Source organism: Pseudoalteromonas sp. DL-6, from assembly GCF_004328665.1.
Classification (GTDB): Bacteria; Pseudomonadota; Gammaproteobacteria; order Enterobacterales; family Alteromonadaceae; genus Pseudoalteromonas.
Window position 1 is genome coordinate 2,191,517 of sequence record NZ_CP019770.1, and the last position, 115,343, is coordinate 2,306,859.

General features: G+C 40.3%; 106 protein-coding genes, 6 tRNA genes and 1 other RNA gene (2 of these 113 running past the window's edge). 39 read left to right on the forward strand and 74 right to left on the reverse strand.

Features of this window, described 5'->3' with window-relative positions; translation table 11 throughout:
- Together B1F84_RS10200 and B1F84_RS10205 are read left to right on the forward strand one after the other, a co-directional pair.
- On the forward strand, positions 1-689 hold the 3' portion of the coding sequence (locus B1F84_RS10200; RefSeq protein WP_131691355.1) for an oligopeptide/dipeptide ABC transporter ATP-binding protein. 304 nt of this gene lie to the left of the window's left edge; the window shows 689 of its 993 coding nt (coding positions 305-993); its start codon lies beyond the left edge, outside the window; the stop codon is at positions 687-689.
- Complete coding sequence (locus tag B1F84_RS10205) at positions 689-1,450, forward strand: ATP-binding cassette domain-containing protein (RefSeq protein ID WP_131691356.1); 762 nt, start codon at positions 689-691, stop codon at positions 1,448-1,450. Before B1F84_RS10200 ends, B1F84_RS10205 begins: the two co-directional genes overlap by 1 nt.
- A gap of 55 nt (positions 1,451-1,505) precedes the next feature.
- Here B1F84_RS10205 and B1F84_RS10210 read toward each other — a convergent pair whose 3' ends face one another.
- The 11 genes from B1F84_RS10210 to B1F84_RS10260 all read right to left on the reverse strand — a co-directional run bounded on the left by B1F84_RS10210 (position 1,506) and on the right by B1F84_RS10260 (position 10,963).
- Positions 1,506-3,407 carry a SurA N-terminal domain-containing protein gene (locus B1F84_RS10210; RefSeq protein ID WP_131691357.1) on the reverse strand — a complete coding sequence of 634 codons (1,902 nt, stop codon included), beginning with the start codon at positions 3,405-3,407 and terminating at the stop codon, positions 1,506-1,508.
- A gap of 173 nt (positions 3,408-3,580) precedes the next feature.
- A complete protein-coding gene (locus B1F84_RS10215; protein WP_256872136.1) occupies positions 3,581-3,880 on the reverse strand; it encodes an HU family DNA-binding protein in 300 nt (99 codons plus the stop codon).
- 183 nt (positions 3,881-4,063) lie between these two features.
- Positions 4,064-6,424, reverse strand: coding sequence for an endopeptidase La (lon, locus tag B1F84_RS10220; protein WP_054202401.1), 2,361 nt, complete (start codon positions 6,422-6,424; stop codon positions 4,064-4,066).
- 149 nt (positions 6,425-6,573) lie between these two features.
- Positions 6,574-7,857 (reverse strand): ATP-dependent protease ATP-binding subunit ClpX, encoded by a 1,284-nt coding sequence (gene clpX / locus B1F84_RS10225; protein ID WP_008111039.1) that lies wholly within the window; start codon positions 7,855-7,857, stop codon positions 6,574-6,576.
- Positions 7,858-7,992: 135 nt separating this feature from the next.
- Positions 7,993-8,610 (reverse strand): ATP-dependent Clp endopeptidase proteolytic subunit ClpP, encoded by a 618-nt coding sequence (gene clpP, locus B1F84_RS10230; RefSeq protein ID WP_008111041.1) that lies wholly within the window; start codon positions 8,608-8,610, stop codon positions 7,993-7,995.
- Positions 8,611-8,769: 159 nt separating this feature from the next.
- Positions 8,770-10,074 carry a trigger factor gene (tig, locus tag B1F84_RS10235; protein ID WP_131691358.1) on the reverse strand — a complete coding sequence of 435 codons (1,305 nt, stop codon included), beginning with the start codon at positions 10,072-10,074 and terminating at the stop codon, positions 8,770-8,772.
- 352 nt (positions 10,075-10,426) lie between these two features.
- Positions 10,427-10,503: transfer RNA gene (locus B1F84_RS10240), tRNA-Pro, on the reverse strand.
- A gap of 56 nt (positions 10,504-10,559) precedes the next feature.
- A tRNA-Pro gene (locus tag B1F84_RS10245) sits at positions 10,560-10,636 on the reverse strand.
- Positions 10,637-10,654: 18 nt separating this feature from the next.
- Positions 10,655-10,730, reverse strand: a tRNA-His gene (locus B1F84_RS10250).
- Positions 10,731-10,754: 24 nt separating this feature from the next.
- Positions 10,755-10,831, reverse strand: a tRNA-Arg gene (locus B1F84_RS10255).
- Between the two features lie 55 nt (positions 10,832-10,886).
- Positions 10,887-10,963, reverse strand: a tRNA-Pro gene (locus B1F84_RS10260).
- Between the two features lie 348 nt (positions 10,964-11,311).
- Between B1F84_RS10260 and folD the strand changes: the two genes are divergently transcribed.
- Positions 11,312-12,166, forward strand: coding sequence for a bifunctional methylenetetrahydrofolate dehydrogenase/methenyltetrahydrofolate cyclohydrolase FolD (gene folD, locus B1F84_RS10265; protein WP_008111045.1), 855 nt, complete (start codon positions 11,312-11,314; stop codon positions 12,164-12,166).
- Positions 12,167-12,196: 30 nt separating this feature from the next.
- On the opposite strand, the gene B1F84_RS10270 is transcribed toward folD, so the two are convergent.
- On the reverse strand, positions 12,197-13,093 hold the full coding sequence (locus tag B1F84_RS10270) for an EamA family transporter (RefSeq protein ID WP_131691359.1): 897 nt from the start codon (positions 13,091-13,093) through the stop codon (positions 12,197-12,199).
- Positions 13,094-13,281: 188 nt separating this feature from the next.
- Positions 13,282-14,661, reverse strand: a complete 1,380-nt coding sequence (gene cysS, locus B1F84_RS10275; RefSeq protein ID WP_008111049.1) for a cysteine--tRNA ligase — start codon at positions 14,659-14,661, stop codon at positions 13,282-13,284.
- Positions 14,662-14,815: 154 nt separating this feature from the next.
- Here cysS and B1F84_RS10280 point away from each other — a divergent pair, with 154 nt between their 5' ends.
- Both B1F84_RS10280 and B1F84_RS10285 read left to right on the forward strand, forming a co-directional pair.
- Entirely contained in the window at positions 14,816-15,307 is a 492-nt protein-coding gene (locus tag B1F84_RS10280; protein WP_008111051.1) for a peptidylprolyl isomerase, read from the forward strand.
- Between the two features lie 67 nt (positions 15,308-15,374).
- A complete protein-coding gene (locus B1F84_RS10285; protein WP_008467551.1) occupies positions 15,375-16,109 on the forward strand; it encodes a UDP-2,3-diacylglucosamine diphosphatase in 735 nt (244 codons plus the stop codon).
- A gap of 12 nt (positions 16,110-16,121) precedes the next feature.
- Here B1F84_RS10285 and B1F84_RS10290 read toward each other — a convergent pair whose 3' ends face one another.
- The 3 genes from B1F84_RS10290 to miaE all read right to left on the reverse strand — a co-directional run bounded on the left by B1F84_RS10290 (position 16,122) and on the right by miaE (position 21,254).
- Positions 16,122-18,059, reverse strand: a complete 1,938-nt coding sequence (locus tag B1F84_RS10290) for a HAMP domain-containing sensor histidine kinase (protein ID WP_131691360.1) — start codon at positions 18,057-18,059, stop codon at positions 16,122-16,124.
- Complete coding sequence (locus tag B1F84_RS10295; protein WP_008111056.1) at positions 18,052-20,280, reverse strand: EAL domain-containing protein; 2,229 nt, start codon at positions 20,278-20,280, stop codon at positions 18,052-18,054. The genes B1F84_RS10290 and B1F84_RS10295 overlap by 8 nt, the downstream gene beginning before the upstream one ends.
- Before the next feature lie 203 nt (positions 20,281-20,483).
- Positions 20,484-21,254 (reverse strand): tRNA isopentenyl-2-thiomethyl-A-37 hydroxylase MiaE, encoded by a 771-nt coding sequence (gene miaE / locus B1F84_RS10300; RefSeq protein WP_131691361.1) that lies wholly within the window; start codon positions 21,252-21,254, stop codon positions 20,484-20,486.
- Positions 21,255-21,452: 198 nt separating this feature from the next.
- On the opposite strand from miaE, the gene B1F84_RS10305 reads away from it, so the two are divergent.
- Positions 21,453-22,052 carry a Yip1 family protein gene (locus B1F84_RS10305; RefSeq protein ID WP_008468350.1) on the forward strand — a complete coding sequence of 200 codons (600 nt, stop codon included), beginning with the start codon at positions 21,453-21,455 and terminating at the stop codon, positions 22,050-22,052.
- 78 nt (positions 22,053-22,130) lie between these two features.
- On the opposite strand, the gene purF is transcribed toward B1F84_RS10305, so the two are convergent.
- The 10 genes from purF to fabB form a co-directional block, all read right to left on the reverse strand.
- The gene (gene purF, locus B1F84_RS10310) at positions 22,131-23,657 is read right to left on the reverse strand and encodes an amidophosphoribosyltransferase (protein ID WP_008468349.1); all 1,527 of its coding nucleotides are present in this window, start codon (positions 23,655-23,657) and stop codon (positions 22,131-22,133) included.
- Positions 23,658-23,675: 18 nt separating this feature from the next.
- Positions 23,676-24,170: a CvpA family protein gene (locus tag B1F84_RS10315; RefSeq protein ID WP_076919200.1), complete on the reverse strand. Its 495-nt coding sequence runs from the start codon at positions 24,168-24,170 to the stop codon at positions 23,676-23,678.
- 221 nt (positions 24,171-24,391) lie between these two features.
- Entirely contained in the window at positions 24,392-25,018 is a 627-nt protein-coding gene (locus B1F84_RS10320; RefSeq protein WP_076919199.1) for an SPOR domain-containing protein, read from the reverse strand.
- Positions 25,019-25,029: 11 nt separating this feature from the next.
- Positions 25,030-26,295 (reverse strand): bifunctional tetrahydrofolate synthase/dihydrofolate synthase, encoded by a 1,266-nt coding sequence (gene folC / locus B1F84_RS10325; RefSeq protein WP_131691362.1) that lies wholly within the window; start codon positions 26,293-26,295, stop codon positions 25,030-25,032.
- A 25-nt stretch (positions 26,296-26,320) separates the two neighbouring features.
- Positions 26,321-27,196: an acetyl-CoA carboxylase, carboxyltransferase subunit beta gene (gene accD / locus B1F84_RS10330; protein WP_008468345.1), complete on the reverse strand. Its 876-nt coding sequence runs from the start codon at positions 27,194-27,196 to the stop codon at positions 26,321-26,323.
- Between the two features lie 163 nt (positions 27,197-27,359).
- Positions 27,360-28,154 carry a tRNA pseudouridine(38-40) synthase TruA gene (truA, locus tag B1F84_RS10335; protein ID WP_131691363.1) on the reverse strand — a complete coding sequence of 265 codons (795 nt, stop codon included), beginning with the start codon at positions 28,152-28,154 and terminating at the stop codon, positions 27,360-27,362.
- A 170-nt stretch (positions 28,155-28,324) separates the two neighbouring features.
- The gene (locus tag B1F84_RS10340) at positions 28,325-32,932 is read right to left on the reverse strand and encodes a FimV/HubP family polar landmark protein (RefSeq protein ID WP_131691364.1); all 4,608 of its coding nucleotides are present in this window, start codon (positions 32,930-32,932) and stop codon (positions 28,325-28,327) included.
- A 349-nt stretch (positions 32,933-33,281) separates the two neighbouring features.
- Positions 33,282-34,298: an aspartate-semialdehyde dehydrogenase gene (locus B1F84_RS10345; RefSeq protein ID WP_076919196.1), complete on the reverse strand. Its 1,017-nt coding sequence runs from the start codon at positions 34,296-34,298 to the stop codon at positions 33,282-33,284.
- Positions 34,299-34,343: 45 nt separating this feature from the next.
- Entirely contained in the window at positions 34,344-35,465 is a 1,122-nt protein-coding gene (locus tag B1F84_RS10350; RefSeq protein WP_131691365.1) for a 4-phosphoerythronate dehydrogenase, read from the reverse strand.
- A 108-nt stretch (positions 35,466-35,573) separates the two neighbouring features.
- On the reverse strand, positions 35,574-36,785 hold the full coding sequence (gene fabB, locus B1F84_RS10355; protein WP_131691366.1) for a beta-ketoacyl-ACP synthase I: 1,212 nt from the start codon (positions 36,783-36,785) through the stop codon (positions 35,574-35,576).
- 178 nt (positions 36,786-36,963) lie between these two features.
- On the opposite strand from fabB, the gene mnmC reads away from it, so the two are divergent.
- Both mnmC and B1F84_RS10365 read left to right on the forward strand, forming a co-directional pair.
- Complete coding sequence (gene mnmC / locus B1F84_RS10360) at positions 36,964-38,973, forward strand: bifunctional tRNA (5-methylaminomethyl-2-thiouridine)(34)-methyltransferase MnmD/FAD-dependent 5-carboxymethylaminomethyl-2-thiouridine(34) oxidoreductase MnmC (protein WP_131691367.1); 2,010 nt, start codon at positions 36,964-36,966, stop codon at positions 38,971-38,973.
- Positions 38,974-39,102: 129 nt separating this feature from the next.
- Entirely contained in the window at positions 39,103-39,738 is a 636-nt protein-coding gene (locus B1F84_RS10365) for an SDR family oxidoreductase (RefSeq protein WP_131691368.1), read from the forward strand.
- Here B1F84_RS10365 and B1F84_RS10370 read toward each other — a convergent pair.
- Both B1F84_RS10370 and ssrA read right to left on the reverse strand, forming a co-directional pair.
- A complete protein-coding gene (locus B1F84_RS10370) occupies positions 39,731-40,489 on the reverse strand; it encodes a sulfite exporter TauE/SafE family protein (protein WP_076919191.1) in 759 nt (252 codons plus the stop codon). The genes B1F84_RS10365 and B1F84_RS10370 overlap by 8 nt on opposite strands.
- Before the next feature lie 284 nt (positions 40,490-40,773).
- Positions 40,774-41,130: a transfer-messenger RNA gene (ssrA, locus tag B1F84_RS10375) on the reverse strand.
- Between the two features lie 251 nt (positions 41,131-41,381).
- Here ssrA and B1F84_RS10380 point away from each other — a divergent pair.
- The gene (locus B1F84_RS10380; RefSeq protein ID WP_131691369.1) at positions 41,382-43,007 is read left to right on the forward strand and encodes a FapA family protein; all 1,626 of its coding nucleotides are present in this window, start codon (positions 41,382-41,384) and stop codon (positions 43,005-43,007) included.
- 60 nt (positions 43,008-43,067) lie between these two features.
- Here the strand turns inward: B1F84_RS10380 and rnt are convergent, their stop codons facing one another.
- Positions 43,068-43,742 (reverse strand): ribonuclease T, encoded by a 675-nt coding sequence (gene rnt / locus B1F84_RS10385; RefSeq protein WP_010388028.1) that lies wholly within the window; start codon positions 43,740-43,742, stop codon positions 43,068-43,070.
- Between the two features lie 205 nt (positions 43,743-43,947).
- On the opposite strand from rnt, the gene B1F84_RS10390 reads away from it, so the two are divergent.
- A complete protein-coding gene (locus B1F84_RS10390; protein ID WP_131691370.1) occupies positions 43,948-44,826 on the forward strand; it encodes an OmpA family protein in 879 nt (292 codons plus the stop codon).
- Between the two features lie 302 nt (positions 44,827-45,128).
- Positions 45,129-46,331, forward strand: a complete 1,203-nt coding sequence (locus B1F84_RS10395) for an aromatic amino acid transport family protein (RefSeq protein WP_131691371.1) — start codon at positions 45,129-45,131, stop codon at positions 46,329-46,331.
- A gap of 77 nt (positions 46,332-46,408) precedes the next feature.
- Here B1F84_RS10395 and ggt read toward each other — a convergent pair whose 3' ends face one another.
- Both ggt and B1F84_RS10405 read right to left on the reverse strand, forming a co-directional pair.
- Positions 46,409-48,073, reverse strand: coding sequence for a gamma-glutamyltransferase (ggt, locus tag B1F84_RS10400; RefSeq protein ID WP_131691372.1), 1,665 nt, complete (start codon positions 48,071-48,073; stop codon positions 46,409-46,411).
- A 111-nt stretch (positions 48,074-48,184) separates the two neighbouring features.
- Entirely contained in the window at positions 48,185-48,730 is a 546-nt protein-coding gene (locus tag B1F84_RS10405) for a GNAT family N-acetyltransferase (RefSeq protein WP_131691373.1), read from the reverse strand.
- 49 nt (positions 48,731-48,779) lie between these two features.
- On the opposite strand from B1F84_RS10405, the gene B1F84_RS10410 reads away from it, so the two are divergent.
- Entirely contained in the window at positions 48,780-49,145 is a 366-nt protein-coding gene (locus B1F84_RS10410) for a hypothetical protein (protein ID WP_131691374.1), read from the forward strand.
- Between the two features lie 71 nt (positions 49,146-49,216).
- Here the strand turns inward: B1F84_RS10410 and B1F84_RS10415 are convergent, their stop codons facing one another.
- Positions 49,217-51,439: a TonB-dependent receptor gene (locus tag B1F84_RS10415; RefSeq protein ID WP_131691375.1), complete on the reverse strand. Its 2,223-nt coding sequence runs from the start codon at positions 51,437-51,439 to the stop codon at positions 49,217-49,219.
- 374 nt (positions 51,440-51,813) lie between these two features.
- Between B1F84_RS10415 and B1F84_RS10420 the strand changes: the two genes are divergently transcribed.
- The 3 genes from B1F84_RS10420 to B1F84_RS10430 all read left to right on the forward strand — a co-directional run bounded on the left by B1F84_RS10420 (position 51,814) and on the right by B1F84_RS10430 (position 54,213).
- On the forward strand, positions 51,814-52,410 hold the full coding sequence (locus B1F84_RS10420) for a LuxR C-terminal-related transcriptional regulator (RefSeq protein ID WP_008465814.1): 597 nt from the start codon (positions 51,814-51,816) through the stop codon (positions 52,408-52,410).
- A 237-nt stretch (positions 52,411-52,647) separates the two neighbouring features.
- A complete protein-coding gene (locus B1F84_RS10425) occupies positions 52,648-53,793 on the forward strand; it encodes a porin (RefSeq protein WP_076920413.1) in 1,146 nt (381 codons plus the stop codon).
- Positions 53,794-53,805: 12 nt separating this feature from the next.
- The gene (locus B1F84_RS10430; protein ID WP_008112703.1) at positions 53,806-54,213 is read left to right on the forward strand and encodes a hypothetical protein; all 408 of its coding nucleotides are present in this window, start codon (positions 53,806-53,808) and stop codon (positions 54,211-54,213) included.
- Positions 54,214-54,319: 106 nt separating this feature from the next.
- On the opposite strand, the gene B1F84_RS10435 is transcribed toward B1F84_RS10430, so the two are convergent.
- The 8 genes from B1F84_RS10435 to rlmE all read right to left on the reverse strand — a co-directional run bounded on the left by B1F84_RS10435 (position 54,320) and on the right by rlmE (position 62,551).
- Positions 54,320-55,945 (reverse strand): methyl-accepting chemotaxis protein, encoded by a 1,626-nt coding sequence (locus B1F84_RS10435; RefSeq protein WP_008112700.1) that lies wholly within the window; start codon positions 55,943-55,945, stop codon positions 54,320-54,322.
- Between the two features lie 250 nt (positions 55,946-56,195).
- Positions 56,196-56,280: transfer RNA gene (locus B1F84_RS10440), tRNA-Leu, on the reverse strand.
- Positions 56,281-56,358: 78 nt separating this feature from the next.
- Positions 56,359-56,712, reverse strand: a complete 354-nt coding sequence (gene secG, locus B1F84_RS10445; RefSeq protein ID WP_008464781.1) for a preprotein translocase subunit SecG — start codon at positions 56,710-56,712, stop codon at positions 56,359-56,361.
- A gap of 1 nt (position 56,713) precedes the next feature.
- Positions 56,714-57,463, reverse strand: a complete 750-nt coding sequence (gene tpiA, locus B1F84_RS10450; protein WP_131691376.1) for a triose-phosphate isomerase — start codon at positions 57,461-57,463, stop codon at positions 56,714-56,716.
- Between the two features lie 72 nt (positions 57,464-57,535).
- Positions 57,536-58,885: a phosphoglucosamine mutase gene (glmM, locus tag B1F84_RS10455; RefSeq protein WP_008112693.1), complete on the reverse strand. Its 1,350-nt coding sequence runs from the start codon at positions 58,883-58,885 to the stop codon at positions 57,536-57,538.
- Positions 58,886-59,731: a dihydropteroate synthase gene (folP, locus tag B1F84_RS10460; protein WP_008464778.1), complete on the reverse strand. Its 846-nt coding sequence runs from the start codon at positions 59,729-59,731 to the stop codon at positions 58,886-58,888.
- A gap of 105 nt (positions 59,732-59,836) precedes the next feature.
- Positions 59,837-61,855 carry an ATP-dependent zinc metalloprotease FtsH gene (ftsH, locus tag B1F84_RS10465; RefSeq protein WP_131691377.1) on the reverse strand — a complete coding sequence of 673 codons (2,019 nt, stop codon included), beginning with the start codon at positions 61,853-61,855 and terminating at the stop codon, positions 59,837-59,839.
- A gap of 66 nt (positions 61,856-61,921) precedes the next feature.
- Complete coding sequence (rlmE, locus tag B1F84_RS10470; protein WP_008112689.1) at positions 61,922-62,551, reverse strand: 23S rRNA (uridine(2552)-2'-O)-methyltransferase RlmE; 630 nt, start codon at positions 62,549-62,551, stop codon at positions 61,922-61,924.
- A gap of 88 nt (positions 62,552-62,639) precedes the next feature.
- Here rlmE and yhbY point away from each other — a divergent pair, with 88 nt between their 5' ends.
- Complete coding sequence (yhbY, locus tag B1F84_RS10475) at positions 62,640-62,936, forward strand: ribosome assembly RNA-binding protein YhbY (protein WP_008112687.1); 297 nt, start codon at positions 62,640-62,642, stop codon at positions 62,934-62,936.
- Positions 62,937-62,953: 17 nt separating this feature from the next.
- Here the strand turns inward: yhbY and B1F84_RS10480 are convergent, their stop codons facing one another.
- Complete coding sequence (locus tag B1F84_RS10480; protein WP_131691378.1) at positions 62,954-63,481, reverse strand: histidine phosphatase family protein; 528 nt, start codon at positions 63,479-63,481, stop codon at positions 62,954-62,956.
- The gene (locus B1F84_RS10485; protein ID WP_131691379.1) at positions 63,481-64,632 is read right to left on the reverse strand and encodes a serine hydrolase domain-containing protein; all 1,152 of its coding nucleotides are present in this window, start codon (positions 64,630-64,632) and stop codon (positions 63,481-63,483) included. Before B1F84_RS10485 ends, B1F84_RS10480 begins: the two co-directional genes overlap by 1 nt.
- A 115-nt stretch (positions 64,633-64,747) precedes the next feature.
- Here B1F84_RS10485 and B1F84_RS10490 point away from each other — a divergent pair, with 115 nt between their 5' ends.
- The 7 genes from B1F84_RS10490 to B1F84_RS10520 all read left to right on the forward strand — a co-directional run bounded on the left by B1F84_RS10490 (position 64,748) and on the right by B1F84_RS10520 (position 71,609).
- The gene (locus B1F84_RS10490; protein ID WP_131691380.1) at positions 64,748-65,557 is read left to right on the forward strand and encodes a hypothetical protein; all 810 of its coding nucleotides are present in this window, start codon (positions 64,748-64,750) and stop codon (positions 65,555-65,557) included.
- A 93-nt stretch (positions 65,558-65,650) separates the two neighbouring features.
- Entirely contained in the window at positions 65,651-66,508 is an 858-nt protein-coding gene (locus B1F84_RS10495) for a MipA/OmpV family protein (RefSeq protein ID WP_008464770.1), read from the forward strand.
- Positions 66,498-66,884, forward strand: coding sequence for a DUF3019 domain-containing protein (locus tag B1F84_RS10500; RefSeq protein ID WP_008112677.1), 387 nt, complete (start codon positions 66,498-66,500; stop codon positions 66,882-66,884). The genes B1F84_RS10495 and B1F84_RS10500 overlap by 11 nt, the downstream gene beginning before the upstream one ends.
- A gap of 63 nt (positions 66,885-66,947) precedes the next feature.
- Complete coding sequence (locus B1F84_RS10505; RefSeq protein WP_076920426.1) at positions 66,948-67,652, forward strand: response regulator transcription factor; 705 nt, start codon at positions 66,948-66,950, stop codon at positions 67,650-67,652.
- 77 nt (positions 67,653-67,729) lie between these two features.
- Positions 67,730-69,019 carry an ATP-binding protein gene (locus tag B1F84_RS10510; protein ID WP_131691381.1) on the forward strand — a complete coding sequence of 430 codons (1,290 nt, stop codon included), beginning with the start codon at positions 67,730-67,732 and terminating at the stop codon, positions 69,017-69,019.
- A 197-nt stretch (positions 69,020-69,216) separates the two neighbouring features.
- Positions 69,217-70,572: a sodium-dependent transporter gene (locus B1F84_RS10515; protein ID WP_131691382.1), complete on the forward strand. Its 1,356-nt coding sequence runs from the start codon at positions 69,217-69,219 to the stop codon at positions 70,570-70,572.
- A gap of 125 nt (positions 70,573-70,697) precedes the next feature.
- Positions 70,698-71,609 carry an IS4 family transposase gene (locus B1F84_RS10520; protein ID WP_240701996.1) on the forward strand — a complete coding sequence of 304 codons (912 nt, stop codon included), beginning with the start codon at positions 70,698-70,700 and terminating at the stop codon, positions 71,607-71,609.
- Between the two features lie 182 nt (positions 71,610-71,791).
- On the opposite strand, the gene B1F84_RS10525 is transcribed toward B1F84_RS10520, so the two are convergent.
- Together B1F84_RS10525 and B1F84_RS10530 are read right to left on the reverse strand one after the other, a co-directional pair.
- Positions 71,792-72,235, reverse strand: a complete 444-nt coding sequence (locus B1F84_RS10525) for a GNAT family N-acetyltransferase (RefSeq protein ID WP_008109137.1) — start codon at positions 72,233-72,235, stop codon at positions 71,792-71,794.
- Positions 72,236-72,282: 47 nt separating this feature from the next.
- Positions 72,283-73,026 (reverse strand): sporulation protein, encoded by a 744-nt coding sequence (locus tag B1F84_RS10530; protein ID WP_008109135.1) that lies wholly within the window; start codon positions 73,024-73,026, stop codon positions 72,283-72,285.
- A 309-nt stretch (positions 73,027-73,335) separates the two neighbouring features.
- Here B1F84_RS10530 and B1F84_RS10535 point away from each other — a divergent pair, with 309 nt between their 5' ends.
- Together B1F84_RS10535 and B1F84_RS10540 are read left to right on the forward strand one after the other, a co-directional pair.
- Complete coding sequence (locus tag B1F84_RS10535) at positions 73,336-74,907, forward strand: cation:proton antiporter family protein (RefSeq protein ID WP_076920345.1); 1,572 nt, start codon at positions 73,336-73,338, stop codon at positions 74,905-74,907.
- Positions 74,908-75,193: 286 nt separating this feature from the next.
- On the forward strand, positions 75,194-75,415 hold the full coding sequence (locus tag B1F84_RS10540; protein ID WP_008109131.1) for a DUF3820 family protein: 222 nt from the start codon (positions 75,194-75,196) through the stop codon (positions 75,413-75,415).
- A gap of 107 nt (positions 75,416-75,522) precedes the next feature.
- On the opposite strand, the gene B1F84_RS10545 is transcribed toward B1F84_RS10540, so the two are convergent.
- From B1F84_RS10545 to ilvY, 6 genes are all read right to left on the reverse strand, one after another.
- Positions 75,523-76,758 (reverse strand): ATP-binding protein, encoded by a 1,236-nt coding sequence (locus tag B1F84_RS10545; protein WP_131691383.1) that lies wholly within the window; start codon positions 76,756-76,758, stop codon positions 75,523-75,525.
- A gap of 26 nt (positions 76,759-76,784) precedes the next feature.
- Positions 76,785-77,477 (reverse strand): response regulator, encoded by a 693-nt coding sequence (locus tag B1F84_RS10550; RefSeq protein WP_008109125.1) that lies wholly within the window; start codon positions 77,475-77,477, stop codon positions 76,785-76,787.
- Between the two features lie 14 nt (positions 77,478-77,491).
- Positions 77,492-77,857 carry a DUF3019 domain-containing protein gene (locus B1F84_RS10555; RefSeq protein WP_008109122.1) on the reverse strand — a complete coding sequence of 122 codons (366 nt, stop codon included), beginning with the start codon at positions 77,855-77,857 and terminating at the stop codon, positions 77,492-77,494.
- A 13-nt stretch (positions 77,858-77,870) separates the two neighbouring features.
- Positions 77,871-78,710 carry a MipA/OmpV family protein gene (locus B1F84_RS10560; protein WP_050947010.1) on the reverse strand — a complete coding sequence of 280 codons (840 nt, stop codon included), beginning with the start codon at positions 78,708-78,710 and terminating at the stop codon, positions 77,871-77,873.
- 111 nt (positions 78,711-78,821) lie between these two features.
- Positions 78,822-79,868, reverse strand: a complete 1,047-nt coding sequence (locus B1F84_RS10565) for a GGDEF domain-containing protein (RefSeq protein WP_083708682.1) — start codon at positions 79,866-79,868, stop codon at positions 78,822-78,824.
- A gap of 90 nt (positions 79,869-79,958) precedes the next feature.
- Positions 79,959-80,864: an HTH-type transcriptional activator IlvY gene (gene ilvY / locus B1F84_RS10570; protein WP_131691384.1), complete on the reverse strand. Its 906-nt coding sequence runs from the start codon at positions 80,862-80,864 to the stop codon at positions 79,959-79,961.
- 138 nt (positions 80,865-81,002) lie between these two features.
- Here ilvY and ilvC point away from each other — a divergent pair, with 138 nt between their 5' ends.
- The 4 genes from ilvC (at position 81,003) to B1F84_RS10590 (ending at position 86,733) form a co-directional block, all read left to right on the forward strand.
- Entirely contained in the window at positions 81,003-82,475 is a 1,473-nt protein-coding gene (gene ilvC / locus B1F84_RS10575; protein WP_008109116.1) for a ketol-acid reductoisomerase, read from the forward strand.
- Between the two features lie 155 nt (positions 82,476-82,630).
- Positions 82,631-84,550 (forward strand): methyl-accepting chemotaxis protein, encoded by a 1,920-nt coding sequence (locus B1F84_RS10580; protein ID WP_008109113.1) that lies wholly within the window; start codon positions 82,631-82,633, stop codon positions 84,548-84,550.
- Between the two features lie 79 nt (positions 84,551-84,629).
- Positions 84,630-85,820 carry a tetratricopeptide repeat protein gene (locus B1F84_RS10585; RefSeq protein WP_076920339.1) on the forward strand — a complete coding sequence of 397 codons (1,191 nt, stop codon included), beginning with the start codon at positions 84,630-84,632 and terminating at the stop codon, positions 85,818-85,820.
- Between the two features lie 88 nt (positions 85,821-85,908).
- Entirely contained in the window at positions 85,909-86,733 is an 825-nt protein-coding gene (locus tag B1F84_RS10590) for a M28 family peptidase (RefSeq protein ID WP_131691385.1), read from the forward strand.
- On the opposite strand, the gene B1F84_RS10595 is transcribed toward B1F84_RS10590, so the two are convergent.
- On the reverse strand, positions 86,679-87,020 hold the full coding sequence (locus B1F84_RS10595; protein ID WP_131691386.1) for a GIY-YIG nuclease family protein: 342 nt from the start codon (positions 87,018-87,020) through the stop codon (positions 86,679-86,681). The two genes, B1F84_RS10590 and B1F84_RS10595, sit on opposite strands and share 55 nt — an antisense overlap.
- 106 nt (positions 87,021-87,126) lie before the next feature.
- Here B1F84_RS10595 and bamE point away from each other — a divergent pair, with 106 nt between their 5' ends.
- Positions 87,127-87,486, forward strand: coding sequence for an outer membrane protein assembly factor BamE (gene bamE / locus B1F84_RS10600; RefSeq protein ID WP_010387969.1), 360 nt, complete (start codon positions 87,127-87,129; stop codon positions 87,484-87,486).
- A 54-nt stretch (positions 87,487-87,540) separates the two neighbouring features.
- Here the strand turns inward: bamE and B1F84_RS10605 are convergent, their stop codons facing one another.
- Together B1F84_RS10605 and B1F84_RS10610 are read right to left on the reverse strand one after the other, a co-directional pair.
- On the reverse strand, positions 87,541-87,864 hold the full coding sequence (locus tag B1F84_RS10605; RefSeq protein WP_010387968.1) for an RnfH family protein: 324 nt from the start codon (positions 87,862-87,864) through the stop codon (positions 87,541-87,543).
- Positions 87,861-88,301, reverse strand: coding sequence for a type II toxin-antitoxin system RatA family toxin (locus B1F84_RS10610; protein ID WP_054201695.1), 441 nt, complete (start codon positions 88,299-88,301; stop codon positions 87,861-87,863). Before B1F84_RS10610 ends, B1F84_RS10605 begins: the two co-directional genes overlap by 4 nt.
- A 148-nt stretch (positions 88,302-88,449) precedes the next feature.
- Between B1F84_RS10610 and smpB the strand changes: the two genes are divergently transcribed.
- Together smpB and B1F84_RS10620 are read left to right on the forward strand one after the other, a co-directional pair.
- Positions 88,450-88,929: an SsrA-binding protein SmpB gene (gene smpB / locus B1F84_RS10615; RefSeq protein WP_008109102.1), complete on the forward strand. Its 480-nt coding sequence runs from the start codon at positions 88,450-88,452 to the stop codon at positions 88,927-88,929.
- A gap of 291 nt (positions 88,930-89,220) precedes the next feature.
- Positions 89,221-91,815, forward strand: coding sequence for a TonB-dependent receptor (locus B1F84_RS10620; RefSeq protein ID WP_131691387.1), 2,595 nt, complete (start codon positions 89,221-89,223; stop codon positions 91,813-91,815).
- A 60-nt stretch (positions 91,816-91,875) separates the two neighbouring features.
- Here B1F84_RS10620 and B1F84_RS10625 read toward each other — a convergent pair whose 3' ends face one another.
- Positions 91,876-92,481: a peroxiredoxin C gene (locus tag B1F84_RS10625; RefSeq protein WP_008109095.1), complete on the reverse strand. Its 606-nt coding sequence runs from the start codon at positions 92,479-92,481 to the stop codon at positions 91,876-91,878.
- Between the two features lie 234 nt (positions 92,482-92,715).
- A complete protein-coding gene (gene fadR / locus B1F84_RS10630; RefSeq protein WP_008109093.1) occupies positions 92,716-93,429 on the reverse strand; it encodes a fatty acid metabolism transcriptional regulator FadR in 714 nt (237 codons plus the stop codon).
- A 301-nt stretch (positions 93,430-93,730) separates the two neighbouring features.
- On the opposite strand from fadR, the gene nhaB reads away from it, so the two are divergent.
- From nhaB to B1F84_RS10645, 3 genes are all read left to right on the forward strand, one after another.
- Complete coding sequence (gene nhaB / locus B1F84_RS10635; protein ID WP_131691388.1) at positions 93,731-95,302, forward strand: sodium/proton antiporter NhaB; 1,572 nt, start codon at positions 93,731-93,733, stop codon at positions 95,300-95,302.
- Positions 95,303-95,417: 115 nt separating this feature from the next.
- The gene (gene dsbB / locus B1F84_RS10640; RefSeq protein ID WP_131691389.1) at positions 95,418-95,936 is read left to right on the forward strand and encodes a disulfide bond formation protein DsbB; all 519 of its coding nucleotides are present in this window, start codon (positions 95,418-95,420) and stop codon (positions 95,934-95,936) included.
- A 1-nt stretch (position 95,937) separates the two neighbouring features.
- The gene (locus B1F84_RS10645) at positions 95,938-96,240 is read left to right on the forward strand and encodes a hypothetical protein (protein ID WP_131691390.1); all 303 of its coding nucleotides are present in this window, start codon (positions 95,938-95,940) and stop codon (positions 96,238-96,240) included.
- Positions 96,241-96,252: 12 nt separating this feature from the next.
- Here B1F84_RS10645 and B1F84_RS10650 read toward each other — a convergent pair whose 3' ends face one another.
- Positions 96,253-96,546 (reverse strand): ComEA family DNA-binding protein, encoded by a 294-nt coding sequence (locus B1F84_RS10650; RefSeq protein WP_008467316.1) that lies wholly within the window; start codon positions 96,544-96,546, stop codon positions 96,253-96,255.
- 297 nt (positions 96,547-96,843) lie between these two features.
- Between B1F84_RS10650 and B1F84_RS10655 the strand changes: the two genes are divergently transcribed.
- Positions 96,844-97,143 (forward strand): YebG family protein, encoded by a 300-nt coding sequence (locus B1F84_RS10655; RefSeq protein WP_008467318.1) that lies wholly within the window; start codon positions 96,844-96,846, stop codon positions 97,141-97,143.
- Between the two features lie 226 nt (positions 97,144-97,369).
- Here the strand turns inward: B1F84_RS10655 and putP are convergent, their stop codons facing one another.
- Positions 97,370-98,881: a sodium/proline symporter PutP gene (putP, locus tag B1F84_RS10660; RefSeq protein WP_008465433.1), complete on the reverse strand. Its 1,512-nt coding sequence runs from the start codon at positions 98,879-98,881 to the stop codon at positions 97,370-97,372.
- A gap of 344 nt (positions 98,882-99,225) precedes the next feature.
- Between putP and B1F84_RS10665 the strand changes: the two genes are divergently transcribed.
- The gene (locus tag B1F84_RS10665; RefSeq protein ID WP_131691391.1) at positions 99,226-100,449 is read left to right on the forward strand and encodes an HDOD domain-containing protein; all 1,224 of its coding nucleotides are present in this window, start codon (positions 99,226-99,228) and stop codon (positions 100,447-100,449) included.
- 58 nt (positions 100,450-100,507) lie between these two features.
- On the opposite strand, the gene B1F84_RS10670 is transcribed toward B1F84_RS10665, so the two are convergent.
- The 10 genes from B1F84_RS10670 to ccmA are packed head-to-tail and all read right to left on the reverse strand — an operon-like array spanning position 100,508 to position 108,223.
- On the reverse strand, positions 100,508-101,239 hold the full coding sequence (locus tag B1F84_RS10670) for a VacJ family lipoprotein (RefSeq protein ID WP_054201699.1): 732 nt from the start codon (positions 101,237-101,239) through the stop codon (positions 100,508-100,510).
- A gap of 9 nt (positions 101,240-101,248) precedes the next feature.
- Entirely contained in the window at positions 101,249-102,505 is a 1,257-nt protein-coding gene (ccmI, locus tag B1F84_RS10675) for a c-type cytochrome biogenesis protein CcmI (protein ID WP_076918254.1), read from the reverse strand.
- Entirely contained in the window at positions 102,506-102,967 is a 462-nt protein-coding gene (locus B1F84_RS10680) for a cytochrome c-type biogenesis protein (protein ID WP_131691392.1), read from the reverse strand.
- Positions 102,964-103,536, reverse strand: coding sequence for a DsbE family thiol:disulfide interchange protein (locus B1F84_RS10685; RefSeq protein WP_131691393.1), 573 nt, complete (start codon positions 103,534-103,536; stop codon positions 102,964-102,966). The genes B1F84_RS10680 and B1F84_RS10685 overlap by 4 nt, the downstream gene beginning before the upstream one ends.
- Positions 103,533-105,494, reverse strand: coding sequence for a heme lyase CcmF/NrfE family subunit (locus B1F84_RS10690; RefSeq protein ID WP_131691394.1), 1,962 nt, complete (start codon positions 105,492-105,494; stop codon positions 103,533-103,535). The genes B1F84_RS10685 and B1F84_RS10690 overlap by 4 nt, the downstream gene beginning before the upstream one ends.
- Position 105,495: 1 nt before the next feature.
- On the reverse strand, positions 105,496-105,975 hold the full coding sequence (gene ccmE / locus B1F84_RS10695) for a cytochrome c maturation protein CcmE (protein ID WP_008112242.1): 480 nt from the start codon (positions 105,973-105,975) through the stop codon (positions 105,496-105,498).
- Positions 105,972-106,175: a heme exporter protein CcmD gene (ccmD, locus tag B1F84_RS10700; RefSeq protein WP_008112240.1), complete on the reverse strand. Its 204-nt coding sequence runs from the start codon at positions 106,173-106,175 to the stop codon at positions 105,972-105,974. The genes ccmE and ccmD overlap by 4 nt, the downstream gene beginning before the upstream one ends.
- A gap of 2 nt (positions 106,176-106,177) precedes the next feature.
- Positions 106,178-106,915: a heme ABC transporter permease gene (locus B1F84_RS10705; protein WP_036985043.1), complete on the reverse strand. Its 738-nt coding sequence runs from the start codon at positions 106,913-106,915 to the stop codon at positions 106,178-106,180.
- 1 nt (position 106,916) lies between these two features.
- A complete protein-coding gene (gene ccmB, locus B1F84_RS10710) occupies positions 106,917-107,603 on the reverse strand; it encodes a heme exporter protein CcmB (RefSeq protein ID WP_024602037.1) in 687 nt (228 codons plus the stop codon).
- Positions 107,603-108,223: a cytochrome c biogenesis heme-transporting ATPase CcmA gene (gene ccmA / locus B1F84_RS10715; protein ID WP_076916065.1), complete on the reverse strand. Its 621-nt coding sequence runs from the start codon at positions 108,221-108,223 to the stop codon at positions 107,603-107,605. Before ccmA ends, ccmB begins: the two co-directional genes overlap by 1 nt.
- 113 nt (positions 108,224-108,336) lie before the next feature.
- Between ccmA and B1F84_RS10720 the strand changes: the two genes are divergently transcribed.
- Positions 108,337-110,502 carry a flagellar hook-length control protein FliK gene (locus B1F84_RS10720; RefSeq protein WP_131691395.1) on the forward strand — a complete coding sequence of 722 codons (2,166 nt, stop codon included), beginning with the start codon at positions 108,337-108,339 and terminating at the stop codon, positions 110,500-110,502.
- 2 nt (positions 110,503-110,504) lie between these two features.
- Entirely contained in the window at positions 110,505-110,813 is a 309-nt protein-coding gene (locus B1F84_RS10725) for an EscU/YscU/HrcU family type III secretion system export apparatus switch protein (RefSeq protein WP_008465407.1), read from the forward strand.
- A gap of 27 nt (positions 110,814-110,840) precedes the next feature.
- Here the strand turns inward: B1F84_RS10725 and B1F84_RS10730 are convergent, their stop codons facing one another.
- The 7 genes in view from B1F84_RS10730 to B1F84_RS10760 are tightly spaced (at most 21 nt apart) and all read right to left on the reverse strand, a layout consistent with a single transcriptional unit that may run on beyond the window.
- Positions 110,841-111,242: a DUF2802 domain-containing protein gene (locus tag B1F84_RS10730; protein WP_076918260.1), complete on the reverse strand. Its 402-nt coding sequence runs from the start codon at positions 111,240-111,242 to the stop codon at positions 110,841-110,843.
- 18 nt (positions 111,243-111,260) lie between these two features.
- Positions 111,261-111,758: a chemotaxis protein CheW gene (locus tag B1F84_RS10735; RefSeq protein ID WP_008112225.1), complete on the reverse strand. Its 498-nt coding sequence runs from the start codon at positions 111,756-111,758 to the stop codon at positions 111,261-111,263.
- 21 nt (positions 111,759-111,779) lie between these two features.
- Complete coding sequence (locus tag B1F84_RS10740; protein WP_131691396.1) at positions 111,780-112,517, reverse strand: chemotaxis protein CheW; 738 nt, start codon at positions 112,515-112,517, stop codon at positions 111,780-111,782.
- A gap of 3 nt (positions 112,518-112,520) precedes the next feature.
- A complete protein-coding gene (locus B1F84_RS10745) occupies positions 112,521-113,291 on the reverse strand; it encodes a ParA family protein (RefSeq protein WP_055013038.1) in 771 nt (256 codons plus the stop codon).
- A 12-nt stretch (positions 113,292-113,303) separates the two neighbouring features.
- Complete coding sequence (locus tag B1F84_RS10750; RefSeq protein WP_131691397.1) at positions 113,304-114,263, reverse strand: flagellar motor protein MotB; 960 nt, start codon at positions 114,261-114,263, stop codon at positions 113,304-113,306.
- 5 nt (positions 114,264-114,268) lie between these two features.
- On the reverse strand, positions 114,269-115,033 hold the full coding sequence (locus B1F84_RS10755) for a flagellar motor protein (protein WP_008465400.1): 765 nt from the start codon (positions 115,031-115,033) through the stop codon (positions 114,269-114,271).
- Positions 115,026-115,343, reverse strand: the end of a protein-coding gene (locus tag B1F84_RS10760; protein ID WP_131691398.1) for a chemotaxis response regulator protein-glutamate methylesterase. The gene runs 834 nt beyond the window's last position; 318 of the gene's 1,152 nt are visible here — the last part of the coding sequence; its start codon lies beyond the right edge, outside the window; it ends in the stop codon at positions 115,026-115,028. The genes B1F84_RS10755 and B1F84_RS10760 overlap by 8 nt, the downstream gene beginning before the upstream one ends.

Consider the following 115,343-nt stretch of genomic DNA (forward strand, 5'->3'; position numbering starts at 1 on the left):
TAGACCCGACTGCAAAAATATTCAATCAAATCGCTGAAACCCTGCCTGAGGTAGCCGCCAAAGGGTTTTTCTTAAAACGCAACCGAGAGCGTAAAGATCGTGTTAAAGCCTTAATACACAAAGTAGGTATTAAAAATCATGAAGCGGTGCTTGATAGCTACCCGCATGAGCTCTCTGAGGGCGTATGCCAAAAAGTCATGATAGCCATGGCGATTGCCCGTACACCTAAGTTGCTCATTGCTGATGAGCCTACAACCGCACTAGAAAGCACCACCCGTGCACAGGTGTTTAGGTTATTAAAAAGTTTAAATCAGCTAAAGAACATGTCTATTTTGATGATTTCTCATGAACTAGAAGAAATTGTTAATTGGTCACATGGTATCCATGTACTGTACTGCGGGCAAATGGTTGAAGCGGGTCCAACACACCGTATTTTTAGCCAACCCCGTCATCCGTATACGCAAGCTTTATTGAAAAGCTTGCCTGATTATGAGCATGGTTTAGCGCATAAAGAGCCCTTTTATGCGCTAAAAGGCACCATTCCAACATTGCAACATTTACCAATTGGTTGCCGACTCGGTCCACGTTGCCCACAAGCACAAAAAGAATGTGTGGTTGCGCCTAAACTTTCAAAGCATCATGGTCATAGCTACGCCTGTCACTTTCCGCTGATTAAGGACATTAAATAATGCAACCTCTGTTGAAAGTTCAAGCCTTATCAAAAACCTTTAATATGCGAGCAGGTATATTTAGCCGTAAAAAGTTTGATGTTTTAAAAAATATCTCATTTAGTATTGGCAAAGGTGAAACGATTGCCATTATTGGTGAGACAGGCTCAGGAAAAAGTACCCTGGCTAAATTATTAGTGGGTGCATACAGTGCCGATAGCGGGCAAATATTATTAGAAAATAACACCATAGAAAACAATGGTAATCGTGATGCGCAATGTCGTTATATCCGAATGATTTTTCAAGACTCCGCTACCTCATTAAACCCAGCAGTGACCATTGCTGAAATGCTCGATGATTGCCTAAAGTTCAATACTGATTTTGATAAAGATCAGCGCAGTGAAAAAATAGGCAGTACCTTGCTTAAAGTGGGTTTACTGGTTGATCACCAGCAATACTACCCGCATATGTTTAGTGTAGGGCAATTGCAACGTGTAGCGCTCGCTCGCGCGCTTATATTAGATCCTAAGGTTGTGGTGCTCGATGAGGCACTTTCATCGCTTGACCCTTCTGTAAGAGCGCAAATAGTAAACCTATTACTTAAACTACAGCTTGAAACTGGCTTAACCTATATTTTGATCACCCATCATTTAAGTTTAGTGCGCCATATTAGCGACCAGTTAGTGGTACTCAATAAAGGTGAGATTGTTGAATACGGCGCCACAGAAACTATTTTTCAAAACCCGCAGTCAAAGGTTACTCAGCGCTTATTGAGTTGTTAATGTCTAAACAAACAAAAAAGGCGCCAATTGGCGCCTTTTTTATTTTAGCTATTACTTATTCAGCCGGTTGGGCTGCTTTTGGTACATTAAGCTCTGCTTGTTGCTTAAGCGATTCAATGAATACCGTATAGTTTTTCTGCGCTTGCGCCATAGTAATGTTTTGCTTCATTTGTGGCTCAATGTTGTCACTCACTGGTGCATCATTTACCGCTTTAAGCGCAACAATTGCTGCATCACCATTATTTAAGTTAACCACATCGTACACAGCCACATCACTAGGATGTGCCATTTTGAATACTTGGGTAACAATAGCAGGCGAAACTGCAAAGCTTTCACGAGTTAGTTGCGACTCTTGACGAACATTTAGTGATTGCTCAGCAGCCACCTCGTTTAAGCTCTTGCCCTCTTTTACTTGTGCAAATAAGGTGCGTGCTTTTTCTTTTGCAAGGTCTGACGCTTTTTCATTTACTAAGCGTGTTTTAATTTGCTCACTTACTTCGCTTAATGCTTTAGTTGCAGCAGGTTGGTGCTCATTTACACGCACCACAATCACGTGCTCATTACCAAGCTCAATCACTTCTGAATTTACTTTATCTTCAAGTAATTCAATTGATGATAACGCAGTCACAACCGCTGGATTAGTCAGTGGTTCAGGAAGTGCGCTAAGTGCTAATAAAGGAGTAGACTGTACTTCAACACCCGCTACTTCAGCAGCGTCGTCTAAGCGATCAGAAATTTCAAAGGCTAATGCCCCCATTTCTGTTTGCTTCTCGTAGAATGCATCTACTTTTTCAGCTTGCTCAAGTTCAGCACGTAAGTCAGCTTTAACCTCATCGAACGGTTTAACTTGTTGAGTTTGCAGATCGGTCAGCTTGATAATGTGATAACCAAACTCAGAGGCAACAACGTCAGAGTAATCACCTTTGTTTTGCAATGCGAACGCTGCATCTTCAAATGCTGGCTCCATAACATCACGTTCAATCCACTCTAAATCGCCACCCATTTCGGCACTAACAATATCATCTGACGATGTCTCTGCTAGCTCAGCAAAATCAGCACCAGCGTTAAGCTGGGCAAGTAACGACTCCGCTTTCGCTTTAGCCGCATCATCATCTTCACTGTTATCGATTAGAATATGCGACACACGACGTTTTTCTGGTTCAACATATTGCGCTTTACTCTGCTCGTAATACGCTTTTACATCGTCTTCACTTACCGATGCAACATCAATATCATCTGCATTTAGTTCGATGTAATTAACTGAAATTAACTCTGGTGATAAAAACTGACCAGCATTTAATTCATAGTAATCTGCAACTTCTTGCTCTGTAACTTCAACGTCAGCCTGCATTGCTTGTTTATCAATGACTAAGTAATCAATGCTACGGGTTTGTTGTTGCAACGCAATGGCTGATTTAAGCTCATTTTGCAGCGCAAAGTCAGTACCCGCAACGGCAGATACCAACTGGCTACGTGTCATATCATCACGCAAATATTCACGAAATGCGTCAGGTTGAAAGTTCATTTGACGAATAACTTGTAAATAACGGTCGTTATTAAACTTGTCGCCAATTTTAAAATAAGGTAGCTCTAAAATTGTTTTGCGAACGCTTTCATCACTTACGCGAAGACCAAGTTCGGCAGCTAACTGGCTTTGTAATTCTTGTTGTACTAAACGGTCAATCACACCTTGACGGATTTGAGCCATGTAAGTTGGATCAGCTGCTATTTGGGTAAAGTACTCACCAAATTGTTGTTCTAAGCGGCTGCGTTCATTTTGAAACGCACGGCTAAATTCTGTTTGGCTAATTTTAATTCCATTTACTTCAGCAACGGGTTGTTCTGTGGTTTGACCTAAGTAACTACCGATCCCAGCTAAGGCAAAAGATAAAATCACCGCGCCTAAAATGACTTTGGCTACCGGCCCTTGCGAACCTTCTCTGATTTTCTCAAGCATTTGTTTATCTCTTTTCTGAGCAAGGTATTTTCTACCTTGTCATATGTAAAAAAAGCGTATCTTACCAGATACGCTTTTTCACTTGAAGTAACTGGCGGTGAAGTAACTTAATTTATCGATTGCAATAATTAAGCGTATCTTTACTCGCCATAACTAAATTGTTTACACAATGATTAGTTTACTGCGTCTTTAAGCGCTTTACCGGCTTTGAAAGCTGGGATGTTAGCTGCAGCAATTTGAATCGTTTCACCAGTTTGTGGGTTACGACCTGCACGAGCAGCACGCTCACGTACAGAGAAAGTACCAAAACCAACAAGTGCAACTGAGTCGCCATCTTTTAGCGCGCCAGATACAGATTCGATGAATGAATCTAGTGCACGACCTGCAGCCGCTTTAGAAATGTCAGCATCAGCTGCGATTTGATCGATTAATTGAGATTTATTCACAATATCATCCTCTTTCATTGTTGTTATCAAGAGCGATTGTTTTTTAAACTAACATCACTGTTTTGAAATTTTTGAGCAATTTTTTTAAAGCTCATATGATTATATTTTTCTTAAGCCTAGGCCCGGCAAGGGCTAGGCTTGAAAACCAGTGCTTAACTTATCATACCGTTTAGATTTGAAAAGCCCCTAAAAGCACTTTTTTTGGCTTTTTTACTGCTTTTTCGGTGTTTCGACTGAAAAACTATCAACTGGATGCACTAAAGCAAGCTTCAATACTTCGTCAATCCACGTAACTGGGTGAATCTCAAGACCCGCCAATACGTTGTCAGGTATCTCTTTTAAGTCACGTTCGTTGATTTTAGGGATCACCACCGTTTTAATACCACCACGATGAGCCGCTAATAATTTCTCTTTTAAGCCACCAATAGGCAGTACTTCACCACGTAAGGTTATCTCACCTGTCATGGCCACATCAGAGCGCACAGGATTACCCGTTAAACTTGAAACCAAACACGTAACCATTGCAATACCCGCACTTGGACCATCTTTAGGGGTTGCGCCCTCCGGTACATGCACGTGAATGTCACGTTTTTCATAAAAGTCGCTATTAATGCGTAGCTCATCAGCACGATTGCGTACGACAGTCATTGCCGCTTGAATCGACTCTTGCATTACATCGCCTAACGAGCCGGTGTAAGTCAGTTTGCCTTTACCCGGTACCGCAGCACATTCAATAGTCAGTAAGTCACCGCCTACTTCTGTCCATGCTAGACCAGTTACTTGGCCAATACGGTCGCCATCTTCTGCTTTACCGTAATCAAAACGCTGCACACCTAAGTACTCTTCAAGATTATCTGCATCGATAGTGACCGTTTTGGTGTCTTTTTCCATTAAGATATTTTTAACCGCTTTACGGCATAATTTAGACACTTCACGCTCTAAGTTACGAACGCCCGCTTCACGCGTGTAATATCGAATAATACCGATAATGGCACTGTCAGCAATTTCAACTTCTTTCTCTTTCAAGCCATTACGCTTAACTTGCTTTGGAATTAAATGTTCTTTAGCTATATTTAATTTTTCGTCTTCGGTATAACCGGCTAAACGAATAACTTCCATACGGTCTAATAATGGCCCAGGAATATTAAAGCTATTAGAGGTGGCAACAAACATTACATCAGATAAGTCGTAATCGACTTCTAAGTAATGATCAGCAAAATGGCTGTTTTGCTCAGGATCGAGTACTTCTAATAATGCTGATGCAGGGTCGCCACGCATATCCGCTGACATTTTATCAATTTCATCTAACAAGAATAACGGGTTTTTAACGCCCACTTTAGTCATGTTTTGAATCAACTTACCAGGCATAGAGCCAATATAAGTACGACGGTGACCACGTATTTCGGCTTCATCACGCACGCCACCCAGTGCCATACGAATGTACTTACGACCAGTTGAACGCGCAATAGATTGCCCAAGTGAGGTTTTACCCACCCCTGGTGGCCCAACTAAACACAAAATTGGCCCTTTAAGTTTATTGGTACGCTGCTGTACCGCGAGGTATTCAATAATACGCTCTTTAACTTTATCAAGTCCGTAGTGATCGCTATCTAGTATTTTTTGCGCGCCTGCTAAATCTTTTTTCACTTTAGAGCGTTTTTTCCACGGTACGTTGATTAACGTATCTATGTATGAGCGAACAACACTAGCTTCTGCCGACATCGGCGACATCATTTTAAGTTTGTTAAACTCTGCCGTGGCTTTTTCTTTCGCTTCGTTAGGCATACCTGACTCTTCGATGCGTTTTTTTAGCGCTTCGAATTCATCTGGTACATCGTCAATTTCGCCAAGCTCTTTTTGAATCGCTTTCATTTGCTCATTGAGGTAATACTCACGCTGCGATTTTTCCATCTGCTTTTTAACGCGGGTACGAATTTTTTTCTCAACTTGCAATAGGTCTATTTCACCTTCCATCAACGCCATTAAGTACTCTAAGCGCTCCGTAACACTTGATATTTCAAGTACTTTTTGCTTTTCAGGCACTTTTAATGGCATATGTGCAGCCATGGTATCAGCAAGACGCGCTGGCTCATCAATACCAGAGACCGAAGTCATCACTTCAGGTGGGATTTTTTTATTTAATTTTACGTAGCCTTCAAACTGGCTTAATGCACTGCGAATAAAAATATCTTGTTCTTGCTCGTTTACTGAATCAGATTCAATAAACTGAGCATTGGCAACAAAGAAATCTTCGTTATCAATAAACTCTTCGATATTTGCACGCTGTGTGCCTTCAACTAATACTTTTACTGTACCATCGGGTAGCTTTAATAATTGAAGTACAGTCGCAATTGTCCCAACACGATAAATATCGTCTTTCTCAGGCTCGTCTACAGTTGCATCTTTTTGTGCAACTAAGAAAATTTGTTTGTCTTTATCCATTGCCGCTTCAAGGCATTTTATTGATTTTTCACGGCCTACAAAAAGCGGGATCACCATGTGTGGATACACCACTACATCGCGCAGTGCTAGCACAGGGATTTCGACTCGATCGTTTCTCTCAAGCGTCATTGTATTTTCTCTTTGCACTTCATTTATTTAAAGATTACTCAAGTATATGGGGATAACCTAATTAAAGTTCAACAATTTTTACCAACTCGATTAAATTAATTATAAAAAAAGGAGCCATTGGCTCCTTTTTTTTACAACTTGCTCAGAATTTAATCTGCTGCGGCTTGTTCTTGATTGCTGCTGTCATAAATCAAGATTGGGTCAGACTCACCTTTAATAACGGTTTCATCAACAACCACTTTACTTACGTTATCAATTGAAGGCAGCTCATACATAGTATCAAGCAATACACCTTCTACGATTGAACGCAGGCCACGTGCACCGGTTTTGCGTTCCATTGCTTTGTGAGCAATAGCACGTAGTGCATCATCACGAAACTCAAGCTCAACGTCTTCCATCCCAAACAATACTGAAAATTGCTTAGTAATGGCGTTTTTAGGCTCACTTAAAATTTGTACCAGTGCAGCTTCATCAAGTTCAGTCAATGTAGCAACAACAGGTAAACGGCCAATAAACTCTGGAATTAAACCATATTTTACTAAATCTTCTGGCTCAACATCTTTAAATGTTTCACTTAAAGAGCGGCTCGCTGCCGACTCTTTAACGTTAACGCCAAAACCAATGCCAGTATTTTTGTGGCTACGCTGTTCAATAACTTTATCAAGACCAGCAAATGCACCACCACAAATAAACAGAATTTTAGAGGTGTCTACTTGCAGGAACTCTTGCTGTGGATGTTTACGTCCACCTTGTGGCGGAACAGAAGCAACGGTACCTTCAATCAGTTTAAGTAAGGCTTGTTGTACACCTTCACCTGACACATCACGGGTGATTGATGGGTTATCTGATTTACGTGAAATTTTGTCTATTTCATCAATGTAAACAATACCACGTTGTGCTTTTTCTACGTCGTAGTCACATTTTTGTAAAAGCTTTTGAATAATGTTTTCAACATCTTCACCCACATAACCGGCTTCGGTTAACGTGGTGGCATCGGCCATAGTAAACGGCACATCTAGTAAACGTGCTAACGTTTCAGCTAGCAGTGTTTTACCACTCCCCGTTGGACCAATTAATAAAATATTACTTTTACCTAATTCAACATCTTGTTTAGTTGATTGGTTGCGTAAACGCTTGTAGTGATTGTAAACCGCTACAGACAACACTTTCTTCGCATGGTCTTGACCAATTACGTAGTCGTCTAAGTGGTTACGAATTTCTTTTGGCACAGGTAATTTGTCAGCGGCATCATGCTTAGGCGCGATGTCTTTAATTTCTTCCCTGATAATATCATTACACAGTTCTACACATTCATCACAAACGTATACTGAAGGTCCTGCAATTAATTTTCGAACTTCATGCTGGCTTTTGCCACAAAAAGAGCAGTATAACAATTTATTACTTTTGTCGCCGTCTGTAGGAGTGTCAGACATTCAGCTACCTCATTTTATTACGTTGGCCACCAAAGTCTTGGTGGCTATTTTAATACGCTTTAACTATACCAAAATTTAGGCTTTTTCGCATAGTAACTCTCATTAGCAAGCATTACTGCTTGCTTGCAGGCATACTTACTTGCTACCGCGATTAGTAAATACTGAGTCAACAATACCGTAATCTACAGCTTGGCTTGCACTCATAAAGTTATCACGGTCTGTGTCGCGTGAAACAACATCAAGTGGTTGGCCAGTATGCTCAGCCATTAAGCGATTTAATTTGTCTTTAATAGACAGGATTTCTTTTGCGTGTATTTCAAAATCAGACGCTTGACCTTGGAATCCACCTAATGGTTGGTGAATCATCACGCGTGAATTTGGTAAACAAAAACGTTTACCCTTAGCACCACCAGATAATAAAAACGCACCCATGCTGGCCGCTTGGCCTACACAGATAGTACTTACATCAGGTTTAATGAAATTCATTGTATCGTAAATAGCCATTCCCGCAGTGACGGAGCCACCCGGTGAATTGATATATAAGAAGATATCTTTATCTGGGTTCTCTGATTCTAAGAAAAGCATTTGCGCTAAAATCAGATTTGCCATGTTGTCTTCAACTTGGCCCGTTAAAAAGATAATACGCTCTTTTAATAGTCTCGAATAAATATCAAACGAGCGCTCGCCTTTAGCTGTTTGCTCAACAACCATTGGTACTAATGCGTTTAGGGGATCTGTCATACCAGTGTTCATACTTATTTAATTCCTTATGCGCTTATACTTATTCTAAGAAAAGCATAATGATCATTTTTAGCTAATTAAGAACCACAAACTAAAATGGCCCGGGCACACTGCATAAACAGAGTAACACGAGCCATTTAATCGTTAGCGAGCGCTTAAGTCAATGACTTATTATGCACCTTGCTGTGGATTCATGATGTCATCAAATGCTTTTTCAACATCAGTCACAGTTGCTTTAGCTAAAATAGCTTCAACAGCTTGCTCTTCCATTGCTACATTACGCATTTGTTGCATTAGTTGATCATTTGCTTTGTAGTATTCTACTACTTCAGTTGGATCTTCGTATGCAGATGCTACAGTAGCGATAAGTGCTTCAACTTTAGCGTCATCAACTTTGATGTCGTTTGCTTTGATCACTTCGCCTAATAATAGGCCAGTTTTAACTCGTGTAACTGCTTGCTCATGGAACAATTCAGCTGGAAGCTCAGGCATATTTTGACCGTTACCACCAAAACGTTGAGCAGCTTGCTCACGTAAAGCGTCAACTTCTTGGTCGATTAATGCTTTAGGCACTTCAACTTCGTTTTGATCTAAAAGACCTTTGATTGCTTGATCTTTTACGTTAGCTTTAACCGCTTGGTCTAGCTCACGTGTCATGTTCTTTTTAACTTCTTCTTTAAGCGCGTCTACGCCGCCTTCGGCAACACCGAATTTAGTTGCAAACTCATCGCTTAATTCAGGTAATTCTTGCGCTTCAACTTTTTTCACTGTGATAGTGAATTGAGCCGCTTTACCTTTTAAGTTTTCAGCGTGGTAATCTTCAGGGAAGTTTACGTCAGCAACAACTTCTTCGCCTGCTTTTTTGCCTACGATGTTGTCTTCAAAACCTGGGATCATACGACCTTGACCAAGTTCTAATGGGAAATCTTCAGCTTTGCCGCCTTCGAATTCTTCACCGTCGATAGTACCAACGAAATCAACCGTTACACGGTCGTTTGCGCCAGCAGCTGCATCAACGTCAGCCCAAGAAGCGTGTTGCTTACGAAGTGTCTCTAGCATGTTTGCTAAATCTTCGTCAGTTACTTCTACCGCTGGTTTTTCAACAGCAATTTTCTCTAAACCTTGAACTTCAACTTCAGGGTAAACTTCAAATGTTGCTGAGAACTCTAAATCTTTACCTGCTTCAAGTGCTTTTGGAGCAAATGTAGGTGCGCCAGCAGGGTTAATTTTTTCAGCAACAATTGCTTCAATGTAATTACGTTGCATTACTTCACCAGCAACTTCTTGACGAACAGCTGGTCCGAAACGCTTGTTGATTACTGATACTGGAACTTTACCAGCACGGAAACCGTCGATACGCTGCGTTTTTGACAGTTGTTGTAAGCGTTTTTTTACTTCGGTCTCAACGTTCTCTGCAGGAACGGTGATGGTCAGACGGCGCTCAAGGCCTTGAGTCGTCTCAACAGAAACTTGCATGATTTACCTCAATATTCAATTTTGGCGACTTTTCGCCTTCATTACAAACAAAGTAATCTATAGGCGTCTTGATAAAATTCAAGCCTTAGAGCTTAAAAAAATCCGTCGCTACCAGGAGATACCATTGCTGCTCTGCCCTAAGGGCACTATATTTTTAAACAAATAGACGCGGCATTATAACCTAATATTCATGATAGTCGAGTGTGGGGGGCAATTATTTGGGGTAGTTAAAGGCAGATAACGACTAAGCGAATAAAAAACAGGCTAATTAAACTGTATAGAATGAATAGGAGCAAAAAATAGAGTTATTTTAAATAAAATAGAGATTTAGAATATGGAGCTTAAGGGGAAATGGTCGGCGATGCAGGATTTGAACCTGCGACCCCTTGGACCCAAACCAAGTGCGCTACCAAACTGCGCTAATCGCCGATATAGATGTTTTCTCGAATACTTAAACTTAGGATTTAAGACCACCTGTAAGAAAGTGGTCGGCGATGCAGGATTTGAACCTGCGACCCCTTGGACCCAAACCAAGTGCGCTACCAAACTGCGCTAATCGCCGATATTCTTTTTTGTAAATTGGGGTGACTGATGGGGCTCGAACCCACGACAACCGGAATCACAATCCGGGGCTCTACCAACTGAGCTACAATCACCACGGCATTACAGTGTTTTCAAAATGGCGCACCCAGAAGGATTCGAACCTTCGACCGACGCCTTAGAAGGGCGTTGCTCTATCCAGCTGAGCTATGGGCGCATCGAAAACTTCATAGTTCACTAGTAAGTTAAATTGTTATGAGTAAACATAAAAATGGTCGGCGATGCAGGATTTGAACCTGCGACCCCTTGGACCCAAACCAAGTGCGCTACCAAACTGCGCTAATCGCCGATACTTACTATTGTCTGCGAGTGACCTCGTTGACAACGGGGTGCATAATAGTGATTTGACCGGGTTAGGTCAAACGTTTTTTTAAGAAAACAAATCAATTGCTCATTTTTAGTTCATAATGGTCAAATATTACGATACAGGGATAAAATTTAAACTCTTTTTTATAATTCGGGGGGTTATAATTTAAAAGCAACTTGGCGCTCAACCGCTTTTCTGCGAAAATAGTCGCCATATTAAAAAATGAGCAAGGTGAAGGTCTTTTTCTTTATCGGCATTTTAACCCCTATATATGCATTCGTTTTTTAAATGTATCGGTATCAAGTTAATTAACCTAATTAAAGGTCACCCATGACGGCAAACATCATTGATGGTAAAGCAGTAGCAAAACAAGTACGTAGCGCAGTGGCTGAACGAGTTTCAGAACGTGTTGCACAAAACCTAAGAGCCCCAGGATTAGCTGTGGTGCTGGTTGGACAAGACCCAGCAAGCCAAGTTTACGTTGGTTCAAAACGTAAAGCCTGTGAAGAAGTTGGTTTTATTTCTAAATCATTTGATTTACCCGCAGACACTACAGAACAAGCACTATTAGCATTAATTGATGAATTGAATGTTGATGGCGAGGTTGACGGTATTTTAGTGCAACTTCCTTTACCTGCAGGCTTAGACGCAGAAAAAATTCTTGAGCGTATTACCCCGCATAAAGATGTTGATGGCTTTCACCCTTATAACATTGGTCGTTTGGCGCAGCGTATGCCAGCTCTTCGCCCATGTACACCTAAAGGTATTATCACCTTATTAGATTCAACTGGCGTACGTTACAAAGGCATGCATGCTGTGGTTGTGGGCGCCTCTAATATTGTAGGTCGTCCTATGTCACTTGAACTGTTGTTAGCTGGCTGTACTACCACTGTTTGTCATAAGTTTACCCAAGATTTAGAAACCCATGTTCGCCGTGCTGATTTACTGGTTGTTGCCGTAGGCAAACCAGAATTTATTCCGGGTGATTGGATCAAAGAAGGCGCGATTGTTATTGATGTGGGTATTAACCGCTTGGACAACGGTAAATTAGTGGGTGACGTTGAGTACGCCGTTGCAGAACAAAAAGCTGACTTTATTACTCCTGTACCTGGCGGTGTAGGCCCGATGACAGTTGCCAGCTTAATTGAAAATACATTAGAAGCGTGTGAGAAATATCACAGCTAATAAACAAAAATAAAGCAATGAAGAGCCCGCTTAATTGCGGGCTTTTTGTATCATCATTCTTCGTTTTATTAAGTCCAAGCCTTGTGGCAAAACCGAAAACACAATCATTAATAACATAATCGCGTACTGCCAATTTGCATACTGCTCGTTAATTAATATTCCTGCACATAAAATACCGGCAATTGGGTTGGCTATAGTGCCAAAAGTAAATTCAACTACTGACATTCGTCCTAATAACCAAACATATAGGATGTAAGCCAAAGCAGTGTTAGGTACCACCAGCCAAAATAACGCCAGCCATTGGGTGCTAGTTATTGATGTAGTTAAAAATTGATACTGCTGTGGAGCAAAATAAAAAGCTTGAACCATAGCGGCAATTGCTAACAAGCTACCGCCAATGATTAACTGCCACGTGAGTACCGTCCACCAGTGAACTTTAGCGGTTACTTTTTTTACCAGCGTACTGCCTATAACAATAGTTAATAGCGCCCCTATCAGTGCCACTACTCCCAATACATTAAGTGCTACATGCTGTGGATCAAATAAGCGCCATGCTAAAATCACTAAAGCAAGGGCACAAAAACCTTGTACTAGCGCTGGCTGTTGGCGTTTAACAAGCCAGGCATACAATAATGCCACTACCGGTACTGACACCATACCCACACCAGCAATAGCTGCAGGTAGGTTAATTGCCATTACAAAAATAAAACTAAAAAATAGCGCAATATTAATCGTGCCGATTAAAAAGATACCAGGCCATTGCTTTGCTGTTGGCCAAGAAGGTTTAAATAACAACAATAATAAACCGGCAGGCAGTGCACGTATGGCTCCTAATAAAATTGGTGGCCACTCTGGGGTTGCGTATTTAGTTACCGCATAAGTCGTGCCCCATAAAAAAGCAGGGATCATGGCAAGTAAAATATTCATTAATTTTCCATTTTTAAATTGATGAATGCGAGTTTAAAACCTCAACCATAATTGAGGTCAACAGCGTCAATTTTATTAAAAACATAATCAATTTAATGCAATTGATATAACCAAAAAAGGGTTACCCTATGGTAACCCTTTTTTTGTGATCAGCGCGTTATGGCTAAATCCGCAAAGGTCGACAAACCCTATGCTTTACGCCACGTTGTTTTTCCCGCTGAATCTTCAAGTATTACACCCAGTGCATTTAAAGCATCGCGAGCTTCATCTGCTGCAGCCCAATTTTTACTGGCACGTGCGTCATTACGTTTGACTATCAGTGCCTCAATTTCAGCCACTTCATCGTCGTTTTGACCGCCTTGTAAAAATGCCTCTGGTGCTTGCTGAGCAATACCAAGTATTTCACCTAAGCTGCGTAGAACAAAGGCTAAATGTCCTGCTTTTTCGCTATCACTTTCTTTTACTCGGTTTAGCTCTTTAGCAACTTCAAATACAACCGGTAATGCTTCTGGCGAATTAAAGTCATCATTCATAGCTTTTCTAAACTTAGCTACATACTCATTACCCTCAAGCTCACATTCAACTGGCTCAACACCACGTAATGCCGTGTAAATACGCTCAAGTGATGAACGTGCTTGGTCTAAGTTTTCTTGCGAGTAATTAAGTTGACTGCGGTAATGGCCAGAAATTAAAAAGTAGCGAACCGACTCAGCATCGTATTGCTTTAATACTTCACGAACGGTAAAAAAGTTATCTAATGATTTAGACATCTTTTCTTTGTTCACTTGAACCATACCGGTGTGGATCCAAGTATTAACGTATTGGCCGTTGTTAGCACAGCATGATTGCGCAATTTCGTTTTCGTGGTGCGGAAACTGTAGGTCTGAACCACCACCATGAATATCAAAGTGCTCACCTAGGTGCTTTGAACTCATTGCTGAACATTCTATGTGCCAACCAGGGCGCCCCTCTCCCCAAGGTGATGACCACGATGGCTCCCCTGCTTTAGCTTTTTTCCATAAAACAAAATCAAGAGGATCGTCTTTATCTTGTGCTACTTCCACACGTGAGCCCGATTGCAGCATGGTTAAATCTTGCTGTGAAAGTGCCCCGTATTGCTCAAAGGTTGATACATCAAATAAAACGTCGCCATCGGCTGCAACATAAGCATGGCCTTTGGCAATCAAACGCTCAACCATAGCAATAATTTCATCCATGTGACCTGTAACCGTTGGCTCTACATCAGGACGTAGCATATTTAAGCTGTCAAAGTCTTCATGCATGGCTTTAGTCATACGCACGGTTAAGTCGTTAATAGCTTCACCGTTTTCATTTGCGCGCTTAATAATTTTATCATCAACATCGGTAATATTACGTACGTACTTTAAATCGTAACCTAAGTGACGAAGGTAGCGAACAATCACATCAAAACCAACAAATGTGCGAGCATGGCCAATGTGACAGTAATCATAAATGGTGATACCACACACATACATGTCGATTTTCCCATCGACCATAGGTTTAAATTGTTCTTTTTGGCGTGTCAGTGTGTTGTATATTTGTACCATTTAGTTGCTTTCCTTCACGATTAACAGAAAAGCTATGTTACCACTTGCTAAGCATGGGCTCTAGCGGTTTATAACAAACATAACATCTACTTTGTTAATCTGAGTCAACTACGATAAAATAGCACCAATATTTAAACCAGCTATAGGAAACCTCATGGTTGTTCTACACACAAACTTTGGTGATATCACCATTAAAATGCACGAAAGCGAAGCTCCAAATACAGTAAAAAACTTTTTAGAGTATGCAAACTCAGGTTTTTATAACGGCACAATTTTTCACCGTGTAATTGATGGTTTTATGGTTCAAGGCGGTGGTTTTGCATCGGGCATGGAACAAAAAGAAGTAAACGACCCAATTGAAAATGAAGCTAACAACGGCCTATCTAACAAAGTAGGTACTTTAGCAATGGCGCGTACGCCTGATCCACACTCAGCTACAGCGCAATTTTTCATTAACGTGAATAACAACGACTTTTTAAACCACAGCAGCGAAACGTCGCAAGGTTGGGGTTACTGTGTGTTTGCTGAAGTAGTAGAAGGCATGGACGTAGTAAATAAAATCAAAGGTGTTGCTACAGGTAGCAATGGTTTTCACCAAGATGTACCACTTGAAGATGTGGTAATTGAAAGTGTAACTGTAAGCTAAAACCTCCTCATTCTTCACAGAATACATAAAGCGGGTATTCACCCGCTTTTATTTAACTGGAATCACCATGACTCGCCAAACCTACTTTATTGCCGATTTACATTTGAGTGAAAATCGCCCTGATATTACAGCGGCATTTTTTAAATTTTTACACGCCCATATTGTTCCTCAAAAAGTAGACGCCCTATATATTTTAGGTGATTTTTTTGAAGTATGGGTTGGTGACGATTATGTTAGCGAACTCTCAGCAGCAGTGGCAAAACAATTAAAAGCAGTTAATAACTTAGGGATCCCCATTTACTTTGTACATGGTAATCGCGATTTTATCATGCGTGAAAAATACGCCAATATGGCAGGAATGACTCTACTCGATGAGCAAACAGTGATCGACCTTTACGGCAGACCCACCGTAATTTTACATGGTGATGAAATGTGTACTCAAGATATTGAATATCAAAATTTTCGTAAAAAAAGTCGTGGTTGGTGGTGGCCTAAACTCATGCTTGCTATGCCATTGTGGTATCGAAAAAAAATAGCCCGTGATGCACGTGAAAAAAGTAAACTTAGTCAAGCAGACAAACCTATAGAAATACTTGATGTAGTGCAAAGCGCTGTATTAGAGACCTTTGCTAAGCATAACGTGGCTAATATGATCCACGGCCATACTCACCGCCCTAATGTACATACCTATGAAGTTAATAACCAAACCCTAACTCGCACTGTGTTAGGCGATTGGTATACTCAAGGTTCATATTTAGTGGTTACCCCCGAGTCACAACAATTAATTTCAACGCCTTTATAACGTTCCTAGTAATTAATCGTAATAAGACTTTGCTGTTAAGTCAGGCAAGGTAATAATAAATTGTGTTTTAAAATAAGCATCGCTTTGTGGTTCTGAATGAAGTTTGATGTCTCCTTTCAAAACTTGTGTTACCCATTGGTGCACCATATATAAACCTAAACCGGTATTACCTTTACCCCGTGCGGTTGTATAAAAAGGCTCAAATATATCTGCTTTAGTGTCATTATTAACTCCTTTACCATTATCTGACACGCTAAGCCTTACGCTATTATTTGTCGCTTGCTCTACTTTTATTTCTATCACTCCCTCTTGCTTATCATCAAAAGCGTGATTTAACGCATTAATTACAAGGTTTTCGACCACCTGAGAAATAATCCCTGGCAAACTAATCACCTGTTTATTGAGCAAGAAAATAGTTTTCACTTTTATCGGTGAATTTTTTAATCTGGAGTTTAATGACAATAATAGCTCTTCAATAATTTTTTCAATATCACATGCAATAAATTCATCATTGTGGCGATCAATGGCCATTTTTTTAAAACTTTTCACTAATACAGCGGTTTTATTTAAGTTAATTTTAGCCAGCGCTAGATTCTCACCAATACTGGTTGTTGTTTCCTCTAGCGTTGATTTAGTCAGCCCTTGCTTAATCGCTGCATTTAATTTACTCAATGCCATATCTGCATTAGAAACAGAAATAACGGCTCCTCCAATAGGCGTATTCATTTCATGAGCAACACCTGCCACGAGCAACCCTAATGAAGATAGTTTTTGTGCTTCTATTAATCCTTCTTGTAACTGTTGTTGCTGCTTTATAGTGGCATCAAGCTCTCGGTTCACTATATCTAGTTCTATCTTTTCTATATGTAATTTATGCGAGAGGGTTAACAACTTATTTTGAAACTTATACTCACGATAAATAAAACCAAAACTAATTAAACACAGTAAGCCACTACACAACAACGCTAACTGTAAGGCTACACTTTGTGCAGATATTAGCGATTCATCTGGACTACTTACAAGAATAATTAACTCTTTATCAGTGTCACTAATTCTGCCTTTATTCTCACGCAATGAAAAAATAGAAAAACGACGGTAAGTATAAAGACCATTATTGAAAAAATGTGACCCATATTCTACTTTGCCATCAATAATTTGCTGCCAAAGATCTGGTTTTTTTAAAGCGAGTGTTTGCTCATTGTTACCATACATAAACCCCCACTCTAAGTTTGCATCACTATTTAATAACCAAAAACCATCATGGTTTAAAATGCTGATCAAAGTACCCTCTTGGTTGTAACTCTTAATCTGACTAAACAAGTAATCTAAGTTAAAGTTTACAACTAGCAAGCCATCTAATAGGTAGTTTTCTTTATTGGTACGGTAGGTTACGCGGATTGTTGGCTGAAGAGGCTTTACAATTTTGTTGCGTTCAATGTTTAAATCTATCTCTGTGGCAAATATATTTGGGGCACTGACCTGCATCCCTTTTAGAAAATAGTAACGGTTTTGCTTATTTTGTAAACCATCGGGCGCTTCAATTTCGCCAACACCATTCACTGCGTTAATGCGGTATTGCTCCTGGCCTTGTGTATCTAGCCAGCGAATTTGCGCGATATTATTAGAGAGAGCGGCAAAATTTAAAAAGTAGTTATTTATTTCATCTCTGCTTTGCTCTAGTTGTAAGGGCTTGTTTTGTTTATCACTTTTTAAAACCGACCCCTGAGCCAGAATACGAGTTAGCTTTTTAATGCTACTGAGTTCTTTGGAAAAATCACCACTGATAAGGACTAACTTTTCATCTTGCTTAGCTTTTATGGTATTTATTTTTTCTTGGTATATTTGTTCATATACTAGCCAACCAATAAATAAAGTAATAAATAAACTAAATAGCGATTTAACTAGCACACTTTTTTTTGAACCAATTGGCAAACCATTAACACTATTCATTTTTTATCACTTCATACTGCTTTAACCACACGAACAGCTCTTTTAAAAATAAAGGTTTAGAAAAATAATACCCTTGTGCTGTTGCACAGCCTTGTTGCTGTAACCACTTTGCCTCAAATTCATTCTCAACCCCTTCAGCAATCACCGAAAAATTAAATTGCTTTGCCAAAGACAGTATCATTTTAATCATGTACTGATTGTTGTCATTAAATTCAAGATCACAGACAAAGTAGCGATCTATTTTTATCGACGTAGACGGTATTTCATTAATGTGAGCCAACGATGAGTAACCAGTACCAAAATCATCAATACTGACTTTAATACCTAAATCAATAAACCGTTCAAGTGCTTCTTTAATTAGGCTGTAATTACTAATAGCTTGTGTTTCGGTCACCTCAAGCTCAAGCATAGAGGGCGAAATATCGTACTCTTCAATTTTAGTTTTTATCTGCTCAAAATAACTTGGCTCAACTAAGTCATAAGACGATGCATTAAACGCAACGGGTAAGTTGTAGCCTTGCTTTTTAAGTTGGTTAATCACTTCGAGTATTTTCTCAAAAATCACATGGTCTAGTTCATTAATTAATCCGGCTGTTTCAGCTAACTCTATAAATTCATCAGGGCGTACAAAGCTGCCATCAGCTCTTTGCCACCTAGCGAGCGCTTCAAAACCTGCAGGTTTCAAGGTTGATAGGTTCATTTTGGGTTGTAACGCCACCTCTAAACTTTTATTACCTATAGCCGTTCTAAGCTCAGCCATTAGCTCGTAGCGCCGAGTAATTTGATCTGTTTTTTCCTCGGTATGCTGAATATACTTAGTTTGGTTTACCTGTGAAGAGTTCAGACTCGACTCTGCCAGGCTAATCACTTTTTCCGGAGAGAGGTTTAAAGCTGCACTTAATTTTAATTCTAAAATACGCACATCAATGTATTGTTTTACCTGCTCGATTTCGAATTTTTGCTTATTTTGAAAGCAACTAATAGCCTCTGAAATATCAAAATCAACATTGACTAACATGCCAAATGCTCTGCTACTAACTAATGCTATGCGAGGGTCATACCTAGCAAAGGTACCAACAATACTTTGGTGCACTAGCTTCATTAATTTATTACAAAATTCATGACCAAAGGTAAATGCTTTTTCGTCAAACTGATAGATATCAAAAATGACTAATCGCGTTTTTAACCGCTCCTGCGCATTCATGTTTTTTATTTCACGGGTTAGCCAGTTACGGTTTTGTAAATTAAGTGATACGTCGGTATAGGCAAGCTCGGTTAAGCGATTTAATAACGAAATATTAGCAAACCCCGTACTCACGTTTTCACTAAATACCTTAAGTAAATATTCGTATTGCTCACTAATCGGGTTATCTGATTTTACAATGGTGATGTAATCAGCGCCTTGGTTATCTAGCGTTTCGAAAAAAAACACACTGTGGTTTTTTGAGAATATATGGCGACGCTCTTTAATCGCTTGTTTAAAGTCTTGTAGCATTTCTGCGGGCAGGCTAGTTTCTACTGGCTGCCCTTTAGTGCCACTAAAACAACCATGAGTAGAGAGTATTAAGCATTCAGACTTGGATCCTGCATTACTCGAACAAAAAATACCGCCCCCTTCGGTTATTTTTAAAATATTACTAATTTCTTTAAGCACAGCATAAGAAAAAGAGGCCATATCGTGCTTGCCGTTAATACTTCTAGATGCATCAAGCACCAGCTGTAAACCTTGCTTCGCTGATCTGATTTGTGAAATATATTCCCAAGTGCGCATGTTACTATTAACAATGGATTGCAGCTTCTCGGCAGATAGGTCTGATTTATTCCAGTACTCATCGATATCGAGCATTTTCATGATATCGCTCTCTGGTGCAAAGCCAGGTTGCCCTGTTAACAGCACAATACGCATTTCTGCGTTACCGATGACCTCTCGAATAGTATTCACTAAACGCAGGCCTGAGTCATCTTCCTCCATCACCACATCTATAAAGATAAGTGCAATATCAGGGTGCATGCTCAGCGCTAAAGCAGCCTCTGGCACAGAATTAGCTGTTAACAACTCATATTTATAACCATCCTTGGCTTTTAGCTCTTTTAAGCTGTTAACTAACGCGTTTTGATAATCAAGATCATCCTCAACGGTTAATATTTTCCATACTTTCAGATCTGTATCTGCTTGCTCTTCTTCAGCTGCAAATACAAATAATCCCTCTTTATTTTGCATATCTTCTCACCCAATAATAAATAAGGTATGGCTCTTTTATTAAAATGATTTCAAAGCCATAGGTAAAATTCTTAAATAAATTAGTAGTTATTTCAATATTAGAAGAGGGTATTGGATGTGTCTAATTTAAACACAACGTTTAATTAGAAGGTAACTGCTACAGCTAATTACTTGACCGTAGCAGCTTCAGGTGAAAAAACGGGTTATTGGCAAACAGTAACGGGCACGCCACTGTGAAATTTAAAGTCTTCATCGTCTGATGTAATTAGTTGCGCTTCTATTTCAGCAAATTCTTTTACTCGCTCGGTAATATCAAAATCAGCAATGTCTTGAGCAAGGGTTAAGTAGTCTTGATAGTGGCGAGCCTCTGAGCGTAACAATGAAATATAAAAGTCACCTAAGCGTTTATCTACATGCGGGGCAAGCGCAGCAAAACGCTCACACGAGCGTGCCTCTATGTAAGCACCTACAATAAGTTTATCAACTAAGGCGTTGGGTTCAAACGTTTTAACATTACGCAGCATACCTTTGGCGTAACGACATGGGGTTATACTTTTATATTCAACACCGTATTCATCCATAATTTCCAACACTTGATAAAAATGATGCAACTCTTCTTTTATTAACATCACCATTTTATCAATTAAGTCTTGGCCATAAGGTGAGTTAGATTTAGGAATAATAGACTTTGTCAGTTTATTTTTAGCCGCTAAATCGCGCCAATTCCCTTCACGTTTATAAATAAGCGTTTCAAATGGTTTTAGCCACTCAAGCAGTGCATCACTGCTGTCTTTATCTACTGCATACTTACGAATTAAAAACATCGCACTTTGCGCTGCTTTTAGCTCACAAATTAAGTGATCAATTAATATGATGGGTAAGTTTTCTTTTTTGATTGCTTGCTCAACCCACTCATCGGGGGTGCTGCATAATAAAAAGTTATTAATGGGTTCTAAAAGTTGGCTATGTGGCACGCTGACTTCTCATTGCTAAAATTGCGATTGCGGCATTTTAACATGAAATATTACGCTGAATAAAATAAACACACACCCTTATTACAAGCTCATGGTTAACTTGACTTTGTATACTTACTGAACCATAACTAAAAGGACTGTATAAAAACAAACCAATTATAACCAAACAGTAATTTATCCTTTTATGGAGAGCACGCAATGATACTAAATCACCTATGGGGCTTATACGCCCACCCACTCGAAGAATGGCAAACAATTGATAACCGTCACGAAAGCTTAACCTATAGCTTATCGCATATTTTACTTATCGCTTTATTTCCCTCTGCAATGGGATACTACTCATCGGTTTACTTAGGCTGGAGTATCGGCACAGGTAACCTGGTATTTTTAACCCATGAAAGCGCACTGATGATTGGCGCAGCCATGTATGTTGCTTTAATTGGTGGTGTATTTGCTCTTGCCTATTTAGCGCATTGGATGGCAGTTACTTTTGGCGCTAAACCAACCTTTACCCAAACTATTGAGCTGGCAGCTTATACCGCAACACCAGTGTTTATGTCGGCATTGGCAGCCTTTTGGCCTGAGTTGTGGTTTGTGGTGTGTGTTGGATTAGTGGCGCTCGCTTACTCAGTTTATTTACTGTATACCGGCGTCCCTATTTTGATGCACATTCCACAGGAGCGTGGCTTTATTTACGCAAGCTCTGTTGTAACCTGTGGATTAATTTTACTGGTTATTATTTTAGCGCTTACCGCCATGCTATGGACCAACGGTATAATCAGCCCTATGTTTACCTAAAAATTGAAAAACAAAAAAGGAGCGATTAAGCTCCTTTTTTTGTAACGCCGATAATACTATCAGGCAGCATTATTACTGCTAATCGGATTCGTTTTCATCTTGATTATGTATTTCTAAACCAGACGACATCGCATTTTCGCGGGTGCTTTTAGCAGAATCGTTACGTAGCTTATCAATACGATTTAGGTAGTCTTGATCAACGTCGCCAGTAATGTATTGTCCATCAAACACTGACGTTTCAAACTTAGTGATTTCAGGGTTTTCTTGGCTAACTGCAGCAATTAAATCACTTAATGATTGAAAGATTAATCCATCAGAGCTAATGCTTTGGTTAATATCTTCAACTTCACGGCCGTGTGCAATGAGTTCAGCCGCCGATGGCATATCTATACCGTATACATTTGGAAAGCGTATTTCCGGTGCCGCTGACGCAAAGTAAACATTTTTAGCACCAGACTCACGGGCCATTTCAACTATTTGCGCTGAGGTGGTACCACGTACAATTGAGTCATCAACAAGTAGAACATTTTTACCTTTAAACTCGCGGTCAATCGCATTGAGTTTTTGACGCACTGATTTTTTACGTAGCTCTTGGCCAGGCATAATAAACGTACGGCCAATGTAGCGGTTTTTAACAAAGCCTTGGCGGTAAGGTAAGTCAAGCACGCGTGCCATTTCTAAAGCGATATCACACGAAGTCTCTGGGATAGGAATAACGACATCAATGTCTTTATCTGCCCACTCACGGGCTACTTTCTCGCCTAATTTAGTCCCCATATTTACACGTGCTGCATAAACCGACATACGGTCAATGGTTGAGTCCGGACGCGCAAAGTAAACAAATTCAAAAATACACGGTGAGTAAGACACTTTATCCGCACAGGTAAAAGAATGAAACTCGCCTTTTTCCGTCACATAAATTGCTTCGCCTGGTGCAACATCACGAATAAACTCAAAGCCATCTGGCTTTAGCGCCACACTTTCTGAGGCAAACATGTATTCAGTACCGGCAGCAGATTCACGTTTACCAAATACTAAAGGACGAATACCATTTGGATCGCGAAACGCCACAATACCATGGCCGATAATCATGGCAATAGTGGCATAACCACCCGTCACTTTATTGTTAACTTCAGTAACCGCTGTAAAAATATCTTCAGGGTCTAGTTTAAGTTTGTCTGGCTTACTTAGCTCATGTGCCATGATGTTAAGTAAAATTTCAGAATCAGAAGTGGTATTAACATGGCGACGTGCTTCTGAAAATAACTGTTCTTTTAACGACTCTGCATTGGTTAAGTTACCATTATGAGCAAGTGCAATACCAAAAGGAGAGTTCACGTAAAACGGCTGAGCCTCTGACGAGCTAGAAGAACCCGCCGTTGGGTAGCGCACATGGCCGATGCCAATGTTGCCTTGCAAACGTTTCATATGACGAGTGTGAAATACATCTTTCACTAGGCCATTTGCTTTGCGCAAGCTAAATGTATTGTTCTCAATAGTTATGATACCCGCAGCATCTTGGCCACGGTGTTGCAAAACGGTTAAGCCATCATAAATCGCCTGATTAACTGGCGATGTTCCGACTATTCCAACGATACCACACATGTAATTTATCCTCGCCGATTAACGGTTTACTGAATTTAAAAAGCTCGAGTTGTTTTCTAGGTACGAAAAGAACCATTCAACTACAAAGCCAAATTCTGGAATCAAAATAGAGTTGCCCCACCAATGCGTATTTGGCGCACCAGTAAAAGCATCAAGAAAGAAGAGTAACGCGCTCACGACCAACACGCCTCGAAGAGCACCAAACACCAAACCAAAAACACGGTCTGTGCCGGATAATCCGGTTCGCTGTACAAGCTCACCTAAAATATAGTTTAGTAAACCGCCTAACAATAGCGTCGCAAAGAATAATATGGCAATGGCCGCCGCATTTCTTAAAAGGGGTTCAGAAATGGATGTTAGGAAGGAAGCTAAATATTGATAAAATAAGCTGGAGATGATGAAAGCCCCTGCCCATACCGCTAATGACATAGCTTCTTTAACAAAGCCGCGTATTAAACCGATGATGGTAGAGAGTGCAATAATCCCAAGAATGGCGTAATCAACCCAGATCATAAGAACCAATTAGTCGCTAATTTTGGGCGCATTCTATACCTAAACCTCCTAGTGATGCAAGTTTAAGCGTGAGATTACAGGTGAGTAAAAACATGCTGTTTTTAGATTAAAAATAGCATGAAATATACAGACTAAAAGTGAGGGTAGAACAGGTTTGAACTAATAGAATAAGTAAATGTGTAATATCAGCTGACAAACACATTCACCTATTAATGACTAAGTTATTTTGCCACCTCAAATTGAGTGACTTTACCGTTTAGCTTAGTTAGCTCTTTAAGCGCAGGAAGCTGAGACTGCAGCTCTTGTTTACTTAACGACGGCCCTACAAATACTTTAGTCAACGTACCATTTGGCGTTTTAATTGGCCTAGTAAAGCTTTTAAAGCCTTGCGTTTTTAGCTTGGCCTGCAACGCTTTTACATTAGCCGCATGCGAAAAACTGCCTAGCTGAATGACATACGCCATACTTGTTAAGTTTTCATTAGTATTACGCGTAACATCATCTTGCCCAGCGGTTACTGTACTTTGTTTTGTATCGGCTATGACCGCTTCAACCATTGCAGGCTGTGCGCTAACGTCTGTTTCAGCGGAGTTGTTTTGTTGCTCAAATGCAGCATCATCAGGCTGAATGTCTTCAATTTCATCCTCTTTTAATGGTTCTGCATTTGCTACTTGCTGATCAATTGATTCTTGCAAATCAATGGTCTTGAACTCAGAGCGTTCTGGAATCGCTTTAAAGCCTTCTTTATAGTGCACTTTTTCACCATCGAGTATATTGGGGATAAACACAATTGCTGCAATCACCACAATACTTGTTCCGACTAAGCGATTAATAAAACCTGAGTTCACCGACATCCTCTCTATTTTTTAAAGTAATGAATAGCGCCAGCCACGGTAAAAAATGATCCAAACACAATTAATAATGTATTAGTTGGCTGGTTTGGCAAAATAGCATCCAATGCTACCTCTACGTTGCTATAACCCTGTTTAAAATGACTATTGGGTATGCTTGAAAGCGCCTGTTGTAGGTTAGTGGCACTATCGCCACGCGGGCCACCTAAACTCGCCAACGACCATTCATCGACTACATCAACCACTTCTTTAAGCACACCGACTTTATCTTTATCAGCAAGCATAGCGGCTAATGCATGAATTTTAAAGCCTTTATCTTTATAGCTTGCTAACTTAGTTGCTAAATAGCGTGCAGACTCAGGGTTATGTGCCACATCGGTATACACTAATGGCGACTCACTTAATTGTTGAAAGCGCCCTTCTACCACTAAGTTGGCTATACACTGAGTTATTACTTCATCTGTTGGTAATAAATTTAACACCGATAATGTTGTTAATGCGGTAGCCACATTTTGACATGGGATGGCCGGTTTAGGTAACTCGAGTTTATGTTCTTTAAATTGCCAACTAAAACTCTGCGCATACTCTTTAAAAATAAAGTCACTGCCCGATAGCAGCATATTAGCGTTAATTTCTTTGCCATAATCGGTCATTGTATGCGGAATATTTAAATCCCCAATAATTGCCGGAGTACTCTCTCTAAAAATTCCCGCCTTGTCATAAGCCACCAGCTCACGGGTATCGCCTAAGTATTCTTTATGATCTAAATCGATGGTGGTGATCACGCTAGCAAAAGGGGTAACAATATTGGTCGCGTCAAAACGCCCGCCTAAACCTACCTCTAACAGTACGTAATCAACCTCTAAACGCTTGAATATTGCTAACGCGCCTAAGGTGCCATATTCGAAATAGGTTAATGGTGTGTCACCACGCCCTTGCTCTAGCAAATTAAACGCATCGACATGATATTGATCGTCAAGCTCTGCGCCATTAACGCGAACACGTTCGTTGTAGCGAACTAAATGAGGTGAAGCATACGTGCCAACACAATAACCCTGGGCTAATAATAATGACTCTAAACAACGAGCTGTTGTTCCTTTGCCATTGGTGCCTGCAATAAGAATGATTTTACTTGAGGAAGTTAAAAGCCCTATGTTGTTAGCAACACAAGCAACGCGTTCTAAGCCCATTTCTATATTAGCTGGGTGAACACTCTCTAAATAACAAAGCCAATCATCAAGGCTTGATGATTGGCTAGGAATTTTTTTTGTCATAGCATGTAATCAGTAAAGCTGAAATTTACGCTACTCTATGCTCTTGTTCCGTAGAAGGCAAGTTCATAAATTTTGCTAGGATACGTGCTAGTGTATCGCGCATTTCTCGACGGTCAATAATCATGTCGATTGCGCCATGCTCTAATAAAAACTCACTGCGCTGGAAACCCTCTGGTAGTGTTTCACGCACGGTTTGTTCAATAACACGCGGACCGGCGAATCCAATCAAAGCTTTAGGCTCTGCAACATTAATATCACCAAGCATTGCTAATGATGCTGATACACCACCCATTGTTGGGTCGGTCATAACAGAAATAAACGGTAAGCCTTTTTCGGTCATTTTAGCCAGTGCAGCACTGGTTTTAGCCATTTGCATAAGTGACATTAGCGCCTCTTGCATACGTGCACCGCCCGATGCAGAAAAACAAATTAGCGGCATATTATGCTCTAAACATTGGTCAACCGCGTCAACAAAACGAGCCCCTACAACCGATGCCATTGAGCCACCCATAAATGAGAATTCAAATGCAACAGCAGCAACTGGAATACCCTTTAGGTTTCCTTTCATTGCAACAAGTGCGTCTTTTTCGCCACTTGATTTTTGAGCTGCATTAATACGATCTGAGTATTTTTTAGAGTCTCTAAATTTAAGCACATCTTTAGGTTCGTGTTGAGCGCCTAACTCTTGGCGGTCACCGTCATCTAAAAACTGTTCAAGACGTTTACGACCACTAACACGCATATGATGGTCGCACTTAGGGCATACATTTAGTGATTTTTCTAATTCTGCTTTATATAAAATTGAATCACATGACGTACATTTAGCCCATACACCTTCTGGAATTTCTTTACGACCTGAAGATTTAGTCGTTTTTGGTAAGATTTTTTCTAGCCAACTCATTTGCAACTCTCTTAATGCTGTTCTGTGTCGCGAGTCTACATGTTAACCATGCAAACAAATTTTTCCAATTAAAACATGAATTACGCTATCACGGTATAAAAAACTGGTCTTAGTAGTTAGCCCTACGAATAATAGCGTATAAAAATAATCACCTGATTACCTTTTAAATATCGGTATCGGCTAAAAACAATGGCCCCAACGGCGTTCTAGGAATATTAAAGTGTTCTGGGTAATCAACATCTACTAAATATAAACCCGCCGCTTTTGCTGTGGCGCTCGCTTTGGCACGCTCTTTAACATCTAGCAACTCTTTTAACCAAATTGGTTCATGTTTATGTAAACCGATATCCATTAAACACCCGGTAATATTACGTACCATATGGTGTAAAAACGCATTGGCTTTAATATCAATAATGACATAAGCACCTTGGCGCTGTACCGATAAATGCTGAATCGTTCGCGTTGCCGTATTAGCTTGGCAGTGAAGCGCTCTAAACGAGGTGAAATCGTGCTCACCTAATAAATATTGGCAAGCCTGCTGCATTTTCACTTCATCTAATGGATGATGGAAATGGGTAACACCTTCATTTAATACCGCACCACGAAACGCATAATTATAAATAACATAACGATAACGACGAGCAGTTGCACTAAAGCGAGCATGAAAGTCTTCAACCACAGGCTGGGCAAAACGAATAGCAATGTCTTTTGGTAATAAGGTATTCATGCCTAATGTAAAGGCCACCATTTCACGCTCAGCATGGGTATCAAAATGTACCACTTGACCCGTACCATGCACCCCGGCGTCGGTACGCCCCGCACATACAATTTCAACTGGATGATTACAAATGCGCGACAACGCTTTTTCTACTTCTTGTTGTACGCTATTTACATGAGATTGACGCTGCCAACCACTGTAACGCGCGCCGTTGTATTCTACTCCAAGTGCTACTCGCATAATTACTGCTTTACCTACTGTGCTAATCGACGCTGCATTTTATGCTATATGGCGTTCCAATAAAAGCAGCGAACTAAGGTTCCTAACTATGCGATACAAAAAACCCGTTATTAGTGTTAGCTAATAACGGGTTTTACTGCTTAGTTATCCTTTCCAGGACTTAGCTATTGTTAGTTTTTCAGCTTAGCTTTTAGATTTTGTGCTTCTTCTTGCACATCGTCTGGGCCATTATTAATAATCTCATCTAAAATTTTAACTGCCGAGTCAGCATCATCAATCTCAATATACGCATGGGCAAGATCAAGCTTGGCTGAGTAACCACCGCTTTGGGTATCTACATCCATAGGATTATCACCAGCGAGTAATGAATCGTAGTCACCCAAACCAACATCCATATCAACGTCGGTGTAAGGTTCGTGATCTATATCCGCATCATCACTTTGCTCTAGTAATGCATCAATATCAACAAAGTCATCTTGTTCTAAAGCTTCAGTAACTTCAGGTTGCTCAATGGGTGCTGGCGACGATGGTGTTTTATCATCAGCTAAGTCTTCGTTGAGTAAACTATTAAAATCAACATCAAACTCACTGCTATCGCTTAAATCAACATCATCAGGCTCTGCCAGCTCATTCAGTAATGCATCAAAATCTGTTTGCGTTAAATCAGCCATGAACTCATCATCTAGCTCATCATCTGAAATCACTTCTGATTCTAATGGTGCTGACGTTTGGGTTAAATCCGCTTCACGATCAGCGTTAGTTTGCTGATCGGTAAATTCAGCTGACTCTGCGAATTCATCAAGTTGATCATCATCAAAATCATCATTAGTGCTAACAGCTTGCTCATCTGCAGCTTGTTCAGTCAGCTCTTCAGGCTCTGAAACTTCATTATCTAGAGCTTGCTCTAAGTTTGACTCTGAAAACTCATTATCAAGTAACAGCTCATCATCAAAATCATCTTCTAAGCTATCGAGGTCATTGCCTGCTGATAATGCATTTGCGAGATCTTGCTCAGCCTGACTAGGCGACATACCTGTGGCATCGCCGTCTAAATTATCACCTTGTAGCTCTTCTGGAGTTAGTGATTGTTGCTCTTCATCAGATAAAGGCAGTTCATCATCAAGTTCTAACTCAGGGTACTCCTCAAGTTCTTCACTTGGGGTGACTATTTCAGGCTCATAAAGCTCATCGTCATCTGTTGATAAATCATTGCTTTGGATATCGCCAGCAAGCGGATCATCGCCTAAATCAATTTCCTCTTCATCAAGCTCATCGTTTAAGTCATCAATTGACCAGTCAGGTACGTGTTCATCTTCATCGCTTACTTGCTCAAGTTCACTTAAAAGATCATCGACACTTTTGAAGTTTTCATCGTTGTATTCGTCAAGCGCATCTTCTGGGTCGAGTAAAGTGGAAGACGTATCGGTAAAATCATATTCTGACCCAACATCAAGCTCTGGCTCTGCTTCAAGCCCTAGTTCTACTTCAAGTTCTGGCTCAACTTCAAGTTCTGGCTCTTCTTCAAGTTCTGGTTCAACTTCAAGTTCTGGCTCAGCTTCAAGCTCTGGTTCTACTTCAAGTTCTGGCTCTTCTTCAAGTTCTGGCTCTTCTTCAAGTTCTGGTTCAACTTCAAGTTCTGGCTCTGCTTCAAGCTCTAGCTCTTCTTCAAGCTCTGGTTCAACTTCAAGCTCTGGCTTAACTTCAAATTCCGGCTCTACTACAAGCTCTGGTTCTTCTTCAAGTTCTGGCTCAGCTTCAAGTTCTGGTTCAACTTCAAGCTCTACTTCAAGCTCTGGTTCTACTTCAAGCTCTGGCTCTGCTTCAAGCTCTGGCTCTGCTTCAAGCTCTGGTTCAAGTTCTGGCTCTGCTTCAAGTTCCGGCTCTGCTTCAAGCTCTGGTTCTACTTCAAGCTCTGGTTCTACTTCAAGCTCTGGCTCTGCTTCAAGCTCTAGTTCAGCTTCAAGCTCTGGCTCTTCTTCAAGTTCTGGTTCTACTTCAAGTTCTGGCTCTGCTTCAAGTTCCGGCTCTGCTTCAAGTTCCGGCTCTGCTTCAAGCTCTGGCTCTGCTTCAAGTTCTGGCTCAACTTCAAGTTCTGGTTCTGATTGCTCATCTAATCCATCAATCGACCAATCAGGCGCTTCGACATAATCATCACTTGTTTGTTCTAACTCGCTCAGTAGATCATCTACGCTTTCAAGGTTTTCATCGTTGTACTCATCAAGCGCATCTTCTGGGTCGAGTAATGTCGATGAGCTATCTGAAAAATCACCTTCTAAGCCATCTACTGCGTCTTGATCAACTTTAACGTCAGACTCAGCTGCAACTTCTGGCTCAGCTTCAATTTCTGGCTCAGCTGCAACTTCTGGCTCAGCTTCAGCTTCTGGCTCAGCTGCAACTTCCGGCTCGGCTTCAGTTTCAGGCTCAGCTTCAATTTCAGGTTCTGCTGCAACTTCTGGCTCAGCTGCAACTTCTGGCTCAGCTGCAACTTCCGGCTCGGCTGCAACTTCTGGCTCAGCTGCAACTTCTGGCTCATCTGCAACTTCTGGCTCATCTGCAACTTCCGGATCAGCTTCAATTTCAGGTTCTGCTGCAACTTCTGGCTCAGCTTCAACTTCTGGCTCAGCTTCAACTTCCGGCTCGGCTGCAACTTCTGGCTCAGCTGCAACTTCTGGCTCGGCTGCAACTTCTGGCTCAGCTTCAAGCTCTGGCTCAGCAAAAGATGAAGCAATAGATTCTATATCTTCACTATTTAATTCTTCTTGCGCGTCAGTTAAATCTTCTATTGAGTCTGCCAATGCATGATCTATTTCAGAGTCATGAACATCAGTTTCAGGTTGCTCTGCATCAAGTAAATCATCAATATCAAACTCGTCGTCTTCTTCAACTAAGCTGTCAATATCAGGCTCTTCGCTTTGAGCTTCAGCCGCTGGTTGCTCAGCGTCGAGTAAATCGTCTATATCAAATTCGTCGTCTTCTTCAACTAGGCTATCGATATCAGGCTCTTCGCTTTGAGCTTCAGCCGCTGGTTGCTCAGCGTCGAGTAAATCGTCTATATCAAATTCATCGTCCTCTTCAACTGGGCTGTCAATATCAGGCTCTTCGCTTTGAGCTTCAGCCGCTGGTTGTTCAGCGTCGAGTAAATCGTCTATATCAAATTCATCGTCCTCTTCAACTAAGCTGTCAATATCAGGCTCTTCGCTTTGAGCTTCAGCCGCTGGTTGTTCAGCGTCGAGTAAATCGTCTATATCAAATTCGTCGTCTTCTTCAACTAAGCTGTCAATATCAGGCTCTTCGCTTTGAGGTTCAGTAGCCGGTTGCTCAGCATCGAGTAAACTGTCTATATCAAACTCGTCATCATCGGCTTGTGCTGATACATCAGCTGTTTGCTCATTGTTCTCATCAAGCAAGTCGTCAATGTCAAAGTCTTCACCCTCTTCGGCTAGCTCTTCACTGAGTGCTGCCATATCATCATTCGATTCACCTTTAGGTTCATCAGGCAGTGCATCGTCATCTTCTTCATCAAACAGGCTATCTAAGTCATCCGAACTTAAAATGTCATCTGACTCATCAAGGTTGATAGCATCGCCTGTATCATCACCATCGGAGCTATCAAAGTCTTGTTGCATGAAAACATCAAGCTCATCGTCCTCGGTGTTTTCGTCTTCAAAAACAACATCATTATTGAGTAGGCTTTCTAACTCATCTTGATCTAGTAAACTGTCATCATCGAGATCATCGTTAAATTCCACATCATCATCGAGTAACACGTCATCCATGTTATCGTCTAACTGCACACTTAAATCATCAAGCGGATCGGGAGCTGGTGCTTCATCGAGTGAGGGCTCTGGCACTTCATCTATAGGATCAGTAAAAGCAGGGGCTTGTGGAATAAACTCATCATCATTACTTTCAGGCTCTTGATCATTACTACGCTTACGCAGCCACATAACAACGGCAAAAATAATCAATAAAGCTGGAATAGTCATTAATAAAATGAGTACCAAAGGGTTTGACAATAACGCAGCAAAACTAAATTCACTCTCTTGCTGTGCGTCCTTTAATTTTTGCTGTGCAATAATCTCATTTTGTTTAAGGATTAATTCTTTTAACTGTTGTTGAATTTCACTGTCTTGGCCTAGTTGTAAACGAACGTTTTCTAATTCGCTTGAAATACCTGTTAGTTGTTTTTTAAGATTGTTGTTTTCAACTAAAATTTCTTCTACGTTACTCACAGAGCTTTTAAACTGCTGCTGAAGCTCAACCAATTTATTGCTTTGGTCAGTCTTAATCGCTTTTAATTCTTGTTGTAATTCTTTTTTGGCTTCATCAACATCTGCTTTGCGTGCTTGCGTTACTTTTGTTTGTGCTGAATTAATTTCTGCTTGGGTGAGCGTACCGTTTTTCTTTTTTTCCCACAGGTCATCGTCTTGCTCAGAGCGCTGCTTAGCTAATTGCGGATCTACTCGTCTAATTTCTGCCAAAGTCGGTATCTTTAAATAAGAACCACTTTGCATATGGTTTAAGTTTTGTTCTAAGAATGAATTAGGGTTTTTGTTATACAAAGCCTGCATAACTTGATAAATGCTTACTGAATTATCAGGACGAACCTTAACGGCAATGCGCCAAAGTGTATCGGTTGGTTTTATTGGCCCAATAGAACGCCCCTGTGCGCCATAATCTGCGCCTTTAGGCCCTCTTAACTGGGTACTGTCTTGAGAGTAAACAGTCGTTACCATCAGTGCAGACGCTAATATAATAAGTGAAACGAAACCGCGCATGCTGATCCTTTAATGTTTAAATGTTAACGCAGCGCTTTAAATTGGCGCTTAAACATTGATTATTCTTGCCGTTGTTAGCCACGTGGCTAACGCACATTTTTATTACAATCTATTTTTATTGCAAGCTCTATTCCAGTTACAAACTATAAACCAGTTAAGCCATAATATCCATCGCAACGCATTGAAAATAAATACCTTAAACATCTAGATAAAAATAATTTTATGTTGTTTATCAAAGTGTTTACACAGCTGTTGTTTATAAGTGGCAAAAAAATGGCAATTAAAGCACAAAAAAACGGCAAACCACTTAGGTTTGCCGTTTATTGGATTATCACTGTATTCTGGCTAATTACATATAATTAGCGATCAGTTCTTCTGCTATTTGCACACTGTTGGTTGCAGCCCCTTTACGGGTGTTATCACTTACTACCCACATATTTAATCCATGTGGGTGTGAAATATCGGCACGTAAACGGCCAATGTATACAGTGTCGTTACCACTGGCATCTGAGACAGCCGTTGGGTAATCACCCGCATCATCAATTAGCTCAACACCCGGTGCATCGCTCAATAATTGCTTCACATGCTCAAAGTCATAAGGCATGCGCGTTTCTATATTAATTGACTCAGAGTGACCAAAAAACACCGGTACGCGAACACAGGTTGGATTTACCGCAATGCTGGTGTCGCCTAAAATCTTATGCGTTTCGTTTACCATTTTCATTTCTTCGCGTGTATAGCCATTGTCTTCAAAGCTATCGATTTGCGGAATAACATTAAACGCAATTTGCTTAGGAAAAATGTCGTTTTCCATTGGCCGTGCATTCATTAAGTTGGCTGTTTGTTTTGCCAGTTCATCAACCGCTTCTTTGCCTGCACCCGATACAGCTTGGTAGGTTGAAACGTTAATACGATCAATACCGTAGGCATCATAAATAGGTTTAAGCGCAAGCATCATTTGAATAGTTGAACAATTAGGATTAGCGATTATATTACGGTTTCTAAAATCGGCTAAACTCGCTGCATTCACTTCTGGCACAATTAGCGGCACTTCAAAGTCATTTCTAAAATGTGAGGTATTATCAATAACAATACAACCTGCGTCTGCAGCAATCGGGGCGTACTTTTCAGACACACTGCCACCTGCTGAAAATAAGCCGATATGCGCTTGGCTAAAATCAAAGCCTTCAACATCACGTACTTCTATGCTCTCACCACGAAACTTTATGTCTTCGCCAGCACTGCGGCTGCTTGCTAATAAAAACAGCTGATCGACCGGAAATTTACGATCTTCCAAAGTTTCAATGATTTGACGACCTACAAGGCCGGTAGCGCCGAGTACGGCAACGTTATATTTTTGCGACATATTTCATCCTCTGTAAGCACGGTTAAAACAACCGCGCTAATTAAATTAGTTTGCTGTGGTAAAGCCAAGCTGGGCAAGTACGGCAAGCTCGGTGCTATCACCTTCAACCATCACCGTGCTAAATTCACGGCGGGTTGGATAATTTTTTCGTAAGCTGTCAAAGCCCTCATCGGCTAGGTGGCGCAGTAAAATGCCATCATCGCGACGAACATCATAAGTTAAGTGTACTAAGCGAGCGATGTCTGCCTCAGTAAAACTTGACGCTAAGGTAACGCACCCAATGGCTGCTGGCGGTAAAAAGTCGCTAAGTGACTTATTTGCCTCCATCCCTTTGAGCTCACATAAGCGCTGGTACAACATTTGCGTACCTCGCGCTTTACCCTCAAGGGTATGCCCTGCAATGTGAACACTTGCATAGCGCACGTGCTCAAGTAATTCAGTTAAAATGTTAGGTTCATTTTCCCAAACATCCAACACTAAATCGAGCTCTGCCCCTGCTTCCATCACTTCGAGTAAGGCTTGGTTATCAATCACATCGCCTCGGCTAGCATTGATTAACGTCAACCCAGATTTAAGTTTAGTTAAGCGTGTTTTATCAAGCATGTGTAGGGTTTTATGTTTACCCGTTTTAACCAACGGCACATGAAAAGTGACAATATCTGACTGCGCTAATAGCTCATCAAGCTCAACATGCTCGATTAATAGCCCTTGCTCATGCTTAATTGGGTCGCACAATAGTAAATTAACGTTAAGTGCTTTTAACTTTTGCGCTAAACAACTGCCAATATTACCTACACCCACAATACCGATTGTTTTACCACTTAACGGGCTGGCATTTTCTTGGCTTAATGCAAATAAGCTACTTATTACATACTCAGCTACGGCTATGGCATTACAGCCAGGCGCACTGGTAAAATCAATATTTTTTGCGTTGAGTAAATCGGTATCAATATGATCAACACCTATTGTAGCGGTGCCTACAAAGCTTAGCTTGTTCGCCTGTGCTAATAGTTCACTGTTTACTTGAGTAACTGAGCGGGTAAGCAGTACATCAACATCAATAAGTTGTTCAGGAGTTAATTGCCTGCCATCAAATCGTTCAACCTCACCCATATCTTTAAAGAATTGCTCAACTAAAGGCATATTTTGATCGGCAAGAATTTTCATTGTGAGTCCGTTTGGCAAAATGAGGCCCTATTGTAACGAACAACCCCCTATTAGCACAAACGAAAAAGCCGAGCATTTTGCTCGGCTTTAAAATAGTTAAAGGTTAACTTAACCTTTGTATTTGCTCATTACTAGCGTGGCATTAGTACCGCCAAAACCAAAGCTGTTAGACATAACCGTGTTTAGTTCAACGTCTTTTGCTTCAGTTACAATATTCAAGCCTGACGCTTGTTCATCTAACTCATCAATATTGATAGATGGCGCAACAAAACCGTGCTCAAGCATTAATAATGAAAAGATAGCTTCGTGTACGCCAGCCGCACCTAGTGCATGGCCTGTCATTGCTTTAGTGGCACTGATCATTGGCGAATTACCACCAAATACTTCTTGAATAGCGCCAAGCTCTTTAACATCACCTACCGGTGTTGATGTACCGTGGGTATTTAAGTAATCAATGCTGTCAACGTTTTGCATAGCTTGACGCATACAACGTGCTGCACCCTCGCCCGATGGGGCAACCATGTCGTAACCGTCAGAGGTTGCGCCGTAACCGGTAATTTCAGCGTAAATATGCGCGCCACGAGCAAGTGCATGTTCAAGTTCTTCAACTACCACAATACCGCCACCAGCTGAAATTACAAAACCATCGCGGTTTGCATCGTAAGTACGTGATGCTTTTTCAGGTGTGTCGTTATATTTAGTAGAAAGCGCGCCCATAGCGTCAAATTCCATTGCTAACGTCCAGTGAAGTTCTTCACCGCCGCCTGCAAAAATAACGTCTTGTTTGCCTAATTGAATTTGTTCTACCGCGTGGCCAATACAATGCGCAGAAGTTGCACACGCTGAGCTAATTGAATAGTTAACACCTTTAATTTTAAACGGTGTTGCTAAACATGCAGAAGTGGTGCTTGCCATAGTACGTGGCACCATGTAAGGGCCAACGCGTTTAACGCCTTTTTCACGAAGAATATCAGCCGCTTCTACTTGCCATTTTGATGAACCACCGCCAGAGCCAACTAATAAACCAGTACGCTCGTTTGATACTTGCTCGTCGCTAAGACCCGCATCTTCAATCGCTTGCGCCATTGAAATATAAGAGTAAGCCGCCGCATCACCCATAAAGCGCATTGCTTTACGATCAACATGCTCTTTAACATCAATATCAATTTTACCTGATACATTGCTACGCAATTTGTAATCAGCAAATTCTTGATTAAAAGCAATACCACTTTTACCAGCTCTAAGTGACTCTAATACTTCTTGTTTATTATTGCCGATGCTTGATACAACACCGATGCCTGTTATTACGGCTCTTCTCATGGGTAATTCCCTTAGCTTAATACTTAATTGTGTTCTATTTTACGCGAATTTAATCATCTAAGTGGTCAGCTTTCTAGCGTACACTTGTACTCTGAAGCTACAGCTTATAAATAACGCCAGACTATTTCAAAGAAAACACGTAAAATAATTAAAAAATTATCTATAAATTGAATTGGTCATGATAAAAAACGCCCATATACACTTTAACGACTTAGGCACTCCGGTTGCCAATGACTTTGACGATGTTTATTTTTCTAATGACGATGGCCTTGCCGAATCTCATTATGTGTTTTATCAACAAAACAGTATAGATACACGGTTACAAAATCATGACCGTGAACACTTTGTTATTGCCGAAACCGGTTTTGGTACTGGGCTTAACTTCTTAAATGCATGGCTGCAGTTTTCTGACCACCTACAGTACTCACAAGTTCAAAATGAACAGCCAAATAAAGTGCAGCGATTACATTTTATTTCTTTTGAAAAATATCCACTTAGCGTAAATGATTTAAAACAAGCCTTGCAAGCTTGGCCTAGCTTAAGCCATTTAAGCAACCAGCTCGTTGCTCACTATCCGATTAACTTAAATGGCTGCCATCGGTTAGAGTTTGCCAATGGCCGTGTAGTCCTCGACCTCTACTTTGGCGACGTACTGGAATGTATTAATAGCATGAGCTACCCACAAAGTGGGCTGGTTGATGCGTGGTTTTTAGATGGCTTTGCGCCAAGTAAAAACCCCGACATGTGGCAGCAAAGTGTATTTAATGCCATGGTCGATATTTCTAGAAGCAATGCCACATTAGCCACGTTTACCGCTGCGGGCTTTGTGCGCAGAGGACTAAACAAGGCAGGCTTTAGCATGCAAAAAGCCAAAGGTTTTGGCCGAAAACGTGAAATGCTAATTGGCACACTCGCTCAAGCCAACCCAAAACAATCAGCCCCCGCTTATTTTGAGCATCACCCCTCAGCGCTTTCAAGTGTGGCTGTTATTGGCGGTGGTATAGCAAGCAGTTGTATCCTTTATAGCCTCGCAAAGCGTGGCATAAAAAGCCACTTATTTTGCCAAGATGAAAAACCCGCAATGGGGGCATCGCATAATGTACAAGGGGCTGTGTATCCGCACTTACAGGCAAAAAATTCGCCACACAGTGAATTATTTGCCCACAGTTTTTTATACGCAAAGCGACTTTATAATCAATTACTCAACAATGGCTTTTTGTTTGATCACCAGTGGTGTGGTGTGCTGCAACATGCAGTAAAACAGCCATTGGCAGATCGCCATCAAAACCTCGCAGATAAACAACTGTGGCCAGAGCAGCTTATGCGAAATGTGACTGCTGATGAGGGCGATGCTATCGCAGGAGTTAAAACAGGTTACTCCGGGGTATTTTTTGAACAAGGCGGCTGGGTTAATCCCCCGCAGCTAGTCTGTGCAATGTTAGATGCCGCACAACAATTAAATTCGTTTGAAAGCCTATTTAACTGTCATATTGAGCAATTTAATAAACAACCCGATGGTTGGTACTTAACCACGCAAAAGCAAACATTTGGCCCCTTTAGCGATGTGATTATTTGTACTGGTGAGCACAGTGATGCATTTACGCAAACCAAAACACTTCCCATTGTTGGCGTTCGCGGCCAAGTGTCACATGTTCAAGCAAGCGAGCAATCACGTAAACTTAATACCGTGTTGTGTCACAAAGGCTATTTTACTCCCGCCTATTTAGATCACCATTGTATGGGTGCCACCTTTGAAAAAAACAGTAAAAGCCGTGAAGTGACCGAGCAAGATAACCACACTAACCGCGAGCAATTACTGAGTTTTTATAACAACACTGAATTTGCCACCAGCCTAGGCGATATTAGCTCAGCTAAAACCGCTGTTCGCTGTAGTTTTATTGACCACTTACCTATGGCCGGTGAATGGGTGGAGCAAACTGATTATACACATGCATTTGCTAATTTACGCTTGGGCAAGCGCTATCAATATCAGCCGTTAGAAAAACCACAACAGGGCCTACATATGTTTACCGGCTTTGGCGCGCGAGCATTGTGCAGTGCACCGCTATCTGCCGAACACTTAATTAGTAGTTTAAACAATGAACCTCGCCCACTAAGCGAGCGTGTAAGCCAAGCAATTCACCCAGGCCGTTTTATTGTTCGTGACCTTATTCGTAATAAAATTTAAAAGGCAGATCACACTGCTCACACTAAAAAACAAACCTATACTTTAAAAACAAATTATTACCCCCAGCTCTTTAGTACAGTGGATAAAGTTTAAGTCGGCTGTTTTGTCTTATAAAATAAGGAGTATGTGATGAGTAAAACATTAGTAATTGGTGCCAGTGGGCAAATTGGTAAACTAACCACCCAACTATTGCTTGAACACCAACATCCTGTAGTGGCTTTAGTGCGTGACAAAAGCAAATTAGATGACTTAAATAGCGACTATTTAACTATCGTAGAGCAAGATTTAGAAAATGATTTTAGCGATGCGCTGCGCAGTTGTGACCATATCATTTTTGCCGCAGGTTCAGGCGGTAATACCGGTGCAGATAAAACCTTACTTATTGATTTATGGGCTGCAACTAAAGCCATTAATTACGCAAAAGAGCATGCAGCTAAGCACTTTACTATGGTGAGTTCTATTGGTGCAGACGATCCGGATGCAATCCAAAGCGACTTAAAACCCTATTTAGTAGCTAAGCATATGGCAGATAGGCATTTAATTAATAGTGGACTCAATTACACCATAGTACGCCCGGGCTCACTCACTGATGAGAATGCCTCAAAACTTATTTCTACCGAACGCCCTAAAGAGCGCGATAAAGCAATCATTAGCCGTGAAAATGTAGCCCATGTTCTATTTACCATTGCCACAGAGCAAGGCAGCAATCGCTGCATATTTGAAGTATTTGATGGCGACAAACCAATAAAAGCCGCTATTAAGTAAACATTACACTCACCCCTTGCCATGCAAGCTGTATGGCAAGCAGGGTTAAAATCACTTTAAAAATAACTCTAAAACGTGCCACCGATAACCGCTTAAGTAATCTAATCCCTAACCATGTACCAATGGCTCCGCTTAAAATCATCGCCAGTGTTAACGGCAACCATTGCCAAAAGCTAAAGCCAAGCCCCGCATAAACGACAGCTTTTAAACTATGCTGCAAGGTCATAATACTTGAAAAAGTCGCGGTAAATTTAAGCTTATCGTAATGATTAATATGTAAGTAACTGGCCACCAAAGGCCCACTTGCCCCCACAAAAGTAGAGATAAATGCAGTAATTACCCCCGCTAATAGACGCCCTAATCGTGAGTCTTTATTAAATTCAGGAATTGTTCCCCACAATAAATAAATGACAAATAAAGCCACAAACAACTTCATGCTATCAAGGTTAATATCGCTTACTACTTGGCTTGATAGCCCCGCGCCAATTAATCCACCCAGAGTAAAATACAACAACATCGGCTTATCAAGATGGGTAATACTTAACAACAACCGATTCGCATTAGAGCCTAACTGCACTAAACCATGAACCGGCACCACCACTGCCATAGGCATCACCGACGCCATTACCACCAACAGCATTAACCCGCCGCCCGCACCAAAAGCGGCCGATACAAACGAAGTAAACCCCGCCAGTACAATGAGTAACAGCGAGATCAAAGGCGAAATGTGTTCAGCTGTAAAAATATCCATACTAATGCCCGCAGTTAATCATTGACTCATAATACAAAAAACAGACAAGTAAGCGACTAGTCTATTAGTGGTATGGGGTTCGGGGTTCGGGGTTCGGGGTTCGGGGTTCGGGGTTCGGGGTTCGGGGTTCGGGGTTCGGGGTTCGGGGTTCGGGGTTCGGGGTTCGCAAGATAAACCAAAGCACAATAAATTCAATAATTTTAGCCATAAAAAAACCCGCGACTTGATTGCTCAAGTTGCGGGTTTTTTAGGGTTTTTAAACAAACGAATTTAAAAACCGTTATTGGTGGAGCTGGGGGGATTTGAACCCCCGTCCGAAAAGCCTCGACCGTCGGTACTACATGTTTAGTATTGTCATTTAATTAACCTTTAAATCCCGGACAAACACGGTAGATAAAGGCGAGGCCGCTTGGTTTTAACGCTTCAACCCCGGCCAGGGTTTCCGTCGCGATCAGGTGTTAGGGTGACACTCCAAAATCCAGTCCACAAGAATACATGGAAGGAGCGCTAGCCAGCCTAAGCTGCTAGAGAGTAGTTATCGTCGTTTGCGATTACTTTAAATTGCGGCTTTTTTACGAGGCAAACCGCACCTCGACATGCACCTTGGGCTTCTTGAATTCCGTCGAATCCTAATCAGCCCCTGAATAAGGTTACTCATTCAGAGCGTGCAAGCAGTATAACTGAGTAACCCATCAATACTCAACACCTTAGGCACTTTATTTTATCGCTTGATTAATCCTGCATCAAACACGTACTTAAAAATGTAAATACTAGGATAATAAAAAAACAATTACTTAACACCTAGGCTTGTTTGTGCTCAAATATGCAGCTAGACCTTGGTCTAATAGATTATAAAAAATAATAACAGGCATATTACCTAGAGGATTTATAAATGTCGGTTTTTTCTTTTGATGAGCAAACGGGGTATATCTCTTTAGTTTCCCACCCACAAGTTTCAGGTTTAGCCTCAACAGCAACACAGCTTATTGAATTAATTGGACAGTCAGAATATTGCGAGTGTGAGGTTATTGCTAGCAATATTGGTAAGCTGTTTGCTCAAAGTAATACCGAAGAACCCACCTCTTTAGTGATTGCTCAAGCCATTGATGCAAAGCTTACGATAAACATCGATGAAAAAAACATGCTCGTTGAAGCTACCCTTATTACTGCCAAGGGCGGTCAATTGCTTAGCATGGAACAAGCGATTGAAGAGTTAACACAAGCAGGCATTGTAAAAGGCATTAGCTCTCATGCATTAGAACAGTTATTGGCACAACAGTTTGAACACCCCTCAGGAAGCACGCATTGCGCCGAAGTCGCTTTTGGTCGCGCGCCTAAAGTGGGTAACGATGCCAAATTTGTGCGTCTTTGCTGCACAGCGCAAGACCGCGTACTTAGCCCGCAAGCTAAGGGCGGTGGTAAAGTCGATATGAGAAACCTAGGTGATATTATTACTGTAAAACCGGGATGTGAACTAATGCGACGTATTCCTGCAACACCCGGTGTTGATGGGTTTACTGTATTTGGTGATGTAATAACTGCTCCTCCCGGTAAAGAGCATAAATTACAACCCTTTGACGGCACTAAAATTGCGCCCGATAACCCTAATTTATTAATTGCGGATTGTACTGGCGTACCGGTTGCCCTTCCCCGTGGTATGCGTGTTGATGATGTTTTATGTTTTCACAATATTGACCCAAGTACCGGGCATGTTGAATTTGATGGCAGCGTTATTGTCAGCGGTGATATAAAAGATGGCATGCGCGTGACTGCCACTGGCGATATTACTGTTTTAGGTTTTGTTGAATCGGCACAGCTAAAAAGTGATAGCGCCATCACAATAGTAAAGGGTGCAATTGGTCGTAAGCGAGAAGCCGATGAGCCATTCACCTGTTCTATTTTTTCTAAACGAACCGTTGCGCTTGGTTACTCTCAATACTGCGACATAAAAACGGAGCAAAACTTATTAATAGATCGCCAATCATTACATTGTGACTTAAGTGCCGGAAATCTAATTAGAGTGGGCAGTGCAAAAGATCCTAAAGGTAAAATTATTGGTGGCCATATTCTTGATGCAATGCGCATTGAAACAGGCGAATTAGGGGCGCCAGCAGGGACTAAAACGCGAGTTTGCATCGCCCAGCGCTGGTACGTGCTAAAACAAAAACAAGCGCAAATCACCGATTTTGAAAAAGTTTTAATTAGTAAGTCAATTGAGCTGCAGCAAGCGCGCCAGCGAATTAATAAACAGGTTGCAAGTTCACAGCGTCAGCAGTTTTTAGATAAAATAATAACTAATGAAGAACACATAGCAAACCGAAGCGCTAGTATCAATCAGCAAAAGCAGTTGCTAAGAAAGAAAATGGCGCAGCTTTTAGCGCTCAGTCGTTTAAAAGTTAATGAGCTTATGCACCCTGGGGTGGAGCTTAAAATTGCACGAGAATCAATTAGCTTTTCGCGTAATTACCCACCACATTTAATCACCCACAGTGAAGGTAAAATAACCCAATCGTTTTAATAACACTTATTAAGACTGACTCAGCTCAAAAGTGAACATTCACTATTATGAGCTGAGTTTCTAGTCTTGGTTGCTTGCTTCGTCTTCGCTTTGTTGTGTTTCGTCTACAGCAAGCGGCCAACCACCTAGTTGCTGCCAACGATTAACAATTAAACAGTATAGTTCAGCAGTACGTTCTGTATCGTATAACGCTGAATGCGCTTGTTTGTTATCAAACTCTATCCCTGCTGCGCGACACGCTTTAGCTAGTACCGTTTGCCCTAATGCCAAACCAGCAAGTGATGTGGTATCAAAACTAACAAACGGATGAAATGGTGTGCGCTTGATATTATTACGCTCAATAGCCGCATTTAAAAAGCCGTGATCAAAAGCGGCATTATGAGCAACCACCACTGAGCGCTGGCACCCTGCAGCTTTTTGCGCTTTGCGCACTACTTTACAAATTTCTTTAATCGCCTCTTCTTCTGGGACAGCCCCTCGAAGTGCTGAAAAAGGCTCAATCCCATTAAACTCAATGGCAGCTTGCTCAATGTTTGCACCCTCAAACGGTTGCACATGAAAATGAACGGTATGATCGATACTAAGCAGTCCTTCATCATCCATTTTTAAAACGGACGCTGCAATTTCTAGTAGTGCGTCGGTTTCTTTGTTAAAACCGGCGGTTTCAACATCAATAACCACTGGAAAAAAGCCACGAAAGCGTTGCGCGAAAAGTGTTTGCTCAGTATTTGCCATAGTATTCTTGGTTTATAGGGATTAGCTGTCTATTATGTCAAAATTGGTGGCCTGTCGGCTAGGGGATTTATTGATTAATTACAGTTAAACTATAGGCATGTTACTTGCTTTATAACTAGCGTTTGCGCTGAATTATTTGCTGTTGCGTAATATTTTACGGTTTTTGTCACTTTTTTGGCAGAGCTAGATAACTGGAGAATTCTCGATGAAGTGTAAGTTGTTATTTATTAGCCTAGGCATTAGTAGTGTGCTGTGTAGTTTGAATACAACTGCGGCAATGCGCCAATACACGGCTAACCAAGATAATTCAAATTGGAACTTGGTTAAAACGACTCGCTTACAATGCCAATTAAATCATGAAGTTCCCTACTATGGTGAAGCCGTTTTTAAAGCATCAGCCAGTAAAAACAAAGATCTCACCTTTAATTTAGACATGGTTGTGCGCCCAGAAAATTACGCGATTGCCGGTTTAAAAGCGGTACCACCTAGCTGGCGAGCAGGCCGCCCTGCCCGTGATATTGCTGATATGAAATTACTTAAAAAGTTTGATGGTGAATTAGGTAATAAAACAGCATGGGAAATGCTTACTGAGCTTGAAAAAGGTAACCAACCCACTTTTTACTACCAAGACTGGCAAAATAGTGCCGATAAAATTGCCGTGGGCATGTCTAATGTTAACTTTAAGCAAGCGTATTGGGCGTTTTTACAGTGCCGCGATGAACTACTGCCATACAATTTTGAAGATATTTCGTTCACTATAATGAACTATGAATCTAATAGCAGTAAGTTAACTAAGTCATCGCAACAACGCCTTGATAAAATTGCTGAGTATTTGAAAAACGACCCCAGTATAGAGTCAATCAGTATTGCATCCTATACCGATAGTTACGGTGGCCGATGGAATAACCTCGATTTATCTAGAACCCGTGCTAAGGCGATTAAAGATTACATGGTGAGCTTAGGTGTTGATGAAGCTAAAGTGGTTACTGAAGGCTTTGGTGAAAAACGCTTTGTAGATACCAACGATAATATTTTGGGCCGTGATAAAAACCGCCGCTTAGTGATTCAAATAGCTAAAATGTAAATTCAGCCCCCTCTTTTAATGGCTGAAGGTGCAATTTTAGCACTTTCGGCCAACACCTATTGTTTTAGTAATCCCTCTATTGTGCAAAACCAATAATCTGACCATTTAGTTATTAACATTTGGCTTTTTATTTATTAATTATATTAATGAGTTAAATTACATCTGCAAAATATCTCTGCTTTTTAAATACAGTTGTAAATAGAAGATTACATTTTATTTTGTCTCTTTTATGACAAAACTATTTAAGTTTTGCACAACTAGTTATATCTTGCGTGTCTCTCACGTTTGATCAGGATCATTAAGTGCTTAAAAATAAAACAATAGGTAGCATGTTAATTGTTGCAGGAACTACCATAGGCGCAGGTATGCTTGCCCTACCAATTGCCTCTGCGGGGCTTGGGTTTAATACGGCAATGGTGTTAATTGTCGGCTGTTGGTTACTTATGACCTACACTGCTTTACTTATGTTGGAGCTACACCAATATGCCCCTCGCGATGCCACTTTAAATACACTTGCTAAGCTTTGGCTTGGTAAACGTGGCCAGTATGTGGCTAACTTTTCGATGATATTCTTATTTTATGCACTGTGTGCTGCTTACATAGCAGGTGGTGGTGCTCAGCTACAAGAGCGCATTAATACTGGGTTTAATCTTAGTATTGCTCCACAATTAGGCTCCGTTATTTTAGCCGTGCTAATTGCAGGCGTGGTGACTTTAGGCACTAGTAAAGTAGATAAGCTTAACCGAGTACTATTTAGTATAAAAATAGTCGTTTTGGCTAGCTTGTTTTATATGCTAACACCTTATGTACATGGCCAACATTTATTGGAAATGCCTGTTGAGCAAGGGCTGATACTATCGGCTATTCCGGTGGTATTTACCTCCTTTGGTTTTCATGGCTCAATTCCTTCTATTGTTAAATACGTCGGGCTTGATATAAAAACCTTACGCAAAGTTATGATTGCAGGCGCCTCTTTACCATTGGTTATATATGTATTTTGGCAAGTATTAAGCCAAGGCATAATGAGTCAAGATCAATTACTACAAAGCGAAGGGTTAACTGGGTTTGTAGCCAGTGTGGCCAATATTGCCAATAACGCCAATGTTTCTACTGCGGTTAAATTGTTTGCTGACTTAGCCCTAGCAACGTCATTTTTAGGGGTGAGCTTGGGGTTATTTGACTTTTTTGCCGACACATTCAAAAAAGCAGATACGGGCGCAGATAGAATTAAAACAGCACTTATTACTTTTGTTCCTCCTCTTGGATTTGCTTTGTTTTACCCGCAAGGCTTTATTATGGCATTAGGCTATGCGGCCATTGCTTTAGTAATATTGGCAGTATTTTTACCTGTTAGTATGGTGTACAAGCAGCGTCAGGGGATTGAAAAAGAAGGCTATAAAGTACGCAGTGGTAACATTGGTTTAGCGATAGCCGCTTTGTGCGGTATATCAATTATTAGCGCACAATGCCTACAAATGGCAGGCTTAATACCTGCAATAGGCTAATCCTTATAGTTGTTCTAATATATGCACCCCATAGATGGTTTTGGGGTGCATATCATTCAAACGTCAATTGTTGACATTTAAAATACTATCGCTTGCCCTCTTCCGCTTTGCTCAGACGCTGCATCTAATTTGCCTTCATTATTAATAATCACGTGCATATCACCAAAGTGGCGTTCATCGACTGTATAACCCATTTTTATTAGCTGTTGCTTGACTGAGGACTCCAATCCCGAGTGCGCTCTAATTACATTTTTAGGCCATAACTGATGATGAAATCGCGGACTATTTACTACATCATCTGCGCTCATATTAAATTCAATTGCGTTGAGTATTGATTGATACACAGAGCTAATAATAGTGGTACCGCCGGGCGACCCTGTTACCATTTTTACCTGATTATTACTGAGTAAAATAGTGGGGGTCATAGAGCTAAGCATACGTTTATGCGGCTGAATTTCATTTGCTTTGCCGCCAATGGCGCCAAATACATTCATAACCCCAGGTTTGGCGCTAAAATCATCCATTTCATCATTTAAAATAAAGCCTGCGCCTTCTACAACGACACCACTACCAAACCCTAAATTAATGGTGGTGGTATTAGCAACGGCATTCCCCATGTTATCAACAATGGAAAAGTGGGTGGTTTGCTCGCTTTCTTTTAAACCTGGTTTAATATTTTCGGTAGTTGAAATAGCATTTAAATCTATACTGTTGCTACGGTTTTTAAGGTAATTTTCTGCAAGCAGCTTTGCTGTAGGTACTTGGTAAAAGTCAGGATCGCCTAAGTATTCTGCCCTATCAGCAAACACTCGCTTTCCTATTTCAGCCAATAAATGCGCATACCCTACTGAATTATGTTGTTGTGCAGGAGTTGGTTTTTTAAGCTCATACATTTTCAGCCATTGCAATATAGCAATACCTCCAGAGCTAGGAGGTGGCGAAGTGACGACTTGATAGCCGTTCCAGTTAGCTTTTATAGGTGTACGAGACTTTGCGCGGTAATTTTTTAAATCGTCTTGAGTAATAATACCGCCATGTTGCTTCATAAAGTTTGCGATGATCGTTGCAGTTTCACCTTGATAAAAGCCATCTTTACCATTATCGCGAATGCGTTTGAGTGTCGCTGCAAGCTCAGGTTGCTTAAAAAGCTTACCAGATGTGGCGCTTGCAAAATAATTGGCAAAGTTTACTTTAATGTTTTTATTGTTTAGGTGTTCTATGTAACCCTCAATTAACAGAGCCAACTTTTCAGGCACCACAAAACCTTGCTCTGCTAATATTACCGCAGGCTGTACTAAGGTTTTCCAAGGTAATGTGCCATGCTTTTTATGTGCTAGCCACATACCAGCAACACTTCCGGGTACACCGCTGGCATGAATACCATAAATAGACTTATTGGCAATAACTTGCCCTTGCTGGTCTAAATACATATCACGATGCGCGGCGTTAGGTGCAGTTTCACGGTAATCTATAAAATCACCTTGCCCATCTTTATGAATAAGCATAAAACCACCGCCGCCAATATTACCTGCTTCGGGGAGCGTAACGGCCAACACAAACTGCGCTGCAATGGCTGCATCAACCGCATTGCCCCCCTGCTGTAACACAGTTTTTGCTGCTTGCGCACTAAATGTGTCGGGCATCGCCACCGCACTTTGCTTGGCAACAACATTAAAAAAGCATACTTGTATTATTAAGACACTACTAATAATTAGCTTGCTTGGTGAAAAGAGTGATCCCATCCCATATCCTTAGGTTATTTTTATACATTTATGGCAAACATTAATGCACAGTAACAAACACTAGGTCAATATTTAGACGCTATATTTGTAGAGCTTGAGATTATTTTTAATCTATCTACACGACTTTGAATATAGCGCAGCAGTTAAGTTTGAGCCGTCATCAGTATGAATATAATAATGTTTAAGCCGCATACCGAGCTTTTTCATAACACTAATTGAGCCAACGTTGGCGGTCAGTGCCGTGGCACTAATTGCCTTAATTTGCGGTTGCTTCTCAATCGTTGAGCAAATCGCTTGTGCCGCCTCAATTGCATAACCTTTACCCCAACTCGCTTGTTTAAATCGCCAGCCCACTTCAATATCACTAAAATCAGGCGTATCTGAAAAAAAGCCCATCGGCCGTACAAGCACCCACCCTATAAAGGTATTGCCTTCACGCAGGTTTACTTGCCATAACCCCCAACCTTGTTGCGCATTACGATAAGCGAGCATTCTAGGAATACTTATCGTTTTTATCTCTTCAAGAGTGGTTGGTTTACCTTGAGATAAATGCTGCATTACTGCGGGGTCTTGATCGAGCTCGTATAATTGCGGCCAATCATTTTCGTCCATTAATTTAAAACTTAATCGTGTTGTTACAGCTATGTTCATTTTCATTGTTGTATAGTTACCCTTGAAATATATTTTTCACTAAAGGAGATAGTCAATGAAGAAGTTAGCAGGTTTAGCATTATTAGGCACTTTAATTACACTAACAGGGTGTGAAGATGCCAACGAAGTGAAACAAGACGCCAAACAAACAAGCGCTGAAGTTCAAGAAAAGCTAAACGAAACGTGGAACGACGTTAAAGAAAAAACCAATGAGCTTAAAAATGACGAGTCATTTAATGAGCTACTCGAAGAGAGTAAAGCGATGGGCTTAGACATGTACGATGACGGCAAAGAAGTGGCTGTTGATGCATGGATTAAAAGCAAAGAAGCGGCTGGCGACCTGACTGAAAAAACCAAGCAAAAAGCACGTGAAATTGCGGCAGAAATTGAGCAAGCACGAGAAGAACATAAAGAAGGTTAATTATTTTTAACCATAAAAAAAGGTAAGCCATGGCTTACCTTTTTTATTTAACTTTTAGAGTAAATTATGGATTATAGTTCAAAGTCTTTTTTGAATTTTAAACCAAACTCACTACGATCATTACTGCGCATTACGCCAACAAAGCCAGTTTGCTGCAAGCGACCTACATCGTAAACTTCGTTTAATACATTCTCACCATATAGCGTTACTTCCATATCGCCGTATGGGTTAGTGTAAGAAATATTAAAACCAACTAGCTCACGCGAATCAATCGTTTCACTTTTGTTGAAAACTGACTGACCTTGCATTTCACTGCGGTACGAGTAGTTTGCATTTAATGCAACCGTGCCACCATTGCTTAAATCAACAAAGTAAGATGGAGCAACCATTACTGTCCAACGAGGTGTCAGTGCTGGTGAGTCGCCTTTGCCAATACCTTGTACGCCCTCAGCTACTTCTGTAATTTCAGAATCTAAGTAGCCTACTGCAGTGCGAATAGTAAAGTCGTCGGTTAGTGCAATTGTGGTTTCAAGCTCAATACCTTGCGCTTTAGACTGGCCTGCATTTTCAACGATAGTGACAAAGCCACCGCCCGCTGTTGGATCTGAGAATGGCAGTGCTAAATCAGTGTAGTCAGTAACAAACATTGCAAGCATCATAGATACATTTTCATGTACCTGGCCTTTTAAACCAATCTCGTAGTTAACTGCTTTGGTTTCATCAAACGATACAAACTGATCCGGACCACCAAATGGGCGCGGTGGAAAGCCACCTGTTTGGTAACCTTTTTGCACTTGACCGTAAACGTTCATATTATTGCTAAGCTGGTATGAAGCATTAATGTCCCATGTCACTGCATTAAAGTCTGCACTAATGTCTTTACGTTCAGGGAAGGTTGGGAAAATGGCATTAGCATCTTTTTTATCTTCTGAGTAACGAAGACCACCGCCGATTGTTAAATCATCAGTTAAATCGTAACTACCGTTGATGTAAGCTGCGTATGAGTTTGTTTCTTGATTGATTTCAAAAAAGCCAAAACCACCAAATGACGGAGTAACACCATCATTCAATAGACCATTTGGCGTGTTAAATGGGCTAAATACAAAATCTTCAGAGCGAGTAAAGCCATCTTCATTAAAGAAGTATAAGCCAGAAACAAAGTCCATTTTATCAAACGTGGCGTTTAGTTGAAGTTCAAAAGAGTATTGATCTGCACCGCCCACTTCTGGGAACTCTGATAAGTTAAGTGAAGATGCATCATCATCTAAACCACCTTCATATTCAGAGGTACGGTAGCTTGAAATAAACTTGGCTGTATATGTGTTATTAATCGCCCAATCAGCTGTGAATGACGTGCCCCAACCGGAATATGAGGTTGATTCAATACCGGCAACTGTTGTGCCTAAATCATCAGGATTCGCTGGAAGTAAGTCTTCAGTTAATAATGGGAAATCACCATTGAATACATTACTTGAATCTAATGGTTCAGTAAGCTCAATAGTATAAGGCGATTGGCCTGATTCATTATCAACCCCATCTAGCGAGAAGGTAAACGCTAAATCACTGGTTGCTTCGTATTTAAGCGCAATACGACCACTAAACTCTTGCTCTTCACCAATTTCTTTTTCAGGGTTAACTAAATTTACCGCTGTTCCTACCCCATTACGTTGCTTATATGACGCACTTGCCGACATGCTTAAATCATTGGTTAATGCATCATTGAAGTAAATATCACCAGCGATACGACCACGACTACCGACTTTAGCCGATGTCGTTAAAATGCCCTCATCACCTGGTTGTTTAGTAATTACATTTACCGCGCCACCTAATGTATTACGACCATAAAGCGTGCCTTGTGGTCCACGCAGAACTTCAACACGCTCAACATTAGGAAGTGATAAGTTAGATCCCATTTGGCGGCCTAAATAAACACCGTCTAGGTAAACACCTACGCCAGGATCTGTGGTTATAATGTGATCTTGCAAGCCAATACCACGAATGAATACTGAAGCATGCGCTGCGTTACCAACACCATAGCGAGTAATATTTAAGTTAGGAACGTATTTACCAATATCTTCTAAGTTACCCATATTGGCTTTATCAATAAGGTTAGCACCTATTGATGTAATCGCAGTTGGAGATTCGAACAAGCTCTCTGTACGTTTACGAGCTGTCACTTCAATTTTTTCAAACGCGTCTTGTTTGGCTGTCGTTTTAGCTTCTTGTGCATTTGCGGAAGTTGTTAGGGCTGCAATAACCGCTAAACTTAACTGTGAGAGGGTGCGTAATTTCAAGGTTTTCTCCAAAGGGTATTAATTTAATTATGCGTTATGCTGTGTAAACATAAATTGTAGGCATAAAAAAAGATGCGTTAGATGCATCTTTCCTCTGGGAGTGCATTATATTACATAAAAGTTACAATATGTATATTTAACTTTTGTTTATACAAAAAAATAATTTTTAGCTTTTTTAATCTAAACTAATTACCTCAACAATGACACAGCTTTGGTTATAAATTAATACTTTAATATTAACCACCAACTGTATTGTTCATTAATCGTACACACCGTTTGTTGTGGAAAACACATTAAAACTGCTTGAAATTATGACAATATCCAAAGAGCCTTTATATTTAAATATAAAGCAGAACCATTTTTAGGTGAAAAGCATGACAAAAAAACAGACCACACAATCAACTAACATGCTTTTTAACAACAACCACTATAATCCATTATTTTTTACTACATTGAATAACGACATATTGTTAGTATGCTACTCAGCCCTTAACTCCCTAACTAACTACGAACTTTTAAACCAATTTATTCATACAAATAATTACCAAGGGTTAGTTATTTATAATATTCCTAAAGATACTGATGCCGTTTCACTGAAAGAATGGCCAAATTTAAAAGGTCTTTTTTATCAAGATACTAGTGAAGAGTTGTTCACTAGGGGGCTAGAAGCAATTAAACAAGGCGAATTGTGGTTTCCACGAACCATTAGTGACATTTGGATGCGTCAAATGCTCGATACAGAACAAAAGAATGCTTTGCAAACAAGTAATTTAACCGATAAAGAAATTAAAGTACTCAACCTACTTTTTAGTGGACTTCACTCCAGTGCTATTGCTGATAGTTTATTTATAAGTGAAGCTACGGTTAGAGTTCACTTACATAAAATTTATAAAAAAATAGCGGTCAAAAATAAGCAGCAGGCAATTCGTTGGTGCCAAGATAACCTAAAAAATATAAATTCGCGTTCATAACTAAAAAAACACTACTTAATACTTACTTTATCAACTTTCCTCTCATAATTAATAATCCAAACAACTCAGTTAGTTACATAAGCTAAAAATAAAAAGTGCTTAAATTTCAATAACTCCACTACATTGATGTTGCAAAAAAGTAGTAAAAAGTACTTAATTCATTAATTTTAATTAGAAAAAAGTTAATGCTCATCTTATACTGCAACGGGATACACATGAAATTAAATAGGATACACAATGAAAAAACTATCTGTAGCAGTAGCAATTTGTTGCGCACTTGCCACAAGCAGCGCAAGTGCTGAGGTTCGTATTAATGGGTTTGCTTCTATTGTCGGTGGTAAGTCGCTCGATAGTGATCAAACGTTATATGGATATGATGATGATATTTCATTTAAAAATGAAAGCGTATTTGCACTTCAGCTAACCGCTGATTTGCAAGAGAAGCTAACCGCCACAGCGCAGATTGTAGCTCGCGGGGCAAATGATTTTGACGCTGATTTTGAATGGGCGTACTTAACATATGAATTCTCAGATGACTTACAATTAAGCGCAGGAAAAATGCGTCTTCCTCTATTTCGCTACTCTGACTTTTTAGATGTTGGTTATACCTACCGCTGGGTACGTCCGCCTCAGTCTGTATATAACTTACCGTTCTCAACCTATGAAGGCCTAAGCTTATTACATACAACTCAACTTGGTGATTGGGATTCGACTGTGCAAGTTGTTTATGGCAGCTTCGACGATAATATCGCCGTAGTATCAGTAAACGGAGATACCGAGCTTAACAACATGGCCGGGGTTAACTGGTCATTGTCATACGATTGGTTTAGCGCTCGCGCTGCATATTTCATTGCAGATACGAGTATCGGTATTCAAAATGATACAGCTGAAGGTATGGCTCTTAATGGACTTGAGCAGGCACTTCGTAGTTCAGGGTTTTCAGAACAAGCAAATGATATAGCAATAAATGAGGATGATAGCTACTTCCTCGCTTTCGGTTTCTCAATCGATTACAACAATATCTTGTTTGATGCCGAATACACAGAATTTGAAGTTGAAAACAGCGCGCTCGCTAAGCAAACTCAATACTACACCTCTTTAGGCTACCGTATGGACGAGGTAACCGTTCACTTAACATACGAAAACAACGACGATAAGCACGACAGCAGCCGTTATAATGCACTACCAACTGTTCCACCTCTAAACGCAGGTCTTAACCAAGCTTTAGAAGGCTCAAAGGCAAAAAGTAATGTATACACCATAGGCGCTCGCTATGACTTCCACCCAATGGCAGCCTTAAAAGTAGATTTTAGTCGCTTTGAAGATGATATAACAAATACTGAAACTGACGTAGTCGCCGTTGGCGTTGATTTAGTATTTTAATAGGAGCGTATGATGAAAAAATTAATTTTAGCCAGCATGCTAACACTGTGTAGCACAATAGCATTTGCTGAAGTTGCTGTAATTGTAAACCCAGCTAATGCCAATGCAGTGAGCCAAGATGATATTAAAAAAATATACCTTGGCAAGAGCAAATCGTTTGCTGATGGTACCAAAGTAAATCCTGTTAACCAAAATGGTAATGCAGTAGCTGATGAATTTAACGACAAGCTTGTTGGCAAATCAGGCAGTCAATTAAATGCCTATTGGTCAAAGCTGGTTTTTACTGGTAAAGGCACGCCTCCAGGTAAACTTGATAACGACCAAGCAGTAATTGATTTTGTAGCTGCTAATGCAGATGCAATTGGCTATATAGACAGCGCTAAAGCAAGTGATAAAGTAAAAGTAGTAGGTAAATATTAATCTACTAGGTTAAAAACAAAAGCCCGCAATAAATACTTTATTGCGGGCTTTTTTATATCTATAACATTTACAACCTTCATAAAACGTTAAAGTAGTGTCTTAACGACTACTCAATTTTAAACTTAGCAGTTGCATCTAATAGGTTATCTGAAAGGTAATGTAAGTTTTTAGCCACATCTCTTACTGCTTTAAGTGAGCTCATTGTATCTTCAAATGAAACATGCATATTAGATACGTTGTCTACAACCATTGCGGCCACTGAGGTTTGCTCTTCAGTTGCTGCTGCAATCTGCGAGTTCATCCCATTAATTTCTAGTATTTGCTCTGCTATTTTTTCAATCGAGACACCGGTTTGCTCTGCTGCACTGGCATTATCGGTTGCCATGTCTCTTGCAGAGGTCATAGCCGTTACAGATTCATTGGCAGCAACACTTAGGGTACTTAATAGCTCACGAATTTCATTGGTTGACTGTGCTGTGCGTGATGCAAGCTCGCGGACTTCATCAGCAACCACGGCAAAGCCACGACCATGTTCACCTGCGCGCGCAGCTTCTATTGCAGCATTTAACGCTAACAAGTTTGTTTGCTCGGCAATGGAGGTGATTACATTTAGTATTTGCGATACATTTTTAGTGTCATCTGCTAACTTATTAATGGTGTTGGCCGCTATATTAATTTCATCACTTAAAGTGCGCGACGCATTAACAGACATTTTTACTTGCGCACGGCTTTGATCTACCTCTTTTTCTGCTGTTTGCACGGCATTAGATGCGCTCGCAGCTGATTGTGAAATATCGCCAACGCTTTGCTTCATTTCTTCCATCGACTGTTTAACAACATCGGCATCGGTGGTTTGTTTAGTGGTTGCTCGCTCAGCTCGCTCCATTCCTTGCACAAGCCGGGTTGAATTTTCCATTAACGGTTCACATACCGCTATTACTTCTAAAACGGTTTCTCTTAGTAGGCTAATAAAGGCATTAAAGTTTATAGACACCTGCCCTATTTCATCTTCAGAGTTAACGGCAAGCTTGGTACTTAATGATCCTTTACCACTTGCTAGAAGACTCAGGTTATTAGCGGCATCACTGGCTGATGAACCAATATTACGTGCAATCCAAATAGCCATAAGTAACAGCAGCACTAATGATACAACCGCAACAAGCAGCATTAAATTAAGCGCATCATCTGAGCGTGCTTTTGTATTAGCAACAAGTTGGAAAAAGCGATCATCTGCTTTTTGCTGCGCGCTTTTAAAGCTAGTTAAAACAGCCTCAAAAAGGCTTGTTTTAAGCTGAGCCTGTTGTTGTATTTTGCTAAAGTCAGCCGTGCCATTAACCATACCATTGGCGATAGTTGAAGATATTTTCTCATAATTAGCCAGCCGCGTTTTTGTGTCGCTATCAACATATGATGCATTAATTGCTTCTATTGCGTCTAAGTTCGTAGTGAGCTGCTGATAAGTTTCACCCGCTTTTGTTACTAAGTCTTGTTCACCAAAGGTTACAGCCTGAGTGTATAACTCATCTAACTTTTCTAAAATACTTACGTTAGCCAGGGTTAATTTGGCTACTTTATAAGAAGACTTCTCCATTTCATCAAGTGATATGCGATTTTCGTTCATAGCAAAGTAATTAACCAAAACAATTACTAAGAATGCGATAATCGCTATAGATGTAATTGCATGTATTTTTTTAGTAATGCTGAGGTTTTTAAAAGAGAAACCTGAAGCCATATTAATTTACCCCGTTTAATTATCTATAGTTATTATCGGCTTAAGATGCAAAAATGTTAACTTTATTTTTAATTTTCGACGCTTTTTATACATAAAATTAAATATACAGCAGTATTCTTTTATAAACACTAACAATTGAAATATAGAGTGTTCTCTCCAATGTTCAACATTAATCTAAAAAGAGTTGTTTAATATTTTAAATTTCAAGCACAAAAAAACCAGTAACATTACTGTTACTGGTTTTTGTATTTGGTGCGGATGGGGGGACTTGAACCCCCACGCCCGAAAGCACTACCCCCTCAAGGTAGCGTGTCTACCAATTCCACCACATCCGCATTTTTTAAGCTATTGCTTAGTGCTAAGTCCGCATGTTTATTTGAGGGGAATAAACAACTTAACGATTTAAAACTAAATTAATTTGGTACGTCAGAGCTTTGCTCTTTAGTTGATGTTACAGGAACATCTTCTTCAACTGGGTTAACAGTTTCAACAGCTGGAGCAGCTTCTAAGTTTTCCCATTCGTCAGTCTTTTTAATTTGACCGGCAGTTAGGTTACCTAAAACAATACTCAACACAAAAAAGATTGTTGCTAAAGTTGTTGTTGTTTTCGTCATAAAGTTACCGGCTCCTGAAGAACCAAAAACAGTAGACGATGCGCCCGCACCAAATGATGAGCCCATGTCAGCACCTTTACCTTGCTGGATCAAAACCATACCAACAAGCGCTAAAGCTACAACTAAATACACTACTAATAAAATTTCGTACATCTTATACGGTCCCTTTTGCACTATTGCAGATAGCAGTGAATGATTCTGCTTTTAAACTTGCGCCGCCAATTAGCCCGCCGTCTATATCTGTTTGTGCAAATAATAATTCGCTATTTTTTTCATTAACGCTACCACCATATAAGATGGTTAGCCCTTGTGCTAAATCGCTGTCTAATGAAGCAATTTTGTCACGGATAAATTTGTGAACACTTTGTGCCTGTTCAGGCAATGCAGTCTTACCTGTGCCTATAGCCCAAACGGGCTCATATGCTATCACAGATTCTTTCAGTGCTGCTACACCTAATTTATTAATTACTGCGTCAATCTGCGCAGCAACTACCTGTTCTGTTTGCCCGTTTTCTTGCTCTATTTCGCTCTCTCCAACACATAAAATAGGCGTTAAACCTACTTGTTGTGCGCGAGCAAACTTAGCCGCTACGGTATCGTTACTTTCTTTGTATATGCTGCGTCGTTCTGAATGACCAACCAGTACATACTTTGCACCTAACTGTTTAATCAGCTGGGCATCTACTTCACCAGTAAAAGCACCGGGTGTATTCTCTGAAACGGTTTGTGTTCCGGTAGTTACACCACTTGCAATCATTGCTGATACCAGTGGAAACGGAGGAAATAAAACAATGTTTACTTCAGCAGATTTAACATTGTTAATAGCATCAGACAGTTGTTCAACAAGCTCTAATGAGCCATTCATTTTCCAGTTGCCTGCGACCATCGCCTTGCGTGTTGCCATTTTTCCACTCCACATTAGAAAGCGGGCGAGATATTAACTCGACTCGCCCAAAGTTACAAGAGGTTATTGTTATCAATCAGTTTGTTTGCTCATAGATTCGACAACCGCTGCTATTTTCTGTGCGCTGTCGATAACTATTTTTTCTTGTTCTGCTTCAACCATCACCCGTACAACAGGCTCGGTCCCTGACTTACGCAGTAATACGCGGCCTTTATCTGCTAAGCTTTGTTCTACTTCAGCCACTGCAGCAAGCACTTCTGGCGCTTGGGTCGGATCGGTACCGGCAGTGTATCGCACGTTAATCATTTTCATTGGGTACTTAGTAAATCCAGCGCCTAAATCTTGAAGTGTACGGTTTTGTGCCACCATAGCAGCGAGTACTTGCAAGCTTGAAATAATGCCATCGCCAGTGCTAATCAAATCTAGGTTTAAAACATGACCTGAGCTTTCACCACCTATTTTCCAGCCTTTTTGCTGCAGTAGCTCCATCACATAACGGTCACCCACTTTGCTACGAGCAAAAGCAATGTTTTTAGCTTTTAATGCATTTTCAAGGCCCATATTCGACATTACAGTACCAACAACACCACCACCTAAGTTGTCATCTTGAGCAGCTTGACAGGCAATAATGTAAACTAAATCATCACCATCAAATACACGGCCATTATGATCAACCATCATTACACGGTCGCCATCGCCATCATAGGCAATACCTACATCCGCTTTATGCTCAAGTACTTTTTGCTTTAGTGTATCTACGTGTGTTGCGCCACATTCGTGGTTAATGTTCACCCCATTTGGCTCACACGCATGAGTGATCACCTCAGCACCAAGCTCTCGCATTACTGAAGGCGCTATGTGATACGTTGCACCGTTGGCACAATCTAAGACTATTTTTAGTCCCTCAAGTGATAAGCCTTGTGGGAACTGGCTTTTACAAAACTCAATATAACGGCCATCAGCGCTTGATAAGCGTGTTGCTTTACCTAGCTTATCAGAGGCTACACATGTCATTGGTTCGTCAAGCATGGCTTCAATTTGCAGCTCTACAACATCATCTAGCTTTAAGCCTTGGCCATTAAAAAACTTAATACCGTTATCGTAGTAAGGATTATGGGATGCACTGATCACAATACCTGCTTCTGCGCGAAACGTTTGCGCTAAATACGCAACGGCAGGCGTTGGCATAGGACCAAGTAAAATAACATCAATACCGGCTGCAATTAGACCAGACTCTAGTGCGGTTTCAAGCATGTAACCAGAAATACGAGTGTCTTTACCAATAATGACTTTTTTTGTACCGTGTTGCGATAATACACGCCCTGCAGCCCAACCTAACTTCATTGCAAATTCAGGATTAATAGGTCCTTGCCCCACTAAACCACGCACACCATCTGTGCCAAAATATTTTCTTTCTTTCATTTAAAGTACTCCTTGTTTGCAGGCTTGATATACGCCAAGCACGTCTGCGGTTTCTTTTACATCATGCACACGAATAATATGCGCACCATTTTGTGCAGCTATTAATGCGCCAGCTAAACTGCCTGCTAATCTATTTTCTGTATCTCTGTTGAGTAAATTACCAATCATTGACTTACGCGATAACCCTGCTAGCAGCGGTAAGCCAAACTGCGCGTAGTCATTAAATTGAGCCAATATTTGATAATTGTGTTTAAGTGTTTTTCCAAAGCCAAAACCAGGGTCTAATATTAACTGGCTTTGCTTTATGCCAGCAGTTTCGCATGCAGCGATTCGCTGGTTAAAAAAGTCATTTATCTCGCTTGCTAAATCATCATAGTGAGGGTCGTTTTGCATACTTCGCGGCTGTCCTTGCATATGCATTAAGCAAACCGCCACATCAGGGTACTGCGCAACGACAGCAAGCGCATCGTCCTCTTGTAAAGCTCTCACATCATTTACTATATCCGCACCGGCTTCAATGGCTTGACGCATGACCTCAGCTTTACTGGTATCGATTGAAATAATGCAATCACTTTGCTCACGAATAGCCTTAATAATCGGAATTACGCGCTGCAGTTCGTCTTCAAGGCTAACATCGGGGGCACCTGGGCGTGTTGATTCGCCGCCAATATCTAGAATAGTCGCGCCATCATCAAGTAATTGCATCGCATGATTTAGCGCAGCTGCCGTATTAAAAAACTGGCCACCATCCGAAAATGAATCAGGAGTAACGTTTACTATTCCCATAATAACGGGCTCGCTAAGGTCAAGCGTTCGACCACGCGCAAGGTTAATTTTATTATTCATCGCTAACCTTAATATGTGTTTGTTGAGTGTAATTTGGGTTAATCACAGCAAACTGATACAAAAAAGCCCCGAACTTCGGGGCTTTTGGATATGTTATTTTAACGATTATTCAGCTTTATCATCAAGGTTTGTTTCATCTTTTTTAGACTCATCTTTTTTAGACTCATCTTTCTTAGACTCATCTTTCTTAGACTCATCTTTCTTAGACTCACCTTTTTTAGATTCGTCAGTTGGTTTTTGGATTTCATCAACTGCTTTATCTTTAGAAACATCTTCTTTTTCTGGTTTAGCTTCATGACGGTCATGCGCATCACGTGGTTCACGTACTGGCTGACGTGCCATTAAATCATCAATCTGTTTCGCATCGATAGTTTCATACTTCATCAGTGCATCTTTCATTGCGTGTAAAATATCAATATTTTCTTTCAATATTGATTCTGCACGTTGATAGTTGCGGTCTGAGAATAAACGTACTTCTGCATCAATTACTTTGGCTGTTTCATCCGACATGCTCATAGAACGACCACCGCCGCCACCCATATACATTTCGTTTTGATCTTCAGCATAAAGTAATGGACCTAGCTTTTCGCTTAAACCCCATTGTGTAACCATTTTGCGAGCAATGTCAGTTGCACGTTCGATATCGTTACTTGCACCTGTAGTTACTTTGTCTTCACCATAAATAATGGCTTCTGCAATACGGCCACCATAGAGGCTAGAAATCATAGATTCAAGCAGTTCTTTAGAATGGCTAACACGGTCTTGCTCTGGTAAATACATTGTCACACCTAACGCTCGGCCACGTGGAATAATAGATACTTTATAAACCGGATCGTGCTCAGGCACCATACGACCTACAATGGCATGACCTGCTTCATGGTAAGCCGTCATTTCTTTTTCTTGCTCGCTCATCACCATGGTCTTACGTTCAGCACCCATCATGATTTTATCTTTTGCAGCGTCAAATTCAGCCATACTAACAACACGCTTATTACCACGAGCTGCATAAAGAGCGGCCTCATTCACTAGATTAGCAAGATCAGCCCCTGAGAAACCAGGTGTACCACGTGCAATCACTGCTGCTTCAACGTTATCACCTAAAGGTACTTTACGCATGTGTACTTTTAGGATTTGCTCACGACCACGAATATCTGGCAAACCAACCACAACTTGACGGTCAAAACGACCAGGACGAAGTAATGCTGGGTCTAAAACATCAGGGCGGTTAGTCGCAGCAATAACGATAATACCTTCATTACCTTCAAAGCCATCCATTTCAACTAGCATTTGGTTAAGCGTTTGCTCACGTTCATCGTGACCGCCGCCCATACCTGCGCCACGTTTACGCCCTACCGCATCGATTTCATCAATGAAAATGATACAAGGTGCTGCTTTTTTAGCTTGTTCGAACATGTCACGTACACGTGATGCACCTACACCCACAAACATTTCAACAAAATCAGAACCCGAGATGGTAAAGAATGGTACTTTTGCTTCACCAGCAACCGCTTTAGCAAGCAAGGTTTTACCCGTACCAGGAGGACCAACCATAAGTACACCTTTAGGAATACTACCACCTAATTTTTGGAACTTAGAAGGGTCACGTAAAAAGTCCACCAGCTCGGTTACATCGTCTTTGGCTTCATCACAGCCAGCTACATCAGCAAAAGTCGTTTTGACTTGATCTTCACTCATTAAACGGGCTTTACTTTTACCAAATGACATGGCGCCTTTGCCACCGCCACCTTGCATCTGACGCATGAAGAAAATCCACACACCAATTAGCAGTATCATAGGGAACCAAGAAATGAAAATGCTTGCTAAAAACGATTGTTCCTCAGGTTTAACACCTTTGACATTTACATCGCTTTTTAACAAATCATTTAAAATATCTTTATCATAGATCGGCATTATCGTTTGAAAACGCTCGCCACTATTTTTTATGCCAGTAATTGTGCCACTGCCACTTTCAATAGACACTTCTTGTATAGAGCCGCTGCGGGCATCTTTAACAAATTGACTGTAACTTGTTTGACGATCAACTTGATCGCCGCCATTAAAGCTCTGAAATACTGACATAAGCACAACTGCAATAACCAGCCAGAGTATTAGATTTTTCGCCATATCGCTCAAGGGGTTAACCTCTTGTATCCAATTAATTTAAATTCAACTAAACGCCAAGCAACTGTACTACAGTTTGTATCCAGTCGCTACTATATATACTTCCCGAGAACGGGGACGCGAGGCATCCGGTTTACGTATCTTCACTGCTTTAAAACTATTACGTACATCTTGCAAATATTGATCAAAGCCTTCACCTTGGAATACTTTAACAATAAACGCGCCATTTTTCTTTAAAACTTGGTGGCACATATCAAGTGCAAGCTCAACCAAGTACATGCTACCTGCCTGATCAACCGAGTTATTGCCACTCATGTTAGGTGCCATATCAGACAATACCACATCTACATTTTTACCATCAATGCGTTTTAATAGCGCATTAAGTACAGCCTCTTCACGAAAGTCACCTTGTAAAAAGTCAACACCCGCTAATGAATCCATAGGTAAAATATCACACGCAACCACTTGGCCTTTGTCACCTACTTTTTCTGCTAAGTATTGTGACCAACTCCCTGGAGCTGCGCCTAAATCAACCACTGTCATTGCTGGACGCAATAACTTATCTCTGTTTTGGATTTCGTCTAATTTGAAAACAGCTCGAGAGCGCCAGCCTTTTTTTTGCGCTTCTTGAACATATTTATCATCAAAATGTTCTTTAAGCCAACGCTGTGAACTGGCTGACTGTTTTTTATTTGTCATAAATTAACACGCAACTAATTAGTAATATTCTCTAGATGGCGTTAGAATACCCTTAATTCAAGCCATATTCAGCAAAATTTGTAATATCATGACATTATCAAACAAACAAAAGCAGTTTTTAAAAGGTCAGGCACATAGCCTTAAACCTGTAGTTTTACTAGGTTCTAACGGTTTAACCGAAGGCGTAGTAGTTGAAATCCAAAGCGCATTAGAAATTCACGAATTAATTAAAGTGAAAGTGCCAACTGACGATCGTGAAACCAAAAAGCTTATTTTTGATGCCATTGTTCGCGAAACAGGGGCTACCAAATTACAAACAATCGGTCATACGATTGTGCTTTACCGTCAAAGCCCTGAGAAAAAAATTCAGTTGCCTCGCGGCTAATAATCCGTTTAAAAATCCTAAAAAACCAGCTTCGGCTGGTTTTTTTGTACATGATTAAAATCCATTGTTCGCAATTTTGATTTGTAATTGCCATCCTCAAGCTTATTAAGCAAATAATAGTGCCCGTATTGCTCCTCATCCATATTTTCAATCGCTTGGTTACTTAATAATGAAGCCAGTTGCGGTGTGGTATTACTATGCCCTATAACCACCACAACGCCGTCTTGTGCCAACAACTGATTTTTCAATGCCGTTAAATCTGCAGCATTATAGGTAATCGTTTTAATATTAAAATATGCGGCTAAGGGTGCTGCAGTACTTAATGTGCGGTTATAATTACTACTGTATAACGTTATGTGTGGATGAATGTTAACCAACGAAACCAAATTCTCAGCACGCGCCTGCCCTTGCTCTGTTAAATATGGATTACTGCCTGTTTGTTTTTCACTATGGCGAAACAAATAAAGTTGTTCAGGCGCAGAAAAAGCAGGATGGCAAACGAGTAACAGTAATGCTACCCATGCTGATTTTATCAATGAGCTCATTATTTTTTGCCTCGTTTGTATGCCAATAAACGGTCTATGAATTCCGTGGTAAGCTCATTAATAAGCCCTGTTTCTGCATTTAAAATTAAGCTAAAGCCTACGTTTAAATGCGGAAAAACCACTAAATCACTTCGGTATCCTTGTACCCAACCACTGTGATAGTAAAGCGTTTCATCATTATAATCATACACACGCCAACCCAGCCCATAATAGGCTTCATTCATGTGTTCTCGCCACACCCGTCGATAACGTTCTTTTTTAGTGTGCGTGTACGGACGCGTTTGGGTAGCTAATGCGTCTAATGATAATACCGCTGGATATTGTCCTAATTGCGCATTTAACCAAATAGCCATATCTGATGCACTGGCGTTAACCCCTGCCGCGGGTGCAACTTTGTAATAATTCTTTTTTAAACGGGCGCTATACCAACGCTTTTTACCACGCACGTGAGGGTGTGCATAGTTATTATCTTGCACCATGGCATCGTAACCTAAACTAGCATCATTCATTTCTAAAGGGGTAAAAAACGCGTCATTGAGCCACTGGGTATAGGTTTTGTTGGTGCTTTTTAAAATCACATCGTCAATTAAGCTAAACATCACATTTTGATAACCATAACAATCACCGGGGTCACAAATGGGTTTGACACTCAATAGTTTTTCAACAATGTCGTTATAGCCCATTCGCGATTCGATTAAGTTATCGTAAGCATTGGGCACTAACCCACTAGAATGGCTTAAAATATGAAAAACTTTTAAATCATCTTTATAACCAGTTTGCTTAAAGTCAGGTAAATAGTGACTAACAGGTAAATAAAGGTTGAGCCGCTGTTCATTTGCAAGTTTAGCCGCTAACGACCCTGCAAATGTTTTCGATACTGAAGCTAAACGAAACCGAGTGTGCGGATTAATTTTTTGTCCACTGCGTACCTTTGTATGGCCCATAGTATGGATATAGTCACGCGCTTGGGAGTTGACAATAGAAAGCGCTCCTCCTGGGATTTTTTTTATTTTTAGTTTTTTTTCTGTATAGCGTCCATAACTTTTAACAAATGCTTCCCAATCAGGATCTGTGCTTGCGCTCGCCTGCAAATGCGTCCCCATAAGGCACACAGCAAAAAAGTAAAAGGGTAAGGTGTTAAAATACTTCATTCTTAGCTAATTTTTCTTTTTTAGTCATAATCGACCGTTATAATATCATGAACTTTTGTTCGGACTAACGTACAATATGTCCGAACAATGGCTTTTGAGTGGATGTAAAATATTTATGCGTTTTTTAGTTGTATCACTTTTTATAATATTAGCGTCAGGTTGTGCTGTCGTTAAACAACCCGCAGAGCCTCTAGCAATGCCTGCAAAGCCTATGCTTAAGAGCCAAACTTACCAGTTAAAGTATGAAACTGAGCATGCTTCACCAAAAGTGAAGTCGGTGCAGTTACCCGCTCACAACGTGAAAAAAAATCAAACCGTTAGAGTAATTGTAGACCGTGCAAGCGTCACAGACACTTTAGTCTCTCAAATAAGCCAAGCCTTAATTGATAAACAACTTAAGGTGACCACAAGCGAGAATAGCGATTACACGTTAGCCATTCATCAGGTTGATCTAGAATTTATAGATGACGCCAAGTACACCTTAGCGCAACCAGAAAAACCATATTCACTGTTTTCAAAAGTTGAGCAGCAATTTCCCTCGCAACAATGCGCAAATATATTAGCCCAAGTTAGCATGCGACTTACTCACAAAGCATCAGGCGATGTGGTGTGGTTTGCTAAATCATCAATTGACAGTGCAAGCTTTCATCGTGAACCTCTAGTTTATAGCTTCAGCGAAGAAAAGAAGATCACTAATGAGCTGGAAGTTGTTGCATTTATACATAAGCACAACACCGAGCAGGCTCGCCTAAAGCGAGCTGAACTTAATAGTGAAGTAACGGCCCCTGCGTATAAAACCATTACGAAACTGAGTCGTTTAACTAAATTAAATGGGCCATGTACACGCACCGAAATAAGCGCGCTCACTCCCATGATGCAATTTTATCTAAGCAGTATTCTTATTGATAAAATTAAAGTTCAGTAGTTGTTAGGACGACCGCTACATTTTTTTACAGATTTAGCCAAGAGTTTGACAATATACTAGCCTCTTTAGCAAACTCTAATTAAGGTTCCAAGGATGACGCATACTTCACTTAAACAATCTTTTGGTTGTGCAGCCTTATTAGTTGCCGCCATTTTTAGTGCCAAAAGCAACGCTAGTAATCGTTACTATGCCGATAATACCTTAGAGCCCACAACTGGGTTTGCTTGGGATTGGAGTGCTGGTGCGGGTTATTACATTGAAGACTCTTATTTAGTTGGCATGAACTCCTATGATGTTGGCGCAGAGCTAGATTTGAGTCTTGCCGTTTCTTACGATAATTTTTATCTTGATTTTGACCATAATCAGCTCAGCGGTGGACTTGTTTTAGGCTATAGCTTAATTAACAAATATGATTGGGGCCTTGATTTATTAGGTACCAATATTCAAGCGGGGTTTGATGAGCAAGGTTTAGGCTTTTACAACGACGGGGTAATTGATCCACTGCGTGGTATAAAAAAGCGTAACTATGATTTTGACACCGGCCTTCGATTAACACGCCGATTTGAAAATTCACAAATTTCCCTTGAATACTTACATGATATATCTGGTGCTCATAACGGCTGGGTTGCCAATGTGTTTTTCAGCCATATTCAACCTTGGCGCAATTGGGAGTTTCGCTCCGGAATTGGCCTAAGCGCCTACTCTGCTGATTTTACAAACTATTACTTTGGTATTGATAGCGATGAAGCAAACGCAACCCGTCCTATTTATAATACCGACGCCAGTACCAGTATTATGTTTGAATTTCATGCTGAATATCCAATTAATCAAGATTGGGTATTTTTAGCAGGCTGGTTAACTACATGGTTTTCAAAAGAAATTGATGACAGCCCAATTATTTCCCAAGGATATCAACACAAAGCCAAGGTAGGCCTGCGTTATGTACTTTAGATTTTTTTACTGTTTGTTGTTTACATACTCAGGCTCTTTGCTTGCAGTGACAACACAAGCGCCCAGTGAGCTTACTGCCGTACCGGATACCTGTGTCGCCTTACGTGAAGGACGCCATTGTTACGCCGATGTGGTTTTGTCATGGCAGCAACCGGAAGTGGGGAATTATTGCTTACGCGACGCGACTTCAAAGTACATTATGCAGTGCTGGCTTAAACAGCGACAAGGTTCGTTTAATTATGCTTTTGACTCAACACAAAGCATTTCATTTGAGCTATTTGATAGTAATACATCACAGGTCATTGCTGTAAGCGAAGTAAAACTACAATGGGTGTATCAAAATAGGCAAAAAAAGCGGCGCTGGCGATTATTTTAAATCAGCCAACTATTAAACATATTTTACTAGCTAAAATATCATTTAGGTATACGAAGAAAGCTTATGGATAATTACGGTACTATTTTACTGGTTGAAGATGATATCTCTCTTGCACAATGGGTGACTGAGTATTTAACTGAGCAAGGTTATATTGTGCATGTGTGTCATCGCGGTGATGAGGTTGTAAGCCAAGTAAAGCATTTAAATCCACAACTTATTTTACTCGACATTATGTTACCCGGACTTGATGGTATTAGTGTATGTCGTGAGTTACGAAGCTTTTATCATGCCCCTATAATTATGCTCACCGCACGAGATGAAGAAATGGATGAGGTCATTGGGCTTGAAGTCGGTGCTACCGATTACATAATAAAACCTGTTCGCCCTCGTGCATTGCTTGCCCGTATTAAGTCGGCTTTACGTTACAGCAACGACATGCCTAACACTGATGCTCAAACGAGTATAATCAATATCGGTCAATTAAGTATTAATACCGAATCTCGTAACGTCACACTCAACCAACAAGATATAAATATTTCAAGCGCAGAGTACTTATTACTGCATTATTTAGCGAGCAACGCTGGGCAAGTAGTATCGCGTGATGCGGTATTTAAAGCAACCAAAGGCAGGGAGTATGATGGCTTAGATAGAAGCGTTGATGTACTTATTTCTGCTTTACGTAAAAAGTTTAATGATGATCCGCAAAAACCAGAAAAAATAAAAACTATTTGGGGCCGTGGTTACTTATTCGTGACTACAGCGTGGTAACTTTTAATACCAGAGTGCTTATAAATAAACGTCACTTTAATGTACCAAGCCTGCGCTATTAATATGGAATAGCATCAATGAAAAAGTTTTATATTTCACTACTGGGCAGTGCGCTGCTTTCAATTATTGTTTTAGGTTGGCTCATTGATGCATTTAGTCAACAAGCGCATGCGCCACTCGATGAGTTTAGTTTACAAAGCCAAATTATTGTTGGTTTAAGTGAACAACTCACGGCTATAAAACCACAAGCACGCCCTGAGAAGGTAACTCAGTTAGCCAGAGATTTTAATCTAGCTCTTAACTACAAATTAAACCAGTCGCTCGCACTGCCATCAGAGTTATTAGATAAAATGCAAACCCAAGGCGGGTTAATACTCGAGGACGAGCAAGGCTTTTACATGCTCTACACGAATGATGCATTGAGCCCTTATCATTTAACCATGCGTTTAGATAAGCCTTACGAAAGCACACAGCGAAACGACATAATTTTAACACTGCTATTTTATACTGGCTTATGTGTTTTTATGGGCTTTATTATTACCCCTTTAGCAAAACGCCTCACGGTATTAAATGATGCGGCAAAACAGTTCGCATCCGGTAATGTTAAAGCCCGAATTAAGCCCTCTCGCTTTACCTATATAAAAGATGTGGAACTGACTTTTAACCGTATGGCGAGCCAAATTGAAAAGTTAGTTGCTGAAAATAAACTGATGGCCTCAAGCCTATCCCATGACATTAGAACTCCAATAGCCTGCTTACGCTTTGGTGTTGACGCCGCCCTTGATACTCATGACGAGAGTAAAATAAAGCATTATTTAACCCGTATGGAGACCGATTTGGATCATATGGAGTCAATGTTAAAAAGCTATTTAGCGTTTGCTACTTTGGAACAAAATGCCAATAAACTTACTTACTCATCAGCAAATATTAAACATTACCTCAGTGATATTATGTCGCAACTTGAACCTAAAATAGCCGCACGTTCGCTCAAAATCTCTTTAGAGTGCGATGATCATACTATATATGCTGACTTACATTGGCTAGCAAGAGCAATCGCTAACTTAATTAATAATGCCTGCGATTTTGCTCATCATCACATTAAAGTAACAGCTTCAGTGCAAGAACACGTTTTAGTTATTAGCATTGCCGATGATGGCCCAGGAATAGCTCAAGAAAATAACCATAAAGTATTTAGCCCGTTCTTTCGTGAACGTAGCCACCGCAATCGCAGTGACAATAGTTACGGACTCGGGTTAGCGATCGTTGCCAAAGTCGCAGATTGGCATCATGGTACTGTAGCAGTAAGCAAAAGCGAGCAACTTGGTGGAGCCTGCTTTACATTAAGTATTGCTCAGCATGAAGGTTAATCAACCAAGCACTATCGCTTCTAACTAACGCAATATAATTAAAGAAATCGTGCTATTTATAATCAAAATACGCACGTGTTATTTATATCTGAAAATAAAACGCAATAATTGTGCGACTTAGTCAAATAAGCACTTTTTATTTATTTACAATTCCAGTAGATTGTCAGCGGCGTCAAAAAATAGAGAAGCAGAATAATATGAGTGCAGTCAGAGGTGAGTTTAGCTCCCGCTTTGGTTTTATAATGGCCGCAGCAGGGTCTGCTGTTGGGCTTGGTAATATTTGGGGTTTCCCAACACAAACAGCAAGTAATGGGGGGGCAGCCTTTTTAGTCGCGTACTTAGTACTGGCCTTCTTTTTAGCCTATCCCGCTTTAATGGCAGAACTGATGATAGGTCGCCATGGACAAGCTAATGCGGTTTCTTCATTAACTAAATTAACCACTAAACCTTGGCAAAAGCAGTTTGCTTTTGCTGTTGGCTTTGGCGGTATTTTATGTGCAGGTTTTATACTCAGCTTTTATGCGATTGTTGCTGGTTGGATGTTAAGTGCAACTCTGGAGCCGGTTACCACACTCATAGGTGCTGATGCTGCATCTTCGTGGCTAAGTAAACAGTCACTTACACGTAATATTCTTTTTACTGTGGTATTTATTATTTTAACCGTTGCTATTATTAGCCGCGGTGTTGAAAACGGTATTGAAAAGTGGTCAAAACGTTTAATGCCTGCTCTGCTCGGAATTTTGTTTGCTTTAATTGCCTATGTAATGACTCAAGAAGGGGCTGTTGAGGGGTTAAAAGCTTACTTAGTCCCCGATTTTTCTTCTATTTTTGATCCTACGTTATTAGTCAGTGCATTAGGGCAAGCCTTCTTTTCATTATCACTGGGTACCAGTGTAATGATTATTTATGGCTCATATATCAGTAAAAAGGAAAACCTCGTCTCTTTGGGTGCTTATGTTACGCTTATTGATGTATTTATAGCATTTGTAGCGGGCTTACTGATTATCCCGGCTATGTATGTTGCACAAGCACAAGGTGTTGAAATATTCTCGTCAACAACAGGCAAGCTGCTCTCAGAAGACACTTTAGTATTTCAGGTTTTACCCGCCCTATTTGATGGTATGGGTGGTGTTGGTTTATTTGTTGGCTTTGCTTTTTTTGCATTAATGAGTATTGCCGCACTGACCTCGTCTATTTCAATGCTTGAAGCGCCGGTGTCGTACACTGTAGAGCGTTTTGCAATGAAGCGTGTGCAAGCCACGTGGTTAATTGGTGCTTTGATTGCCATTGTCAGTATTACTATTGTATGTAACCTAGGCGCGTTATTTGGTTTAGTGATCACCTTAACGACTAAAGTCGCGCAGCCCTTATTAGGACTTATGTGTTGTATTTTTGTAGGGTGGATCTGGTACAGGTCGTCATTGCTCAAAGCAATCCAGCAAGGTAACCCTGAAGTACATAACACCTTATTTTGGAAAATATGGCCTTGGTACACTAAGTTTGTATGCCCCATAGCCATTAGCCTAGTATTCTTACATTCTTTACTAAGCTAAAAATAAAATATAAAAAAAGGCCCACAAATGTGTAATGCCGATCAGTTAAGAATATTTTTGATCGGTTGACTGATCTTTTTAACGCTTTCAAAATCCGATATCTGTCTCTGGTATCGGATTTTTTTATGCGCTTTGAAAATGAATTAGCGGTCGCTTTTAACTCTTGTGGTAGTTTTCATACATTCGAAAAATATGCTGAGCTACTTTCCCCTCAACTTATTCAGCAAGGCTTTGAACAAGCTGATGTGGCTACCATTCGTAAAAGAAGATTGCCGCTTGAAACGGTTCTGTGGTCAATTATCGGCATGTCTTTATATCGTCAGAAATCGGTTTGGGATATTGCAACACAAATGGACATTATGTTGCCCGATAAGAAACCATTGGTAGCGCCCAGTGCGTTGGTTCAGGCAAGACAGAGGTTGGGGGAAGACGCTGTTCGAGAGGTGTTTCGCGTGATAGCAAAGCATAGCTATGAGTCTAATCAATTTGAAACCTGGGCTGGATTAAATTTGCTGGCTGTTGATGGTGTTGTCTGGCGAACGGCTGATACGCAGGAAAATCATGAAGTGTTTGAGACACAGAGTAATCAACATAGAGAGAATACTTATCCTCAGATCCGTATGGTTTGCCACATGGAAATCACCAGCCATCAACTTATCAATAGCGCCTTCTCGGGTTACCGCACCAATGAAATGAAGTTGGCCGAGGAGTTGGTAAGCACGACTCCAAATCATTCTTTAACGCTGTTTGATAAGGGGTATTACTCTCTTGGTCTGCTAAATCGTTGGCATCAAGCAGGTGAGCAAAGACACTGGATGATACCCGCGAAAAAAGACCTTCAGTATGAGGTGCTACGTAGCTTTAGCAAACAGGACCAGCATATACGTTTAACCAGCACACCACAGGCAAGGAATGACGGCAGCAGCAGGGAAATTAGGAGGTGTGTTACCCAATCAACTCAGTTTTACCAGCTGTTCAATGGCTATTACACACTTCTTCGTTACTGTATCGTTGAGCAGTCCAGGCAATATTCCTAAAGCATACAATGCCTTACTCACGAAAATGAGCTTCTTCTTGTTACCAGAAAGGCGAGAAGACAGGAGCTACCCAAGATGGGTAAAACCAAAGCCAAAGAAGTATCCGACTAAAAAGAAAAATGCCAGTCAGCTTAACTGACTGGCATTACCCACAAATGTGGGCCTTTTTTATTGAGAATTACCTACAGCTTTAAAATCATGTCCTGATGGGCAATCCCATCCTCTAAGTATTCATTACCAACGCACTCAAAGCCAAATGAGCGATAAAAATTTAGTAGGTAGGTTTGCGCGCCTATATAAATATCACGAGAAGGCCATTGGGCCTTACAGCAGTTAATAGCGTGGCTAACTAATTCTTTGCCTAAACCAGAGCTGCGCTGTGATTGAGTAACTAAAACGCGCCCTATCGCACTGTACTGTGCATCTTTTTCATAACAACGAGCATAAGCATTTACGGTTTGCCCATCGAGTGAATACAGGTGGCGAGTAGCATCTGCAATATCAACATCATCAAGTTCGGGATAAGGACACGCTTGCTCTACAACAAATACGTCAACACGTTTACGCATAATGGCAAACAAAGTCTGGGAGTCGAGCGCTGAGAATGGCTCAGGTTTAAATGCCATTAAAACACCTCTTATTATTACAGAGGCTTAATCAGCCTCTGTATTCATCAAGCAAACAGTCGCTCTAACTGATCGCATAGCTGAGATAAGTTAACATGATCATGCTCAATGGTTAAATCGACATAACCGTCACTTCTAAATGCTCTGTCTAACTCAATCAGCACATGCGTTTTATGTGCTTCAGGAATAAACGAGAGTTCGATTTCTTTTATTCCAAATAAGCTACGGCTATTTGGTTGATATTCAAGCTCTTGGTAACACCCCGACACAGATTGAAAAGTAGACGCACGAAGATGCCCCTGTTCTACATCTGCTTTGACTAAACTAAAGCCAAGCTTCTCCATTGCTTGCATACAGGTTTTAACCGCTTCATTAGGATAGATGTGTAAATGGTCTTTATCTGTTGGGTCAAGTGCAAGATCAATATCAAGCCCTGTTTCTAACCACACATAAGACTGGTTATAACCGGCATTAATTTCAGTGATTGGTGTTTCTGAGTGCAAACGGGCCTCAAATGGAATGGTTTTCACTTCACCAGGCTCAACGGTACCAATATCAGTAATGCGCCACTGATCAATAACATGATTAGTAAAATAATCACCGTCTTCACTGGCTACTTTTACTCGGGTAACTAACATTAAATCTAAACCCGCAATTTCTTGACTTACATCGCCTGCGGTAATGACAATTTGTGCATTAAATAATTGCCCAGGCTGAAGATGCTCAGTTTCTAGGATAGTATCTACTTTGGCGGCACCAATGCCTACCGATGCTAAAATTTTTTTAAACATATTTTCTCCTTAAGCTAAGCAATACTTTTGTTCGCTTTCGCTTAAACTCCTTCGTTATGGCATCTTAACCACATTTAAAAGCGCTTGTCAGCGAAAAACTGCTATTTACATGCTGTTTACCATAAAACTAACCACATATGTGTGTTTTTTGTACTTTACAGCCACTTTATACCTGTATTAAGGTGTTTTAGTAATCAGCTGATAAATACTCACTATCAGCCAATTAGCAGCTGTAAATAAGTAGATTAATTGTCAATAAGCATTGTTTTTCGCTACACTACAATGCCAAATGCAGTGATACTAATAACTATGGAACTAATTTATTTTGCTACCGCCTTCGTCTGCGGTTTTGGTATATATCAGCTAAAATTACCGCCACTTATCGGCTTTCTTATGGCCGGGTTTATTCTTAATTTAGCGGGCTACAAAAGCACGGAGCTACTCGAAACGATTGCCTCTTTAGGAGTCACACTGCTACTTTTTAGTATTGGCCTCAAGCTAAAAATTTCTAACCTTATGAAACCTCAAGTATGGGCTCCTGCCACCATACACATTGTTTTAAGTAGCGCATTATTTAGTGGTTTTATGTTGTTGCTTGGTGTATTTGCACTACCGCTATTTGTTGATTTAAGCTGGCAAAGTGCGTTGTTAGTTGGCTTTGCTCTGAGCTTTTCGAGCACGGTATTTGCTGTAAAAGTGCTGGAAGAGCGTGGGGAAATGGCAAGTTTGCATGGTAAAATAGCCATTGGTATTTTGGTTATGCAAGATATATTTGCTGTCATCTTCTTAGCGGTCAGTACGGGTAAAGTACCAAACATTTGGGCCTTAGGATTAATTGTTGCGCTACCTTTGTTTCGCCCTATTATGTATTGGGTTTTAAATCGTTCTAAACACGGTGAGCTACTGCCGCTATTTGGTTTCTTCTTTGCGTTAGTGGCGGGATATAATGCCTTTGAATTCGCAGGATTAAAGGGCGATTTAGGCGCATTGATCATTGGCATGATATTCGCCCCACACAAAAAAGCCGGTGAGCTGTCTAAGTCATTACTTAGCTTAAAAGATATATTACTGGTTGGTTTTTTCTTAAGTATTGGTTTAAGTGCTGAGCTTACTGCCCACTCTCTAGTCGTTGCCTTAATTTTAGTATTAGTTATTCCTGTTAAAACGCTGCTTTATTACATATTAACCAACTTATTTAAACTGCGTGCTCGTACTTCTTTACTCACTGCGTTTAGTTTGGCTAACTTTAGTGAGTTTGGCTTGATTGTTTGCGCAGTTGCAGCATCTAGCGGCATGGTTACCTCTGAATGGCTCGCCGTTATCGCAATTGCCGTATCCATCACATTTGTGATTGCTTCCCCTTTAAATAAACGTTCTAACGAGCTGTACGTTAAAATTGAACGGTTTTTATTGAAGTTTGAAAGTAAAACCCGCTTAGCGGAAGAGCTTCCTGTTAACTTAAATGATACGAAAATAGTAATCTTTGGTATGGGTAGAATTGGCACCGGTGCCTACGAAACAATAAACTCAACCCATCCTGATGTTGTAGCAGGTATTGATATTAAACCTGAGGTGGTTGATAAACATATAAAACGTGGGCGCAGAGTATTAATTGCTGATGCAACTGACCCCGATTTTTGGCAGCGCGTTAATCACTCCCATGTTGAAATGGTCATGTTAACTATGCCCAAGCATATGCAAAATATTTTTGCCTTAGAGCAGTTGCAGGCATCAGGTTATAAAGGGCAAGTTACAGCCATTGCTAACTATCCCGATCAGCAAAAAGAATTAGAGGATATGGGAATAGATTCTACTTATAACTTTTACTTAGAGGCTGGTAGCGGTTTTGCGGAACATGTAAAGCAAACCTTGTTTCCGTAATCGGGCTTAGATGCAAATAGATTGCATTTACATTCCTTTACATCTGAGTATTTTATTGGTCAAAAAATAAGGTAAAATGTCTGTGTTGGTTGAATAAAGCTAATACCTAAGTTTGTGTTTTATAAAAGACAAATAACGGACCCCTTGCTTTTAAATGACCAATAAGATTCTCAAATTAGAGGGCCTACTCCCTCTATCAATAGGCTGTTACTTGCCCGTTACAGCCTATTTTATTCCCTTAAAATCCCTTACACTTATCGTAATTATTTTATAAAAGATGTCAGTAATGGATCCTCAACAACTAAAAATCGCGATTAACACCATTATGCCATTTGGCAAATATGCAGGACGCCCTTTACTTTTACTGCCTGAGCCTTACTTAGTGTGGTTTAAACAGCAAGGCTTTCCTGATAGCAAGCTTGGCTCTCAGCTCGCTATGATGTACGAAGTGAAGCTTAATGGTTTAGAGCAAATGCTGATGCCACTACTAGAAAAAAATAGTAAATAAAATAGAACTTTTTTATAAGTCGTCTGTCTATCTATTTGCTACTTGTTGATTTTTTGGTTTTAAACCGCAAAAAAGCGCCTTTATGGCGCTTTTTTATTGTTTGGTATTTAGTTGTCGAGGGTGATAATAAACTTAACCCCACCCAGTGGTGAGTCTTCAATCTTGCACTGCCCTTTATGCCAACTAATAATTTTATTTACAATTGCTAGCCCTAATCCAAACCCACCGGTTTTTTTATCACGGCTTTTATCTAAGCGGGTAAAGGGTTTAAACACTTTCTCACGTTCAGCACCGGCAATACCTGGGCCATCATCTTCAATCACCAGAAATAGCTTCGCAGCGTTGGCAGTTAAACTAATATGCACATTTTGCGTAGCATGTTTCAGTGCGTTACTAATTAAATTTTGTAGCACTCGCGACATAAAATGGCTATCACATACGTAAATAAATTGACTCGGTAGCGTTGTTGTTAATTTAATAGGGGTATCAAAACTTACTTTTTCGATATTGGCTTTAATTAATGCGACGATATCACAAGGAGCCAATTGCAAGCTTGGTTGCTGTGTATCTAAACGAGCGTATTCCAGCATTTCTGATACCAAGGATTCTAGCTCATGAATATCCATTTGCATATCAGATAAATAGTGCTGTGCTTTGCCATCTTGAACTTTATTCTCTAGCATCGCGATTGCAAACTTCAAACGCGCTAATGGTGTTCTGAACTCATGTGACACTGAGGAAGTCAGTTCCTGTTGAGCACTCAGTAAAAATTCAATCCGTTGCTGCATTACTTGCAGTGTATCAGTGATGGGTAAAAAGAATGATTTAGAGCTGTCGCTTAATTGAAAATCTTGCGCCCCACCGACGGCTTCACAGGCTTGGCTGAGCTTGGCAAAATCTCGCCATAACAGTAAGCTCCATAACCCTATCGGTAAGCTAATAATAAATAAAACTAATAAATAAGGAATTACGGTCCCAGTGTTTTTAGCTTTAACACCTAAAGGGCCGACTTGTAATAACTGAGAGTTATTTAAAGTAACATACCAAACAATACGTTGCTGCTTATCATACAAGTAAAGGTAATTATTTTGCGTTAATTGTGTTTGCTGCTCAGCTGGGAGAACTAAATCTTGCGGGGCGATAACTTGGCTATCAAAATTATGTTTTAACTGCTCAAGACCATCTGGCGTTTGAGAAAGCAGCCATAACGACTGCCCAAATTCATCATCTAACAAAACAAGTTGCTCGGATTCATCATACGGCCAAAGCTGCTCTATAACACCACTGGCAATAAACAAAGAAGCAATAATATATACGTAAAGGCTTATAAATAGCTTTCCCATTAACCTAGCCTAATACCTTGCATTAATTACATGTCCCACGCATCTGATACAAATAAATAGCCTTGCCCCCACACCGTTTTAATGCGGTATGGTTTATCACTATTATCACCAAGCTTCTTGCGAATACGAGATACGCGTACATCAACGGTTCGATCTAGCCCGTCGTACTCACGGCCAATCATATGTTGGTGCACATGCTCTCGGCTGAGAACCTCTCCGGCATTTGAAGCCAACAACCACAGTAATTCAAACTCATGCGAAGTTAATACAATTTCAACACCGCTTAGCTTTACAATTCGACTAGTTTTATCTATTGATAAGTCACCAAATTTAAGCTCTTCAACGGCTTTTACGCTAGGCTGCCCACGGCGCAGTAATGCACTAATTCGAGCCAATAACACGCGCGGCTCAGCAGGTTTAATAACGTAATCGTCAGCACCGAGTTCTAAGCCAATAACTTGGTCAAAATCTTCACCCTTTGCGGTAAGCATTAAAATAGGTAAGGTGTATTTGTCGCGCACTTGACGACACACGCTAAAGCCATCTTTTCCTGGCAACATCACATCTAAAATGATTAGATCAGCATGATTTTCACTCAAATAAGGAAACACTTCGTCACCGCGATCTAATACGTCAACTTCTAAGCCATTATGCTCAAGATAGTCTTTGGTTAATTGTTGCAACCCTAAGTCATCTTCAACAAGTAATATCTTTGGCATTTACTGCTCCTAAATTAAAAAAAGCTCCAAGGTGAGCGTAGCCGATGTTTTTTCTTAGCGTATACAGTCTGCACTTCTACTTGCACACTCGCTAATGATACACCTGTAAGGGGATTAATCAGGGAGTATATGGTCTCCACCTGAACACGCGCTTTATAACTAAGTTGCCCTTTTTTTACCCCTTGCCAACATTGCAACTGAGTATCTTGCTGGTATAAACACACATCGCTTGGCTCAGACAGTTGCCAGTTAAATTTTAACTCAAGATCACAAAATTCTTGTTGTTCGGAAACCACACAGACTTTGGGTGATACGTTAAGTGAAGAGGCTTTTGCAACGCTAATGTTGCTAAAAAATGAAGCTGCAAACACAACCAACATAAAACACTTCATATTAAAATGTATGTTCGAATCCTATAAAGGCGGTCATTGAATAGTCATGTTCAAAGAGCGGGCTGCTATCCATTGCTGAATAGTCATAATATGCTAAATGAAAACGAAGCGCGTTGGTTTTACCTAGGGGCCAACGGGCGTCGATTTTAGCATAAGGTTGCCAGCTACTACCAACTTCTATTTCACCATATGAAGATTCTGTGCTGTTTAAGCCATAAAAGTAGTTATTTAGTTGGGCTGATTTATAGTTAACGCCTAAGGTCGATTTAAGTTTTAACAACTTAAGATCAAAATGGTATTGCCATTGTAGCGATCCTCTGTAGCTATTATAAACACTGTTTACGTCATGCAATAATTGCGCAGAAAAAACATGTTGTTGTTTTACAAAAAAATAACTCACACCCGCATCCAACACCACTCGTCTTTTTTGAATGTTATTAATATTAATCTGGCGAGGAGATTCAATGTGTTGTGATTCTAATATTTCATTATTAGACATTGCTGTGAGCGGGAATATATTTTGCGGGTGCCAATCAATAAAAAACCGTGATTCTGGGTTAATTTCTGACACTAAGCTAATGTTATGCGTATCGCTTTGTAAAAAAGAATAACCTAAGCGACCGTTATCAAAAAACCAATTTTGGCCATAATAAGCTACTTGTGGAACCACCAACAAAGGAATGTTGTCAGCACCGTATAAAGGATTACTGATCACTCCAGCCCCTAAGCTGACACTAATCTTAAGTTCATCCGTAGAGATATGTTGCTGCGTCTGAGCAATTGCATTAGCGCTAAATAACGCCAATAAAATGCATATTTTTATTCTCAGATGTAACATCATGGAGTTATTCACTAGTTTATAAAGTGGCTTTGACCCTATAGTAGCAAGTAGTATCAGTACAAGCTCTAGAGGGTTACAATCATTAACAAATTTGATACAAACGGAACACGTTTACAAATTGGCGGCTATTTCAACTCGATTTCGACCATGAGTTTTAGCTAAATAAAGTGCTCTATCGGCTTTTTCTACTAATAAACAGCTCTTACTAAAAGGCTGCATTAGAGCTATGCCAAAACTTGCTGAGATATTACGTTTATTATTACTATCTTCTTTCTTACGGATAGTTAATTTAGCAATACTTAAGCGTAACTTATTACAAAAGATCATTGCATCATTAATGCTATCAAAGTAACCCGTGATACAAAATTCTTCACCACCGAAACGATAGGCATTGTATTGTTCTTGCACGCTATTTTGCACTTTTTGAGCAACAAGTTTGAGTACCTCATCGCCTTTTTGATGACCAAAATCATCATTGAAACGTTTAAAGTGATCAATATCGAACATTATCAACACGGCTAACTTATCTTGCTCGTCTTGTGAAGATGCATGAAGGCAAAACTCGACTATGTCGGTATCAAACTTGCCGCGATTATATAACCCCGTTAGCGAATCTTTATCAACCGCTTCTTGAGTCATAGTCAGAGCTTCTTTTAAATCTTTAATCTCATTATATGCTTGCGCTAATTTAGTTTGGAAACCACGGGCGTAATCTTGCATGGCAATAGATTCATCTGTTAAACGCTCTACACAAGACAAAATTTCATTAAATGAGTTAATACTAGAGAGTGTTTTTAACTCATTTTGTGAGTCAACTAACGAGGTAGTAAAGCTTTTTGAATATTGAATAGAATCACTCAAATCAAACTGTACTTGCTCTACCGTACCATGAAATTTTTCAGACATTTGTTGGAAAAACGCTAATTCTTCATCGTTTATATATTTATCAAAAATTTCCTGAGCACTTTGGGCCGAGCAGGTATTGTGCTGACCGATAACTTTATCAAGCTCTGTATTTAGTTGTGGATTATCTCCCTGTACATAACAGTACCAAATCGCATAATTAATTGGCGTTACCGGCATTTTGTACTTAACCATAAGCGGAATGGCTTTTTTTAAACACTGGGCAGAATGAGCAAGTGAGGCAGTATTATCCATAATTGAAACTCTCAGACATCACAACAAAGATGTTAATAAACACATAAATATTAGCGGTTTATATTAACACTTTTTTATCATCCAACAAGCCTATATTATGTTTTCTCCCATATTTTGTGCAATATTCCACAGCGCACTAATCGCTGGATCATTCAATTCTTTGTGTAATACCGCCAGACCAATTTTAAACCCTTGTGGTGGCTCGCCTTTGTACTGTAAAACCTGCACTTTATCGTTTAGCGGGCTATTATCAAGTACAATTTTTGGGATCATAGCCACACCTAAGCCTAAACTCACCATAGATACCATGGCTTCATGCCCAGCCACTTGCGCGTAAATTTTTCCCTGAACGTTATTTTTTCGCCACCATTGCTCCAACCTTTGACGTGAAAACCCTTGTTCAGCAACAATAAACTCAAGCTCGGACCAATCAATAGTCTCGGTGTTAGTGGCTAGTTTTTCTGTGATCGGGCATTGAATAGTGGGCGCAATTAATACCAGTGGCGAATAACCAATGTCTACAAATGCAATTTGTACAGGTAATTTACTGGGTCTAGCTGCAATGGCCATAGATTCATGCCCATCTAACACTCGGTTAATAGCCAAGGCGGGATCGCCCGTATTTAAGGTGATTTCAATATGCTGATGCTGAGCTCTCAGTTGCTCTAAAATATGATGCAAAAAACTGTAGGACGCGGTAACAGAACAATAAAGGCTTACATTGCCATAAATGTGTTGTTGCGGCTCGTTTAAATTAGCCTTAAAACGCTGCCAATTATTAAGCGTTGCACTGGCGTACTCCTTAAATGCAATGCCTTCGCGGGTAAGCTTTACACTGCGATTATCACGCTGAAATAACATCACCCCTACTTCATCTTCTAACTGCTTAATGTTACGGCTTAAAGTAGGAGCACTTACATGACACAACTCACTGGCACGAGAAAAATGAAGCGTTTTTGCTAACGCTAAAAAGTAATGTAAATGCTTATGATCCATGTCAACGCCCGTATTTCATTTTATGAAACACTTTAATTCAAATATATCATTTTACGCAAGAAGAGATTTTTCATATGGTTATTCCAAGCAAAGCAAACGCAATGCATCTAACAAATTGAATTAATAGGAACCTTAATCATGGCAAATTATTTTAATAGCTTACCTTTACGCGAACAATTAGCGCAATTAGCACAATGTGAATTTATGGGTGCAGACGAATTTAACGACGGCGTTGCCGCACTCAAGGGTAAAAAGTTAGTGATTGTCGGCTGTGGCGCACAGGGTTTAAATCAAGGCTTAAATTTACGTGATTCGGGTTTAAATGTAGCCTATACACTTCGTGAATCAGCGATTGCTGAGCGCCGTCAATCATTTTTAAATGCATCTGACAATGGCTTTAAAGTGGGTACTTACGAAGAATTGATCCCAACAGCTGATGTTGTACTTAACCTAACACCGGATAAACAGCACACCGCGGTTGTTAATGCCATCATGCCATTAATGAAACACGGCTCAACGCTTGCTTACTCACATGGTTTTAATATTGTAGAAGAAGGTATGCAAGTACGTGAAGACATAACCGTAATTATGGTTGCACCAAAATGCCCAGGTTCCGAAGTACGTGAAGAGTATAAACGCGGCTTTGGTGTACCCACCCTCATTGCGGTTCACCCAGAGAACGACCCTCAAGGGCATGGTTTAGCGCAAGCAAAAGCTTATGCTGCAGGTACGGGTGGTCATCGTGCAGGGGTACTTAAGTCATCGTTTATCGCCGAGGTAAAATCTGACTTAATGGGTGAGCAAACCATTTTATGTGGCATGCTACAAACAGGTTCTATTTTATGTTTTGATAAGATGATTGATAAAGGGATTGATGCTGGCTATGCCTCAAAACTAATTCAATATGGTTGGGAAGTGATCACAGAAGCACTTAAGTATGGCGGCGTTACCAATATGCTTGACCGCCTATCAAACCCTGCCAAAGTCAGAGCATTTGAATTAAGTGAGCAGCTAAAAGTAATCATGCGCCCACTGTATAACAAACACCAAGATGACATAATCGATGGCACATTTTCACGGGTAATGATGGAAGACTGGGCAAATGATGACGCTAACTTATTAAAATGGCGTGCTGAAACTGCAGAAACTCATTTTGAAAAAACACCAGCAGGTGATGTAGAAATTACTGAACAAGAATTTTTTGATAACGGCATTTTAATGGTGGCCATGGTAAAAGCCGGCGTAGAGCTGGCATTTGAAACCATGACTGCAGCCGGTATTATTGCAGAATCTGCTTATTATGAGTCACTGCATGAAACGCCATTAATTGCTAATACCATTGCACGTAAAAAGCTGTTTGAAATGAATCGTACTATTTCAGATACGGCAGAATATGGTTGCTACTTATACAACCATGCATGTTTGCCACTACTACAAGAGTTTATGCAAGATATTGATACCGATGTTATTGGTAAAGGCTTAAATGAGCAAAGTAACCAAGTAGATAATCAAACATTGATTCAAATAAATACCGCACTGCGTGAACACCCTGTTGAAAAAGTGGGTGCTAAATTACGCGGCTATATGTCGGCAATGAAAAAAATAGTTTAATTCTATAACCCTAGAACTTTCACTTGTTAGAAACCAAGCCCACTTGCATTTTGCTGTGGGCTTTTTTTTAATGTAAATTATTCATCAATAGCCGAAAATAAATAATGTGCTAAAATAATCCTCTCATTGCCTAAGTTGTAAATATAAGTATTATCATGACGATACAAAATCTCTCTATTACTCAAAAAATAACAGCGCTTGGAAGCATTATTGCTATTTGTGTTGCTGTATTAATTGGTTTGACGTCTTTGCATAACTCAAAGAATATTATTGAGCAACGCATGATCGAATCGGAACTGCCAAGTAAACTGCAAACAATCAGTAATCATATTGGTGGGGAGATCAATGAACTTCTAGGCGCAGCACAGCAGCTTTCTGCCAATACCTTTATTTTAGATTGGGCAAACTCTGGCAACACCAATGATGCACTTTTACTCAAAGAACTCAATCGTTTGGTTGAGCAATATGATCTTGCTACCGCTTCATGGGCTAATAAGAATACCGCGCAATATTGGAACCAAGATGGCTTTTTGCGTGTTTTAAAAAATGATGCTGCAGATGGCTGGTTTTTTGCTTTTACTCAATCAAAACAACCCTACTCAATCAGTATTTATCAAGAATCTGAAAACGATGTAAAAATGTTTGTTAATCACCAGCAGCCCAATGGATTCGGCTTGGCGGGCTTAGCAAAAAGCATCACAGATATGCAAAAGCTGCTTCAACAGTTTAAAATTGAGCAGTCAGGGTTTGTATTTATTGCCGATAAAAATGGCTTAATTCAGCTACATAAAGATGCAGCTAAAGTTGCCAAGGTTAATATAGATAGTATTTACAGTGCCAATATTCATAACAAATTACTTGATGAAAACGGCTTTGCATTAGAAGAAGTAAATATTAACGGACAAGCCACGCTGATTGCTGCCACACCAATTAAAAACACCGACTTATTTGTGTTAGCTCAAGTACCAAAAAGCGAAGTTTTCGCAAGCGTAAACACTCTAGAGTGGCAAATATTCACATTCACTATCATCACAGCACTTATCGCAAGCGTGATCAGTTACTTATTAGCTCGTTCTTTAGCCTCACCGTTATCAAAAATGGCGGAGTTGTTTTCTCGTTTAGGACGTGGCGATGCTAATTTAGCTTATCGCCTACCTACATCACCTCAACCTGAACTCAATAATTTAACGTCGGGCTTTAACCAATTTATTGAAAAAATAGAAACCGCCATTGTGCAAGTAGCTGATGAAAGCCATGGTATTCGTCAAAGCTCTGATCATGTCTTTGCGCAAGCAAAACAAAACTCGTTAGCGTTGGATAAACAAAAAGAGCAAACCATTTCGGTTGCTGCAGCGATTAATGAAATGGGCGCTACGGTGCAAGAAATAGCACAAAGTGCCGCTAATGCTGCTAAGTTAACCAACGATAGCCGCGATAATACCAAACAAAGTCATCAGCAAGTATTACAGAGCCAAACGACAATCTCAGCCCTTGCCAGCGACATTGATGGTATTACCGAGCAAGTTGCTTTGCTTTCTAAAAAAACCATTGATATTGCAAGCATAGTGGATTCAATTAGAGGGATTTCAGAGCAAACCAACTTGCTGGCACTTAATGCAGCCATTGAATCTGCACGCGCTGGTGAACATGGTCGAGGGTTTGCAGTCGTTGCTGATGAAGTAAGAGCACTGGCGAATCGTACATCACAGTCAACCACTGAAATACAATCAATGATTGAAGAGCTCACTCAAATTTCAGATGATGTTGTAAATGATATTAGCCAATCAAAGAATAAAGCCCAACAAAGCGTCAGCGCAATGCAAAGCTCGGTTGAGTTACTTAATACGATTACTGAAACAGCAAATGAAATTAACGACATGGCAACTCTAATAGCCACCGCTACCGAACAGCAAAGTAGCGTAGTAAATGATGTGGGTCGAAGTATTGAGCAAATTAGTGAGATCAGTGATAAATCAATGAGTGAACAAATCAATACTGAACAAGCAATTCGTGATTTAGCCACCAGCGCACAAACACTTGATGCACTAGTGGCCACATTCAACCAGCAGCGTTAAATAGTTTGTTACGTTAAAAAATAACCTCTGTACCAAATAGCCACTATACTTATAGTGTATTTTTTGTACAGAGGTGTGTATGAGTGCTGTTCAAGGTAAACATTACTTACTAGCTGCTTGTTTGCTCAGTTTAAGTGCGTGTAGCACCACAGATAACGCCAATATAAGTGTGCCAATCCCTATTATTGCTCCCCCAATGCAACTACAACAGCAGCTTGTAGAGTCTGAGCAACAAATATTTCAACTCGACCATAGCCTCAAACAACAGTTAAGTGCTTATGTACAAACGCGAAAATCTGCTGATGAAATTGCCTATAGTGTACTTAGTTTTTTACTCACAAATGGTGATAACTCACTATCGTATCAATCTACCAGCACACAAACTGCGTCTCAAAGCTATCAAAATTTAAATGCCAATTGCTTGTCGCTTTCAATTTTAGCGTATAGCTTGGCCGAACATTTAGGCCTTAAGGCCCGCTTTCAAAAAGTACATATTCCAGAATACTGGGCGTTAAACCAAGGGTTTAATTTACTCACTGGGCATATCAACCTGGCCATAGACAATAAAACGAAGCTCAAAGACAGCTCACTTGTTTATCAGCGTAATCAACGTTTAATCATTGATTTTGACCCTAATAGCCGACAAGCTCGTTTTGCAACCTCATCGTTATCAAAAAAGCGAGTAACCGCCATGTTTTATAATAATAAAGGCGGTGAGGCATTGGTTAATAAACAGTTTGATTTAGCTTATAGTTATTTTAAAGCAGCAATCAATACCGATTCCTCATTTAGTGCCAGTTGGGGAAATTTAGGGGTACTCTTTAAACAATTAGGTGATTTAAAGCAAGCGGAGGAAATGTACCGCTATGCCATTGCCTTAAACGCTGATAATAATACTGCGCAAGGTAATTTAGCATTATTATATAAACTCACAGATAGAGTAGCCGAAGGCGATAAGCTATTAGCAGAGCTTGACAGAAAGCGCCAAACTAACCCTTATTATCATATATCGCTTGGTAACAGTGACTATGTAAGTGGTGACTATACAAACGCGATTAGCCATTATAAAAAAGCAAACGCTATGTCACCAACCTTACATGAAAGTCACTTTGGACTAGCCCGCAGTTACTTTGAATTAAATAATATAACTAAAGCGGAGTTTCATTTGCGTAAAGCTAGAAAAAAAGCAGACTTTGTTCATGAAATACAGCGCTATGACAATAAGCTCATTGCATTAAAATCACTCACCGCTAAGGCGAATCATTATTAAATTATTTAGCTTAACATGTGTCGTACTTTTTATAAGTTGGAGCGGACTTTGTAAACAGATTGAGCCACAATTATTAACTGATTTAACTATGTTAACCAGCCCAGAATTGGCTGGTAGAAAAACGAATAGTCATGCTGCCTTGCTCACTAGGGAGTATTTAAAAACACGCTTCAAAGAGCATCAACTCATAGTAAGTGAACAACCTTTTACTTATTCCTCAGGGCTGTTTTCTAGCGCACAAGGCGTTAATATTATTGCTACTAATACAGTAAAAGATTTACCTGTTATTGTTATTACTGCGCATTATGATCATTTAGGCCTAAAAGCGGGGAAATTACACCCTGGCGCTAACGATAACGCCTCGGGTGTTGCCGCATTGCTGTATTTATCGCATGCGCTAACGGCCTCTTCCTCTTACCGCTTTATGTTTGTTGCAACAGACGCTGAAGAAAATGGCTTACACGGCAGTGAGCACTTTGCTAAAACAATGCGCCAGCTCCCTATTGTTTTAAATATTAACCTAGATATGTTGGCAATTAAAAAATCGCATAAGCGATTATACGCGCTAACAAGTCGCGCCTTAAAAAGCCAACTTAACTTAGTATTTACTCAGATTAAGGGTAACAAAGTGAAATTAAAACCTATTTATTCATCACGAAAAATGAGCCGGCTCACCAACACGAAACAAATAGATTGGCACAGAGCCAGTGACCATTATTCATTCGCTAAACAAAAAATTCCGTATGTGTACTTTTCGATGGGCGCCGATAACTATCATCACACAGTAAAAGATACGCTCGAAAATATTAACACTGCTCTTTATCAAGAAGCGGTATTGCTAATTGAGGCATTTATTAATCAGCTTTCAACAACCCCTGAGGTATTCAGTCCCTCTTTAAAAGCAGCAACGTAGGCTTGTTTTTTTGCCCGAGGAAGTTTTTTAATCGCGTATTCTAATTTACTTGCCTCGCTTTTAGTCCCAACTTGTTGCTGATGAATGAGCACCAGCGGCCCTTTACCTTTGAGGTTTTTTGCCCCTTTACCTGCTTGGTGAGTGGCGATACGTCGTGTTACATCAACCGTAATGCCGGTATACCAATGACCAAACCGTGTTTGCACAATATAAAGTGACCAAATAGCCGGTTTATTTTTACTATTGCTCAACTCATTGTTTAAACTTTTTTGATTATTAATGGTCAAAACCTCGCCTTTACGCGCTAAACAAAAACAATTACTCAAAAGGGTTTTACCTTGAGTGACTAATCGGTATCATGCAGATTATAAAAAATAAGGATCACAACTAACAATGCAGTCGTTAAAAACTTTTTCTCTTTGGCTTATCGTCGCTTTAACGCTTAGTTCAGCCGCAGGTTGTTCTAGCTGGGTATACAGAATCAACATCCCTCAAGGTAACTTTTTAGAACAATCAGACGTTGATAAGCTTCGCGTTAATATGACTCGCGAACAAGTAATTTACGTATTAGGCAGACCCATTGCCGAAGACGCCTTCGATAAAAATACTTGGCGTTATGTATACAGCTTCAATAAAGGACGTGCTAATGAACAGTTTAAATCATTAGTACTAAACTTTGAAAATGAAAAGCTAGTTACAGTATCGGGCGACTATGAGCAGCCAGAAAACTTTACAACGCCTTTAGAGCAATAAGAAAGCTCTTAAGGTTTAATTAAAAAAGGTGAGCATAGCTCACCTTTTTTGTATCTAACGTTCTAACGGCCGGCCACCAGTGACTTTATTAGCGCGGCCCTCTTCTTTGGCTTTTTCGGCGCGTTTTCTGCGAGCATCTTTAGGGTCGGCAATTAATGGGCGGTAAATTTCAATTCTGTCGCCATCTTTAAGCTCATGATTTAGCTTCACCGTTCTGTTCCATACGCCTAAAGTTAAATCGGTTGCATCAATCTCAGGGCATTTTTTAATAATCCCTGATTGTATTACCGCTTGCTCAGCCGTTGTGCCTTGCAGCACTTCTATATTTAATGTGGTTGCCTTAGTGGGTAACGCGAACACAACTTCAATATTGATCATGCACGTTCTCCATACACGGTTTTTGCACGTTGAGTAAACGCACTCACCATGTTTTTTGCCACATCATTAAAAATTTTACCGAACGCTAGCTCTATTAGCTTACTTGAAAATTCAAACTCTAGCTGTAAATTAACCTTACACGCATGTGTATCTAATTGCTGAAAGTGCCAGCGACCCTGTAGGGTTTTAAAAGGACCATCAACCAAGCGAAGCATCACTGTTTGCTCATCAATTAGGGTATTTTCAGTGGTAAACCATTTTTTTATGCCGGCTTTAGATATTTCTAAACTAGCGGTCATGTTATTATCATGCTGCTTAATAATTTTTGAGTCTGAACAATTAGGTAAAAACTGTGAATAGGCTTCTACATCATTGACTAGATCAAACATCTCTTTAGTGCTGTACATAACCAGCGCGCTTTTTTCTATTTGTGGCATACTCACTCCCAACTGTGTGCAGGAATTTTAGCAAGCTTTGTGCGTTTCCCCAAACTTTCATCGCGCTTAAATTAATCCTTCGCTTTTGCATGTATAATTTAAAAAAATCGATGTAAAACATCTTGTATAACGTATATTATAGGGCATTATGGCTAAGAAAAATTCATCAAAATCGACAAGTAATACCATCGCGCTAAATAAAAAAGCGCGACACGAGTATTTTTTACACGACAAGTTTGAAGCAGGTGTTGAACTCCAAGGCTGGGAAGTAAAAAGTATCCGAGCAGGTAAAGTAAATATCTCTGAAACTTATATTCATCTTAAAAACGGTGAAGCATTTTTATTAGGCAGTACCATTCAGCCTTTAAATAGCGCATCGACCCATGTTATTTGTGACCCGCTACGTTACCGTAAATTACTACTAAGCAGGCGTGAGCTTGACCGCTTAGTTGGTGCAACTGAACGTGATGGTTATTCATTAGTTGCCACCGCTATGTATTGGAAAAAATGCTGGGTGAAGCTTGAATTCCATTTAGCTAAAGGTAAGAAAATGCATGACAAACGTGAAGACGGCAAAAATAAAGATTGGTCCCGTGAAAAAGAACGTTTAATGAAACATAAAGTTTAAATAAAAACGTCTAACATCATGTTAGGCGTTTTTTTTAATTAAATTTTTAGCAAAATACAAATTATTACAAATTAAAGTCGCTCGGTGATTTATTTTTAAATAATGAGAAGACCCCCCTCCCGCACCAGATAGCGAGTATCCCATCGTTTTCCTTTATTAAGAAAATAAGTACATATTCGTGCCGATAACAAAATCATCTTTGCGGCTAATTGATAACACCTAAGTTACATGGTATTAATAATTCGGCTTGTAAAAACAAGTAAATTATAACATATCAACAAGGACTTAAGGATGAAGCAATCAATTGCATTTACACCGAGCTTAATCATCGGTGCTACTATCGCATTGTCAGCAGGTTTTAGTACAACAACTTATGCTGCACAGCAAACTGCAGAAAAAGTAGAACGTATTCAAGTAACAGGCTCTCGTATCAAACGTTCCGATATAGAAGGCCCATCACCAGTACAATCCATTAATAAAGAAGACATCGAAAACATGGGTTATGACAACCTACAGCAGCTGCTTGAAAGAATGCCTGTTGCAGGTAATGGTACCTTTTCAACCCGTGGTAATAACCAAGACTCGACCGCTAATGGTTCAGCTGCAGTCAGCCTTCGTGGTTTAGGGGCTGATGCTACCTTGGTACTTATTAATGGTCGTCGTGTTGCTATAAGCGCATTTGCAGAAGGGATCACCAACTCATTTGTTGATATAAACAGTATTCCTGTTTCAGCAATCGAACGTATTGATATTTTAAAAGATGGCGCATCAGCAATCTATGGCTCTGATGCTGTAGCAGGTGTTGTAAACGTTATCTTGAAAAAAGACATCGACGGTATTGAAGTTAATTTAGGTTACGGCGGCACAGATGGTCCTAACTATGAAGAAACCACGGCTAGCATTGTTTGGGGTACAACAAGTGCAAAAAGTAGTGCATCCGTTATTATTGATTACTTTAAAAACACTTCTTTATCATCAGATGAAATGGGCCGCTTAGGTACCGCTAATCAGTCTCCATATGGCGGTGAAGATTTCCGTTCTTCACGTGGTTTCCCTGGCTACTTCTATGTTGATGGCGTTAAAACAATCGACCCTGCATGTCCTGCAGAAAACGCAACATCAAGCGGTAGTTGTTTATTTGACTATGGTCCATTCGGCTATATTGCCCCTGCATCAGAACGTGTGGGCGCAATCTCACAATTTGAATACCGTTTTGACAATGGCATCACCGGCTTTTTAGAAATGGCTGTACAGCATAACAGCTCAGTTGCAGCGGGTGCACCAACGCCACTTGATGAAGATGCGGGTTTAACCGTACCAGGGAATCATCCAAATAACCCGTTCGGTCAAGATATTGAAATTGGTCGTTACAGAACAGTGGATGCAGGTGCGCGTCAATGGGATATCGAATCAGATACATTACGTTTTGTTGCTGGTTTAAAAGGTGAAATTAACGACTGGAGTTGGGAAACAGCGGTACAAAAAGGTCGTAGCAAGTCATTACAAACAGGCGATCGCTCACAAGGTTGGGTTCGCACCGACTTCTTACAACAAGAAATTGACGCTGGCAACTACAACCCATTTGGCGGCACTTACAACGATCCGGCTGTAATTGACAGGATTACTACAAGCTTGGTTCGCCAAGGTGAGTCTCATATGACGTCGTTCGATGCTAACATCTCAGGTGAAGCATTTAGCTTTGGTGACGATGTTGTCATGATGGCGGCCGGTATTGAGTACCGTGAAGAAGACGTAACTGATACGCCTGATGATCAATTTCAACGTGGATTAATCTTTGGTACCGAGTCTGTTTCAGCTGCCGCAGAACGCGACCAGTACGCTGCCTATGTAGAGTTTTCAATTCCACTTGCTGAAAACTTAGAGTTACAACTTGCTGGCCGTTACGATGATTACAGTGACTTTGGCACTACGACAAACCCTAAAGTCGCTTTACGCTGGGCACCTACAGATGAAATCACAGTTCGTGGTTCTTGGGCGCAAGGCTTTAGAGCACCTTCACTGGCACAAGTAGGTTTAGGGCCATCTCAGGAGAGTCAGTTTTTTATTGATAACTACCGCTGTGATGCAACAGGTAAAGATTGTGATGCGCTAGATTACAACATTGAATTTGCCGGTAACCCAGATTTAGAAGCTGAAGAGTCTGAATCTTGGAATGTCGGGTTTATTTGGGCACCCACAACTGACTTTGGTTTAAGTGTTGATGTGTGGAGTATCACTCAAGATAATAAAATTGATGAGCAAGAGTTTGGTCCAATTTACAACTCAGAGTGTAATAACCAAAATAGTACGGTATGTGTACGCTTACCACCATCAGGTACTGACAGCCTAGGAACTATTCAAAAGATTTTCAGTACTTTTGAAAATGTATCATCACAAGAAGTTTCTGGCGTTGATATTTCAGCAAACTACAATCATTCACTGGATGATTTAGGCTTACTAAAATTCAATTTAGAATGGGCTTACCAAGATAAATTTGAAAAAGATGGTCGCGATTACACTGGTGAATATGGTTACCCAGAGCACCGCTGGATTTTCTCAACTAACTGGGAAATTGGTCAGTTCAACACAAACATGAACATTAGTTATGTAGGTGAGTTTGAAGATACGCCAGATATCGACTTCGATGGTAACTTAGACTTCGATAGTAATACATCGCGTACTGTTGATTCACAAGTACTGGTAGATTTACAAACATCATACCGTATTACTGAGTCAGCAAAAGTATCACTAGGTGTGAACAACTTATTTGATGAAGAGCCACCGTTTGCAATTGGTGACGGTGATTCAGATCTGTATGGTTACGCATCGGGTGTACACAACCCTCGTGGTCGTTACATTTACACTAAAGTTAGCTTTTCGTTTTAATTTAAAATAATAAAAAAACCGCCATTTTGGCGGTTTTTTTTCTCAAACTAAAGGGCTAAATTATAGCTCGCCTTCGTTTTCAGATAAGAATTTAGCGACGCCTTCAGGGCTTGCATCCATTCCTTTTTTACCTTCAGTCCAACCAGCAGGACATACTTCACCGTGCTCGCTGTGGAATGCTAGTGCATCAACCATACGGATCATTTCGTCGATGTTACGACCAAGTGGTAAATCGTTCACTACTTGGTGACGTACGTTACCTTCTTCGTCGATTAGGAAAGAACCACGAAATGCAACGCCCGCTTCTGGGTGCTCAACGTCGTATGCTTTACAGATTTCGTGTTTAACGTCTGCAACTAGTGCGTATTGAACTTTACCAATACCGCCGTCTGCTACAGCCGTGTTACGCCATGCGTTGTGTGAGAATTGTGAATCGATAGAAACACCAATTACTTCTACACCACGTTTTTGAAATTCTGCATAACGCTTATCAAAAGCAATAAGCTCAGAAGGACATACAAAAGTGAAATCTAGAGGGTAGAAAAAGATTACTGCTTTTTTACCTTTGATTTTTTCGTGAAGGTTATAGCTATCTACAATCTCACCGTTACCTAGAACAGCTGCAGCGGTAAAGTCTGGTGCCTGGCGGCCTACTAATACACCCATTTTATTCTCCAAATATTTTGAGTTTATTGTCAATTGCATACGCAATACTGATAGTAATATGGGCGCTAATTTATAAATTACAATAGCAACCATATATAATTGATGATTATTCTATGGCTATCAAAAATAAATTAACAATCGTATTTATAGATAGCACCGTTCTAAAATAACGAACGCTTAACTAATGAACGGATTTTTATTCATAAAAAAACCTGCTTAAAGCAGGTTTTTTTACTAATCCATAATATCGCTAGGCATATCACCACGAATATGTTGCCATATTTCACCGGTTTGATGACCATACTTGCGCATCATGAATATTGCACCATCGTGCTCTTTATTTTCAGCAAGTTTGGTTAAATCTTTATAGAATTGACGTGCAAGCTCACGGGTGCGAGGATCTGAAAAGTAATGACAACCTATTTTAGAATAAAAGCCTTTGAAACCATTAAGGATCAGCACATAAATGCGGTTGTTACCAGCGACAGCTAACTCATGGTGTACTTTATAGTCATAATCAGCAAACGCTTGCGCGCTGTCTTCTAGCTCATCACTTTGCGATAAAATTTCAATAACACGTTCTGGTGCAAGCTTTATAGCTGCACGGGTGTAAATTGCGCTAATGTTGGTGCGTGCTGAAAGTAACTGATCGGTTAACTCTGGCATTTTGTCTTCGTCTAAACGTGCCAGTGTTTCAAGAATGTTTAATCCTGACGTTTCCCAAAAATTATTAACGCGAGTGGGTTTACCATGTTGGATTGTTAACCAACCGTCTCTGGCTAATCGTTGTAACACTTCACGCAATGTGGTTCTAGTAACACCAATTAACTCTGAGAGTTCACGCTCAGCTGGCAGAATTGAACCTGGAGGAAAATCACCATTCCAGATTGACTCTACTATGTACTCCTCAGCAAATCCTGCTGGGCTTTTCGCTTTAAAAATTCTCATTCAATTCCTACTCGAATTAATTCACATTACATCGCTACATACGATTAACTGACTGATTGTACCAGACAAGACGCAACTAACAAGTAAAGTAAGTTAAATTACCTAGGTATGTGATTAAAAAGGTAACTTTACTTGTATTATTTACCAGTTTTACCGATAGATTTTAAACACAATATGAATGCCAACCTATTATTCATACGAGACACTTTGACTATCATTCTATAGTTGTTTACACCCTCTATAAGCTGGACTAACTTAATGGCATTAACCAGACTATTAAGCGCCTCTTTAGGGAAAAATCATGCAACAGAGCATCCCATCTGCAATGTTTATAAATTTTTTAGGTAAAGCTCCTCAATGGTATAAATATACCATTATTGCATTTTTGATAATTAACCCGCTGCTATTTCAATTAAGTCCCTATTTATCTGGTTGGGTATTAGTTATTGAGTTTATTTTTACACTGGCTATGGCACTTAAGTGTTACCCATTGCAGCCGGGTGGGCTGCTTGCTATTGAGGCGCTATTAATTGGCATGACATCAACGGCGCAAGTTGAACATGAGATAGCGCAGAATTTGGATGTACTTTTATTGCTAATTTTTATGGTGGCCGGTATTTACTTCATGAAAGATCTGCTGCTGTATATTTTTACCAAACTAGTGGTCTCTGTGAGAAGTAAAACTGTTTTATCGCTTGCTTTTGCAATGGCTGCGGCGTTTCTATCTGCATTTTTAGATGCATTAACCGTAATGGCCGTGGTGATTGCAGTGGCTATGGGTTTTTACAGTATTTACCATAAGGTAGCCTCAGGAAAAGACTTCATTAGTGAACACGATATTAATGATGATAACCAAGTAAAAGAAGTTAACCGACAAGAGCTTGAAGAATTCCGTGCGTTTTTACGCAATTTACTCATGCATGCTTCCATTGGTACTGCACTAGGTGGCGTATGTACTATGGTGGGTGAACCACAAAATTTAATCATTGCCGAACGAGCAAGTTGGCTCTTTGGTGAATTTTTTTTACGAATGCTACCAGTTACGTTTCCCGTACTTATCGCGGGCTTATTCACTACCTTTATATTAGAAAAAACAAAAACCTTTGGCTACGGTGCTAAATTACCAGAAACAATCCATGCTATTTTAAAAAACCATGCACAAACCCTTGATAAAAAACACAGCAAACGCGATAGAGTTAATTTAACCATTCAAGCATTAATTGCCATATGGTTAATTACTGGCTTAGCGTTACATTTAGCCACTGTTGGATTAATTGGTTTGTCAGTTATTATTTTAGCCACATCATCGGCTGGTATAATAGAAGAGCACCAACTTGGTAAAGCTTTCGAAGAAGCCCTTCCCTTCACCGCATTGCTTTGTGTGTTTTTTAGTGTGGTTGCAGTAATCATTGATCAGCAACTATTTACTCCTGTCATTACTTGGGTGCTAACATTTGAAGGACAATTACAGTTGGTGATGTTTTTTGTTGCCAACGGATTGCTTTCTATGGTCAGTGACAACGTATTTGTGGGTACAGTGTATATAAATGAAGTAGCGGCAGCACTTAAAGCCGGCCAAATTACCCGTGACCAGTTTGATTTATTAGCGGTTGCTATAAACACTGGCACCAATTTGCCTAGTGTCGCCACACCAAATGGTCAAGCGGCATTTTTATTCTTACTTACATCAACACTGGCACCGGTATTACGCCTATCTTATGGTCGAATGGTATATATGGCTTTACCCTATACATTTGTGCTTACCTGCGTTGGTCTTAGTGCCACTTACCTAGGCTTAAGCGATTTAACCAGTTTATTTTACAAGTTCGAATTAATACAGCACCATATTCCTGTTGCTAATACAGGGCATTAAAATCTTCCCCTTCTTAGAGGAGCTAAAGACTTTAAGCTCCTCACTTTTTCCTTTTACTTGCCCCGTTGTTTATCCTACGTCATAATCTAAGCCCTTATTTAAATACGGATTTGTTATGAACTGGCTTGCTAATCTTAGTACACAACGTACCCCCTGGTTACTATTTAGTGGAATTGTTTTTCTACTGGAAGTTACTGCCCTTTTCTTTCAATACAACATGGGGTTAGCGCCGTGCATTATGTGTATTTACCAGCGCACTGCGGTATTAGGCCTACTTTTTGCAGGTATTATTGGAGCCAGTAAACCAAACAATCTCGTAGTACGTATTGTTGCCTATACAGTATGGGCAGTTTCAAGTGTATGGGGGCTACTTATTGCTCGTGAGCACATTGAAATGCAAACAACCACAGATCCATTTGCATTTAGCTGTGAATTTGAACCAAATTTTCCAGAATTTATGCCATTACATCACTGGATACCGCAATTTTTTGAAGCAACCGGTGATTGCGGAAACATAGATTGGCAATTGGCAGGTTTAAGTATGCCAGCATGGATGGAAGTTATTTTTGTACTCTTTACCGCCACACTCTTTATATTGGTGGCCAGCCGATTAATTACTAAAAAGTCACTTTAATATGTTTACTTTTTTTTCAAGCCAAGTTGATGAGCTTAAACACTTGAAAGTTCGTCAGCGACAAACTGTTATAGCTATCTCTTTAAGCATGCTATCGCCCAGTGATAGGGTCTTTATACGCATAGTGAAGCTGATGCTGTTGAGCCCATTTTTTTTAATATTCACTTTGTTTGAAGGGTGGTTGCTGGTGCCTTTTTTAATTGTGGCTGGGTTGAGCTACCCGCTACTAACAGCCCCAGTAGATGTTAATTTTGCTAAAAAGCATCTTGCTGCTGCCTTAAAACAGTTTGATCAGGGCGCATAGCGCCCTATTAAGTTAAAATGCCACCTTACCATCGAGTTTGGCTAGCATTTTTTTACCCACCCCTTTTACTTTAGCTAGATCTTCAAGTGATGTGAAATCACCATTAGTTTCTCTATAGTCGAGAATTGCCTGTGCTTTTTTCTTACCAACACCCGGCAACTTAATTAGTTGCTTCAAATCAGCAGTATTAACGTTAACCATGGCTGACTGCATCTGCTCTGATAGCATATCGCTTTGCGCAAAAGTGGTACCCATAGGTAATAAACATAAAGCGGCTGCTAACGAGATTATTTTAATTAATTTCATACTATTTCCTTTTGTGTTCCTACATGAACATTCGTTGATTATTTACACCCAGCACTTTTAAATAACTTTGTGGTTACTAAGTGCTAAAGGTAACAAACACTCCTTGCGACTCCTTTACTGCTACGCGTTATAAAGTGACTTAATAAATAAAGTAGAGTTGGCCTTTATTGTCAACCAAGCTACAGATAAACTAAGGTTAAAGCTTGCAAAACAACGCGCAAGCTTGTACTGTATATAAAAACAGTAATCTAATGATTTAAAATAATCATATTGCCACGTAAGTAAGCAGGAGAAATCATGGCTGTTGTTGTTAAATATGTTGTAGAACGAAACGGAGTCGAGCGCATGACGTTTACTACTAAAAAAGAAGCTGATGCCTATGACAAAATGCTCGATATCGCCGAGTCACTAGAACTAATGCTTGAAAAAGTAGATGTGCCACTAAGTGAACAACAAGTTGAGTCGCTTGCACTTGAGATTGCGAAAAGTAAAGACGACTTTATGGCGGTGCTTAAGGGGACTAAAGAAGTACCCGCAAAAGCTAAAAAAGCAAAATCAGATAACGTTGCCGATATTAAAGATAAAGCAGCGAGCTAATCTAAAAAATAATGGTGCTGCTTATGAGCCGCATCACTAATTAATAAAACTGAATTCGTGCTTCGAATTCAGTTTTTTTATGTCTTAAAATAATGATAACGACAAGCCAGTTTGCTGCGATTAAATCATTACAGTTTGCCTCTGTTAATAGTCAGTCAATAAAAAATGCCAACCAGTTAAACTGGTTGGCATTTTTTTAAACCAAAACTTTACGTTAGTAAATCAGTTACAATGACGATTCAACTTCATCAAACAGATCAGTAATTTCTTTTTTCGGTTCAGCTGTTACAAGGCTACCTACCACAATAGCAATACTCGCTAAAATGAAGCCTGGGACGATTTCATAGATCACGCTACTTAAGCTATCACCATTAATAGTAATAGGCGCATAAATCCACACAAGCACGGTTAGAGCACCAACAACCATACCACTGATAGCCCCTTTTAAGTTCATGCGCTTCCAGTAAAGGCTAAACAATACCAATGGACCAAATGCAGCACCAAAACCTGCCCATGCGTTGCTCACTAAATCTAGTATTGAACTATTACGGTCATAGGCTAAATAGATAGCAAATAGCGCAACCAGTATCACGCTAATACGTCCTACTAGTACCAACTCAGTTTGCGAAGCATTACGGTTTAAGTAAATCTTATAAAAGTCTTCAGTTAGAGAGCTTGAACACACCAATAGTTGCGATGAGATAGTACTCATAATTGCAGCTAAAATAGCCGCCAGTAAGAAACCTGCAATTAACGGATGAAAAATTAATTCCGCCAATACTAAGAATATTGTTTCTTTGTCGGCAATTGGCATTTGATTTTCAATCATGTATGCAGCACCGAATAAACCGGTAAATACTGCACCAATGGCAGATAAGGTCATCCAAGACATACCAATACGACGCATAGTTGGCATTTCTTTTACTGAGCGAATAGACATGAAGCGCACAATAATATGCGGCTGACCAAAGTAGCCTAAGCCCCACGCCATTGCAGAAATAATAGCAATAGTAGAACCGCCCGCAAACCAATCAAGCATACTTAAAGAATGAATTTCGCTTGCTTTAGGCGAGCTTAGTAATTGCTGATAATTTGCATTTGCTAAGGTGTCCATAAAGGGTTGATCAAGCATCATGTAAGTGGCAATTGGCACTGCCAACAACGAAATAAACATGATACAGCCTTGCACAAAGTCTGTAAGGCTAACCGCTAAAAAACCACCAAACAGGGTATAGACCACTACCACACCGGTGGTAATGTATAAGCCCATTTCGTAACTCATTTGAAATGAGTTTTCAAACAACTTACCACCGGCAACAACACCCGATGAAGTGTATAAGGTAAAGAAAACAATAATTACTATTGCAGAGATAACACGCAGGATATTTTTGTTGTCATCAAAACGGTTTGCAAAGAAATCGGGGATAGTAATGGAGTCATTGGCTTTTTCAGTATAAACACGCAGTCTTGGTGCTACTAAAAAGTAGTTTGCCCATGCACCCAATACTAAACCAATTGCAATCCAAACCTTACTCAACCCAAATAAATACATTGCGCCGGGTAAGCCCATTAATAACCAACCACTCATATCTGATGCACCAGCCGATAGGGCAGCAACACTGGGGGCTAAATTACGACCACCTAGCATATACCCTGAAATATCACTGGTAGATTGCTTATATGCGTATAGTCCTATTCCTAGCATTACAATAAAGTACAATGCCAGTGAAATAATCATTCCTGTTTCCAAATTTGCCTCCACTTAAAAAAGTAATAACAGGCTTGTAATCCAAATAATGACTCTTGAAATCTTATAATTAAGACAGTATTGGAATAAAAGCTTTCTATCCAACTATAACACGGTAATTACTAATAACTCCAACTCGCTAATTTAAGTAGATAAAAAACCATCTATTCGCTCACTTTTAAAACAAATAAAATAAAAAACAATGAGTTTAGATTAATAAAAACCACCCAAGCCATGATATTTTATTAATATAATTCATTTTCCCGATGCTATTTTGAATGTTTTCCAATATATTATTACAATGTTAACCAATTTCTACTGTTTCGGAATCTTATATGTATTTTTATGCTGCTCGCCAACCTATTTTAGATCGCAATAAGGAGTTAATTGGCTACGAGCTTTTATTTCGTGATGGAGTAGATAACGTTTTTCCGAACATTGACGGCGACGAAGCAACGTCTCGACTGATTGAGGGCAGCCAGTTTAACTTTGGTCTTGAAGATTTGACCGATAATAAACCTGCTTATATTAACTTTACCCTAGACACCTTACTAAAAGGCTACCCCACGCTATTAAACAAAGACGGGGTAGTGATTGAAATATTAGAAACCGTTCAGCCGGGGAAACGTCTGCTAGCGATAGTTAAAGACTTAAAAGAGAAAGGGTATACACTTGCTCTAGATGACTACGCGCATCAACCGGTATGGCGTCACTTTTATCCGTTTATTGATATCATTAAAGTTGACTTTTTAACCTGTGATATAGAGACCGTTAAAACGATCATCGAGGATTTAAAACCTTACCCACACATTAAATTACTCGCGGAAAAAGTTGAAACCTACGAACTGTACAACCAAGCTTTTGAGCTAGGCTTTGAGTACTTTCAAGGCTTTTTCTTTTCAAAACCAGAGATGGTGCAAAGCAAAGCCTTACCGCCATCGGGCATGGCACTGGCTGAACTTCTCTATGAAACATCCAGTGTAGAAATGGATCTTAAAAAGATCACCGATGTATTTGAGCGTGATGTTAACTTATCTTACAAGCTCTTGCGCTATTCAAACTCAGCAGCATTTACCCGCCGCTCTGAAATAAACACTATAAAACAAGCGCTGATTGTATTAGGCGCTGCTGAAATTAAAAAACTTCTTTCTTTATTATTTGCAGCACAAGTATCTGCAGATAAGCCATTAGAGCTTATTAGACTGTCGCTAACACGGGCACGTTTTTGTGAGCTGTTAGCTATTTCACATGGCAAACTTAAAGATACTGGTATGGCATTTTTAACTGGCATGATGTCGCTTATGGATGCGATATTAGATGAAGAGATGGACAGTGTAATGCTTAAATTGCCACTGTCTAATGAGATAAAAACAGCGCTGTTAAACAATGAAGGGCTACTGGCTGAATACTTAAGCTTAGTGACTCTGTATGAGCATGGTGATTGGCAAGCTGCGAACGACAAAGCTCAGCAACTAAACTTAGGTGATGAAGTGCCTGATGCATACCACGAAGCTCTCAACTGGGTTAGTGAGCAAATGCAGGTGATGATTGATAGCTAAATGGGTTATTACTAATTAAAAACAAAAACGCCAGCATTTGCTGGCGTTTTTACTTTTATTAAAGGCTTTCTAAGAAATCTTCATCAAAATCTTCAGGCTCTTCTTTTATTGGCGGGTTACCATCAAAGAGCTCGTATAATTGACGCTGAAAATAAATGTCTTTAATAAACAAGTACGGGTCTAACGAATCATTCAATAATCCTTCCTGAGCCATTAATGACGCACGTGCTTCAACTGCTTTTAGTGCAAACACTAAAATAGTTTGTGGTGTAGTCAGTGCTATTTCAGGCAGTACAACATTATCAACCACATCACCGGTTAAGTTACGCGCGGTAGATGGCCCCATTGCTGGGATCATTAAATAAGCACCATCACCCACTCCCCACACACCTAACGTTTGGCCAAAGTCTTCGCTAGTTACTTCAAGCCCCAGCGAACTAGCTACATCAAATATGCCAAATACACCCACAGTTGAATTCACTAAAAAACGTGCAAAATTAATTCCAGCACTGCTTGGTTTTCCTTGCAGACCAGCATTTATAATATCAACGGGTGCGGTAATATTATCGGTAAAATGCACAATACTACGACGAACAGGCTGCGGTGTAACAGTGATGTAACCCACTGCTGCTGGCCTTAAAATATAAGTATCGAGTACGTCCATATTAAAGTCATAAATAGGCCTATTTACACTTTGTAAGGGATCGCGCTCATCATATTTACTCTCGGGCACTTGAGCACAGCCCGATAAGGTGAGTAAACATAATAAAAGTAAGCCTTGTTTTAACATCTCAAATCCTTAAGGTATTAATGTATCAATGTTCAGTTGCACTTGTTGCACATCTTTACGAAGCAGTACTTCAGAGTGGCCTTCAAGCTCACCGGCGCTTGGCATCACTGAATCATCATTAGAGATACGCGCAGAAATAACAATTTCACTGGCACTGGATAAATTTAGCCCCGCCATCATGGCGTTCGAATCGCTCAGCTCAACCGTGATTGGAAAGCTATAGTCTGTTAGTTTAACAACGGCTAAAGGCATGGGTGAACCTTCAGAAGCTTTAGCAAACACAAACAAAATACCGTTACTGGGCTGTTTGTCTGCAAGTTGCTCGTCAATCTTAACCGTGACCTGAATACCCTGAACAACGTGCTGTTCATGACTGTTTAACTCACTTTGCTGAGCTATTTGGCCATCAATTTCACTGATGCGCTCAGAAATCATAGCATAACGCGTATCTGACTCGTCCATACTGGCAAGAAGTACTTCAAATGCAGCTTTTGCCTGTATCCAATCTTTTCTCTCAAAGGCAATCAGCGCAAGTAACGAAATCGCATCGAGGTTATTTGGTTGTGCTTGTAGTACTTTAGAAAGCATACCCGCTGCGCGAGTCATATTCTCATCACTGCCCTCAAGTAATAATACCTGCGAGTAGCTCACCAAGGCTTGCATATTATCAGGGTTCATTGACAATGCTTTATCAAATGACTGTTTTGCCATGTCAAACTCATTAAGCATTATAGCCACACGCCCTAACAGCATCCAAGCAACTTCATCGTCACCGCTTTGGCTTAACTTCGTACGCAATGCCAATGCAAACGCTTGCAGTTCATTTTTAGTTAACGGCTCACCTTTTTGCATTACAGCGCGTTGGCCATAATCGGCCAAGTTGTCCATTGCATCATGCCAAGCCGCTATTTGTTGCTGGCTGCCGGTCATTGCATAAAATATACCCGCTAACGCAATTAAAAACGCCGCCCCTGTTAAAGCAAATATACGATTGTCACCACGACTATTGAGTGACTTCTCTGGTGATAATTCATTTAGCAAACGGCGTTTTAGCTCAACAATTGCCTCGCTGTGGTTTTGCGAGTCTATGCGTTGGTTGTCTAAATCAGCCTGTAGTTCAACTAAACGCTGCTCATAAATGCTGATAAGCTCAGCATTAGCGTTATGAGTAATGGTTACTACGCGCTCTTTTTTTAAAAAAGGCACAATAATAAACAGCAATGCAATGAGTGTGAGTAAAGCAAAAGACGCCCACATTAAAATCATTTAACTTTGCTCCTGACGTTTATTTTGTTTAATCAACTTATTGAGCATCACTTCATCAGTGTCACTCCACGTTTGTTTTACCGACGCTTTACGCTGGCGAATAACAATAAAGCCAAAGCCTATTATTACAATGAGTACTGGCAACACCCACAGAATTAACGTAGCCGGCGTTACTGGTGGATCGTAATGAACAAAGTAGCCATAGCGGTCAATCATATAATCAATAACTTCGTCTTTGCTTTTACCATCTTTTACTAACGCCAATACGCGATCGCGTAAGTCTTTTGCAACTACGGCGTCTGAATCAGCAATATTTTGATTTTGACATTTGGGACAACGTAATTCTTTAGTTAGCTCTTCAAAACGAACCGCTTGCTCGTTGCTATCAAATTGATAACGGTCTTGTTGAGCAAACGCAGCTAAACTAATAAATAAGCTAAGGGTTAATAAAAACAATCTCATGGCTGCAGCTCCTGCATAAGAGGCGCAAACTTAGCGCGCCAAACTCGAGGGTTTATATCACCAGTGTGGTGTAACAAAATAGTGCCATTTTTATCAACTAAAAATGTTTCTGGTGCTCCGGACACACCCAAATCTAACGCCAAAGAGCGCTCTAAATCTAAAATATTAAATTGATAAGGGTTACCTGCGCGCGCAAGCATATTACTCACATCGTCACGCAGTGCTTGCATATCAAACGGGCCATCAAAATCAGCATCGTAGCTTTGTACATAATACAAGCCGATAATTTTAATGCCTTGCTCGCGAAGCTTAGTTAAATAATCAAGCTCAGCTAGACACGTTGGGCACCATGTGCCCCACACGTTCAATAAATACACGTCACCTTTTAATTGCTCATCAGTCCAACGTTTGTCATCTTGCATTAAATCAGGCAAGTTGAATGCTGGTAAGGTTTGACCAATGCGCCCAGTTTGTATTTCCCGAGGGTTAGCAAACAACCCTTGATATAAAAACACACAAATAAAGATAAAAATTAGTAAAGGTACAACTGCCATCAATTTACGCTTCATAATGCCCCCTCTAATTCATCTTTGCGAGGTGTAGCGCGATAACGCTTATCAAATAAAATTACAAAACCAGCGAGTGAGATCAGAACACCACCAATCCACATCCAACGCACAAACGGCTTGTGGTAAATACGTAATGACCAAGCCCCTTCACTTAATTGCTCTCCAAGGGCGAGGTATAAATCGCGAGTAAACCCAGCATCTATTGCGGCTTCAGTCATAAACTGCATACCAATGTCGTATCGGCGTTTTTCTGCATAAAGACGCGCAATTGTTGTGTCTTCTTTTAGTACTGTTACCACACCCGCATGACCGCTATAGTTTGCACCACGAATTGTCTTCACGCCTTCAAAACGGTATTGATACTGATTTAGCTGTACGCTATCACCAGGCTTCATTGATACATCACGCTCAACTGAATACGCCGAAGTAAGCGTAATACCGGCAATAACAAAGGCCAAACCAACATGGCCAAGCACCATAGCCCAATAACTTAAACCTAAGCGTTTGATGCCGAGCTTAAGTGAGCCATGAACAGCAGCCTTGGTGTAAAGGTCGATAAAGGTAGCAATAAATATCCATACACCTAACGTAGTTGCTAATAGAGTGAGCGGCGTAACTACTTCATAACTGCTAAACAGCCACGCACAGGTAATAACGACACTGGCTAGTGCGCCAACAAATAGTTTGTTTTGTAAAAATGCCCATTTATTTTGCTTCCAGCGCAAAAATGGTCCTATGCCCATTAAAATCGCAAATGGCACCAGTAGAATTGCAAACATTTTATTAAAGAAAGGTTCGCCAATAGAAATACTACCTAAGCCCATTTCTTTGTGCACCATAGGTAATAAAGTACCTAATAGTACAATTAAGGTGGCAACCACTAAGAAAATGTTATTTAGCCAAAGTGCTACTTCACGAGAGACAAACTTATAACGTCCTTCACTTTTAACTTGTGAAACACGCAAGCCGTAAAGCGCTAAGCCGCCGCCAACAACAATAGCTAAGAAAGCAAGAATAAATAGCCCACGATCCGGATCGGTTGCAAAGGCGTGCACCGAAACAATAATCCCTGAACGAACAATAAAAGTGCCCAGTAAACTTAATGAAAAAGCAGCAATTGCTAATAATACGGTCCATGATTTAAATACACCGCGCTTTTCAGTCACACTTAAAGAGTGTAATAAAGCCGTTGCCACTAACCATGGCATCAGTGATGCGTTCTCAACTGGATCCCAGAACCACCAGCCGCCCCAGCCAAGTTCTGCATAAGCCCACCAACTACCAATGGTAATACCTAAGGTTAAAAAGCCCCATGCAGTCATCGTCCATGGGCGTGACCACTTAGCCCAGGTATTATCGAGCTTACCGGTTAACAACGCGGCAATAGCAAAGGAAAAAGCCACAGAAAGACCCACATACCCCATGTAAAGTAATGGTGGATGAATGATCATACCTGGGTCTTGTAATAATGGGTTTAAATCTCGCCCTTCAACTGGGAAATAGGGCAATAAACGCTCAAACGGACTTGACAGCAATAAGGTGTACATCATAAAGCCGACACCTAAAAAGCCAAGCACACCTAATACACGAGCACGAAGCACCCAAGGAAGTGACTTTGAACGCACCGCGACCAGAGCTGTCCACCCGGCTTGCATAAGTAACCACAGTAAAATAGCGCCTTCATGACCACCCCATGTAGAGGTGATTTTATAATACCAAGGTAAGGTGCTACTTGAATGATAAGCAACGTAAGACACGGTAAAATCATCGGTTAGGCTGGCATAAATAAGAACAGCGAACGACAAAGCAACAAATGCAAACTGACCAACCGCTAATGATGGCGCTGCGCGCATCAATCGAAGATTACCTGTGTGTGCTCCCCAAAGTGGGAAAATACACAACAGCACACTGAGCACCATGGCCAATGTTAAAGAAAAATAACCAATTTCTGGGATCATATCAGCTCCCACTATCTAAGTTATATTTTGGCTTTTCGTGCTTAATGCCTTTTACTGCCTCAGCAACTTCTGCCGGCATATATTCTTCATCATGCTTAGCCAACACTTCAAATGCTTCAATCACGTTAGGCTCAACTAACACACCTTGCGCAACAATCCCTTGTCCTTCACGAAACAAATCAGGCAAAATACCTTGATAGCGTACCGTTACCAATGGCCCCGTATCAATCAGCTTAAAGCTTACTTTTAAGCTTTGTTCATTTCTGATCACAGAGCCTGGCACTACCATGCCGCCAATTCTCAGCTTTTGGCCTACAAACGGCTTTTCTTTATTGGGACCTTTACCATCAATTAATTCGCTGGGGGTGTAAAACAAATTAATATTTTCTTGTAAGGCGTACAACACTAAACCTATTGATCCACCAATACCAAAGAGTACGGCGATAATAACCAAAAGGCGTTTTTTACGTCTAGGGTTCACGAGGTTTGCTCCTGCTTAGAATTTTTAATTCGAGTTTCACGTGCAATTTGTTGCTCAACCGATGCTAAAATTTGTTTTTTGTCGCGTAACGAGCTAAATAAAATACCTAATAGAATCAATGCACATGTACCAAAAGAAAGCCATACATAAAAACCATAGCCTCCCATTGCAATAAAATCTGAAAACGAGTCAAACTGCATAATTACCCCTTAGTTAACAACTGTCGCACCCATGGGCGGTGCTTTTCACGGTGTAAAATTTCATTTTTAAGACGAATTAAAGTCACCGTACCGACAAACGCGGCAAAGGCTAAAATATTAATCATTAATGGCCAAAACATACTAGGGTCAACCGCATCGCGATTAAACTTAGTGATACTCGCCCCTTGGTGCAGGGTATTCCACCACTCCACCGAAAAGTGAATAATAGGTAGGTTGATCACCCCTACAATGGCTAAAATAGACGCGGCGCGACCTGCTGACTTTTTATCTTCAAAGGCATGGTACAAAGACAACACCCCTAAGTATAAAAATAATAAAATAAGCTCAGAAGTCAGTCGTGCATCCCATACCCACCAAGCGCCCCACATAGGTTTACCCCATGCAGCACCGGTAATTAAAGCTATTGCAGTCATACACGCGCCAACAGGCGCGATTGCAATTACCGCAAGCTCGGCATTACGTAGTTGCCATACCAAGGCAACAATGGCTGCAATCGCCATTGATGAATAGGCGCCCATAGATAAAATAGCGGAGGGCACGTGAATAAAAATAATACGGTAACTGTCTTTTTGTTGGTAATCGGCAGGGGCAAAACCTAATCCCCAAACCCAACCAACAATCATACTAACGACCGTTACTACTGCAAAATATGGCAGTAGAGTATTGCATAACTGATATGCTCGCTCTGCTTTCGCATACGGATGTAACCACTTCCACATATTAACTTACACTCACTTTTAATGCTGATGATATGGCAATTGGCGCACTGATAATCGCAACGACTAACATGGCACCAAGGATTGCAAGCTGACCACTGTAATCCAGCGACATAGTGCTGGTATCAATAGCGGAAGTTGCAAAAATTAAAACCGGAATATACAAAGGCAGCACTAGTAAGCTCATTAAAATGCCGCCTTTTTGTAATCCCACAGTCAAACCCGCTCCTATTGCGCCAATAAAGCTCAATAAGGGAGTTCCTAGTAATAGCGTTAATAACGTAGCCATTAAGGCCGTCGTTTCTAAATTTAATAACAAAGCAAATAAGGGGGTCATTAGTACCAGCGGTAAGCCAGTGATCACCCAATGTGCCGCTACTTTAGCTAACACGGTTAATGATAAAGGATACGAAGAAGCAATTAGTTGCTCCAAAGAGCCATCGTTATAGTCGTCTCTAAATAGCTTATCGAGTCCAAGCATGGTTGATAATAAAGCCGCAACCCAGATAATGCCCGGCGCCATTCTTGATAACAACCCAGGCTCAGGCCCTATCGCTAATGGAAACAACGAGATAACAATTAAAAAAAATAAGATGGGATTGACTATTTCAGCACGCTGACGAAAAGCGAGCTTAACGTCTTTACTAAATACCGCGACAAATAACTGCCAATATGAGTGCTGTCGTGTCATTAGTGGCGGTACTCCAAAGTCAAGGTTTGTAAGTCACTAAAATGGGTGGTTAGGTCTTGATGTGTTGTTAACAAAATGGCGCCCCCCTTTGATAAATGCTCAGTAAAACGTTGCTGTAAAAAGGCAACGCCACTTTTATCGAGCGCAGTAAAAGGTTCGTCTAAAATCCACAACTTAGCTTCAGATAACCATAATCTGACCAAAGCTACTCGTCTTTGTTGACCCGCCGATAAGGTTCTAACAGGCACATCTTCCAGCCCTACCAAACCTAGCTTACTTAATAAAGAGTATAAGTCAGGGGTGTCAACGTAACCATTAATAGCCAACCAATGTGTTACATTTTCAAGTGCACTGAGTTGTACGTTCACACCAGTTTTATGGCCTATATATAATAAGTCTCTGGCGTATTCGTCATAATATTTTTTGATAGATTGATTAAGGTATAAAATATCACCTTCATCTGGCAGCGAAAAACCGGCAACAATGCGCAATAACGATGTTTTACCTGCCCCATTAGGACCAGCTAACTGCATGATTTGACCGCTTTTAAGGCTAAAATTAAGTTCATCAAACAAACAACGCTCTTGCTTGATACAAGTAACGGACTTAATGTGTAACAAGATGACGATTCTCTCTGCCAAAAATTAGCGGTAAGTCTACCATAATGATAGGGTAATACGAATATTGCTTTAGAATCGATTTACTTAAAATAAAGAAAACTTGATATAAAATAATGAATACACCAACGCACATTACATTGACTAACCCACAGGTTAGTAATCAAACAAGCAATTCAGGTCAACCTGTGTTACCGACATTGCCTGAAGAAGTGCTGGCGGCTAAAAACATTCAGTTTTCTAAAGAGTCAGTAACCTTAGATGTGTTTATGAATAAGCATTGGCAAACAATTCGGCTCACTGTTAATGATGCACCGACAAATGTTGAAAAAATAGCAAGCGCTAACATACAGCTAAGTGCAGATGGTAAAAGCTTAACCATTATTCCTAACAACAGTACCTTATCAATTAAACAACCAGAACAGTTACAGCGGTTTTTAAACTTTATAAACACTCAAAGTGATATTCAAAACAACCCGCTATCGATACAAGTCATATTAAAACCAACGCCAAAACTGGTGATTGAAAAATTTAATGCCAGCATCGCCATTAATAAACAAATAGCGCAATTACTAGCACAAGAACCCTTATTAAAAGGCATAATTGAGACTGATGGCAAAGGTACACGGCTAAATATCATTAATCGTTTTGCTGACATTGTACATTCTCAACCTTTAAGCCAGGCAAAACTAACACAATTAGTTGCTAACAATTTAGGTCATGCTCAGCTTCATGCTATGCCCAAGTTTGCGGTACTAACTCCAAATACCGCAAAAAGCTCGTTAAATATTAGCTTAAGCCATCAACAGTTATCTGAACTACCTACAACGCCGACTAAGGTAACTATTAGCAGCCAAGCAGATAAACTATTAATTAAAACAGCTTATCAAAATATAACCGTGGAGCTTAAAAACTCATTTAGCAAACCATTTAATGAGATGCTGTCACAGCAACCGCAAGTTGCTCTCGATTCGCAAAAAATTAAGTCTCATCCACTTAGTACCGTTAATAGTCCAATTCAATCATGGCTAAAAAGCAGTTTTGCTGATTTTAAAACGCGTATTTTAGATGCAGTAAAACATTTTGAAAGCAAGCCATTTACCACTACATTAAATGCATATCAAAAACCAAATATTGTTGTTAATGAACAACAAAAATGGCTCTCACCAACGCAAAAAATAGACATTACGCAATTAAAGAGCCCTTTAGGAACTGCCCCCCCTTTAGTGCAACTAACCCAGCAGCTAAAAACCAGTATCTCTTTATGGCAACAGCGGACGTTATCAACATCCGTAGACTTGCACCCTGTTGTTACCCAATCAGCACAAACAGCTAATCGATCCTTAGCAGCCGTTAATCATTTACAACCGCTGGAAAAGCTATTATTAGCAACCGTTTTAAAGCAAACCGCAACCGCTCCAATAGAGCAAAAAGAAGCAAGCAAACACGTTCTAAGCAGCCAACTGAACACCATTGTAGCTAAGATGACTGATCAGGGTACTGACTTAAACCGCTTGGTTAATCAAGCTTTTAACCGTATGTTGTCAGAAAGTAATTTACACCCAACCACCATACAACGTGAAATACTCAGCACTATAAAGCCGACACAACTGCCCAATGACACCTTGCAAAGCTCGTTTAATCGAGGTGTAGAACAACTTTCATTAAGCATTTTAGCTGCACCGATTATTAACCAAAACCCAACTGCCGTTAGCATTAATAATCAAAGCGGTTTAGAGGCACTACTTCAGGTTTTATTACCAAGCTTCAAGACCGGTAATAATACCAATAAGTTATTAGAACAGTTACAGCAACCACAAGTGCAAGCATTAGCAGGTGAATTAACACAAATTAAAAACACCTTAAGCCAAGTGCAAGCTCCCGTTTTGAGCCAGCAGCCTGACACTAACTCCTTAGTGCAGTTTTTATTGCCTATGAAACTGCCACCAGAGGCGGCACAAACAGAAATATCGTTAGGACAATATAAAAAGCCAAACAATGACAAATTAGCGGATAAAAACGTGTGGTTTGTAAGATTAAATTTTGATTATGCTGAACTAGGTAAGTTGCAAATAACCGCAGAGTTGATGGACAAAGCATTAGATTGTCAGTTATTAGCGTCCACTCAAGCTGTAAGCGCGTTGGCTCATCCACACCTTGATAATTTACGCTCAAAATTGGCAAAACAGGGCTTGCAAGTGGGCGACCTAAACTTAAAACGCGCAGATGACAGCCATCAAGCTTTTTACCAATCCCATGCCATTATAAATATTAAGGTTTAGTCATGACGGATTCATTTAAAAGCAATTCAGCAATTGGGCTACTCTACGAGGCAGGCAATTCACCCACCGTTAGCGCTAAAGGATTTGGCGAGCTGGCAGATGAAATTATTGCCCTAGCTAAAGATAAAGGAATTCTAATCCATCAAGATGAAGCACTTGCAAATACACTCTCGAAATTAGAGCTCGGCGAAGAAATCCCTAAAGAGCTTTACTTTGTTATTGCTGAGCTGATTGCTTTTTCATATGTGGTAAGAGGAAAATTTCCGCCCGGATGGCAAGACTTTCAAGGAAAGCTCAATATAAAAGCATAATCCACTGTGATAAAAACAAAAAAGGCGCTAAGCGCCTTTTTGTTTATGTAAAGAAAATAACAGTTCTGCTTCGGCGCGGGGTAATTCACACTCGCGAATAACCTCATCTAAATCAGCACCTAGCTCAACCATTTTTACTGCACGAGAGTAAATTTTAGCATCTGGATCATCGTATTTTTGAGCAGCTTGTTGCTGTATAAGCTCTTGGTTTTGTTGTTCTACCTCAAGCACTCGTTTACCAATACTTAGTAACCCAGTTCGTAACTCAGAGACTTCGCTACGTAAAATATCAATCTGCTCTGATGAATCTTTAAATTGCTGTAATTGTGCGTCAAGCTCATTCGCATACCGCTTTTTAAACATCACAATTAACAGCAACGAGAATAGCCCAAAGACTAAACCCGCAATTGCAATACCAAGTAATAACATAATTTTATGTAGAGAAGCTTATATATCGCTTAACTCATCCCATTCGTCATCACTAAGTAATTTATTTAAATCAACCAAAATAAGTAGCTCATTATCGCGGTTACACACACCTTGAATAAACTTAGCACTTTCTTCAGTACCTACGTTTGGTGCGCTATCAATTTCAGAGCTGCGTAAATACACAACCTCAGATACGCTATCAGCTAAAATACCAATCACTTGTTCTTCAGCTTCAATAATCAAAATACGTGAGTTATCGGTCGCTTCAATATCAGGTAAACCAAAACGAGAGCGAGTATCAATAACGGTAACAACATTACCACGTAGGTTAATAATACCAATCACATACGAAGGCGCACCTGGCACAGGAGCAATTTCGGTGTAACGCAGTATTTCTTGCACTTGCATTACATTCACGCCATAAGTTTCATCTTCTAGCTTAAACGTAACCCACTGTAAAATTTCATCATTATTATCTGCATTTTTCTTGGCTGACAGTAATTTATCTTCACTCATGCTCTTACCTCGTAATGGTCATTACTTGTGACGGCTATCTAAGCCTTTCTCTAATAGTGCATTTAAATTATTAACATCTATTAAAGCACACATTTTTTCTTTAATTACTCCAGCAAGCCATGGGCGCTTACTGTTATTTGTACGCCATTTTACATCTTCTTTACTCAATGTAATGTTATTTATTAGTTTTTCTGCTAATAAACCCCACTGGCTATCACCTAAAGTGATTAGATATTGATAGTTTAAAGACGCTTCTAACTGCTCATCGTACTTTTCAGGCATAACCCAGCGCGCAGTATCAACAACATTGAGCTTTTCTTCTCGGTTGATCATGACACCTTTAAACCACTTAGGTTTGCCAAATAAATGATTCACTTCGCCAAGCTCATGAATGCCGCCTAACGCTTTTAACGGTACTGCTAAAGTGAGCCCTGCCACCTCGAAGAATAGTGCCTGGAATTCACCATCGAAGTACTCAGCCTCACTTTCAAGTGCTACATCATGCACAGGTTCAGGCTGTTGCGCTTGATGGGATTCTATTTCTACACTCTTTACCTGTTCATTAAGTTTTTCAACTTCAACAACGGGCTCAACTACAGGCTCAACCTGCAGTGATTGCTCTTTTTGCTCTTCTTCATAGGCAACCTGCTGAAGAAGCTTAGCAACAGGCTCAAGGTCTTTCGTTGGTTCGTCATCAGATAATAACGCCCCTAAATACTGAGTGACTACTTTTTCATTAGCAAATAATTGCTTACTCATTTATTAACCTTGTTTTATTAAATATTCAAGCAATGCTTTGTAAGCATAGACTCCACGCGCATTAGGGCAAAAATCAATAGGCACCTTTTGCGCTAAACTCGCATCTCTAAATTTTGTATCAACAGGAATCACACCTGGCCACACTTTTTCTTTGTACGTATCTTGTAATGTTTTATAGGCCTCAAGTGATGCTTTGGTGCGCTTATCATACATAGTTGGAATTATAGTATATTCATAGCTTTTCGCTTGCGAGGTTTGCATTAACTCCATAGTACGCATCATTCTATCAAGCCCCTTAAGCGCTAAGAACTCAGTTTGTACTGGCACCAATACTCTTTCACAGGCTGCAAGCGCATTGACCATCAGCACCCCTAAAACGGGCGGACAATCTAAAATTGCATAATCGTAATACTCGCTAATTTTAGCCAATGTTTTCTTTAAAATCAGGCCCATTCCCGTTTTATTACCCATACTACGGTCAAGTGTAGCAATTGCCATAGTGGCAGGTAGAATATCAAGGTTTTCTATGGTTGAGGGGCATAATGCTTGCAATATTTCTTCGCTTTTCATGCTTGAGCCGCGAGTGAAAATATCGTAAACACTGACCTCTAAATCTTCTGAATCAATGCCAAAGTAATAAGTTAATGATGCATGCGGATCGGTATCAATCAGTAAAACACGCTTACCTTGAAGCGCAAGGATCCCAGCAAGGCTAACCGCTGTGGTGGTTTTGCCTACCCCTCCTTTTTGATTGGCTACAGTCCAGATTTTCACATTACATCCTAATTACTGTTCATTACGCGTGGTAACACGAATGCCACCATGCTCTAAGCGAATTATTTTTATTGTATCGTCTTGAGTAGGCAACTCAACTTCTGTTGGTTTAGCTTCCTCAGGGACTTGCTGCTCAGTATCCTCATTTGATGACTCTAAAACCAAGCCGTACTTAGAAAGCGCAATCACTACTTTGCGGTTTTCAGCTCGCCCAGCTTCGGTATCATTATCGGCAAAAGGTGAATATTGGCCATACCCTTCAATAGCCATGCGTGCAGATTCAATTCCCAAACGCTCTAGCTCAACTAATATTGATGTTGCACGTGCCACCGACAACTCCCAATTAGAGCGAAATATTTCATTGCGTATGGTTTCGTTATCTGTGTACCCACGCACTCTTATATAGTTATCGACAGGTGCGATTATTGCTTCAATCTTTTTTACAACTTCTTTGGCTTGATTATGCGCAACAGCACTGCCACTGGCAAATAACAACCCAGAATTAAGCTCAATAACCAACCAATCTTGGCTAAGCTCTAGGCTTGCCTCACCACTGCGTATCTCATCAATCAGAGACGATTGTAGCTTGACCAGTAAACTATCGAGCGGCTTACCTAAGTGACGTTGGCTGATATTGCTATTGTCACTTTGACCATCGAGCAACACCGGCCCTTGTTCTTGTTTTTGAATACTTTCGCCATATAAAACCTCAACTTCAGGAGTCACTCTTTCAAGCAACAAAGCATCGCCGTTTACCCCTTTACCTTGCTGAGAAAATTGTTTCGCTGACTTATCAAAAACATGCTCAAGAGAGTTAGATAAAACTTGTATATTGTCTTCTTTGTTTATTGCAATAGCATACAATACAACAAAAAATGCAAACATAATGGTCATGTAATCTGCATAAGAGACTAGCCAACGCTCAGTATGTTGGCTTTTGGCGTTTTGATGACGTAAGCGACGGCGTAACATAACCGCTAATGGCCCTGTAAAAGAGGACGTTCGACACGGTAAGCTTCAAGCTTTAATTCAATATTAATAGGACTCTCACCTTGGCTAATGGCAATAACGCCTTCAGCTAGCATTTCATGGTAAAGCATTTTTTGCTCAACCCGTTGCTTTAATTTATTGGCCATGGGCAAAAACAGTAAATTAGCTAAACCTACGCCATATATAGTAGCGATAAATGCAGTGGCAATACCCGTTCCTAGTTGCTCAGGATCGTTAATAAATGACATCGCTTGAATAAGTCCAAGCACTGCACCTAAAATACCGATAGTTGGACTGTAACCCCCCATCGCTTCATATACACGACTAGCTTCAAGCAGTCGTTCTCGTTCAAGTAATAAATCTATTTCCAGGGTATCACGAAGCTTTTGGTCAGAGCTGCCATCAACTAATAAACTCAGTCCTTTAGCGGCATAAGGATCAGTGTGAGTAAGCGCTTCGTTTTCTAGGGCTAAATAACCCTCTTGGCGGGCTTTATGTGACCAGCGCTTTACTTGCTCAATCGCATCTTCAATATCGTGGTCATCGGTGACAAAAACCCAATGAGTAATACTGAGCATTTTCTTAAATGTATTGGCTGATGTTTGTAACATCACGGCCCCCAATGTGCCGCCTAATACAATAATTAGCGCAGGCCCATTAAACAGCGCAGATACCACACCTCCTTCTAAAGAATAACCGATTGCAATAGCGCCTAGTGCAACCAATAATCCTAAAACAGAAAGCTTATCCACAGCCAACCTCTCTTTTGAGGCGCACCGCTACATCATGAAGACCTAAGCTTTCATTTGCTAATCCTGCACTTGCTACTGCTTGGGGCATACCATATACAACACAGCTTTTTTCATCTTGAGCCCAAATTGTAGCGCCAGATTGTTTAAGCATGCGAGCACCATCACGACCATCCGCCCCCATACCAGTCAAAATAATGGCAAGGACATCGCCTTGATACGCTTTTGCCGCACTGGCAAAGGTAATATCAACACTAGGCTTATAGCTTACTCGTTCATTTTTATCTTCAAATACGCGTAATGTTCTGTTTGA

Excerpts from the sequence above, each read along its gene's own strand:
- B1F84_RS10205 (WP_131691356.1), top strand. The coding sequence starts at position 689 with ATGCAACCTCTGTTGAAAGTTCAAGCCTTATCAAAAACCTTTAATATG.
- B1F84_RS10210 (WP_131691357.1), bottom strand. The coding sequence starts at position 3,407 with ATGCTTGAGAAAATCAGAGAAGGTTCGCAAGGGCCGGTAGCCAAAGTC.
- lon (WP_054202401.1), bottom strand. The coding sequence starts at position 6,424 with ATGACGCTTGAGAGAAACGATCGAGTCGAAATCCCTGTGCTAGCACTG.
- clpX (WP_008111039.1), bottom strand. The coding sequence starts at position 7,857 with ATGTCTGACACTCCTACAGACGGCGACAAAAGTAATAAATTGTTATAC.
- clpP (WP_008111041.1), bottom strand. The coding sequence starts at position 8,610 with ATGAACACTGGTATGACAGATCCCCTAAACGCATTAGTACCAATGGTT.
- tig (WP_131691358.1), bottom strand. The coding sequence starts at position 10,074 with ATGCAAGTTTCTGTTGAGACGACTCAAGGCCTTGAGCGCCGTCTGACC.
- folD (WP_008111045.1), top strand. The coding sequence starts at position 11,312 with ATGACGGCAAACATCATTGATGGTAAAGCAGTAGCAAAACAAGTACGT.
- B1F84_RS10270 (WP_131691359.1), bottom strand. The coding sequence starts at position 13,093 with ATGAATATTTTACTTGCCATGATCCCTGCTTTTTTATGGGGCACGACT.
- cysS (WP_008111049.1), bottom strand. The coding sequence starts at position 14,661 with ATGGTACAAATATACAACACACTGACACGCCAAAAAGAACAATTTAAA.
- B1F84_RS10280 (WP_008111051.1), top strand. The coding sequence starts at position 14,816 with ATGGTTGTTCTACACACAAACTTTGGTGATATCACCATTAAAATGCAC.
- B1F84_RS10285 (WP_008467551.1), top strand. The coding sequence starts at position 15,375 with ATGACTCGCCAAACCTACTTTATTGCCGATTTACATTTGAGTGAAAAT.
- B1F84_RS10290 (WP_131691360.1), bottom strand. The coding sequence starts at position 18,059 with ATGAATAGTGTTAATGGTTTGCCAATTGGTTCAAAAAAAAGTGTGCTA.
- B1F84_RS10295 (WP_008111056.1), bottom strand. The coding sequence starts at position 20,280 with ATGCAAAATAAAGAGGGATTATTTGTATTTGCAGCTGAAGAAGAGCAA.
- B1F84_RS10305 (WP_008468350.1), top strand. The coding sequence starts at position 21,453 with ATGATACTAAATCACCTATGGGGCTTATACGCCCACCCACTCGAAGAA.
- purF (WP_008468349.1), bottom strand. The coding sequence starts at position 23,657 with ATGTGTGGTATCGTTGGAATAGTCGGAACATCGCCAGTTAATCAGGCG.
- B1F84_RS10315 (WP_076919200.1), bottom strand. The coding sequence starts at position 24,170 with ATGATCTGGGTTGATTACGCCATTCTTGGGATTATTGCACTCTCTACC.
- folC (WP_131691362.1), bottom strand. The coding sequence starts at position 26,295 with ATGACAAAAAAAATTCCTAGCCAATCATCAAGCCTTGATGATTGGCTT.
- accD (WP_008468345.1), bottom strand. The coding sequence starts at position 27,196 with ATGAGTTGGCTAGAAAAAATCTTACCAAAAACGACTAAATCTTCAGGT.
- truA (WP_131691363.1), bottom strand. The coding sequence starts at position 28,154 with ATGCGAGTAGCACTTGGAGTAGAATACAACGGCGCGCGTTACAGTGGT.
- B1F84_RS10340 (WP_131691364.1), bottom strand. The coding sequence starts at position 32,932 with ATGCGCGGTTTCGTTTCACTTATTATATTAGCGTCTGCACTGATGGTA.
- B1F84_RS10345 (WP_076919196.1), bottom strand. The coding sequence starts at position 34,298 with ATGTCGCAAAAATATAACGTTGCCGTACTCGGCGCTACCGGCCTTGTA.
- B1F84_RS10350 (WP_131691365.1), bottom strand. The coding sequence starts at position 35,465 with ATGAAAATTCTTGCCGATCAAAATATGCCTTTAGTTGAGCAATTCTTT.
- fabB (WP_131691366.1), bottom strand. The coding sequence starts at position 36,785 with ATGAGAAGAGCCGTAATAACAGGCATCGGTGTTGTATCAAGCATCGGC.
- mnmC (WP_131691367.1), top strand. The coding sequence starts at position 36,964 with ATGATAAAAAACGCCCATATACACTTTAACGACTTAGGCACTCCGGTT.
- B1F84_RS10365 (WP_131691368.1), top strand. The coding sequence starts at position 39,103 with ATGAGTAAAACATTAGTAATTGGTGCCAGTGGGCAAATTGGTAAACTA.
- B1F84_RS10370 (WP_076919191.1), bottom strand. The coding sequence starts at position 40,489 with ATGGATATTTTTACAGCTGAACACATTTCGCCTTTGATCTCGCTGTTA.
- B1F84_RS10380 (WP_131691369.1), top strand. The coding sequence starts at position 41,382 with ATGTCGGTTTTTTCTTTTGATGAGCAAACGGGGTATATCTCTTTAGTT.
- rnt (WP_010388028.1), bottom strand. The coding sequence starts at position 43,742 with ATGGCAAATACTGAGCAAACACTTTTCGCGCAACGCTTTCGTGGCTTT.
- B1F84_RS10390 (WP_131691370.1), top strand. The coding sequence starts at position 43,948 with ATGAAGTGTAAGTTGTTATTTATTAGCCTAGGCATTAGTAGTGTGCTG.
- ggt (WP_131691372.1), bottom strand. The coding sequence starts at position 48,073 with ATGGGATCACTCTTTTCACCAAGCAAGCTAATTATTAGTAGTGTCTTA.
- B1F84_RS10405 (WP_131691373.1), bottom strand. The coding sequence starts at position 48,730 with ATGAAAATGAACATAGCTGTAACAACACGATTAAGTTTTAAATTAATG.
- B1F84_RS10410 (WP_131691374.1), top strand. The coding sequence starts at position 48,780 with ATGAAGAAGTTAGCAGGTTTAGCATTATTAGGCACTTTAATTACACTA.
- B1F84_RS10420 (WP_008465814.1), top strand. The coding sequence starts at position 51,814 with ATGACAAAAAAACAGACCACACAATCAACTAACATGCTTTTTAACAAC.
- B1F84_RS10425 (WP_076920413.1), top strand. The coding sequence starts at position 52,648 with ATGAAAAAACTATCTGTAGCAGTAGCAATTTGTTGCGCACTTGCCACA.
- B1F84_RS10430 (WP_008112703.1), top strand. The coding sequence starts at position 53,806 with ATGAAAAAATTAATTTTAGCCAGCATGCTAACACTGTGTAGCACAATA.
- B1F84_RS10435 (WP_008112700.1), bottom strand. The coding sequence starts at position 55,945 with ATGGCTTCAGGTTTCTCTTTTAAAAACCTCAGCATTACTAAAAAAATA.
- secG (WP_008464781.1), bottom strand. The coding sequence starts at position 56,712 with ATGTACGAAATTTTATTAGTAGTGTATTTAGTTGTAGCTTTAGCGCTT.
- tpiA (WP_131691376.1), bottom strand. The coding sequence starts at position 57,463 with ATGGCAACACGCAAGGCGATGGTCGCAGGCAACTGGAAAATGAATGGC.
- glmM (WP_008112693.1), bottom strand. The coding sequence starts at position 58,885 with ATGAAAGAAAGAAAATATTTTGGCACAGATGGTGTGCGTGGTTTAGTG.
- folP (WP_008464778.1), bottom strand. The coding sequence starts at position 59,731 with ATGAATAATAAAATTAACCTTGCGCGTGGTCGAACGCTTGACCTTAGC.
- ftsH (WP_131691377.1), bottom strand. The coding sequence starts at position 61,855 with ATGGCGAAAAATCTAATACTCTGGCTGGTTATTGCAGTTGTGCTTATG.
- rlmE (WP_008112689.1), bottom strand. The coding sequence starts at position 62,551 with ATGACAAATAAAAAACAGTCAGCCAGTTCACAGCGTTGGCTTAAAGAA.
- yhbY (WP_008112687.1), top strand. The coding sequence starts at position 62,640 with ATGACATTATCAAACAAACAAAAGCAGTTTTTAAAAGGTCAGGCACAT.
- B1F84_RS10480 (WP_131691378.1), bottom strand. The coding sequence starts at position 63,481 with ATGAGCTCATTGATAAAATCAGCATGGGTAGCATTACTGTTACTCGTT.
- B1F84_RS10485 (WP_131691379.1), bottom strand. The coding sequence starts at position 64,632 with ATGAAGTATTTTAACACCTTACCCTTTTACTTTTTTGCTGTGTGCCTT.
- B1F84_RS10490 (WP_131691380.1), top strand. The coding sequence starts at position 64,748 with ATGCGTTTTTTAGTTGTATCACTTTTTATAATATTAGCGTCAGGTTGT.
- B1F84_RS10495 (WP_008464770.1), top strand. The coding sequence starts at position 65,651 with ATGACGCATACTTCACTTAAACAATCTTTTGGTTGTGCAGCCTTATTA.
- B1F84_RS10500 (WP_008112677.1), top strand. The coding sequence starts at position 66,498 with ATGTACTTTAGATTTTTTTACTGTTTGTTGTTTACATACTCAGGCTCT.
- B1F84_RS10505 (WP_076920426.1), top strand. The coding sequence starts at position 66,948 with ATGGATAATTACGGTACTATTTTACTGGTTGAAGATGATATCTCTCTT.
- B1F84_RS10510 (WP_131691381.1), top strand. The coding sequence starts at position 67,730 with ATGAAAAAGTTTTATATTTCACTACTGGGCAGTGCGCTGCTTTCAATT.
- B1F84_RS10515 (WP_131691382.1), top strand. The coding sequence starts at position 69,217 with ATGAGTGCAGTCAGAGGTGAGTTTAGCTCCCGCTTTGGTTTTATAATG.
- B1F84_RS10520 (WP_240701996.1), top strand. The coding sequence starts at position 70,698 with ATGCGCTTTGAAAATGAATTAGCGGTCGCTTTTAACTCTTGTGGTAGT.
- B1F84_RS10525 (WP_008109137.1), bottom strand. The coding sequence starts at position 72,235 with ATGGCATTTAAACCTGAGCCATTCTCAGCGCTCGACTCCCAGACTTTG.
- B1F84_RS10530 (WP_008109135.1), bottom strand. The coding sequence starts at position 73,026 with ATGTTTAAAAAAATTTTAGCATCGGTAGGCATTGGTGCCGCCAAAGTA.
- B1F84_RS10535 (WP_076920345.1), top strand. The coding sequence starts at position 73,336 with ATGGAACTAATTTATTTTGCTACCGCCTTCGTCTGCGGTTTTGGTATA.
- B1F84_RS10540 (WP_008109131.1), top strand. The coding sequence starts at position 75,194 with ATGGATCCTCAACAACTAAAAATCGCGATTAACACCATTATGCCATTT.
- B1F84_RS10545 (WP_131691383.1), bottom strand. The coding sequence starts at position 76,758 with ATGGGAAAGCTATTTATAAGCCTTTACGTATATATTATTGCTTCTTTG.
- B1F84_RS10550 (WP_008109125.1), bottom strand. The coding sequence starts at position 77,477 with ATGCCAAAGATATTACTTGTTGAAGATGACTTAGGGTTGCAACAATTA.
- B1F84_RS10555 (WP_008109122.1), bottom strand. The coding sequence starts at position 77,857 with ATGTTGGTTGTGTTTGCAGCTTCATTTTTTAGCAACATTAGCGTTGCA.
- B1F84_RS10560 (WP_050947010.1), bottom strand. The coding sequence starts at position 78,710 with ATGATGTTACATCTGAGAATAAAAATATGCATTTTATTGGCGTTATTT.
- B1F84_RS10565 (WP_083708682.1), bottom strand. The coding sequence starts at position 79,868 with ATGGATAATACTGCCTCACTTGCTCATTCTGCCCAGTGTTTAAAAAAA.
- ilvY (WP_131691384.1), bottom strand. The coding sequence starts at position 80,864 with ATGGATCATAAGCATTTACATTACTTTTTAGCGTTAGCAAAAACGCTT.
- ilvC (WP_008109116.1), top strand. The coding sequence starts at position 81,003 with ATGGCAAATTATTTTAATAGCTTACCTTTACGCGAACAATTAGCGCAA.
- B1F84_RS10580 (WP_008109113.1), top strand. The coding sequence starts at position 82,631 with ATGACGATACAAAATCTCTCTATTACTCAAAAAATAACAGCGCTTGGA.
- B1F84_RS10585 (WP_076920339.1), top strand. The coding sequence starts at position 84,630 with ATGAGTGCTGTTCAAGGTAAACATTACTTACTAGCTGCTTGTTTGCTC.
- B1F84_RS10590 (WP_131691385.1), top strand. The coding sequence starts at position 85,909 with ATGTTAACCAGCCCAGAATTGGCTGGTAGAAAAACGAATAGTCATGCT.
- bamE (WP_010387969.1), top strand. The coding sequence starts at position 87,127 with ATGCAGTCGTTAAAAACTTTTTCTCTTTGGCTTATCGTCGCTTTAACG.
- B1F84_RS10605 (WP_010387968.1), bottom strand. The coding sequence starts at position 87,864 with ATGATCAATATTGAAGTTGTGTTCGCGTTACCCACTAAGGCAACCACA.
- B1F84_RS10610 (WP_054201695.1), bottom strand. The coding sequence starts at position 88,301 with ATGCCACAAATAGAAAAAAGCGCGCTGGTTATGTACAGCACTAAAGAG.
- smpB (WP_008109102.1), top strand. The coding sequence starts at position 88,450 with ATGGCTAAGAAAAATTCATCAAAATCGACAAGTAATACCATCGCGCTA.
- B1F84_RS10620 (WP_131691387.1), top strand. The coding sequence starts at position 89,221 with ATGAAGCAATCAATTGCATTTACACCGAGCTTAATCATCGGTGCTACT.
- B1F84_RS10625 (WP_008109095.1), bottom strand. The coding sequence starts at position 92,481 with ATGGGTGTATTAGTAGGCCGCCAGGCACCAGACTTTACCGCTGCAGCT.
- fadR (WP_008109093.1), bottom strand. The coding sequence starts at position 93,429 with ATGAGAATTTTTAAAGCGAAAAGCCCAGCAGGATTTGCTGAGGAGTAC.
- nhaB (WP_131691388.1), top strand. The coding sequence starts at position 93,731 with ATGCAACAGAGCATCCCATCTGCAATGTTTATAAATTTTTTAGGTAAA.
- dsbB (WP_131691389.1), top strand. The coding sequence starts at position 95,418 with ATGAACTGGCTTGCTAATCTTAGTACACAACGTACCCCCTGGTTACTA.
- B1F84_RS10645 (WP_131691390.1), top strand. The coding sequence starts at position 95,938 with ATGTTTACTTTTTTTTCAAGCCAAGTTGATGAGCTTAAACACTTGAAA.
- B1F84_RS10650 (WP_008467316.1), bottom strand. The coding sequence starts at position 96,546 with ATGAAATTAATTAAAATAATCTCGTTAGCAGCCGCTTTATGTTTATTA.
- B1F84_RS10655 (WP_008467318.1), top strand. The coding sequence starts at position 96,844 with ATGGCTGTTGTTGTTAAATATGTTGTAGAACGAAACGGAGTCGAGCGC.
- putP (WP_008465433.1), bottom strand. The coding sequence starts at position 98,881 with ATGATTATTTCACTGGCATTGTACTTTATTGTAATGCTAGGAATAGGA.
- B1F84_RS10665 (WP_131691391.1), top strand. The coding sequence starts at position 99,226 with ATGTATTTTTATGCTGCTCGCCAACCTATTTTAGATCGCAATAAGGAG.
- B1F84_RS10670 (WP_054201699.1), bottom strand. The coding sequence starts at position 101,239 with ATGTTAAAACAAGGCTTACTTTTATTATGTTTACTCACCTTATCGGGC.
- ccmI (WP_076918254.1), bottom strand. The coding sequence starts at position 102,505 with ATGATTTTAATGTGGGCGTCTTTTGCTTTACTCACACTCATTGCATTG.
- B1F84_RS10680 (WP_131691392.1), bottom strand. The coding sequence starts at position 102,967 with ATGAGATTGTTTTTATTAACCCTTAGCTTATTTATTAGTTTAGCTGCG.
- B1F84_RS10685 (WP_131691393.1), bottom strand. The coding sequence starts at position 103,536 with ATGAAGCGTAAATTGATGGCAGTTGTACCTTTACTAATTTTTATCTTT.
- B1F84_RS10690 (WP_131691394.1), bottom strand. The coding sequence starts at position 105,494 with ATGATCCCAGAAATTGGTTATTTTTCTTTAACATTGGCCATGGTGCTC.
- ccmD (WP_008112240.1), bottom strand. The coding sequence starts at position 106,175 with ATGCAGTTTGACTCGTTTTCAGATTTTATTGCAATGGGAGGCTATGGT.
- B1F84_RS10705 (WP_036985043.1), bottom strand. The coding sequence starts at position 106,915 with ATGTGGAAGTGGTTACATCCGTATGCGAAAGCAGAGCGAGCATATCAG.
- ccmB (WP_024602037.1), bottom strand. The coding sequence starts at position 107,603 with ATGACACGACAGCACTCATATTGGCAGTTATTTGTCGCGGTATTTAGT.
- B1F84_RS10720 (WP_131691395.1), top strand. The coding sequence starts at position 108,337 with ATGAATACACCAACGCACATTACATTGACTAACCCACAGGTTAGTAAT.
- B1F84_RS10725 (WP_008465407.1), top strand. The coding sequence starts at position 110,505 with ATGACGGATTCATTTAAAAGCAATTCAGCAATTGGGCTACTCTACGAG.
- B1F84_RS10730 (WP_076918260.1), bottom strand. The coding sequence starts at position 111,242 with ATGTTATTACTTGGTATTGCAATTGCGGGTTTAGTCTTTGGGCTATTC.
- B1F84_RS10735 (WP_008112225.1), bottom strand. The coding sequence starts at position 111,758 with ATGAGTGAAGATAAATTACTGTCAGCCAAGAAAAATGCAGATAATAAT.
- B1F84_RS10740 (WP_131691396.1), bottom strand. The coding sequence starts at position 112,517 with ATGAGTAAGCAATTATTTGCTAATGAAAAAGTAGTCACTCAGTATTTA.
- B1F84_RS10750 (WP_131691397.1), bottom strand. The coding sequence starts at position 114,263 with ATGTTACGCCGTCGCTTACGTCATCAAAACGCCAAAAGCCAACATACT.